At 42.1% G+C, this 102,561-nt stretch carries 94 protein-coding genes, 17 tRNA genes, 1 rRNA gene and 1 pseudogene (1 of these 113 cut by a window edge); 79 read left to right on the top strand and 34 right to left on the bottom strand.

Annotated features, from left to right (window positions below):
- From rrf to ACQKL6_RS13005, 18 genes are all read left to right on the top strand, one after another.
- Positions 1 to 104, top strand: a 5S ribosomal RNA gene (gene rrf, locus ACQKL6_RS13090); the annotation flags it as partial.
- A 9-nt stretch (positions 105 to 113) separates the two neighbouring features.
- Positions 114 to 188 (top strand) — tRNA-Asn (locus ACQKL6_RS13085).
- A gap of 4 nt (positions 189 to 192) precedes the next feature.
- Positions 193 to 284: transfer RNA gene (locus tag ACQKL6_RS13080), tRNA-Ser, on the top strand.
- Between the two features lie 10 nt (positions 285 to 294).
- Positions 295 to 369, top strand: a tRNA-Glu gene (locus ACQKL6_RS13075).
- Between the two features lie 15 nt (positions 370 to 384).
- Positions 385 to 460, top strand: a tRNA-Val gene (locus tag ACQKL6_RS13070).
- 85 nt (positions 461 to 545) lie between these two features.
- Positions 546 to 619 (top strand) — tRNA-Met (locus tag ACQKL6_RS13065).
- Positions 620 to 624: 5 nt separating this feature from the next.
- Positions 625 to 700, top strand: a tRNA-Asp gene (locus tag ACQKL6_RS13060).
- Between the two features lie 13 nt (positions 701 to 713).
- Positions 714 to 789: transfer RNA gene (locus ACQKL6_RS13055), tRNA-Phe, on the top strand.
- Between the two features lie 7 nt (positions 790 to 796).
- Positions 797 to 872, top strand: a tRNA-Thr gene (locus ACQKL6_RS13050).
- 12 nt (positions 873 to 884) lie between these two features.
- A tRNA-Tyr gene (locus ACQKL6_RS13045) sits at positions 885 to 968 on the top strand.
- A gap of 6 nt (positions 969 to 974) precedes the next feature.
- Positions 975 to 1,048 (top strand) — tRNA-Trp (locus tag ACQKL6_RS13040).
- 14 nt (positions 1,049 to 1,062) lie between these two features.
- Positions 1,063 to 1,138: transfer RNA gene (locus ACQKL6_RS13035), tRNA-His, on the top strand.
- 38 nt (positions 1,139 to 1,176) lie between these two features.
- A tRNA-Gln gene (locus tag ACQKL6_RS13030) sits at positions 1,177 to 1,251 on the top strand.
- Between the two features lie 3 nt (positions 1,252 to 1,254).
- Positions 1,255 to 1,329 (top strand) — tRNA-Gly (locus ACQKL6_RS13025).
- A gap of 8 nt (positions 1,330 to 1,337) precedes the next feature.
- Positions 1,338 to 1,411 (top strand) — tRNA-Cys (locus tag ACQKL6_RS13020).
- 9 nt (positions 1,412 to 1,420) lie between these two features.
- Positions 1,421 to 1,501: transfer RNA gene (locus ACQKL6_RS13015), tRNA-Leu, on the top strand.
- A 422-nt stretch (positions 1,502 to 1,923) separates the two neighbouring features.
- Positions 1,924 to 2,748 carry a methyl-accepting chemotaxis protein gene (locus ACQKL6_RS13010; RefSeq protein ID WP_427651229.1) on the top strand — a complete coding sequence of 275 codons (825 nt, stop codon included), beginning with the start codon at positions 1,924 to 1,926 and terminating at the stop codon, positions 2,746 to 2,748.
- Positions 2,749 to 3,060: 312 nt separating this feature from the next.
- On the top strand, positions 3,061 to 8,022 hold the full coding sequence (locus ACQKL6_RS13005; RefSeq protein ID WP_427651228.1) for a S8 family serine peptidase: 4,962 nt from the start codon (positions 3,061 to 3,063) through the stop codon (positions 8,020 to 8,022).
- Between the two features lie 163 nt (positions 8,023 to 8,185).
- On the opposite strand, the gene ACQKL6_RS13000 is transcribed toward ACQKL6_RS13005, so the two are convergent.
- Both ACQKL6_RS13000 and ACQKL6_RS12995 read right to left on the bottom strand, forming a co-directional pair.
- Entirely contained in the window at positions 8,186 to 9,076 is an 891-nt protein-coding gene (locus ACQKL6_RS13000; RefSeq protein ID WP_427651227.1) for a TauD/TfdA dioxygenase family protein, read from the bottom strand.
- 612 nt (positions 9,077 to 9,688) lie between these two features.
- A complete protein-coding gene (locus ACQKL6_RS12995) occupies positions 9,689 to 10,909 on the bottom strand; it encodes an ATP-binding protein (protein WP_427651226.1) in 1,221 nt (406 codons plus the stop codon).
- Between the two features lie 299 nt (positions 10,910 to 11,208).
- Between ACQKL6_RS12995 and ACQKL6_RS12990 the strand changes: the two genes are divergently transcribed.
- Both ACQKL6_RS12990 and ACQKL6_RS12985 read left to right on the top strand, forming a co-directional pair.
- Positions 11,209 to 12,348, top strand: a complete 1,140-nt coding sequence (locus ACQKL6_RS12990; protein ID WP_407407329.1) for a zinc-dependent alcohol dehydrogenase — start codon at positions 11,209 to 11,211, stop codon at positions 12,346 to 12,348.
- Between the two features lie 302 nt (positions 12,349 to 12,650).
- A complete protein-coding gene (locus ACQKL6_RS12985; protein ID WP_402867469.1) occupies positions 12,651 to 13,109 on the top strand; it encodes a hypothetical protein in 459 nt (152 codons plus the stop codon).
- Positions 13,110 to 13,143: 34 nt separating this feature from the next.
- On the opposite strand, the gene ACQKL6_RS12980 is transcribed toward ACQKL6_RS12985, so the two are convergent.
- Positions 13,144 to 13,917, bottom strand: coding sequence for an STAS domain-containing protein (locus ACQKL6_RS12980; protein ID WP_402955170.1), 774 nt, complete (start codon positions 13,915 to 13,917; stop codon positions 13,144 to 13,146).
- 157 nt (positions 13,918 to 14,074) lie between these two features.
- Positions 14,075 to 14,968, bottom strand: a complete 894-nt coding sequence (locus ACQKL6_RS12975; protein ID WP_427651225.1) for a PdaC/SigV domain-containing protein — start codon at positions 14,966 to 14,968, stop codon at positions 14,075 to 14,077.
- 112 nt (positions 14,969 to 15,080) lie between these two features.
- On the opposite strand from ACQKL6_RS12975, the gene ACQKL6_RS12970 reads away from it, so the two are divergent.
- On the top strand, positions 15,081 to 15,629 hold the full coding sequence (locus tag ACQKL6_RS12970) for a histidine phosphatase family protein (RefSeq protein WP_402990755.1): 549 nt from the start codon (positions 15,081 to 15,083) through the stop codon (positions 15,627 to 15,629).
- 202 nt (positions 15,630 to 15,831) lie between these two features.
- Complete coding sequence (locus tag ACQKL6_RS12965) at positions 15,832 to 16,620, top strand: HAD family hydrolase (RefSeq protein WP_427651224.1); 789 nt, start codon at positions 15,832 to 15,834, stop codon at positions 16,618 to 16,620.
- A 33-nt stretch (positions 16,621 to 16,653) separates the two neighbouring features.
- On the opposite strand, the pseudogene ACQKL6_RS12960 reads toward ACQKL6_RS12965, so the two are convergent.
- A pseudogene (locus ACQKL6_RS12960) lies at positions 16,654 to 17,162 on the bottom strand (DUF3231 family protein).
- Positions 17,163 to 17,390: 228 nt separating this feature from the next.
- Between ACQKL6_RS12960 and ACQKL6_RS12955 the strand changes: the two are divergent.
- Positions 17,391 to 17,996: a spore coat protein gene (locus ACQKL6_RS12955; protein WP_402868498.1), complete on the top strand. Its 606-nt coding sequence runs from the start codon at positions 17,391 to 17,393 to the stop codon at positions 17,994 to 17,996.
- A 62-nt stretch (positions 17,997 to 18,058) separates the two neighbouring features.
- Here the strand turns inward: ACQKL6_RS12955 and ACQKL6_RS12950 are convergent, their stop codons facing one another.
- From ACQKL6_RS12950 to ACQKL6_RS12940, 3 genes are all read right to left on the bottom strand, one after another.
- Entirely contained in the window at positions 18,059 to 18,424 is a 366-nt protein-coding gene (locus tag ACQKL6_RS12950) for a carboxymuconolactone decarboxylase family protein (RefSeq protein ID WP_402867474.1), read from the bottom strand.
- Between the two features lie 85 nt (positions 18,425 to 18,509).
- Positions 18,510 to 19,304 carry a cytochrome c oxidase assembly protein gene (locus ACQKL6_RS12945; RefSeq protein ID WP_427651223.1) on the bottom strand — a complete coding sequence of 265 codons (795 nt, stop codon included), beginning with the start codon at positions 19,302 to 19,304 and terminating at the stop codon, positions 18,510 to 18,512.
- On the bottom strand, positions 19,301 to 19,816 hold the full coding sequence (locus ACQKL6_RS12940) for a DUF2243 domain-containing protein (RefSeq protein WP_427651222.1): 516 nt from the start codon (positions 19,814 to 19,816) through the stop codon (positions 19,301 to 19,303). Before ACQKL6_RS12940 ends, ACQKL6_RS12945 begins: the two co-directional genes overlap by 4 nt.
- Before the next feature lie 352 nt (positions 19,817 to 20,168).
- Here ACQKL6_RS12940 and ACQKL6_RS12935 point away from each other — a divergent pair, with 352 nt between their 5' ends.
- Both ACQKL6_RS12935 and ACQKL6_RS12930 read left to right on the top strand, forming a co-directional pair.
- Positions 20,169 to 21,008: a manganese catalase family protein gene (locus tag ACQKL6_RS12935; protein ID WP_402867477.1), complete on the top strand. Its 840-nt coding sequence runs from the start codon at positions 20,169 to 20,171 to the stop codon at positions 21,006 to 21,008.
- Between the two features lie 177 nt (positions 21,009 to 21,185).
- The gene (locus ACQKL6_RS12930; RefSeq protein ID WP_402990743.1) at positions 21,186 to 22,166 is read left to right on the top strand and encodes an NAD(P)H-quinone oxidoreductase; all 981 of its coding nucleotides are present in this window, start codon (positions 21,186 to 21,188) and stop codon (positions 22,164 to 22,166) included.
- A gap of 52 nt (positions 22,167 to 22,218) precedes the next feature.
- Here the strand turns inward: ACQKL6_RS12930 and ACQKL6_RS12925 are convergent, their stop codons facing one another.
- Positions 22,219 to 22,884, bottom strand: coding sequence for a TetR/AcrR family transcriptional regulator (locus tag ACQKL6_RS12925; protein WP_402990740.1), 666 nt, complete (start codon positions 22,882 to 22,884; stop codon positions 22,219 to 22,221).
- 224 nt (positions 22,885 to 23,108) lie between these two features.
- On the opposite strand from ACQKL6_RS12925, the gene ACQKL6_RS12920 reads away from it, so the two are divergent.
- Positions 23,109 to 24,578, top strand: a complete 1,470-nt coding sequence (locus ACQKL6_RS12920) for an aldehyde dehydrogenase family protein (RefSeq protein ID WP_402990789.1) — start codon at positions 23,109 to 23,111, stop codon at positions 24,576 to 24,578.
- A gap of 191 nt (positions 24,579 to 24,769) precedes the next feature.
- A complete protein-coding gene (locus tag ACQKL6_RS12915) occupies positions 24,770 to 25,534 on the top strand; it encodes an arylamine N-acetyltransferase family protein (RefSeq protein WP_402867480.1) in 765 nt (254 codons plus the stop codon).
- A 36-nt stretch (positions 25,535 to 25,570) separates the two neighbouring features.
- On the opposite strand, the gene ACQKL6_RS12910 is transcribed toward ACQKL6_RS12915, so the two are convergent.
- Positions 25,571 to 26,053, bottom strand: coding sequence for a tetratricopeptide repeat protein (locus ACQKL6_RS12910; RefSeq protein ID WP_402867481.1), 483 nt, complete (start codon positions 26,051 to 26,053; stop codon positions 25,571 to 25,573).
- A gap of 193 nt (positions 26,054 to 26,246) precedes the next feature.
- Here ACQKL6_RS12910 and ACQKL6_RS12905 point away from each other — a divergent pair, with 193 nt between their 5' ends.
- The 6 genes from ACQKL6_RS12905 to ACQKL6_RS12880 all read left to right on the top strand — a co-directional run bounded on the left by ACQKL6_RS12905 (position 26,247) and on the right by ACQKL6_RS12880 (position 30,806).
- Positions 26,247 to 26,480 carry a hypothetical protein gene (locus ACQKL6_RS12905; protein ID WP_402867482.1) on the top strand — a complete coding sequence of 78 codons (234 nt, stop codon included), beginning with the start codon at positions 26,247 to 26,249 and terminating at the stop codon, positions 26,478 to 26,480.
- A gap of 371 nt (positions 26,481 to 26,851) precedes the next feature.
- The gene (locus ACQKL6_RS12900; protein ID WP_402990734.1) at positions 26,852 to 27,646 is read left to right on the top strand and encodes a transporter substrate-binding domain-containing protein; all 795 of its coding nucleotides are present in this window, start codon (positions 26,852 to 26,854) and stop codon (positions 27,644 to 27,646) included.
- 56 nt (positions 27,647 to 27,702) lie between these two features.
- A complete protein-coding gene (locus ACQKL6_RS12895) occupies positions 27,703 to 28,347 on the top strand; it encodes an amino acid ABC transporter permease (RefSeq protein WP_402867484.1) in 645 nt (214 codons plus the stop codon).
- Positions 28,344 to 29,078: an amino acid ABC transporter ATP-binding protein gene (locus tag ACQKL6_RS12890; protein WP_427592043.1), complete on the top strand. Its 735-nt coding sequence runs from the start codon at positions 28,344 to 28,346 to the stop codon at positions 29,076 to 29,078. The genes ACQKL6_RS12895 and ACQKL6_RS12890 overlap by 4 nt, the downstream gene beginning before the upstream one ends.
- Positions 29,079 to 29,377: 299 nt before the next feature.
- Positions 29,378 to 30,265: a YitT family protein gene (locus ACQKL6_RS12885; RefSeq protein WP_427651221.1), complete on the top strand. Its 888-nt coding sequence runs from the start codon at positions 29,378 to 29,380 to the stop codon at positions 30,263 to 30,265.
- Positions 30,266 to 30,434: 169 nt separating this feature from the next.
- Positions 30,435 to 30,806: a hypothetical protein gene (locus ACQKL6_RS12880; RefSeq protein ID WP_402867487.1), complete on the top strand. Its 372-nt coding sequence runs from the start codon at positions 30,435 to 30,437 to the stop codon at positions 30,804 to 30,806.
- A gap of 141 nt (positions 30,807 to 30,947) precedes the next feature.
- Here ACQKL6_RS12880 and ACQKL6_RS12875 read toward each other — a convergent pair whose 3' ends face one another.
- Together ACQKL6_RS12875 and ACQKL6_RS12870 are read right to left on the bottom strand one after the other, a co-directional pair.
- The gene (locus ACQKL6_RS12875) at positions 30,948 to 32,012 is read right to left on the bottom strand and encodes an ATP-binding protein (protein ID WP_427651220.1); all 1,065 of its coding nucleotides are present in this window, start codon (positions 32,010 to 32,012) and stop codon (positions 30,948 to 30,950) included.
- A gap of 271 nt (positions 32,013 to 32,283) precedes the next feature.
- Positions 32,284 to 33,744, bottom strand: coding sequence for an aldehyde dehydrogenase family protein (locus tag ACQKL6_RS12870; RefSeq protein ID WP_402867489.1), 1,461 nt, complete (start codon positions 33,742 to 33,744; stop codon positions 32,284 to 32,286).
- Between the two features lie 118 nt (positions 33,745 to 33,862).
- Here ACQKL6_RS12870 and ACQKL6_RS12865 point away from each other — a divergent pair, with 118 nt between their 5' ends.
- From ACQKL6_RS12865 to ACQKL6_RS12850, 4 genes are all read left to right on the top strand, one after another.
- Positions 33,863 to 34,741 (top strand): LysR family transcriptional regulator, encoded by an 879-nt coding sequence (locus ACQKL6_RS12865; protein WP_402867490.1) that lies wholly within the window; start codon positions 33,863 to 33,865, stop codon positions 34,739 to 34,741.
- Between the two features lie 231 nt (positions 34,742 to 34,972).
- Positions 34,973 to 35,065 carry a putative holin-like toxin gene (locus tag ACQKL6_RS12860; RefSeq protein ID WP_402867491.1) on the top strand — a complete coding sequence of 31 codons (93 nt, stop codon included), beginning with the start codon at positions 34,973 to 34,975 and terminating at the stop codon, positions 35,063 to 35,065.
- A gap of 149 nt (positions 35,066 to 35,214) precedes the next feature.
- A complete protein-coding gene (locus ACQKL6_RS12855) occupies positions 35,215 to 35,787 on the top strand; it encodes a TetR/AcrR family transcriptional regulator (protein ID WP_427651219.1) in 573 nt (190 codons plus the stop codon).
- Between the two features lie 63 nt (positions 35,788 to 35,850).
- Positions 35,851 to 37,284 carry a DHA2 family efflux MFS transporter permease subunit gene (locus ACQKL6_RS12850; protein WP_402955218.1) on the top strand — a complete coding sequence of 478 codons (1,434 nt, stop codon included), beginning with the start codon at positions 35,851 to 35,853 and terminating at the stop codon, positions 37,282 to 37,284.
- Positions 37,285 to 37,349: 65 nt separating this feature from the next.
- Here ACQKL6_RS12850 and ACQKL6_RS12845 read toward each other — a convergent pair whose 3' ends face one another.
- Together ACQKL6_RS12845 and ACQKL6_RS12840 are read right to left on the bottom strand one after the other, a co-directional pair.
- The gene (locus ACQKL6_RS12845) at positions 37,350 to 38,561 is read right to left on the bottom strand and encodes an MFS transporter (RefSeq protein WP_427651218.1); all 1,212 of its coding nucleotides are present in this window, start codon (positions 38,559 to 38,561) and stop codon (positions 37,350 to 37,352) included.
- Positions 38,562 to 38,573: 12 nt separating this feature from the next.
- Positions 38,574 to 38,960, bottom strand: coding sequence for a MarR family winged helix-turn-helix transcriptional regulator (locus ACQKL6_RS12840; protein ID WP_402867495.1), 387 nt, complete (start codon positions 38,958 to 38,960; stop codon positions 38,574 to 38,576).
- Positions 38,961 to 39,256: 296 nt separating this feature from the next.
- Here ACQKL6_RS12840 and ACQKL6_RS12835 point away from each other — a divergent pair, with 296 nt between their 5' ends.
- The 5 genes from ACQKL6_RS12835 to ACQKL6_RS12815 all read left to right on the top strand — a co-directional run bounded on the left by ACQKL6_RS12835 (position 39,257) and on the right by ACQKL6_RS12815 (position 43,264).
- Complete coding sequence (locus tag ACQKL6_RS12835) at positions 39,257 to 40,285, top strand: NADP-dependent oxidoreductase (protein ID WP_427651217.1); 1,029 nt, start codon at positions 39,257 to 39,259, stop codon at positions 40,283 to 40,285.
- 193 nt (positions 40,286 to 40,478) lie between these two features.
- Complete coding sequence (locus ACQKL6_RS12830) at positions 40,479 to 40,859, top strand: YbjN domain-containing protein (protein WP_427592045.1); 381 nt, start codon at positions 40,479 to 40,481, stop codon at positions 40,857 to 40,859.
- Positions 40,860 to 41,036: 177 nt separating this feature from the next.
- Positions 41,037 to 41,110 (top strand) — tRNA-Gly (locus tag ACQKL6_RS12825).
- 170 nt (positions 41,111 to 41,280) lie between these two features.
- Positions 41,281 to 41,354 (top strand) — tRNA-Gly (locus ACQKL6_RS12820).
- Positions 41,355 to 41,533: 179 nt separating this feature from the next.
- On the top strand, positions 41,534 to 43,264 hold the full coding sequence (locus ACQKL6_RS12815; RefSeq protein ID WP_402955230.1) for an ABC transporter ATP-binding protein: 1,731 nt from the start codon (positions 41,534 to 41,536) through the stop codon (positions 43,262 to 43,264).
- 87 nt (positions 43,265 to 43,351) lie between these two features.
- On the opposite strand, the gene ACQKL6_RS12810 is transcribed toward ACQKL6_RS12815, so the two are convergent.
- Positions 43,352 to 44,020 (bottom strand): B3/B4 domain-containing protein, encoded by a 669-nt coding sequence (locus ACQKL6_RS12810; protein WP_402867499.1) that lies wholly within the window; start codon positions 44,018 to 44,020, stop codon positions 43,352 to 43,354.
- A 105-nt stretch (positions 44,021 to 44,125) separates the two neighbouring features.
- On the opposite strand from ACQKL6_RS12810, the gene queG reads away from it, so the two are divergent.
- The 7 genes from queG (at position 44,126) to ACQKL6_RS12775 (ending at position 51,794) form a co-directional block, all read left to right on the top strand.
- Positions 44,126 to 45,265: a tRNA epoxyqueuosine(34) reductase QueG gene (gene queG / locus ACQKL6_RS12805; protein WP_427651216.1), complete on the top strand. Its 1,140-nt coding sequence runs from the start codon at positions 44,126 to 44,128 to the stop codon at positions 45,263 to 45,265.
- A gap of 242 nt (positions 45,266 to 45,507) precedes the next feature.
- Positions 45,508 to 46,365 (top strand): amidase domain-containing protein, encoded by an 858-nt coding sequence (locus ACQKL6_RS12800; protein WP_427651215.1) that lies wholly within the window; start codon positions 45,508 to 45,510, stop codon positions 46,363 to 46,365.
- A gap of 64 nt (positions 46,366 to 46,429) precedes the next feature.
- Complete coding sequence (gene trmL, locus ACQKL6_RS12795) at positions 46,430 to 46,918, top strand: tRNA (uridine(34)/cytosine(34)/5-carboxymethylaminomethyluridine(34)-2'-O)-methyltransferase TrmL (RefSeq protein WP_402867501.1); 489 nt, start codon at positions 46,430 to 46,432, stop codon at positions 46,916 to 46,918.
- A gap of 69 nt (positions 46,919 to 46,987) precedes the next feature.
- Complete coding sequence (gene nfsA / locus ACQKL6_RS12790) at positions 46,988 to 47,737, top strand: oxygen-insensitive NADPH nitroreductase (protein ID WP_427651214.1); 750 nt, start codon at positions 46,988 to 46,990, stop codon at positions 47,735 to 47,737.
- Between the two features lie 353 nt (positions 47,738 to 48,090).
- Entirely contained in the window at positions 48,091 to 48,834 is a 744-nt protein-coding gene (locus ACQKL6_RS12785; RefSeq protein WP_402867503.1) for a hypothetical protein, read from the top strand.
- A gap of 466 nt (positions 48,835 to 49,300) precedes the next feature.
- Entirely contained in the window at positions 49,301 to 51,196 is a 1,896-nt protein-coding gene (locus ACQKL6_RS12780; RefSeq protein ID WP_402867504.1) for a PrkA family serine protein kinase, read from the top strand.
- 271 nt (positions 51,197 to 51,467) lie between these two features.
- A complete protein-coding gene (locus ACQKL6_RS12775; protein ID WP_402867505.1) occupies positions 51,468 to 51,794 on the top strand; it encodes an SCP2 sterol-binding domain-containing protein in 327 nt (108 codons plus the stop codon).
- Between the two features lie 58 nt (positions 51,795 to 51,852).
- On the opposite strand, the gene ACQKL6_RS12770 is transcribed toward ACQKL6_RS12775, so the two are convergent.
- Positions 51,853 to 52,062 (bottom strand): heavy-metal-associated domain-containing protein, encoded by a 210-nt coding sequence (locus tag ACQKL6_RS12770; protein ID WP_402955245.1) that lies wholly within the window; start codon positions 52,060 to 52,062, stop codon positions 51,853 to 51,855.
- Between the two features lie 118 nt (positions 52,063 to 52,180).
- Here ACQKL6_RS12770 and ACQKL6_RS12765 point away from each other — a divergent pair, with 118 nt between their 5' ends.
- Both ACQKL6_RS12765 and yhbH read left to right on the top strand, forming a co-directional pair.
- Positions 52,181 to 52,360, top strand: a complete 180-nt coding sequence (locus tag ACQKL6_RS12765; RefSeq protein WP_402955248.1) for a hypothetical protein — start codon at positions 52,181 to 52,183, stop codon at positions 52,358 to 52,360.
- A 569-nt stretch (positions 52,361 to 52,929) separates the two neighbouring features.
- A complete protein-coding gene (gene yhbH / locus ACQKL6_RS12760; RefSeq protein ID WP_402867508.1) occupies positions 52,930 to 54,099 on the top strand; it encodes a sporulation protein YhbH in 1,170 nt (389 codons plus the stop codon).
- Between the two features lie 46 nt (positions 54,100 to 54,145).
- On the opposite strand, the gene ACQKL6_RS12755 is transcribed toward yhbH, so the two are convergent.
- Both ACQKL6_RS12755 and ACQKL6_RS12750 read right to left on the bottom strand, forming a co-directional pair.
- On the bottom strand, positions 54,146 to 55,381 hold the full coding sequence (locus tag ACQKL6_RS12755; RefSeq protein ID WP_402955252.1) for an ABC transporter permease: 1,236 nt from the start codon (positions 55,379 to 55,381) through the stop codon (positions 54,146 to 54,148).
- A gap of 32 nt (positions 55,382 to 55,413) precedes the next feature.
- The gene (locus tag ACQKL6_RS12750) at positions 55,414 to 55,887 is read right to left on the bottom strand and encodes a MarR family winged helix-turn-helix transcriptional regulator (protein ID WP_427651213.1); all 474 of its coding nucleotides are present in this window, start codon (positions 55,885 to 55,887) and stop codon (positions 55,414 to 55,416) included.
- Between the two features lie 341 nt (positions 55,888 to 56,228).
- On the opposite strand from ACQKL6_RS12750, the gene ACQKL6_RS12745 reads away from it, so the two are divergent.
- The 3 genes from ACQKL6_RS12745 (at position 56,229) to ACQKL6_RS12735 (ending at position 61,457) form a co-directional block, all read left to right on the top strand.
- Complete coding sequence (locus tag ACQKL6_RS12745) at positions 56,229 to 57,923, top strand: methyl-accepting chemotaxis protein (protein WP_427651212.1); 1,695 nt, start codon at positions 56,229 to 56,231, stop codon at positions 57,921 to 57,923.
- Between the two features lie 159 nt (positions 57,924 to 58,082).
- On the top strand, positions 58,083 to 59,219 hold the full coding sequence (locus ACQKL6_RS12740) for an HD domain-containing phosphohydrolase (RefSeq protein ID WP_427651211.1): 1,137 nt from the start codon (positions 58,083 to 58,085) through the stop codon (positions 59,217 to 59,219).
- Between the two features lie 357 nt (positions 59,220 to 59,576).
- A complete protein-coding gene (locus tag ACQKL6_RS12735; RefSeq protein WP_427651210.1) occupies positions 59,577 to 61,457 on the top strand; it encodes an adenylate/guanylate cyclase domain-containing protein in 1,881 nt (626 codons plus the stop codon).
- A 54-nt stretch (positions 61,458 to 61,511) separates the two neighbouring features.
- Here ACQKL6_RS12735 and ACQKL6_RS12730 read toward each other — a convergent pair whose 3' ends face one another.
- A complete protein-coding gene (locus ACQKL6_RS12730; RefSeq protein ID WP_427592071.1) occupies positions 61,512 to 62,057 on the bottom strand; it encodes an NADPH-dependent FMN reductase in 546 nt (181 codons plus the stop codon).
- Positions 62,058 to 62,185: 128 nt separating this feature from the next.
- Positions 62,186 to 63,142: a bile acid:sodium symporter family protein gene (locus ACQKL6_RS12725; RefSeq protein WP_427651209.1), complete on the bottom strand. Its 957-nt coding sequence runs from the start codon at positions 63,140 to 63,142 to the stop codon at positions 62,186 to 62,188.
- Positions 63,143 to 63,309: 167 nt separating this feature from the next.
- On the opposite strand from ACQKL6_RS12725, the gene lepB reads away from it, so the two are divergent.
- Together lepB and cobT are read left to right on the top strand one after the other, a co-directional pair.
- Positions 63,310 to 63,825: a signal peptidase I gene (gene lepB / locus ACQKL6_RS12720; protein WP_402990698.1), complete on the top strand. Its 516-nt coding sequence runs from the start codon at positions 63,310 to 63,312 to the stop codon at positions 63,823 to 63,825.
- Positions 63,826 to 63,959: 134 nt separating this feature from the next.
- The gene (gene cobT / locus ACQKL6_RS12715) at positions 63,960 to 65,006 is read left to right on the top strand and encodes a nicotinate-nucleotide--dimethylbenzimidazole phosphoribosyltransferase (RefSeq protein WP_427651233.1); all 1,047 of its coding nucleotides are present in this window, start codon (positions 63,960 to 63,962) and stop codon (positions 65,004 to 65,006) included.
- Positions 65,007 to 65,046: 40 nt separating this feature from the next.
- Here the strand turns inward: cobT and ACQKL6_RS12710 are convergent, their stop codons facing one another.
- From ACQKL6_RS12710 to ACQKL6_RS12695, 4 genes are all read right to left on the bottom strand, one after another.
- The gene (locus tag ACQKL6_RS12710) at positions 65,047 to 65,571 is read right to left on the bottom strand and encodes an HXXEE domain-containing protein (protein ID WP_402990783.1); all 525 of its coding nucleotides are present in this window, start codon (positions 65,569 to 65,571) and stop codon (positions 65,047 to 65,049) included.
- A gap of 33 nt (positions 65,572 to 65,604) precedes the next feature.
- Positions 65,605 to 67,500 carry an N-acetylmuramoyl-L-alanine amidase gene (locus tag ACQKL6_RS12705; RefSeq protein WP_427651208.1) on the bottom strand — a complete coding sequence of 632 codons (1,896 nt, stop codon included), beginning with the start codon at positions 67,498 to 67,500 and terminating at the stop codon, positions 65,605 to 65,607.
- 611 nt (positions 67,501 to 68,111) lie between these two features.
- On the bottom strand, positions 68,112 to 68,711 hold the full coding sequence (locus tag ACQKL6_RS12700; protein WP_427651207.1) for a DNA-3-methyladenine glycosylase: 600 nt from the start codon (positions 68,709 to 68,711) through the stop codon (positions 68,112 to 68,114).
- Between the two features lie 108 nt (positions 68,712 to 68,819).
- Positions 68,820 to 70,388 (bottom strand): MDR family MFS transporter, encoded by a 1,569-nt coding sequence (locus tag ACQKL6_RS12695; RefSeq protein ID WP_427651206.1) that lies wholly within the window; start codon positions 70,386 to 70,388, stop codon positions 68,820 to 68,822.
- Positions 70,389 to 70,644: 256 nt separating this feature from the next.
- On the opposite strand from ACQKL6_RS12695, the gene proC reads away from it, so the two are divergent.
- Entirely contained in the window at positions 70,645 to 71,451 is an 807-nt protein-coding gene (gene proC / locus ACQKL6_RS12690) for a pyrroline-5-carboxylate reductase (RefSeq protein ID WP_402990686.1), read from the top strand.
- Positions 71,452 to 71,534: 83 nt separating this feature from the next.
- Positions 71,535 to 72,902 carry an FAD-binding oxidoreductase gene (locus tag ACQKL6_RS12685; protein ID WP_427651205.1) on the top strand — a complete coding sequence of 456 codons (1,368 nt, stop codon included), beginning with the start codon at positions 71,535 to 71,537 and terminating at the stop codon, positions 72,900 to 72,902.
- A 106-nt stretch (positions 72,903 to 73,008) separates the two neighbouring features.
- Here the strand turns inward: ACQKL6_RS12685 and ald are convergent, their stop codons facing one another.
- The 6 genes from ald to ACQKL6_RS12655 all read right to left on the bottom strand — a co-directional run bounded on the left by ald (position 73,009) and on the right by ACQKL6_RS12655 (position 79,476).
- The gene (ald, locus tag ACQKL6_RS12680; RefSeq protein WP_402867523.1) at positions 73,009 to 74,142 is read right to left on the bottom strand and encodes an alanine dehydrogenase; all 1,134 of its coding nucleotides are present in this window, start codon (positions 74,140 to 74,142) and stop codon (positions 73,009 to 73,011) included.
- A 195-nt stretch (positions 74,143 to 74,337) separates the two neighbouring features.
- Entirely contained in the window at positions 74,338 to 75,162 is an 825-nt protein-coding gene (locus ACQKL6_RS12675) for an EcsC family protein (RefSeq protein WP_402867524.1), read from the bottom strand.
- 49 nt (positions 75,163 to 75,211) lie between these two features.
- A complete protein-coding gene (locus ACQKL6_RS12670; protein WP_402867525.1) occupies positions 75,212 to 76,465 on the bottom strand; it encodes a PucR family transcriptional regulator in 1,254 nt (417 codons plus the stop codon).
- A 134-nt stretch (positions 76,466 to 76,599) separates the two neighbouring features.
- Positions 76,600 to 77,598: an inorganic phosphate transporter gene (locus tag ACQKL6_RS12665; RefSeq protein ID WP_402867526.1), complete on the bottom strand. Its 999-nt coding sequence runs from the start codon at positions 77,596 to 77,598 to the stop codon at positions 76,600 to 76,602.
- Between the two features lie 15 nt (positions 77,599 to 77,613).
- Positions 77,614 to 78,234, bottom strand: coding sequence for a DUF47 domain-containing protein (locus ACQKL6_RS12660; RefSeq protein ID WP_402868506.1), 621 nt, complete (start codon positions 78,232 to 78,234; stop codon positions 77,614 to 77,616).
- A gap of 243 nt (positions 78,235 to 78,477) precedes the next feature.
- Entirely contained in the window at positions 78,478 to 79,476 is a 999-nt protein-coding gene (locus ACQKL6_RS12655) for an inorganic phosphate transporter (protein WP_402867527.1), read from the bottom strand.
- Between the two features lie 447 nt (positions 79,477 to 79,923).
- Between ACQKL6_RS12655 and ACQKL6_RS12650 the strand changes: the two genes are divergently transcribed.
- The 5 genes from ACQKL6_RS12650 (at position 79,924) to ACQKL6_RS12630 (ending at position 84,269) form a co-directional block, all read left to right on the top strand.
- On the top strand, positions 79,924 to 80,706 hold the full coding sequence (locus ACQKL6_RS12650) for an aldo/keto reductase (protein ID WP_402956022.1): 783 nt from the start codon (positions 79,924 to 79,926) through the stop codon (positions 80,704 to 80,706).
- A gap of 454 nt (positions 80,707 to 81,160) precedes the next feature.
- A complete protein-coding gene (locus ACQKL6_RS12645) occupies positions 81,161 to 81,415 on the top strand; it encodes a GlsB/YeaQ/YmgE family stress response membrane protein (protein WP_402867528.1) in 255 nt (84 codons plus the stop codon).
- Positions 81,416 to 81,671: 256 nt separating this feature from the next.
- Positions 81,672 to 82,490 carry a MetQ/NlpA family ABC transporter substrate-binding protein gene (locus tag ACQKL6_RS12640; RefSeq protein WP_402990680.1) on the top strand — a complete coding sequence of 273 codons (819 nt, stop codon included), beginning with the start codon at positions 81,672 to 81,674 and terminating at the stop codon, positions 82,488 to 82,490.
- 76 nt (positions 82,491 to 82,566) lie between these two features.
- On the top strand, positions 82,567 to 83,607 hold the full coding sequence (locus ACQKL6_RS12635; protein WP_402955297.1) for a methionine ABC transporter ATP-binding protein: 1,041 nt from the start codon (positions 82,567 to 82,569) through the stop codon (positions 83,605 to 83,607).
- The gene (locus ACQKL6_RS12630; RefSeq protein WP_427651232.1) at positions 83,607 to 84,269 is read left to right on the top strand and encodes a methionine ABC transporter permease; all 663 of its coding nucleotides are present in this window, start codon (positions 83,607 to 83,609) and stop codon (positions 84,267 to 84,269) included. The genes ACQKL6_RS12635 and ACQKL6_RS12630 overlap by 1 nt, the downstream gene beginning before the upstream one ends.
- A gap of 45 nt (positions 84,270 to 84,314) precedes the next feature.
- Here ACQKL6_RS12630 and ACQKL6_RS12625 read toward each other — a convergent pair whose 3' ends face one another.
- Positions 84,315 to 85,220 (bottom strand): RluA family pseudouridine synthase, encoded by a 906-nt coding sequence (locus ACQKL6_RS12625; RefSeq protein WP_402955300.1) that lies wholly within the window; start codon positions 85,218 to 85,220, stop codon positions 84,315 to 84,317.
- A 227-nt stretch (positions 85,221 to 85,447) separates the two neighbouring features.
- Here ACQKL6_RS12625 and ACQKL6_RS12620 point away from each other — a divergent pair, with 227 nt between their 5' ends.
- A complete protein-coding gene (locus ACQKL6_RS12620) occupies positions 85,448 to 85,870 on the top strand; it encodes a DUF5365 family protein (RefSeq protein ID WP_427592059.1) in 423 nt (140 codons plus the stop codon).
- Between the two features lie 57 nt (positions 85,871 to 85,927).
- On the opposite strand, the gene ACQKL6_RS12615 is transcribed toward ACQKL6_RS12620, so the two are convergent.
- Together ACQKL6_RS12615 and ACQKL6_RS12610 are read right to left on the bottom strand one after the other, a co-directional pair.
- Complete coding sequence (locus ACQKL6_RS12615) at positions 85,928 to 86,398, bottom strand: thioredoxin family protein (protein ID WP_402990665.1); 471 nt, start codon at positions 86,396 to 86,398, stop codon at positions 85,928 to 85,930.
- Entirely contained in the window at positions 86,398 to 86,835 is a 438-nt protein-coding gene (locus tag ACQKL6_RS12610) for a disulfide oxidoreductase (RefSeq protein WP_427592060.1), read from the bottom strand. Before ACQKL6_RS12610 ends, ACQKL6_RS12615 begins: the two co-directional genes overlap by 1 nt.
- Before the next feature lie 199 nt (positions 86,836 to 87,034).
- Between ACQKL6_RS12610 and ACQKL6_RS12605 the strand changes: the two genes are divergently transcribed.
- The 3 genes from ACQKL6_RS12605 to ACQKL6_RS12595 all read left to right on the top strand — a co-directional run bounded on the left by ACQKL6_RS12605 (position 87,035) and on the right by ACQKL6_RS12595 (position 91,168).
- Positions 87,035 to 88,582, top strand: coding sequence for a GNAT family N-acetyltransferase (locus ACQKL6_RS12605; RefSeq protein WP_402867535.1), 1,548 nt, complete (start codon positions 87,035 to 87,037; stop codon positions 88,580 to 88,582).
- Positions 88,583 to 88,727: 145 nt separating this feature from the next.
- Positions 88,728 to 90,458 (top strand): phospho-sugar mutase, encoded by a 1,731-nt coding sequence (locus ACQKL6_RS12600; RefSeq protein ID WP_427592061.1) that lies wholly within the window; start codon positions 88,728 to 88,730, stop codon positions 90,456 to 90,458.
- A 182-nt stretch (positions 90,459 to 90,640) separates the two neighbouring features.
- On the top strand, positions 90,641 to 91,168 hold the full coding sequence (locus ACQKL6_RS12595) for an NADPH-dependent FMN reductase (protein WP_402867537.1): 528 nt from the start codon (positions 90,641 to 90,643) through the stop codon (positions 91,166 to 91,168).
- A gap of 118 nt (positions 91,169 to 91,286) precedes the next feature.
- Here the strand turns inward: ACQKL6_RS12595 and ACQKL6_RS12590 are convergent, their stop codons facing one another.
- Positions 91,287 to 91,535 carry a YhdB family protein gene (locus ACQKL6_RS12590; protein WP_402867538.1) on the bottom strand — a complete coding sequence of 83 codons (249 nt, stop codon included), beginning with the start codon at positions 91,533 to 91,535 and terminating at the stop codon, positions 91,287 to 91,289.
- Between the two features lie 133 nt (positions 91,536 to 91,668).
- On the opposite strand from ACQKL6_RS12590, the gene ACQKL6_RS12585 reads away from it, so the two are divergent.
- The 12 genes from ACQKL6_RS12585 to arsB all read left to right on the top strand — a co-directional run.
- Complete coding sequence (locus ACQKL6_RS12585) at positions 91,669 to 92,637, top strand: M14 family zinc carboxypeptidase (RefSeq protein ID WP_427651204.1); 969 nt, start codon at positions 91,669 to 91,671, stop codon at positions 92,635 to 92,637.
- Between the two features lie 51 nt (positions 92,638 to 92,688).
- A complete protein-coding gene (locus ACQKL6_RS12580; RefSeq protein WP_427651203.1) occupies positions 92,689 to 93,009 on the top strand; it encodes a DUF3889 domain-containing protein in 321 nt (106 codons plus the stop codon).
- 160 nt (positions 93,010 to 93,169) lie between these two features.
- On the top strand, positions 93,170 to 93,961 hold the full coding sequence (locus tag ACQKL6_RS12575) for a phosphotransferase (RefSeq protein WP_427651202.1): 792 nt from the start codon (positions 93,170 to 93,172) through the stop codon (positions 93,959 to 93,961).
- Between the two features lie 163 nt (positions 93,962 to 94,124).
- Entirely contained in the window at positions 94,125 to 95,006 is an 882-nt protein-coding gene (locus ACQKL6_RS12570; RefSeq protein ID WP_402867542.1) for a radical SAM/SPASM domain-containing protein, read from the top strand.
- 198 nt (positions 95,007 to 95,204) lie between these two features.
- Positions 95,205 to 96,047, top strand: coding sequence for a MurR/RpiR family transcriptional regulator (locus tag ACQKL6_RS12565; RefSeq protein ID WP_427651201.1), 843 nt, complete (start codon positions 95,205 to 95,207; stop codon positions 96,045 to 96,047).
- A 13-nt stretch (positions 96,048 to 96,060) separates the two neighbouring features.
- Positions 96,061 to 97,215, top strand: a complete 1,155-nt coding sequence (locus ACQKL6_RS12560) for a M20 peptidase aminoacylase family protein (RefSeq protein WP_403123381.1) — start codon at positions 96,061 to 96,063, stop codon at positions 97,213 to 97,215.
- Positions 97,205 to 97,999 (top strand): GNAT family N-acetyltransferase, encoded by a 795-nt coding sequence (locus ACQKL6_RS12555; RefSeq protein WP_403123383.1) that lies wholly within the window; start codon positions 97,205 to 97,207, stop codon positions 97,997 to 97,999. The genes ACQKL6_RS12560 and ACQKL6_RS12555 overlap by 11 nt, the downstream gene beginning before the upstream one ends.
- Positions 98,000 to 98,014: 15 nt before the next feature.
- Positions 98,015 to 99,124, top strand: coding sequence for an o-succinylbenzoate synthase (menC, locus tag ACQKL6_RS12550; RefSeq protein WP_407406470.1), 1,110 nt, complete (start codon positions 98,015 to 98,017; stop codon positions 99,122 to 99,124).
- Positions 99,125 to 99,250: 126 nt separating this feature from the next.
- On the top strand, positions 99,251 to 100,327 hold the full coding sequence (locus tag ACQKL6_RS12545; RefSeq protein WP_427651200.1) for a YkvI family membrane protein: 1,077 nt from the start codon (positions 99,251 to 99,253) through the stop codon (positions 100,325 to 100,327).
- Positions 100,328 to 100,483: 156 nt separating this feature from the next.
- A complete protein-coding gene (locus ACQKL6_RS12540; RefSeq protein WP_402990629.1) occupies positions 100,484 to 101,899 on the top strand; it encodes a SpoVR family protein in 1,416 nt (471 codons plus the stop codon).
- A 168-nt stretch (positions 101,900 to 102,067) separates the two neighbouring features.
- Positions 102,068 to 102,370, top strand: coding sequence for an ArsR/SmtB family transcription factor (locus tag ACQKL6_RS12535; protein ID WP_427651199.1), 303 nt, complete (start codon positions 102,068 to 102,070; stop codon positions 102,368 to 102,370).
- Positions 102,371 to 102,397: 27 nt separating this feature from the next.
- Positions 102,398 to 102,561, top strand: partial view of an ACR3 family arsenite efflux transporter gene (gene arsB, locus ACQKL6_RS12530; RefSeq protein ID WP_427651198.1) — the start only. 895 nt of this gene lie beyond the right edge of the window; only the first 164 of its 1,059 coding nucleotides appear in the window; it begins with the start codon at positions 102,398 to 102,400; its stop codon lies beyond the right edge, outside the window.

Raw genomic sequence — 102,561 nt, 5'->3', positions numbered from 1 at the left:
AGCGAAGAGGTCACACCCGTTCCCATTCCGAACACGGCAGTTAAGCTCTTCAGCGCCGATGGTAGTTGGGGGTTTCCCCCTGTGAGAGTAGGACGTCGCCAAGCTTGTATTGTTCCGCAGTAGCTCAGTGGTAGAGCATTCGGCTGTTAACCGAACGGTCGTAGGTTCGAGTCCTACCTGCGGAGCCATATTGGAGAGCTGTCCGAGTGGCCGAAGGAGCACGATTGGAAATCGTGTAGACGGGTAACCCTGTCTCAAGGGTTCAAATCCCTTGCTCTCCGCCATTTAATACCTGGCCCGTTGGTCAAGCGGTTAAGACACCGCCCTTTCACGGCGGTAACACGGGTTCGATTCCCGTACGGGTCACCATTTCGATAACTTATTGGAGGATTAGCTCAGCTGGGAGAGCATCTGCCTTACAAGCAGAGGGTCGGCGGTTCGATCCCGTCATCCTCCACCATTTCTTTTAAAAAGCATCAAGTTGTTTCTTTATGAATGGAACACTTAACACGAAAACTTGAGGCATATAGCAACATTATTATTATCGCGGGGTGGAGCAGTCCGGTAGCTCGTCGGGCTCATAACCCGAAGGTCGCAGGTTCAAATCCTGTCCCCGCAATCTATGGTCCCGTGGTGTAGCGGTTAACATGCCTGCCTGTCACGCAGGAGATCGCGGGTTCGATTCCCGTCGGGACCGCCATTTTTAATTGTTTGGCTCAGTAGCTCAGTCGGTAGAGCAAAGGACTGAAAATCCTTGTGTCGGCGGTTCGATTCCGTCCTGAGCCACCATAGTAGTGCCGGTGTAGCTCAACTGGTAGAGCAACTGACTTGTAATCAGTAGGTTGGGGGTTCAAGTCCTCTTGCCGGCACCATGTTTCATCCGTGGAGGGGTAGCGAAGTGGCTAAACGCGGCGGACTGTAAATCCGCTCCTTCGGGTTCGGCAGTTCGAATCTGCCCCCCTCCACCATCTTACAGGGGTATAGTTTAAAGGTAGAACAGAGGTCTCCAAAACCTCCGGTGTGGGTTCGAGTCCTACTACCCCTGCCAATTTTATTGTTATGGCGATTGTGGCGAAGTGGTTAACGCACCTGATTGTGGTTCAGGCATTCGTGGGTTCGATTCCCATCAGTCGCCCCATTTTCAATAAAATGATGGTATAATGAATATAACATTAATGGGCTATAGCCAAGCGGTAAGGCAACGGATTTTGATTCCGTCATGCGAAGGTTCGATCCCTTCTAGCCCAGCCATATGCGAAAGTAGTTCAGTGGTAGAATACAACCTTGCCAAGGTTGGGGTCGCGGGTTCGAATCCCGTCTTTCGCTCCAAAAATGTTGGCGGCATAGCCAAGCGGTAAGGCAGAGGTCTGCAAAACCTTTATCACCGGTTCAATTCCGGTTGCCGCCTCCAACAAATTTTGCCCGAGTGGTGGAATGGCAGACACGCTGCACTCAAAATGCAGTGCCGCAAGGCGTGCCGGTTCGACCCCGGCCTCGGGTATCATACGGTCGAAGATATTAAATACAAAAAGGATCTCAACTTAATTGTTGAGGTCCTTTTTGTATTTAATAAACATGAGATTTAGATTATACGTCAGAAAGGATGTGAAATATGTCCATTCTCAATTCAGGTTATGCAATTCTTTCTTCAATAACTTAAGACATTCCCCTTACTTGTTATTTACTATGGTGATTGGATTATCAAAAATTCGAACCATAATGTTTTTATATGCGTTTAACAAAGCGATAAACGCAATGCTCTTAGTGAACGAAACTAATTGAAATAGGTTGAAACGCTAGGTGGATTGCCCTGAAATTTTCTAATGACATGATTAAATTGAAAAATAAAGAGTTCAGTATAGGCGTTCTTACCCATTATCCTGTAATATTATTACTAAACGTAATAACAGGGGGTTTTTTGATATGAGCATTTCTTTAAGGACTAACATAAGCACTCAAGTATTGGATGAAACATCCGTTTTAGCTGCACTGGAGTCAAATTTAGCAATGATAGAATTCAATCTAAATAGAGAAGTAATATGGGTAAATGAAAACTTTGCAATGACCTTGGGATATACAATTGACGAAATGAAAAATATGCAGCATCATCAATTTTGTACAACGGAATTCAGGAATACCCGAGAATATGAATCATTATGGGTTACCCTCAAAAATGGAAAAAGGTTTCAAGAAAAAATTCAAAGGGTCGGTAAAACCGGTAATCTCCTATGGCTCGAAGCCACCTATATACCCATCCTAAATGAAGAAGGTAGAGTCCATGCTGTTCTTAAAATCGCAACAGATATTACAGAGCGTGAAAACAACACAATAAAAATCATTTCTCAGCTAAAAGATATGCCTGAAAAATTAGTGAATATCGTTGTTGAGAATTCCAATGAGAAAATTCAAGCAGTGGAGTCACTAAAAAAACAAACGGGTTTAATAAGTGATGTATCTAAAATCATACAAACCATCTCTTTCCAAACAAATGTATTGGCCTTAAATGCAGCGATCGAAGCAGCTCGAGTAGGGGAACAAGGTCGAGGTTTTAAAGTGGTTGCAGACGAAGTTAGAAGATTAGCAGGAAATGTTGATAAAGCCATAAAAAATATAAATTCCAATGTAGAAAATATTACTTTAGACGTAGTGAAGGTTAGTGAGATAACAGAAGATTTACAAAAAATAATCATAGACACTCAATCCATATTCAATAAGACGATTGAAAAGTTAGAAGGGATGACTAAATAAATGAGAAGGCTAGGTTTTCCTAAACTCAATATTCTTAATTTTTAAAAAATGTGGATAAAGAGAAATCATTACTTGATATCATAATGGAGTTATTGAAAATCTCTACAGATTGGCCCTCTTAGTATAGGGCTTTTTTTGTTTTCCAAGCTATGAGCTATATCAGGGCATGGGGCTGAATATTGAATCTAGGTATTAGGGATGATACTGCTAGATTTTTCGGAAAAATTATTGACAATGATAATCATTCTCGACTATGATGGTTTGGTGTGGTCCACCACATATACGGTAATGAGTAGGGAGAGAGCTTATTTTATGAGACAGAAAAAAACTTGGCTTCAAACGATGGCAGCAATTACGCTTGCCACATCTGCAATTCTACCAGTCGGTTCAATAGCTTCTGCGGAGGAGGAATCCAATACAGAGACCGATCAATTAATAGTTAAATATAAAACGAATAAAACCGCCTTATCAAAAAAACAAATGAAAAACATAGGCGTTGAAGATGTAGAAGAGGAAAATCAACTGGGGCTGTATGATGTAAAAGCTGAAGAAGCAAATACTGCCATTACAAAGCTTGAAAAGATGGATAACGTCGAATATGTTGAGAAAAATGTTACATATCAAACCGCTGAAACTATAGATGTAAATGATACATATTATAAAAACCAATGGAACTTAAGTGCCATCGATGCACAGGGCGCATGGGAAAACGTCAAGGATAATAGCAATCTAGTAAAAGTAGCTGTGCTTGATACAGGTGTTCAAGGTACTCATGAAGACTTAGCAGGCCGTGTACTAGAGGGGAAAACATTCGTAGAAGGATATGATGCAGCGTTTCAAGGGGATGACCAAGGTCATGGTACATTCGTATCCGGGATCATTGCCGCGAATGCTAATAATGGAAAAGGGATTTCCGGTATAGCAGGTGAGAAGAATGTCCAAATACTCCCTGTTAAGGTCATGAATAAATCAGGTGTCGGGGATGCCTTCAATATTGCACAAGGTATTGATTATGCAGTTGAGCAAGGTGCTGATGTCATCAATATGAGCATAAGCGGTGAATATAGCGAGACAATAGAAAAGGCCGTAAAGAATGCGGCGGACAAAGGTGTCGTCGTTGTAGCTGCTTCAGGTAACGGTGGCGGCAATGCAGATGCATCCTATCCTGCCGCTCTTCCGAATGTCTTATCGGTTGGTGCCATTGCTACAAAAGATCAAGTGTATGAACGCTCGAATTATGGGAGCACTTTAGATATCGTGGCACCAGGCGTCAATGTTTTAAGTACTTCATTACTTGGTGATTTAGGTACGGATGCAGGCCACTACTCTACAGGTTCTGGTACATCCTATGCTGCTCCACATGTCGCTGCCGTTGCGGCGCTGTATAAGCTCAACCATCCAGAAGCGACTTCGAGTCAAGTCGAAGAAGCATTAACATCAACGGCAATCGATTTGAACGAAGAGGGCTGGGATGAGAAAACGGGCCATGGTAAGCTAAATGCGAAAGCCGCGTTAGCGGATGATGTGGAAACTCCCTCATTAGCATTCGTCTTACCGAAAAAGAATGCGAATGTCGTTGGCACCACGACTGTACAAGTAGCGATTAATGATGCGAATACAAGTAAGACTATTTTCTATACAGACGAAGTAAACGATGGAAATGTCATCGGTGAGGTAAAGACAGCGAGTCAAACCTCGGTGCAATTCAAATGGGATACGACTAAGGTGGCAGACAGGTCACATCAGGTAATTGCCGTTGCACTCGATTCGAATGGTAAAGAACTGTCCCGTACTCAAACATCAGTGAAGGTAATGAATGCCCCGCAATCAGGCTACATGTTCACGGTTACGACACCAAGCGGTACAATCGCAAAAGGTGCATCCGTTAAATTGTATGAAAAAGTGGAACAAGAGGATGACACAAATGCTCATGGCTACAATGAATTGTGGACAGGCACGACAGATACGGAAGGAGCCGTTCGTGTACCGAGCCATGTGGGTACGGATTTGAAAAACTTACAAGTTGTTGTACAAGGGAAATTCGATACGGCAAAAGGTAACTCGTGGTTCATGTATTCACGTGAGGTGGCTTCATCAGGAACGATTACGTTAAAAAGTGAAAATACCGTTCCAGTCGCATTGAATACGGTGGATGAAGAAGGAAAAGGTTTGCCAGGTGCACAATACTTCATCGCCATGAAAGATGCAAAGGATATGACATTAGGTTCAACGACAATGATTAATGAGGAAGGTGCGAAAGAGGCACCGACTGTCTATTTAGATAAGGGCGCATATAACATTTTCTCCTACCATAAGGCCGAGGGGAAAACGTACTTCCTATCAAATACAGCAGCCCAAGTAGGGAACGATACGAAGACTTTGAATTTTGACAGCCGTGAAGCTGGGGAAGTGGCCATTGATAATCGTGAAAAGGGACTGGAAAATGGCGTGTTGTATTTATATAATGATGCCATTTCAGAAGCAATCGGTTCAGACGAAGTCATCACTGGTCAAAAATTCTTTGTCACACCGGGTGACTACGATTATATGGTTGATGCGGAAGTGAAGGATCCGGATGGCGGGGAAAACTGGGTTTACGTCCTTGCGAATGATAAAACAAAAGCCGTCATCAAAAAAAATAAAAAGACGGTGATTAAAGCCGGTGGTTCAATCGATATTACAAAATTTGAACCGGATCAAGAATCACTTAAAAATTACTACAAGCAACGGGGCTTAACGTACATTGAACGTCCTTATCCAAATATTGCGTATAAACTAGATAGAGCATTTTACACGAAGCAAACATTTGGTGATGATTACGGCAATAAATTAGCGGGCATGTACCGAGGCTCCCTACATTCAGAAGATGCTTTGTATAAAAAAGATGTGAATACAGGAAAAACCGTGACCACTGTGGATGACGAAGCACAAATCGAAACGATTAACTTCGGTGACATCTATTCGAAGTACAAAGTTATGAGACTATCTGATAATAAAGTGATGCTTGATAGCCATGCGAAGAACGCAACAAACCCAGCCAACCGCCAATATTATTTCTATTCTTTCTGGGTGACGAGCAGTTCGGACGTGACGGAAGGAAAATATGAAATTTCACTGACGTTGGATGAAAATCCTTTAGCGAAAAAGGGCTTATACAAGGCAATCCATATTGACATGCAGGATTCAGGCACGACGATGCAGGTGAAAAATGAAAAAGGAGATAATGTTCCATCATACATTACGATCAATCGTTTAGAGAAAACGGAAGATGGCGATTCGGAATGGGTTCAATCTCTGGGTCAGAATACGGATACGACGAAAAGCTTATCATTACCAAGCAATCTCGAATTAAGTGATGAAGAAAATGGTAACATGGCGATTATTCGTTACACACAGCCATCAGGTGAATACTCGTATATATTCCGCCAGTTCACCAGTTTAGATGAATTAAAGAACATCTCCATTCCGGATAATATGCAAAAGGTTGCGGTGACGGCGATGGATGGGGACAAAAAGCTTGATGGTGTCTCTACAAGACTTTGGATGATTAAAAAGCCTGTTACAATAGGTGGTCAAGCAACCTATGTAACGGCGAATAATTTACAAAATTATAAGTATGATTCAATTTATCTAGAACCAGGAAACTTCGTCATGGAAGGGAACTATGTTTCATTACCGGATGAAAACAACCAGAAGGCCAACTATTATTTCCTTGAACCAACAGTACAAGTGAAAGATGGCCAAACGAATACAGTGGTTTTCGATAAAGAGAAATTAGCCCAAGTGAAGGTCTCAGCTGACGCAACAGGCTACAGCGATGTACGAGGGGCCATTATTTATCCGTACAACGAATATAGTCAGTCCTTTATAAAAACATTACGCGTTGGTCATACCTTTTATGTACCGTCCAACTTAAAAATGGATTTACAAGTTCAACTAGGTCTTGGCGACAATGAATCAGCGAATATCATTTGGAACTACTTCCTATCAAAAGGTGAACAAACATTCCAAAAAGGGCAGAAAGTCCAGTGGCAGGTTGGAGGCGACTTCAAGGCTAATATTACCCTCTCAAAAACAAAACTGCTTCAGGGAGACAAGCTTTCCGGTCATACATCCATAAACGATGCATATGGGAATGCCGTATCATCGGTATTAGTCAATCAGTCGACTGACTTCAGCATAGCTGACGATGCACTCATTGCCTATGAAAAACAAGCGAACGGGCAAATTGTTGAAAAAGCAGTGAAGAGCGACTATACGATTAGTCATGGTGGAACAACGGCTTCAGCTTCAAGTGTCAAGCCTGTACTGCGTATTTACGATAAAGCGGATAATAAGGTATTCGAAGACGCCAGTCTGGAATATTACGGACATATCGATGATAAGGATATATCTTTGAAGGAAGGTCAATATCGTGCAGAATTAGCACTGGCCGCAAGCCCTAAAGGACCAATCGCATCAGCGAAGAATACGGGTCTATTCCAAATCGGTAAAGATGCGGAGATCGTAGCACCGGTTCCGGGCATCAAAGAGGAAGTAAAGGTACCGACTATCTCACCGGTCACCGACCAAACAACCGTGGTAAAAGGAAAAACGACGCCTAAAGCGGTTGTGACCTTAAAAAATGGTAAAAAGAATATCAAATCCGCAAAAGCGGATAAAAATGGGCAATACACAATGAAGATTTCCAAGCAAAAAGCGGGTACGAAGTTATCTCTTTCTGCGACACTAAAAGGCTATAAGGCTAGTAAAGTAAAAACGATTACCGTGCTCGACCGCACTGCGCCAACCGTAAAGGTAAAGCCCATTACAGTTACAGATAAAACGATGGCTATCACGATCGTTACCGAAAAAAATGTGACAATGACATTCACAGCAAAAGGAATGACGTATACTAAGCCTGTTTATAAAAATGGCAAGTATACATTGAAAATCGCCAAACTCCCTGCCAAGACGAAATGGACATTGATCGTCAAGGACAAAGCCGGGAATAAAACGAAGAAAACAGGCGTTGTATTAGACCGAACTGCTCCAAAAGCAGCAACTGTGGAAAAAGTGACAACGACAACTACTGTCGTAAAGGGAAAAGGGGAGAAAAAAGCAACGGTCACCATATATAAAGGAAAAGAAAAAGTAGCATCGGGTAAAGTCAATGCGAAAGGTGCATTCTCAATCAAGGTGCCAAAGCAAAAAGCCAATACGACATTGCATGTTGTCGTCCAGGATGAAGCGAAAAATAAGTCAAAAGTGGCGAAAGTGAAAGTTGGGAAATAACTACGAATCAACCTCCGATATAGGAATATCGGAGGTTGATTTTTTTTTAGCTGTAAACGATTTGGGGTTAAGCGGATTGGATTTCTTATAATTCAAATGAAAATCATGGAGTCCTATCAACATACTGAGAAGAAACAAATATCTGGGAGGCTCGTACTATCACTTATTTCTTATTAATTAACTTACTGGCTTCGCCTTGCTGATTTACGGGAATATCTTTTCCGACTGTGACACGTCGTACAACGCGTTGGTCTTCGTAGTCTGCTATTGCGTAATGTTGAGTGGCCAAGTTATCCCAGATTACGACATCCCCTTCAGTCCACTGCCAGCGTACGGTGTTTTCCAAGCGCGTGACGTAAGAATCAAAGATGCTTAGTAGTCTTTCGGATTCGCTTGTGGAATAGCCTTCGATCCTGCTTGCAAATCCTCCTAGTAACAGATGTTTTTTACCTGTTTCGGAGTGCACATGAACTACGGGATGTCTTGTTTTATAAACGGTCGATGCAAATACGGCACGATAGTTCTTTTTCACTTCATCATCAATCGTTTCACTTGGTTTGAATTGTGCATAATCGTATTCATTTGTATGAATACCCCATGCTTCATCTGCAAGCTTTTGCAAACCTACCGGAAGGTCTTCGTATGCTTGATTCGTGTTCGCCCAAACCGTGTCTCCACCCACATTTGGAATGGTGACACCTCTTAGAATGGAGTATTTGGGAACTTCGGGAACGAACGTGACGTCAGTATGCCAATGGTTGGCTTTGGCACCTTGTTCGGAATCGAGCTCGAAGATATAGTTGGTATTGTCTTTTACGGGTACGGTTGGATGTGCGTAGGGTTCACCCAATAGACTGGAAAATGCTTCTTGGCCTGCATCGTCTAAGTGATGTTGCCCTCTGAAGAAAACCACTTTATGCTCGTTCAGTGCTTGCTTGATTTCGTTAAAAATAGCCGGGTCCAGGTCTCCGTTTAATTGAACACCTTGAATCTCCGCTCCGATTCTTCCTGCTACTGGTACCACTTTCACTTGTTTTGTCTTAACTTCAGTCATACTATATTCCTCCTCAATTTTTGAAATGAATGTCTCCTTGATATAACTTTATCAAATAAAAATATGGTAAAGTGGGGGACCACTGGAAAAACCCACTACGCTCTATAGCTGCATGATGTTTCAGAAAAATCCACTTTGAAAAATTTCTTTTTTCTTTCCACTAACTAGAAGTCCCATTTTTTAGATGGGTTGATTTTCTAGTGAGGTTTCACTGACATTTACAATACATCCCGCTAATACTAATCGAGAGACCGTACCTTTTTAACTGGTACTATTCCTTCAATAAGTCCCCTCCTTGTTTTAAATTACACTTTACCTACTTGAATAGTCGACTTTTAAGACGTAAGAAACAAAAAAGAGATCCAACAAAGAGTTTCCTCTTGTTGAATCTCTGGTAGACCAGTTGATTCCGAACGTCTAACTATATGGTCTATTCTGGAAAGTGGTTTGTGTATGAATGCATCTTACCAATGATTGGATGAGTTTGTCAATCTTTTATGTATTAATCTTATAGTTTTAGTTGGAATAAAAGGTAAGATCATTTTAACGTCCAATAGAAAAGGATGACCTTATGATAGCGGGTCACCCTTTGTACCTATAGTATCAATACACTCATCCCTTATATACAGGGAAATAAATAATAAAGGAAGTTCCTTTATTCACTTGGCTTTCAACGACGATTTTCCCCTTGTACTTTTGGGCAATGGTATAGCAGACTGTCAGACCGATACCGGTTCCTCTATCTTTCAGTGAATAAAAGGGGGTGCCGATTATTTCAAGCTGTTCTTTGGATAGACCGATGCCTGTGTCGGTTATTTTGATTTTTGCCATGTCTCGTTCCTGACTGGTCTCGACGATGATAAATCCTGGATTGTTCATGGATTCAATGCCATTTTTCATAATGTTGACCAGTAGTTGCTTGAGCTCAATGGGATTGATCTTGATGATTAAATCTTCCTTAAATCGTAGTTGGAATCCTATATTACGGTTGTTTGCAAAGCTGGTCAAAAGGTCAGAGGTCTTCTGGATTTCCTGATTCAGCTGGATGACCTCAATATTATCGGTATGGGGTTTTGCCAATGATAGATAGTCATTGATAATGACCTGTGTGAATTCCAGTTCGGTGAGCATCGTTTGTACGTAGAATTTTTCCGTTTTGCTCAATTCCTTTTCTTGATCCAATAGCTGGGCAAATCCCTTTACGACCGTAATTGGGTTTCGAATCTCGTGGGCGATGGTGGCCGCAAGCTGACCGACCGAATCCAATTGCTTGGCTTGTTGTAATTCGGTATGAAAGGCATTTATGGAGTTCATCCTGTTGTTCGTACTGATGAACACAAAGGCCAAGATGATCTGGATTGCGATGAAATTCAAGATGTTTCCGAAACTATCAAGCGAGACGTACTTATATGTATATTGTAAATCTGTATGAGAAATAAGATGGATGGAAATTGGACCAAGTATGGCATTTGATGCAGCTACAATGTAAAATCCGATTTTATCAAATAAAAATATGGGGATTAAGGGTGCCATAGCAAAGATGGCCATCATGATGGCGGTATCTGGATACAACCAGAATTTCAGGTAAAGGTAAATCGTCATGAGAAGAATGAAAATCGTTTTCCATTTGTTTTCGTCTTTTTTTATGAAAAAAAACAAAGAGAGTATGATGCTGGATATCAGGATAACTTGTATAGACATATCGATAGGGTCATGATTCCAGCTTATTGGCGATACGGAAATGCCTACCACTAGTAATAAAGACAACACAATCATGAAACTCTTAAGAATGAATCGTTGTTGGTTTTGAAAATACTGATGGTTTTTTAACATACATCACCTTATTCTAAAAATTCTATTTAACTAATAGTAATCTTTTCCTGGTTCTTTGTAAATCAGAAAAGATAGGGTGTGTGTTCAGCTTTTGATTTCCTGTCTATTACTAGAGTATGAAAGGCAGGTCTGTAAGGAAGTTGTTAGGCGGCAATAGGAATAGGTAGGAATGTATGCCCTGATTGAATCGTGGAAGTTCATTTTTTTACAAAATTTTCTTTGAAAATTTGCAAATGGGGACATATTAGTAAGATGGACGGGTATAAAAAAAGTAATAAGAATCCATTAGGAGGTTGAATATGAAGGCGGTAACTTTTCAAGGTGCAAAGGATATAAAAGTAAAAGAAGTGGAGGATCCGAAATTACAGCAGAAGGATGATATCATCGTACGGGTGACATCGACGGCGATTTGTGGGTCCGATCTTCATATTTATCAGGGAGCGCTCCCGACACATAAGGATTACGTCATTGGCCATGAGCCGATGGGAATCGTGGAGGAAGTCGGACCGGAAGTCACGAAGGTAAAGAAAGGGGACAGGGTCGTCCTTCCTTTCAATATTTCGTGTGGACATTGTTATTATTGTGAACATGATATGGAAAGCCAATGTGATAATTCGAACCGTAATGAAGAAATCGATACGGGTGGATATTTCGGCTTTACGGAACGTTATGGGAACTATCCAGGCGGACAGGCTGAATATTTGCGGGTACCATACGGAAACTTCATGCCATTCGTGATCCCGGAGTCGTGTGAACTAGAGGATGAGGCGCTTCTGTTCATGTCGGACGTGCTCCCGACCGCTTATTGGAGTGTGGAGAATGCGGGTGTGAAGGAAGGCAGCACGGTCGCCATTCTAGGGTGTGGACCAATCGGTTTGATGGCCCAGAAGTTTGCCTGGATGAAAGGCGCCAAGCGTGTGATTGCCATCGATAACCTTCCCTACAGGCTGAACCGGGCAAAACAGATGAACAAGGTGGAGACGTATAATTTCGATGAGTATAATGATATGGGTGCCTATATTAAGGAAATCACTTCAGGCGGAGTGGATATCGTCATTGACTGCGTCGGAATGGACGGAAAAAAATCAACCATTGAAGCCATCGAGCAAAAACTCAAGCTTCAGGGCGGAACATTAAGTGCCATCGAGATTGCGATGAACTCAGTTAAGAAATTCGGTACGATTCAACTGACTGGCGTTTACGGATCCAAATATAATATGTTCCCGCTTGGTAATTTATTCGAACGGAACATTAACCTGAAAATGGGACAAGCTCCGGTCATTCACTACATGCCGATGCTTTTTGATAAAATTACAAAAGGTGAGTTCGATCCGACAGAAATCATCTCACATAAAGTCCCGCTCGAACAAGCGAGTGCCGCTTATCAAATATTTAACGACCATGAAGATGAATGCATCAAAGTCGTGTTAAAACCATAAAAATGCTTCATGCTTGCCAAAAGCCAATGTGTCTATCCATTGGCTTTTTTTGGCGTGCGGATGATGACAATACGTGTATACGAGGTCCGGTTTTTCCAGTATGGTTGATATGGGAAATGGACATTTTGGTATGTTGTCTGGCAGATCGGGGTCAGGAGAGGAAGAGACTATCAACATTCACTTTTATGCTAAAGAGAAAAATGTACTGTTATTAAGAAAGAATCGCTTCGAAGGGAGATTGAATAGACGCGTCAGGGGGAGAAAATGTTATATAATAATAGCAAAAGTAAGGGGGAAAGTGAATGATAGTGAATACTGTAGCAGAATTGTGTGCAGAAGTTGAGAAGGTGTACCAGCCGTTACATGTTACATTAACGATTGACATCCTAGATAAGAGATTCGGTCCTGTAAAGGCGGAAGCGGAGATTACCGTTTGCCCCGTTGAATCCAAGGGGTATTTCGAGATCCTGGTCGAGGAACTTGAATCGGAGCATATCTATGCTGCTGAAAATGGGTCCATTTATGGCAGCTTTGGCATTGACCAAAGTATCCAGGTTTATGATGAGGTATTGAACACGGTTCCATTCGATGCATTAATCGGAACGGGAAACTGGAAAGAAAAGATGGATTCATATTTGGCGGAAGATACATTAAAGAGTCAACTTGAAACCGTGCTGAAGAATTACCAGTTCAGCGATATGAGCGGGAAATATAAATTCAGAAAAATATGCACGATAACGGACTTTCACCTTGAAAAGTGAACAAAACAATAGAGAAGGCGATGTCGCCTTCTCTTTATTCTTTAATTAATTTAAATCCATTGGTATCCAAGATATATTGAATGCCTTGCCTAAAGGAATTGAAGGGACGAAAATCGATATCTATCCGAGTTCGGAGGATCGACTGAGCAAGTTTTGGTCCGATGCCGACCACGACGGGTTCCACACCCATTAAGGACAGGGCCTTGAATATTTTATTGATACCATCCAATTCGAACATATCAAAGTCATGTTTAAACGAAGTGAAATCCAGGATGATATACTCGATTTGGTGATCTCTACAATAGTTCAGGATTTTAGATTGAATCGTTTCTAAACGGTCGGGCGTCATTTTTCCTATGATAGGCACTAAAGCCGTTGAATCGTGGACGGTTGGGATTATCGGCGTATCGATTTCCATAAGCAGTTTTTTGCCTTCCTTGATCGTTTCCTCATATTCCGTTACATCTTGCCATGAGAGGATAAAGCCTGTTCGCTTTCCACTTTCATTCAGTATTTCATCCACCATGATATTGGCACTGAATTTTTTGAAAAGAACGATTTGTGCCGAGTGTGGAAAAGGACCATCCCGAAGAATTTTTTCCTGTCGTTCCCCGTGAAAGGAACTGACGTTTAGTCCAATGAAATCATCGGGATTTGTTATTCTCACATAGGGACCGATGGTTACTAAAAGATCCCTCGCATATTGGTTAAACCAAACAATGGTATGGTCGGAATCCGTTAAAAAGATGTTTTCTTCTATTTTATCCAACAGTTGGTACGTGTTGACGTTATTTAATATATCTGACATGGAGATACCCCTTTATGCGATTTCTTATGATGCTCGCTCGCCAAAAATCGTAACAGATTGAGATGGATCTGTCTATTCTTTATCATATGTTAGCGAGAATGAATAAAGGGTAGTAAAAAGGCATAGGAGTTAAAGCCAATCCCCATGCCAAACTACATCATTTATAAACCGCCCCCGGGATTTTTATGGATGGGTTTCCGGAAGAATAGGGAGCTACTTCGTATTCCTGGAATATTAGATGAATTCCGTCTTTAGCGTAATAAAACTGGGAATGTTTGTTTACGGGAACATCACTTTGTTTATCGACAAAAAAGTCTTCATGTTTGCCCATGTATTTGTAAGCATACTTCTGTACTTTCTTATATTTCTGTTTCGATGTGAGGATGTCGGCAATTTTCATTTGCTTGCCGGAAGATATTTTGAAATTATATGATGTTACAGCGCCGATTCCGTGTGCCCCGCCCTCATATACATAATTGTAGAGCAGGATACTTAGCTTTCCGTCTTGGTTGTACTTCACTTTATATTGGGTCGCATACATATAGTTACACGTTTTCCCATTGCACCACTCTTCATTTTTATCTTCCTTATCCGCTTGTTTCACTTTTAAATAGGATGTATAAGCTTCTTTGGCATGTTTAGTGAATGTTCGGTTGATTTTTTCCTGGGCTGTTTTACTTTTTAGTCCGGATACTTGAGGATACGATAAGTCACTGATACTTTTATACTTCTTCTTGGTAATCTTCACGGGGCTGAACGCTAAATATTTAGTAGATACATAGGATTTTTTGTCTTTGTAACGAATTTCCGACCATCCCGATTTGGTTCTGGAATAGACGGTCACTGATTTTCCTTTCTTTAGGGAGCCGACTTTTTTATAGTTGGTCCCAGGACCGCTCCTGACGGTCAAATCACTGTTCTTCGTATTGACCAAGGCATTTTCGGTAGTGGCAGCGGAAGCAGAGTCAGTTGATAGCAGAAAGTATGAAATAGTTGAAAAAGCTAGTATGGTAGCGAGGACGATTTTTGAGAGGTTTTTGATTGGCCACATGCGCATTCCTCCTAGTGTTATATTTTTACAGTTCCATTATATAAGGGTATTGATTAACTAGATAGTGTTATTTACGTATCAATTATATTACACAGATAATGAGGGGAATAGGATGAAAATTGGACTTGTACGACATTTTAAGGTCAATCATGATTTTCCAACCGGAAAGTATGTGACGGCCGATTTCATGGACCAATGGTTCAAGGATTATGATGAAGCGGATATTGTTTATGGGGAAACTCCACTATTGGATGTGGAGTGGAAGGCTTGCTACACAAGCGATATGTCGAGGGCAGTGAAGACGGCCGAGCATATTTATCCCGATAAAATCATTCAAATGAAGGAACTGCGTGAAATTCCTTCGCCCCCTCTTAAAGGGAAAGTGAAACTGCCCTTCATTCTATGGGCCATCTGGATTCGGTGCTCCTCATTCTTGAACAAACAAACGAGACTGGAAATCAAGAAAGCTGAAAAGCGGATCAATCAAGCACTGGATCAAATCTTGGCAAATGGGGAGCAAGATACCTTGATCGTGAGTCATGCGGCTCTCATGGTGTATATAAGGAAAGAGTTGATCCGAAGGGGGTTCTCTGGTCCGAAGTATGCAGTCGCCAGCAATGGGAGGTTATATATGTTCGAAAAGGTCCCCTTTCCTAAATAAGTGGAAAATAGTTTGTAAGGGGCCACAATGATAGTGGTATGGGTGGTTTGTATCCGTGTAAGTAATGCGAGAAGCTTTTTATTATTCCAGAAAAAGATGTAGGTAATTTCCCCAATAGTTATTCTTTTTCCAACCGTTGTGGTTTATTATTGTAATAGTGCAATTTTTTCGAATATAACGAATGGAAAAGAGGGTGAACGTCTTGGTGAAAGCCATATTTTTTGATTTGGATGATACATTACTCTGGGATCAGAAAAGTGTGAAAGAAGCTTTTGTAGCAACATGTGAAGTGGCACAGGCGAAGTATGACGTAAATATTGGCGAGTTTGAGGAAGCGGTACGCAAGGAAGCACGTGAGCTTTATTCTTCTTATGATACATACGAGTTTACGAAAATGATTGGAATCAATCCTTTCGAAGGGCTTTGGGGAGATTTTCAGGATGACCATGATGAGTTCCGGAAAATGGCCAAGATTGTGCCGATATACCGGAAAGAGGCATGGACAAGAGGGTTGAAGGCCCTAGGAATTGATGATCCGGGATTCGGGGCGGAACTTGCAGAACGCTTTCCGGCTGAGAGACGGAAAAAGCCGTTCATCTATGAAGAGTCCTTCCGTGTGTTGGATGAGTTAAAAGGAAAGTACAAATTGTTATTGCTGACGAATGGTTCACCCCAGCTTCAAAATACGAAGCTTGAAATCACGCCTGAACTTGTTCCATATTTTGATCAGATTGTCATTTCCGGAGCGTTTGGACGCGGAAAACCGGATGCTTCCATTTTTGAGCATGCACTTGAACTCATGAATCTTGATAAGGATGAAGTGCTTATGGTCGGTGATAATTTAATGACGGATATTCTTGGTGCCACACGTGCCGGCATTCAGTCGGTATGGATCAATCGTCATGACAAGGAACGGAATGAAGTCATCCCTACCTTTGAAATCAAACATCTAGAAGAGCTATATCCCATTCTTGAGGGATTAAAAGAATAAAACAGAAATCCCCCTTTATCCGGGGGAATCATTTTATTTCGTTTTATTAAAATGGAGGGGTGGTGGGACCAACCATCCTTTTTTCTTGTTCAAATGAAGGAATTTGGCACCCATAGCTGCATGTTCAGCATGGAATTGTTCGAACATCCCTGCAATATCCTCCCGTATGGATTGGGCTATCATATTGCTACAAGCTATTAAACCGGCGGCAATATCCATGGATATGGAAGCTGCGATTTCCGGGTCCTGAAAGCGGGCGCCAACGGGGATTTCATCAATATCGACTTTTGATCGATCAGGTGGCGTTGGAGGTAATCCGATACCATTTTCCTTTCAATAGTGCCTCCACTTTGGCGATTTCCTGTTTCCCTCTTTCGATTTTTTCTTCAATCAATTTACGCAGATCTTCATCACCAGCATGGTTGAGCAAGGTTTGATGACAAGCGATACAAGCCCTTTGTGGTTGCTAAATAGGTCCACGTTCCAAATACTTCTCCGTAGTGCATCGGTTCTTCTTTTGGATTTCCACTTAATATTCCCATCGTCAACCTCCTTATGAAATAGGCAATCATACTGTAATGTACTCTGTTTCCACACCGTTATTCATCGCAACGAAGAACGATATTTCAATGAGAAATTTGGTCAATGGAAGGGAACAGGCATGAATATTCCCTATCGGTTTACCCATACTAATATTGGTTCCAACATCATACAAGGAGGGGATGTAAGTGCAAAATCAAAATCAACAACAGGGTCAAACACATCAAAATATGCAAACAGGCGCGGTACCTCCGCAAATGAATCATGGTGGTCATGAACTATTTGATGCACACGAAGTGCTAGCGGGGACGATTAGTGTTTTGGATACCTATATGTTGCTCCGTCAACATGTACAGGACCCAGAATTATTGGATATCCTTGATCGTCAATATCAGTTCATCCAACAGGAATATAATACTTCCTTAGAGGCTTTCCAGACGGGGCAAAAACCTTCCGTCCCAACCCAAACCTACAATATGAATCAAGGCAATGATTTTATTTATGGCCTAAAACCATCGAAGCCGAAGAAACCTTACCAATCGGTGTCAGAGATTAATGATCAAGGAATTTCGGGCTTGATGCTAGGGGCTTTGAAATCCAGTGCAACGTTAAAAGCCATGTCCGCACTTGAGATGACAAATCCAGTACTGCGTCGGGTCATCGCTGATTCCGTTCCGAATTGCATAGAGATGGCCTATGAGATTTCGCTTTATCAAAACAAACATCATTATTACCAAGTACCACAGCTTCAACAGCAGGATATGCAACAAATGATAAACTCATTTGCTCCTGCAAGCGGGAATCCAACCAATACCAACAACAATATGACCCATTGATCGGACCATAATCATTAAAGAAGGCGAGCATGCAATATGCTCGCCTTTCCTTGTTTCGATTGTTATTGTTTGAGCTGGTTCAAATCATCAATGCACGTTTGGATGAGCGTGACTGCCTGGCTCATCGCTGCACCACCACCAAATGCAACGGTTACGCCTATTGTTTCAAGTATTTCCTGTTCCGAGCAACCTTGATCGAGGCAGCCTTTCGTATGATAGATTATGCAATATTCATCCTGGGAATATAAGCTTATCCCTAAAGCTATCAGTTGTTTCTGCTTCTTCGATAAGGTGCCTTCTTTAAAGCATTCTTCCGTTAAAGAATTGAACTTTGTTGCAAGTTCAGGCATCTTTTCCGTAAAAGAGCCAATTCCAGCTTTATATTCATGAAGAGCGGCTTCTGTCGTATTCTTCGTTTCATATTCCAAGTTCCATTCAGCTCCATCCCTAATATTCTTTTCCTAGAAATTAGTATGAGCCAAATAGGGATGATTAAACATAAAATCATAGGGATTAAAATTCCGTATTTAGCGGCGGACGGGGTCTGGCGGTTTTATACCATTGAAAGCAAAGCAAACCAATGAGTACGAGGTCGATGGCATCCCCGGCATAGTACATGAGGACGGCTCCGGATTCCGCCTGGTGAGACATGACCCCGATTGGAGGGTTTGCATAGATGTACTTGGATAGGATTCCATGACCGGCTAAAGCAAGGACGAAGATAATGCATCGGAATACGAAACTGAACCGGTGCGGGGCCGGATCGATATAAACCATGGAAGCCGTGAAAAGATAGCCGGCAAGGAATACATGGATATGCACCAACAGATAGAGAGAGGCATGTTGATGCATGGCCGCATACAATTCCGTCGTATAAAGCACCCAAAGCCCTCCGATATTCAAGGTGGACGCTGTGATGGGGTTACTCAAAATGCGTACTGGCCAGGTTTTCAACAGACGTGAAAGACGCCTTGCGTGAGGTACTTTTAATGTGCGGAGCAAAAGAGTCATGGGTGCTGCAAGGACCATCAGCAGTGGAGCAAGCATGCCAAGGAGCAAATGGCTGATCATATGTGCGGTGAAACTAATATGACTCCGGTCTGCTATGGGTCCAATCACTGAAGCGGCAGCACAAGTCACTCCGAACACCCAAAAGAACATTCGGTAAAGTGGCCACTTTTTATGCTTCCGGTTGGAAAGGATCATCGCTGCTATATATAGGACTAAAATGATGGCGAGTAGAATCACCAGAGGGAGTCCGGTAGAAGGCCCACTAGTGATATGGTGGATATGTTCATCCTTCGTCATGATGATTTAGATTCTTTCGCTCTTATTATCGTGCTTCGTCTTGTTAGATAGATGAGGTAGACACCGACTACAATCAATGCCGCAGCAATTATATTCCAAATCATATCGTACGGGAGGATATCCACATCATAACGAATTTGATGCAGCCTCATCAGCTTATGTTGGATGGTCCCGTCATATAATTGGAAGCCACCAGCCCCTAGAAACACACCGCCTTGCCATCTTTTCAACCATAAGGCATTCCGTCTGCGAAGGTCAGCGAACATGAATAAAGAACCGATGGTCGCAAACCAGCTCAAAGCATGAAATAAACCATCAGAAACGAGTCCGATATTGGTCGTCGACTTATCATAAAAATGATGCCAATGCAGGAGTTGATGAAAAACCATTTCATCTATGAAGGCGACAAGGCCAATGCCGAATAAGATGCCCGACCAAAGATTGCGGGACGAATGGATATAGCGATTTTCCGACATGGATTTATTTTTATGGTGCCGTGGTCTAACGTCCATATATGTATCCTCCTTCAATGAATCGTAGGTATACTAAACCGTGAATCCTCTCAGTTTTTTTGAAACTATAAGTCCCCCTACAGTTAAGTATCTTCCATATATTGATAATATCCATTGTTTCTACTATACCACCCGAAGGACAAAATGAACCTCTTATTCAACCAGTATTCACAAATTTTTTTGTGAAGATTTTTGTGGTTTTGGGGCAGGAAATCCGGGTAATAAAATAAACGTGACAGTAATTAGTAACCTTCCATTCGGAAAAAGGAAGGGACGATGTCAACCTAACAGCAAAGAAAGATTCATAAAATAGCACGGATAAAAACTCTAGAAAACTAAAGGAGGAATCATTATGTTTCGTCATCAAAAAGAATTGCAATTTGAAGTGAAACCAGATCGTCCGGATCCTATGCTTGCCCGTCAAATCCAAGAGGTATTGGGTGGACAGTTCGGGGAAATGACAGTCATGATGCAATATTTATTCCAAGGCTTTAACTGTCGTGGAGAAGAAAAGTATAAGGACATGTTGATGGACATTGGTACGGAGGAAATTGGACACGTTGAAATGCTTTGTTCCTTGATTAGTCAATTGCTGGATGGAGCTTCACCCGAAGATCAAGCAGAAGCAGCCAAAGACCCGGTAACAGCAGCCATCATGGGCGGCATCAATCCACAGCATCTGCTTGTAAGCGGACTTGGGGGACTGCCAACGAACTCAAATGGTGTTCCTTGGAACGGTTCCTACATCGTAGCGAGTGGTAATTTATTAGCGGACATGCGTTCAAACCTGCATGCTGAGAGTCAAGGACGTTTGCAGGTAGCGCGTTTGTACCATATGACAAAAGATGAAGGTGTACGTGCGACCTTCCGTAAAATGCTTGCACGCGACCGTTATCACCAATATCAATGGATGGCGGCCATCGCAGAGTTAGAAGAGAAAAATGGTGTGGTCGTGCCGGCTTCCTTCCCACCTGAAGCCGAATTGGAATCACAGAAGGAAGCCTATGAATTCTGGAACCTTTCAGAAGGACAAGAATCAGCAGAAGGTCTATGGGCGACAGGAAGCGCTCCGGATGGAACAGGCGATTTTGTCTATGTAGCCGAGCCCGTTGCAAAAGGTCAAATCCCTAATCCAAAGGTTCCCGCTACTCAATTGCATCATGATCTGGATGGTAAGGCAGTATTGAAATAAGACCTTTTAATTATCAGGTTTTGTAACCTGTCCCTCGGGGGGCAGGTTTTTTCTGATTAGGAAGCAAGGGAATCATGCTTATTTTAACGCTTTCCTAGTTTTGACATTCAATGATTTGCCTGATGCTTTTATTTAGAGTAGCATATAGCTCACAAAAAGGACTGGGGGAGATTATAAATGAAAGCAGTGACAGTGAAGCAACCTGGAGGTGCGGATCAATTAGAATTTGAGGAATTTTCCATTCCACGTATAGGTCCTGGTGATTTGTTGATCAAGGTGCAGGCCTCTGCAATCAACAGAACGGATATCATAGCCAGGGAAGGAAAAGCAGGATACATGACCAATCCCATTTTAGGCATCGAAGTGGCCGGTGAAGTAGTGGAAGCAGCACCTGGAACTCGTATCGATTTAGGAACAAGGGTAATGGGACTCGTTAATGGTGGGGGATATGCAGAATACGCCGTCATGCCCGCGGACCGGGCAATGTTGGTACCGGAAAACCTGACATTTGAAGAAGCTGCAGCCATTCCCGAAGTATTTCTGACAGCTTATCAAACTCTGTTCTGGTTAGGACAAATAAAAGATCAGGATACCGTGTTGATTCATGCCGGAGGAAGCGGAGTCGGTACGGCCGCTATCCAATTGGCTAAACAAATGACCCAAGCAAAGATCATCACAACCGCCGGTTCGGAAGAAAAACTGGAGTTTTGCCAATCCCTTGGGGCGGATGTATGCATCAATTATAAAAAACAATCGTTCGACGAAGAAGTACTGAAGGCTACTGATAATAAAGGCGTGGATGTAATTCTTGATTTCGTCGGTGCTTCATACTGGGAGAAAAATCTTAGAAGTATAGCCACGGATGGACGCTGGGTGTTAATCGGCATCCTGGGCGGAACCGTGGTGAATCAAGTGAACCTGATGGATCTGCTGCTTAAGAGGGTCCATTTGAAGGGTACCTTATTGACTCCAAGAAGCGATGCGTATAAAAAAGAGCTGACAGAAGAATTCGTCCAAAAAGCGATGCCGTTATTCAAACAAGGAAAAATCAGGGCGATAGTGGATCGAGCCTTCCCGTTTGAAGGCGTCCAAGAGGCCCACCGACATATGGAACAGAATAAGAATACAGGGAAAATAGTCATGAAGGTACATGAATAGAAGCAAAGGGGCTGACCAGGAGTTTTCTTGGTCAGCCCCTTTTTCATGATCATCAGAATGTCGATGCAAGCTTTTGAAGGATGCGTTCGATCACTTCATGGATCTGTTCATCCACTTCGCCGTCAATTGCCTCAGGTTTTAGCACTTGTACTGTCTTCGCTTGATAATGATCATAAAGGACATGCTTCAAGGAAAGTCCTTCTTTTAATAAAAAGGAGGAGTCCGTCATGACTTTCAGTGCAGCTTCATCCTGAATGATCAGGATTGTGGGATTCAGCTCATGGAAAATTCCATCTGCCATTCCCTGTGAATAGAACGAGTGGACGGTAGCCAGCCGTTCTTTTCTCGCCTCCATCTTTCTTGAATAGAGTGCGGGACAGCCAATCTTTAAGTCACTCATGAATATGTCAGAGGCATAAAGCGCCGATAAGACCGTTTGCTCATACACCTTTTGAAGCCGGATCTGATACGATAAGGACTCATCGGCAATCATCTGATCGGCTTCATGGATGTAGGCAAGGTAGTATTCGATCACTTCTAAAAGGATTTCTTCTTTTGAGGAAAAGTAATTATATAAAGAAGCCCGGCTTATATTCATCAATTTGGCCATATCTGAAATGGTCAGGGATAGGAACCCTTTCGTACGTACCACGTTCATGATTCTTTTTACATAGGATTTTCTCAATAATTGTTTTTCTTCAGGTGCGATTTTTCGCAAAAACGACACCCCCTTCAATACGAAAATTATATCATACTCCCATTTTCCATGCCTTGAGGCGGATAAGTTTACAAAAAGACGTAAGAGGTTTAAAGTATGAATATAAACACTTTAGACACTATCTATCTATTTTGTCTAAAGTGTTGGGCGGTTGCTTAAGCACATGAACAATCCCCTCGAAGTGAATGACACAATAGATACATGTAAAGGAGAAAACATAAATGATGAATATAGATTTTACTCGTATGTATATAGATGGAGAATGGCAAACAGGGAATAGTGACAAGTCGATGACGAACGTCAATCCTTTTACAGGTGAAGAACTTTTCACCATCCAGGCCGCTACAAAAGAAGATCTGAACAGGGCCTATGAAGCAGCAAGCCTTGCACAGGAAAAGTGGGCTAACGAACTTCCGCAAGTTAAACGGGCAGTGTTGGAAAAAGCCATCCTTGTCATGCAGGATAATAAGGACCTGATCACCGAGTGGATCATTAAAGAATCAGGAAGTACCTTCATGAAGGCTCAGTCTGAATTCCAAGCTTCCCTCAACATCTTGAAAGAGGCTACCACTTATCCATATCGCATGGAGGGGAAAATCCTTCCTTCACAAGTACCAGGAAAAGAAAATCGTGTGTACCGAAATCCATTAGGCGTAATCGGCATCATTAGCCCATGGAATTTCCCTTTCCATCTGGCGATTCGATCTATAGCCCCGGCACTAGCTACCGGAAATGCGGTCGTCATCAAACCTGCTACAGATACACCGGTCACTGGCGGTTTGATCTTTGCCAGCATTTTTGAAGCGGCAGGCCTTCCAAAAGGCTTGTTGAATGTCATTGTCGGGCGCGGATCTGAAATCGGTGATGATATCGTTACCCATCCGACCCCACGCCTGATTTCCTTTACGGGCTCCACGGAAGTGGGTAGGCATATTGGAGAGCTTGCAGGTCGGGGACTTAAGAAAACAGCATTGGAATTGGGCGGAAATAATGCCTTCATCGTGCTTGATGACGCAAATATCGAGCAAGCCGTCGATTCCGCATTATTCGGGAAATTCTATCACCAAGGACAAATCTGTATGGCAATCAATCGGATTTTTGTCCATAAAGACATTTATGACGAATTTGCTGAACGATTCACCCAACTTGCAGGAAAACTTAAATACGGAAATCCTGCGAATGAGGATACCAATGTAGGACCGCTCATCAACCGAGATCAGGTCGATCGTATCTTAAAAGATATAGAAGGAAGCGTTGAGCAAGGAGCCAAGATTCGCTTGGGCGGACAAGCAAATGGCAATGTTCTTCAGCCGACCGTGATCACTGGAGTGACAAATACGATGCCACTTGCTGAGAACGAAATCTTTGGACCGGTTGCCATCTTGATACCTTTTGAAAATGATGAAGACGTAATCCAAATGGTCAATGCGTATCCATACGGCCTAAGCGGATCCGTTCATTCTTCAAATCTTGAACGTGGCACACAAGTCGCTCATAAAATCCACACGGGCATGATTCATGTTAATGATCAATCCGTTAACGATGAGCCACACATGCCTTTCGGAGGAGAAAAAGACTCAGGTCTTGGCCGCTTCAATGGAGAATGGGTACTTGAAGAATTCACGACGTTAAAATGGCTGTCCGTTCAACATAACAGCCGTAATTATGGTCCATTCATCAATAGATTGAAATGAATGGGATAAACCGAAAACATCCAAAGAGAACGTTCTTTGGATGTTTTTTGCACGTATACATTTTTAGAATGATTAAAGGAATCAAAGTATGAATATTCATATTTAATATTTTTCGATTTCACGGGGGATATGATAAGGTACAAGACATATACCACACATCTTATCAAAACATTGAATAAGGAGAGTCGAACATGGGACAAATCAATGAATTGTTTCGAAAAAGAATTGGAATTTCGGAAAGTGAAAAAGTAACGTTTGGAAATATTCCCAATATACTTGAGAAAACGGCCAACACGATTCCCTTTGAAAACTCATCGGTCCTTGCCAAACAATCAAGTGATATCTCCGAAGAAAACATTATGGAGAAAGTCCTGATGAGGAATGAGGGGGGCGTTTGCTATGAACTGAATGCGGCCCTCTATTTTTTCTTCCTCGAAAATGGATTGGAGGTCTCCTTGGTTCGCGGAGTGATATACAACCAAGGATGGTCGATAACCGGAAGAACACATGTAGCCATACTATTAATGCATGAAGGTGAACCCTATTTAGTGGATACGGGTTTTGGAGGCAACTTACCATTAAGGCCAGTACCGTTAAACGGGGAAACCGTTCATTCTAACAATGGGGAATTCCGGGTGAAACGGATGGATACCGATCATGGCAATCATATCCTGGAACTGAAGCTGAAGCATAAAGATCCTGAATGGAGAATAGGATATGCCTTTGATACGGCACATCCTGTAGAACATATGAGGGAATTGAATGAGGTACAAACCATCATCAGGCAACATCCGAATTCACCTTTTAACAAAAGCCGACTGATCACACGACTTACCGACAATGGGAGTATCACGTTGACGGAAACCTCCTTTACCCGATGGGCAGACGGGAAAGTAGAAAAAGAGGAAGTCGATGAGAAACGTTTTAAAGAGATACTGAACCAATACTTCGGATAATGATGCAAATGGTGATAGGCTAACATGACCTGCGTATCACCATGTCTGATTTAATTTGTCACTATAAAAAACGATGGCTTCTTTATACTGTAATATGGATTCGTCAGATGTCGTTTCGACTAAAGTGTTTAGAAGGACTGCCATCGCTTTTTCATATTGCTTTAAATTATATAAGGTCATGGAATAAAAAACTTTTATTTGCTCAGAGTCTGGGAATAATAATAGCGCCTCTTCAAAAAGGTTCTGTGCCTCTACATATCTTCCTATTGATCGATAAGTACTTCCCAATCCTAAATAGGCTCCTTCTAAGTCTTTAGGAGGGAGTCCTAATTGAATGGCTTTTTCGTAATGAGGGACTGCCTCAGTTTCCAATCCCAAATTATCGTAGCACCAAGCCATTTGATACTGAAATATGGCATGGTCAGGTTCTTTATTTATTAATGTTTTCATTACGTTTTTAGCATCTTCAAATCTTCTCGCTTTTCGATATGTGAAAACTTTCATCAGTAAATCATTCATAGTAAAAATCCTCCTGCCTCAGGTTGATTTTGTATAAATTGAAATATGACCATTTATATCAAACTCCATAAAAACCCGCAAGAGAAAAAGAGACCAGGAATAAACGTTTTTATTTTTATATTCACCATATAAGCAGGACTATCATGTATCTCTGTCGAATAAAGTACGTTAGGTGAAAAGAGGATGATGAAAAATGAGTAAAGAGAAATATAAGTTTTATTATGTAAATGGAGTAACGGAAGAGTTAGAGGCAAATGAGCCATTAACTGATCATGCGAGCATCATTAACTTGCAGTTAATTCAGAATGCGACGTGGCTTCAAGTCGGCGGCAAACATATAAATTTGGCAAATGTCATTAGTATTGAGTTTGTTGGGGAACAAGATAGACTGAAACAAGACCCAATCCAGTATAGACCCAATAAATAAAGCGCAAATGTTTTTATTATGGAGTGAAAACTTTACGAAAAAGAATAATCCAGGGATGGTCATTTATGATCGTCCTTTTTCTTATGGGGATGAATTCTGGAAGAAGGGACAAGGCATATAGGTATCTACCCGTCTAGTAGGGTTATCGTACTATTCACCGGTACGAGTGTACTCCTCCCTAGTAAATAAAAACTTTTCATAAGAAATCTAGCCCATCCTCGAAAAGATTCTACTGAACCAGTAATGGATATCCAGCGGATGTTTTATATTTATCCAGACTACAAATATAACATTTTTTTATATTTATGTTATATTATAGGATATAAGTAGTTAGTGAGAAAATACCTAAAAAGGTATATCGGAGGGATTTTATGAAGAAAATTGGTGTACTTAGTTTGTTTTTCATTCTTACTCTTTTAATCTCAGCTTGTGGAAGCAGTGACACAACAGTGAAAGAGAAAGGGAATGGTAGCGCCACAGAAGAGAAAAATGAAAAGGTTTACAAAGTGGGTGTGGATACAACCTACCCACCATTTGAATTTAAAGATGGAAATGATTATAAGGGTATTGATATTGATTTAATCCAGGCGATAGCGAAAGACCAAGGCTTTACGATTGAACTTTCCCCAATGGATTTTGGTGGGATCATCCCGGCACTGCAAGCGAATCAGCTTGATGTGGCCATTGCAGGAATGAGCATCACCGATGAAAGAAAAAAAGTAGTGGATTTCTCGGAGCCATATTTCGATGCCGGATTGACGGTGGTCGTCAATAAGGATAATACGGCCGTTAAATCTGTTGATGACCTTAAAGGAAAAACCGTGGCCGTGAAAAAAGGAACGACGGGTGCCAAATATGCACAAGATAATTCTAAGAAACTAGGAATTAAAGTCGTTCAATTCAATGACAGCCCAGCTATGTTTCAGGAAGTGTCGAACGGAAATGCAGAGGCGCTTATCGAAGATTACCCGGTTATCTCCTATGCAATCACTCAGAAGGACCTAGGCCTACAAATCGTGGGAGATCGTTTGAATGGTGATCAGTATGGCATTGCCGTATTGAAAGGGAAGAATCAGGAGTTGCTTGAACAAATCAATAAAGGACTTGCCAACCTTAAAGAAGACGGAACATACGATGAGATTTTAAAAACATATCTTGGTGAATAAAGGATGCTTAAGGCGCGCTTAAAGCGCGCCTTCTTTTTTGAAAGGAGATGAAAAGAATGGATATCATTGTTTCGGCGTTACCCTATTTATTACAAGGACTGCAAGTGACGCTATATATATTTGTGATTGCCATCATATTAGGTTTTTTAATCGGTTTAGTCGTGGCCATGCTGCGCCTGGCCCCACTCAAGATATTGAATTGGATAGCAAAAATCTATGTAGACGCGATTCGGGGAACTCCCTTTATCGTTCAATTGTTTTTCATCTACTTCGGGATAAACTCCTTGCAATGGATCTCCCTGAACAATACAACGGCTGGGATCATCACCGTTGCAATCAATGCAGGGGCATACTTTGCCGAGATAATAAGAGCGGGCATACAATCCATTGATAAAGGACAAACGGAAGCAGCGAGATCCATCGGATTCACCAGTCCACAAACGATGCGCTACATCGTTCTTCCGCAAGCTTTCAGAAGAATGCTCCCTACTATCACGAACCAATCAATCATCAGTTTAAAAGACACCTCGCTTCTATCGATCATAGGCATTGCGGATTTGACCCAGCAAGGGCAGATTCAGGCGTCGGCGACATTTGAAGCGTTCAAGATTTGGCTGACTGTCGGTGTAGTCTACTTTATCATCATTTATCTGTTAACCTTGCTTGCTAATTTCATAGAGAGGAGGGTCCAATTAAGATGAGCATGATCACGGTGAAAAATTTGAAGAAATCCTTCGGTCAGGTGGAAGTCCTAAAAGATATCAATGCAGTTGTGCAGGAAAAAGAAGTGATTTGCGTTATTGGTCCTTCGGGTTCTGGAAAGAGTACATTCCTTCGTTGCCTTAACCTCCTTGAGGATGTTACGGGTGGGGAGGTAGTGATTAACGGGCATGAGATAACGAATAAAAAAACGAAAATCAATATAAATAAAGTGAGACAAGAGGTAGGGATGGTCTTTCAGCATTTCAATCTATTCCCGCATAAAACCGTTTTGGAGAACATTACATTGGGGCCCATTAAAATAAAGGATATCGAGAAAGGAAAGGCGGAAGAATTCGCATATGGATTACTGGATAAGGTAGGGCTTAGAGAGAAAGCGAAAAGTTATCCCGGAGAGCTATCAGGCGGGCAAAAACAACGGGTGGCCATTGCGAGGGCACTAGCCATGAATCCGAAAATCATGCTTTTCGATGAACCGACTTCCGCACTTGACCCTGAAATGGTGGGGGATGTTCTAGAAGTCATGAAACAGCTGGCCAAAGAGGGGATGACCATGGTTGTGGTCACCCATGAAATGGGCTTTGCCCGGGAAGTCGGGGACCGTGTCCTATTCATGGACGGTGGGTATATCGTCGAAGAAAACGAACCAAATGAATTATTTGGAAATCCTCAGCATGAGCGCACCCAGTCCTTTTTAAGCAAGGTGCTTTAATAGAAAGGGCTTCGTTAGGGGGCTGATGTCGATGTGTAGCGAAAACGATGCGTTTTAAGGAAGGCAACTTACCCTCAAGGGAAGTTGCCGTTTTTGCGCTGGAGAACTTTTTTATGAAGCCTTTTGCATCAACAGATAACCTCTTCTCTACCATGACAAATTCCGAGCTTTTTTGCCTTATTATTTTTGATTTTTATTGATTTACGCTATACTTTATAACAGAACAATAAAAAATGTTATCGTTAAAAGCCACTTGCACCATGGGCTGGAGACTGAAAAATAAGTAGGAACGAAGCGAAATGAAACGGGGAAATTATATGCATAGTAGAAAGAAAAGAAGTAATAAACTGAAGGTCGTTTCCAAAGTAATCCTTATCATAATCGGTGCGCTTATTGCAGCATACGGATTGGAAGCCGTATTGATCCCGAATAACGTATCGGATGGAGGCGTAACAGGGTTAAGCATCGTTGGTTCCCAATTGTTTGGGTTACCGTTAGGCGTTCTGATTGGAATCATTAACATTCCTTTTGTTTGGTTAGGGTATAAGCAAATCGGTAAGAGTTTTGCTTTTTATTCCGTTATCGGCATTGCCTCGTTGGCAGTCGGTACGGTCCTGATGCATCATGTCCCTACAATCATTGAGGGTGATACATTGCTCGTTACCGTTGTCGGAGGGATCATCATCGGTTTTGGTATGGGTCTAGCATTGCGTAATGGTGGGGCATTGGATGGAATCGATATGTTGGCCGTATTGCTTTCTAGAAAATTACCTTTCGGAACAAGTGACCTTATCCTATTCTTGAACACGTTCGTGTTTATTGTCGTTTCCACAGTATTCGGACTACAAGGGGCTATTCTATCGGCAATCGCATACTTTATTGCATCTAAAGTCATTCATATCGTGGAAGAGGGTTTAAGTGGTTCAAAAACTTTCAAAATCATTACGAAACAACCAGAATTAATGGTAGAGACGATTCGCGATCGCTTAGGTCGTGGTGCTACTTATAATGATGCTTATGGCGGTTATTCAAATGAGCTATTCAAGGAAATCACTTGTGTCATTAACCGTTTGGAAGAAAGTAAAATGAAAGAAATCATTTATGAAATCGATAAGAATGCCTTTGTGACCGTATATGACGTAGCTGAAGTCAAAGGCGGCAGTTTCAGGAAGCAAGATATTCATTAAAAGTATCTATACAAGGCAACAAGAAGATGACCTCCGTGCTTTATACGGAGTGTCATCTTTTTTTTCTTTCTTATGAATCATGAAGGATTAAGTATATTGCTAGTATTAAAATAATATCTTAGAACATACACTCTTATTAGGATGGAAAGGAAAGAAGGGAAGGGGAAATATGAATTTCGAGATGCAAATGGCGAGAATGCTGGCTGAAAATATAGATGGTTTTGTGAAGTTTGTCCAAGAACAGTACCAAGACGAACGTAATTGCTTTACATTGAATCGGGATAAACTGTATCAGGTGAAGCTTCTAATAGAAGAGTATAAGTTTCAAATATTAGCGGATGAGCTCCAAAGAATAAATCGATTCACTTGGGATGAAACGTACACATATTTATTGGTTGATAGATTTAGGGAAGGAATGGCCATCATCGATGAATATGTCGAAAATAACTATCAAGATTTATTCATCTTAACTGCTAGAATCTATACCTTGACTAACTTCAGCCTATCCATAGGCAGGAAGGAATCATTCAAGGAAAGTTGAAAAGGGCCCTGTTAGGCCCTTATGTTATTTATATGATTTCATCTTCCTTTTTGGATTTGATTTTTCCTAATTTCTTTCGTTATGCTAGCCTCTTGAGCTTAATGGAGTCCATATTCATCCTCTGCAGCCTTCGATTTTACCTTATTTAGGTTTAAGGACTTTAGGTAAAGTGATGTTCACTTCCGTTCCTTTCCCTACCTCACTTTTAAAATCAATGATTCCCTGGTGTAGCTCGATAATGCGTCTATCAATCATCAGGCCTAATCCTGTTCCTTTTTCCTTCGTCGTATAAAAAGGTTCAAATAGCCTTTTTAACCTTTCTTTCGTCATGCCTGAGCCCTTATCCGTTATTTGGATTAAATAGTGCTGTTGGTTGATGTCTTTCAATGATACTTCTATGTCCCCACTATTTTCGTTGGTTGCTTCCAAAGCGTTTTGGATAAGATTCTTCAAAACCTTTGCGATGAGGCTTTGATCACATTCTGCTGTAATCATCGTTTGGTTATGAAAGTTGAGCTTAATGCCCTTTATAGCAACCTGACTTTCCAGACTTTTTATAACAGAAGCGATGATAGAGTTAATGGAGCATTCACTAATATTCATAGTTTTATCAGGTTGTGCTATAAACATGAATTTATTGACAATGTCGTCGATTCTATCTAATTCGTTCCTCATGATATCCAGATAATCTTGGATGGAATCATCCTTCACATGTTCTTTAATGACTTGGGTGAACCCGAATAGTGAAGTTAATGGATTTCTGATTTCATGAGCGATTCCCGCTGCCAACTCACTAACTACTGATAGTTTCTCTAATTCTTGTATTTTTGTTTCACTTCTTTTCTGATCTGATATATCGATGGCTGTCCCGATGACCTCCATGACTTGTCCATCCCTCATCATTGGATTTAACGAGGCAACATATTGTACGTCATCGATTTGCCCTTCATATGTAACGCTTTCCCCATTCCACGCCCTTTCATAGTATGTTAGCTTCTCTAAGGCTTGTTTCTGGGGTAAGAAGTCCTCTAAGGTATGACCCACAACCGTGGAGGAAGGGGTTATCGCATCTGTAATGAACGAACCTTCAACGAAAGTATGAACGAAGCGGTTATCTTTTTTTCTGAATTTAAATATAAACCCATTCCTTGGGATGAGTTCGCGGTAGTCAAGCGTATCGAAATTATGTAAGTCTTTATTTTTCATGTTTTTTCATCCTTAAAGGTGTTTTGTAATAAATTCCACATAATTCATAGCAATCCTTCATTAGGGAGAATTTTAATCTAATTGTAACAAACAAGGAAAATAATAGTGAGTAAGGGTGAAACCCTTACAAGGGATGTGGTGACTTACAATCCGAAAAAATAAAGAGAATTCTTCAGAGTCAGGGTGAGCAGTTGACTGATAGTAAAGTCCCTTTAAACAAAATCCCCTGACAATGTAAAATTGTCAGGGGATTTTATGGTAGAGATTTTAATTAAAAGGGAAATTCACGATAATTTGTTTGAAGGGAAATCCATTTCGTCACAGTGAATTCTTCGACAATCCATGGGTTACCGAACCTTCCTAAGCCACTCATTTTGTTTCCGCCAAATGGTACATTCGTGCCATCATTAACCGTTTGGTCATTGATGTGTGTCATGCCACTGTCGATTTGAAGACCTAACCGTTCCGCTTTCTCCAAATCCGAAGAGAAGATGGCAGAGCTTAGTCCATACTTTGTGTCATTGGCAATCTCGATGGCGTCTTCATCTGTTTCTGCTTCAATGATGGAAACGACAGGAGAGAACAATTCCGTTTGGGCAATGGCATCTGAATTTTTAACATCTCGGAAAATGGTTGGAGTCAATACATTGCCAACGCGTTCTCCTTCTAATGCTACATTCACGCCGGCTGCTTTAGCATCTGCGATGACTTGTTGAACTTTTTCTAATTGGCGTTCGTTCACAAGTGGTCCAATCACGGTTTTAGGATCTAATTGATCACCATATGGAAGAGCTTTTGCCCGCTCTACGAATTTAGTGATGAATTCTTCGTAAAGGTCTTTGTGGACAATCAGGCGGTTGATGGCCATGCAAATTTGCCCTTGGTGAATGTATTTTCCAAAGATCGCAGCATCAACAGCACGATCCACATCCGCATCGGACAAGACGACGAATGGGTTGTTCCCACCAAGTTCTAGTGCAACTCGTTTCAGGTTTTGTCCAGCGATGGCCCCGATATGTTTTCCGACAGGAGTAGAACCTGTAAAACTGATTAGTCTAGGAATCGGATTTGTCAGCATACCGTCACCGATTTCCTCTAAATCCGTAAGAATCATATTGAAGATTCCTTTTGGTAGTCCAGCATATTCGAAGGCTGCGGCAATGAAGATTCCGCCTGCAAATGCAACTTGAACATCGGGTTTATGAACGATTGCGTTTCCTAATGCAATCGCTGGAGCAATGGTTCTCATTGATAAATTCATAGGGAAGTTAAATGGTGAAATAGAAGAAATAACTCCCAAAGGCAAACGATGTATATGATTGACCTTTCCATCGATGGCTGATGGCACTTCATGCATTTGATGAATTTCATCGACCATATTGACCGAAGCTTCTACTATTTCTGCAGTCAATTGAAACTCTACAGTCGCTTTGATAAGTGATCCACCCGTTTCGCGAGCGATCATCTCGATGATTTCTTCACGATTTTCCTGTAGGTATTCCCCGACTTTCATCATAACCTGGCGACGTGTGTCTGCAGAAGCTTTTGCCCAGTCTTTTTGAGCTTGTTTCGCTATTTCAAAAGTATCTTCCAGTTGCTTTGCTGTAGCCAAGCTAACGTTCGAGATTACTGAATTGTCATATGGGTTTAAGATATCATATCTACGTGAACTTAATCCTTCTACCCATTCTCCATTAATGAAGCTTTTGTTTAAATCTTTGATAGTTTTCATTCCATCCACCCCTTTTTTATTGAAACGTAATGAGTTTATCATGGTTTGCAACTAATTAAAAATACCTATATTATTACTTTTATATATGTTTGTCATATATAAAAATTCGAGGTGAAATATGGATATTAGACAGTTACGCTATTTTCTTGCCCTTTCGGAGGAGGGGCAAGTTTCTCGTGCGGCCAAAAGATTGAATATGTCTCAGCCACCGTTAAGCCAGCAACTTAATCTTATGGAAGAAGAACTGGGCGTGACGTTGCTTGATCGGAAAAGAAATGGAAAAAGGATGGAGTTAACCGAGGCTGGAAGAGCGCTATATGAGAAGTCTAAGGTGCTGTTGGAATTATTCGATGACTCCATGCTCGAAGTGAAGGAGACAGGTGAGGGGATACAAGGTACTTTAGCCATTGGAGCAGTACTTGCTTATATGTCTTACTTACCAAGCAAAGTCAAACAATTTAACGATAAATATCCTTCTGTTACTTTTAAATTATTTGCAGGAGATCCCTATGAGATCAACAATTATATGGAGAATCAGGATATCGAGCTCGCAATTGTTTATTTACCTGTGGATAGTAATCAAGTTTTCATCAAGAATATAGGGGAGGTACCGAACGTTTTTGTTGTTCCTGAAGAATGGGAGGACTTTCATTTTAAGGATAAAATTTCGTTGAACGATTTGGAAAATACGCCTTTGCTATTAGTACATAGGGAAAAAGGGTTGGGGATCTATGAAGAGATTATTGAGGAGTTTAAGAAAAATGAATTGAAGCCCAATATTCTGTGCGAGTGCCATGATGTAAATGTACTGCTTTCTTTGGTTTCAGCGGGTATCGGCGCAAGCATCGTCCCGAAATCTGCCGTCTCACCACACGGTATAAAAGGCGTAAGGATGCTTGAAATTATCGATTCGGCGATTCAATCGAAAATCGCATTGATCTGGCGGAAAGACCGCTACCTTTCTAAGACGGCTAAACACTTCATTGATTTGTTTTAATTATAGAGTAAAAGGCATTCACCCGATCGTTACTTGCAATACCCGCAAATTTAATCTTCGAAGTATCTTCAATAGGGCATATTCCCTGGCATCGATTTGATTGAAGGACTTATTAAGTGAATGGTTAGGATCCTTACGAAAGCAGACTCCAAATGGGTTTGCTTTTTTTCTTTATTTTGTATAGGACAATCTTGTATCCGTAAATGCTGAAAGAAAGGAGGCGATGAAGGAATGGGCACTTTTGAAGTTCTGTCTCTCATGCTTGGTTTTGGGATGTTTGTCATTGCGATTCTTGATTTTAAAAATCATGATAAGAATTCTTGAATGGGTGGCTATAGATCATGGGCCCTGTGTGATAGGCTTGGCCATGGATTCTTTATATAACGGCACCTCACTCTGGATTGACAAAGCACAGGGCTACCCTTATTGTACTAGTAGACCGGTTGTTATAATTTTCAAGGAGTGATTCAGTATTGTCTGAAAAACCAACTTCCAAAGACATCCTTATTGAAGCGGCTTCTCGTCTTTTCAGAATCCGAGGTTATTATGGTGTAGGGCTAAAGGAAATCATTGAGGAAAGCAGTATTCCCAAGGGTTCACTTTATCATTATTTTCCAAATGGGAAAGAAGAACTGGCTATTGAAGCGATTAACCATGCTAAGGATCTAGTCTTACGGGAGATAAAACATGTATTCGACAGCAATGATGATCCTGTTAAAGCACTTCAAGATCATGTTTATGAATTATCGAAGTTATTCGGTGAGAATGGGGATCTCGTTGGCTTGCCGATAGGTACGATAGCGGGCGAGACATATTCCACGAGTGAGCCAATAAGATTGGCCTGTCAAGATGCGTTTACACAGTGGCAATCCATTTATGTGAATGAGTTTCTGGATGCGGGATATAGTAGAGAGCGGTCGAAGGAGCTAAGTTTTGCCATTAACGCTTTGATCGAAGGGGGCATCCTGTTATCGTTAACAGCGAAAAGCGCAGAACCCCTACAAGCAATTTCCAAGCTTATTCCGTCATTATTCATGAACAAGTAAGAGATACAGAAAAACTATGATTAGCTAGGTCTATTCAGTTAGTAATTGGAGGGAATTATTTTTATGTCAGATGCAACACAGCAACAAAATTCGACACCCGTCATTAGAACGACCCCTATTTTGATCGCTTTCCTAATAGCAGGATTCATCGGATTATTTAGTGAAACAGCTTTAAACATGGCATTGGGTGATTTAATTGAACAATTCAGTGTCAGCCCATCCACGATCCAGTGGTTAACGACAGGCTACCTGTTGACGCTTGGAATATTAGTTCCGGTTTCAGGGCTTTTGATCCAGTGGTTCAGTACTCGTCAACTATTCTTTGCTTCATTGGTGTTCTCCATCATTGGAACGCTCATCGCCGCATTAGCGCCAGGTTTTGGTCTTTTGCTAGTAGCCCGTGTAATTCAGGCAATTGGAACAGCACTGTTATTGCCTCTTATGTTCAATACGATATTATTGATATTCCCAGTTCATAAACGGGGAGCAACGATGGGTCTAATGGGGCTCGTCATCATGTTCGCACCAGCAATCGGACCAACAGTTTCTGGCTTGATTCTTGAACACCTTACTTGGCATTGGATTTTCTGGATTTCGTTGCCTTTCCTTGTGGCCGCATTATTATTTGGCTTGATATATATGCAAAATGTCTCTCCAATCACTAAACCAAAAATTGACGTGCCATCGATTATTTTATCGACGATTGGTTTTGGCGGAATCGTATATGGCTTCAGTATGGCCGGGGACAAAGGATGGGGTAGTGCCATCGTCTTGATTACACTCATTGTCGGATTGATTGGCCTGCTCTTATTCTCCTTAAGGCAATTGAAAATGGAAAAGCCGATGATCGATTTAAGCGTGATGAAATACCCTATGTTCACGTTAGGGCTCATTACCGTTTTCCTTGCTTTCATGGTCATCCTGTCTTCCATGATTCTTTTACCGATGTACTTGCAAACGGGTATGGCATTGGCTGCATTCACAGCTGGACTTGTACTTTTACCTGGTGGTGTCCTGAACGGGATCATGTCGCCAATAACGGGACGTATCTTTGATAAGTATGGTCCTAGAGGGTTGGTCACTCCAGGATTCATCATCATGATTGTCGTGTTATGGTTCTTATCGAACGTCACGACAGAAACGACGATCACCATGATCATCATCCTGCATTCTTTATTGATGGTAGGGGTTTCCCTTGTCATGATGCCAGCACAGACGAATGGTCTTAATCAACTTCCGAAAGAACTGTACCCTGATGGAACGGCTCTAATGAATACATTACAGCAAGTGTCGGGTGCAATTGGTACGACAGTGGCGATCACCATCATGTCTGCTTCCCAAAAATCTTATATGATGAAATTGGAAAATCCATTAGACCCAGCTGCCATAGGAGCTTCATTGACAGCAGGTGTTCAAGATGCTTTCATTTTCGGTCTGCTTCTTGCGGTCGCCGGACTGGTTGTTTCCCTCTTCATTAAAAACGCACGTGAAAAGTAAATAAAAAAAATTAGCCAGAGAGAGAGTGATTCTCCTCTGGCTAATTTTTTTTATATCGGTAGTAATCAAGCTAGCTTGGATTTCTTAAGTTCTTCCATGGCGGCATGTTCTTTTTTACCATGTAAGAAGTAGTATAGGACGGTAGTGACAAGGACGGTAATACCCAGGATGACGTACAATGTACTGTATCCCGTTTTTGGAATGATGTATCCAAGAAGGTAAGGCCCAAATCCGAGCCCTGCATCAAGTGCAATGAAGAACGTTGATGTGGCTAACCCCATCCGGTGAGGCGGTGTCAGTTTGACTGCAATGGCCTGTGTGCTTGATTGCATGTTCCCAAATCCGAGTCCAATCAAGATACCGGACAATAGTAATGTAAAGCTATTTGTTGCTGTACTTAGGAGTAACATTCCCCCGGCAAAAATGATGAATGTCGGATACATAATGTAGTTTGCACCTTTGGAGTCCATCAATCGGCCTGTGAAAGGACGCGATACCAATACGGCAACAGCGTAGACAAGGAAGAAGAAGCTGGCTGTGCTGACCAGGTCGATTTCAATCGCATAGAAGTTAATATAAGAAAGGACGCTGGAATAACAGAATGCCACTAACAAAGTGATGATTGCAATTGGGACGGCATTCGGTTCAATAAAGCTAGAAAGCTTAAAGCCTTTCACCTCAGATGTTTTAGTTGAGATCTCTAATTTCGGTACATATATGAAAAGAGCCGTCAGTACCCCGATGATGCCCAAGGCTACACAGAAAATCAATATCACTTGGAAGCTTGTATGCTGACTTAAAGATAGCCCGATGAAAGGTCCGATTGCTGTGGCTAATGTTGCACTCATGCTGAAATAGCCGATTCCCTCTGCTTTACGCGTAATCGGTATGATCTGGGCGACGATCGTTCCAGATGCAGTTCCGGCCATCCCCATTGTAAAACCATGAATTAAGCGGTTGGCGAGGAGGAAAGGAACCCCGAAATCCACAAAGTATAAAAGGGTAGCCAAGGTGAAGAAGACTAATCCAATCAATAATGTATTCTTCCGGCCAATGGCGTTGATGAAGCGACCGATCAAAAGCCGTCCAATCAATGAACCGATGATGAAAATTCCGGTAATGAGTCCTGCCTGGCTCGTGGTAGCACCATATTCTTCTACGGCATAGACCCCGATCGTGACCATTAATAAATAAAAGATTAACGTTATGAAAAAGTTGACGGAAGAAACGATGATAAAATCTTTCGTCCATAATTTTGGTTTAGCAGCTTGTTGCAATTTTTTGTCTCCTCACTTTATAAGTTTATTTCTTATGCTTTCCATGACGCGTATAGCTTCTTGCTGCTCAGCCTCCGAAACGCCTATCAGGATGTCCTGTTCGAATCGGTCAATCGTTACACGCACTTCCAGATAAACGGTTCTCCCCAGCTCAGTAAGATGCATGATTTTTTCACGCTTATCCTTACCAGGAATCTGTTCAACGTACCCGAGTTCTTCTAAGCGGTTAATCGTCCTTGTGACGGTCGGTTTTTCCACACCTTGATAATTGGATAACTCTACAAGCGTCGAAGGTCCGTCATTAAATAGGCGATATAAGATCGTCCATTGGGCCCTGTATAGATGGTGTTTACCAAGCTGTATATTGAGGTTGTTTTCAAAGGGTCTATATAACAACATTAGTTGATGGAAGAATTTACGATATGTCTCGATTTTTATTGCCTCCTCACTGATAATAGTTACCCTTGGTAACTATAGTAGTGTACCAGATATGGTAATGGTCTGTATAGTGCTATTTTTCTTGTTTTGTGGATTGGGAAATTCATTTGATGCAAAATAAGAAAGTTTAGGATTTACAAATAGGGCTACATATAGAATAGTATTGGAAAAAGTAAGCAGAAACTTTGACCGTTAATCTGCATCAATGCTACGCTAACTTTTCTATAGTATGTAATAAAAATCAAGGAGGAACATGCATGACACAATCAACGCAACAAACGATCACACTGGCCAACCGTCCAAAAGGGATGCCTTCCAAAGAAGATTTCAAATTTGTGGAGAGTGAAGTTCCTTCACCGAAAGAAAATCAGATATTAGTACGGACGCTTTATTTATCCGTTGATCCTTATATGCGTGGAAGAATGCAAGATACTAAATCCTATATTGCCCCATTTGAGTTGAATAAAGTCATTACTGGTGGCGTCGTGGCTGAAGTGGTGGAATCCAAATCGTCCAGCTTCAAGCAAGGCGATGTCGTTGTGGGAAATATCGACTGGGCGGAATATACGGTCGTGAATGAAAAGCAAGTCAGGGTGATTGATCCTAAAGTGGCACCAATCACGACTCATTTAGGCATACTGGGCATGACGGGATTGACTGCATACTTTGGGTTACTGGATATCGGTAAACCGCAAGAAGGCGAAACGGTCGTCGTTTCCGGAGCGGCTGGAGCTGTCGGTTCTGTCGTTGGACAGATCGCAAAAATCAAAGGTGCCAAGGTAGTGGGGATTGCCGGTTCTGATGAGAAAATAGAGTATTTAACAAAAGAACTGGGCTTTGACGGAGCTGTTAATTATAAGAAGGAAAGTTTTGAAACGGATTTGAAGAATGCAGTCCCTGATGGAGTCGATGTGTATTACGATAATGTTGGCGGCCAAGTAACGGATGCCGTTTTCAAACTGTTAAATATGAATGCGCGTATCCCATTATGTGGTGCAATCTCTTCTTATAATGCAGAAGGTAAAGATTTTGGGCCACGCCTGCAATCGGCCATGATCAAAACAAGCGCACTTATGAAAGGCTTCACGGTCGGGAATTATGCAGATCGTTTCCAAGAAGGAGCTTCATATTTGGGGCAGTGGCTGCAACAAGGTAAACTGAAGTACGAAGAAACCATTGTGGAAGGGTTCGAAAACACCCCTGAGGCATTCTTGGACTTATTTAAAGGAAAGAACCTAGGGAAGCAGCTTGTCAAAGTTGCCGATCCGGAATACGCAGTTCTTTAAGTTTTTATACTGGGCATAGTGGAGGGAGACCTTTACTATGCTTTTTTTATGGTCCATGAAAGGGAACGCGTTAACTATTTTATAGGGAATGCACGAAATATGTGTAAAAATGCCATATTTCGTTATAAAATGTATATACAGACAGAAAGGGTGATGGATGATGTCAAATGTTGCGAAATTTCGAGATTTTTTAATGCGTGAAAAAATCCATATGAATGAGTTCAAAGAGGAAGATATCACCTTTTTCAGAGTGGAACAGAAGTTGAAGGATGGATGGAAGGTCCTGTTAGTCTTTTCATTTAATCAAGATGAAAAAGTGGCGGATTTATTTTGTTTTAATGTAACGGAGCTAAAGAATCCCGATAAGAAGGCAGCCGTGCATACGTTATTGAATGAATATAATGCTCAATTCCGATTTTCAAAGTTATATGAGGAAAATGGGACGATTTCGATTCGCTATTCGTATTCCCTTGATGGTGAATTTTTACCGGACTTGGCATTCCGAAAGCTTATCATGTTGCTTGAAACAGCGGAACAAGTTTATCCAAGGCTTATGGAAGTGATCTGGTCATAATGTTTGGAAGAATCCTTTTGCCGGGAACTTTTTAACATCTTTGTTGGGCCGTAACATATACTAATTCTATCTCCAGGAATTATTATTATTTTTTTTGAAAAGACTATTGCACTTTTGTGAAATTAGCTATATAATTATTTTTGTTGTTAGTAATTCGACAAAATTCTACAAGGGTATGCGGGTGTAGTTTAGTGGTAAAACCTCAGCCTTCCAAGCTGATGATGAGGGTTCGATTCCCTTCACCCGCTCCAACTATACATACTCGTAACGCAGGGTTTCGTTACCTGGAGAACGAAGCTTTGCGTTTTTTATTTTCAAACAACAAGCGGGTATGAAAAAATTTCATTTAACGGTTGCATATTTTTCTATTAAGCTATATAATTATTTTATTAGTTGATTCGATAAAATTCTACAAGGATATGCGGGTGTAGTTTAGTGGTAAAACCTCAGCCTTCCAAGCTGATGATGAGGGTTCGATTCCCTTCACCCGCTCCAATCATACATACTCATAACGCAGGGTTTCGTTACTTGGAGAACGAAGCTTTGCGTTTTTTATATTTTCGAACAGAAATCCTACTGATTACAGCAGGATTTCTTTTTATTGTATAAATTTGTAAGTATCTGTTCTCTTGCCTATAATTTAGGTAAGCGAAAATGGAGGAATGAGGTTGTACATGGATAAGAAGCTGAATGTGAAATCATTTTTTTCCTTGTTAAGATCGGAAAAACTGCCAATGGGAATGGTGTTATTTGTCGTAGTGTTAAGTTTGGTGGAAACGGTGGCGAGTCTCGTCGTCCCGTTGGTTACGAAGAATCTGGTCGATATGATATCTGGAAGCGGGATCGAGCGAACAACGATATTCCTTTTGCTAGGGGCTTTTATTGTCCAGACCGTTGCGGGAGGTTTTTCCTTCTACTTTCTGAGCTATATCGGTGAAAATGTTGTAGCTGGAATCCGTCGGAAATTATGGGATCATATTTTACAATTGCCCGTATCGTTTTTTGATTCCCACCAGTCCGGTGAAACGCTTAGCCGGATCACTCAGGATACGAATACGATTAAGACGATCATCACGAATCATTTCGTGACATTCATTTCAGGGATCATATCGATCATCGGGTCGATCATCATCTTATTCCTGTTGGACTGGCGGATGACGGTCATCATGCTCAGCATCGTACCACTATCCATGCTGATCCTGATTCCGCTTGGGCGGAAGATGTATAAAGTCTCTAAGCAGACGCAGGATGAAATGGCCACCTTCAGCGGAAATCTAGGGAGGGTCCTAGGCGAGGTCCGTTTAGTGAAGTCGCATAATGGCGAAGAGTTGGAACGTGAAAAAGGAAATCGTGGCGTTGGTGAGCTCTTTCGTTTTGGATTGAAGGAGGCTAGGATCCAAGCCATCATTTCCCCCTTCATGACGACAATCATGATGGTGATTCTCGTGATCCTTATTGGATATGGGGGAGTTCGGGTGGCTTCTGGTGCACTGACAGCGGGGACACTTGTTGCCATCATTATTTATATGATCCAAATCATCGTGCCCTTTAGTCAGATGGCCTCATTTTTTACGGCATTTCAAAAGGCGATGGGAGCGACGGAACGAATCCAGGGCGTCCTTTCGATACCTGGTGAAACCTATGAAGGGAAGCATGACACATTGGTCACAGCTGATTTGACGTTTAAGGATGTATCATTTTCCTATCAAGCGTCTAAGCCCATTTTGAATGATTTATCGTTTACGGTTCCTGCCAATAAGACGGTCGCCCTGGTGGGACCAAGCGGTGGTGGGAAGACGACGATATTTTCGTTGATTGAACGTTTTTATGAACCCACGAATGGGATGGTCTCGTTGGGAACGGTGCCAATTAAGGATATTGAACTTTCCATATGGCGGTCGCAAATTGGGTATGTGTCACAGGAAAGTCCAATCATGACGGGGACGATAAAAGAAAATATAGCGTACGGGCTAGGCCGTCAAGTTGAAATGGATGAAATCATCGACGCAGCAAAGATGGCAAATGCCAACCAGTTTATCGAAAGGCTTCCGGATGGCTTTGATACGGAGGTAGGGGAAAGAGGCGTGAAGTTATCGGGTGGTCAACGGCAGCGGATTGCCATTGCCCGGGCTGTGTTGCGCAATCCGAAAATCCTGCTATTGGACGAAGCGACATCCAATCTCGATAGTGAATCGGAACTTCTTGTTCAGCATGCCATCAAGAACCTGATGGCGGGCAGGACGACCCTGATCATTGCCCATCGGCTGTCGACGGTCATTGATGCGGATCGATTACTGGTTGTGGAAGAAGGGCGGATTACTGGGGCGGGGACACATGAAGAATTGCTTGCAAGTCATGGCTTGTATCGAAAGCTAGCCACGCAGCAATTACAACTGCAGAATTGAGCACTTCAGGGGAGGAGCCTCCGAATCTGTTAAAAAATACACAAAAAAAACATGAGCCATTATCTCGATATGACTCATGTTTTTGCATTATCCTTCTAGGACGGAAAAAGATCCTTCTCCGCCGTGAATCTCGAGGAACATATCCATCAATGACTTTGTGAGCTGTTCGGCTTCTTTGATGGGTGTCTTTGCTTGTAAATAGATGATCTGGATGGCATGTTTGGTGTCTTCGGTGACCTTCGTCCGTTCCGAATCGACGTAGGGACTCCCGAATGCGCCGTCATCATCAGCTGAAACGATCATGTTTTCCATCGAGTTCACCCGCCCATTCAATCCAGGATATTGGTCCGGACTTCCACCAATTTTAATGGAGAGATCACCTGATAATGCATCTGCATCATAGATGCCAATCGGGACCTCGTATAAAAGCGAGAAGAAGTTATTCAAGTCGATGGCTGAATGGATAGGGGATAAGTAATTCTGCTTTTTGACTCGGCGGTATAGGGCCTCGACGGAAGGGCGATAGCGTGAAGGGTTCGTCCCGGTCATTTTGAAAATTTCCCGCCATTCTTTGATACCCGGAAAATCCGTGAGTTCCTTTTCTTCAAGATCAAAAAATAAAGCTTCTTGAAATAATTGAAGTCTCCCTTTTACCATTTGCGGCGAGGGGCCGACTTCGATGTTTTCGTATGTAATGAAACCAATCTTGAAATCGGGAACTTTGCTTGCGAGATTAGAGGAAATCTTAATTTCCAAGTGATACACCTCCAAAAATGATTGAAATTAGTTTATCATAGATACCAATGGTTTGATATGTTACAAGCATCATTGGGTAGAATGAAGAGAACGAAGGTGATAGAAATGGATATGCATGCACTCAAGCAAGAAGTGATTATATATAGTAAGGAAATAGGCATCGATAAAATCGGTTTTACGTCGGCCACGACGTTCACGGAGTTGAAAAGCAGGCTGATCCGACAGCAGGAGATGGATTATCAGTCCGGCTTCGAAGAAAAGGATATCGAAAAAAGGGTCAGGCCCGAATTGATCTTCGATAAACCGCAATCAATCATATCAATTGCGCTTGCCTACCCTTCGAAATTGAAGGATGCCCCTCAAAGCAAGAAAGGAGAGCGCCGCGGGATTTTTTGCCGGGCCTCCTGGGGAACGGATTACCATACCGTGCTCCGTAATAAACTGCAGCTACTTGAAGATTTTATAAAAGGGAAAGTCCCTGGAGCCATGGCGAAATCAATGGTGGATACGGGCGAACTTTCGGACCGGGCCGTTGCAGAGCGGGCAGGAATCGGATGGAGCGCTAAAAACAGCATGATCATCACTCCGGAATTTGGTTCGTATGTGTATTTGGGTGACATGATTACCAACTTGCCGTTCGAGCCGGATCAGCCGATGGAGGATCAGTGCGGCACATGCAATAAGTGTGTGGATGTATGCCCAACAGGTGCCCTTGTGCAAGGTGGACAGTTGAATGCCAAACGCTGTATTGCATTTTTGACGCAGACGAAAGATTTCCTTCCGGATGAATTCAGGACGAAAATAGGCAACCGGTTATATGGATGTGATACGTGTCAGACTGTCTGTCCAAAAAATAAAGGGATGGATTTTCATTTTCATGAAGAGATGGAGCCGGATCCCGAGCTTGCCAAACCGCTGCTGAAGCCATTGCTCACCATCTCCAATCGCGATTTTAAAGAGACATACGGACATGTATCTGGATCATGGCGTGGCAAAAAGCCGATTCAGCGGAATGCCATCTTGGCATTGGCTCACTTTAAGGATGAAACCGCCATGCCGGAACTGATCCAAATCATGCAAGAAGACCCGCGCCCCGTTTTGCGTGGCACGGCTGCCTGGGCGATCGGGAAAATCGGTCGGGAACGGTCGACCTCCATTTTGGAAGAAGCCAGGTTGAAGGAAAAAGACGAAGAAGTGCTCGCGGAAATTGAAAAAGGATTACAGTTCACTTACCATACTGAATAAAAAGGAAGGCCCCGAATGCAACCATTCGGGGCCTTTCCATTTTTAGCAGTTTGACCGATAAATAGTGTGATTTGACCGATAAAAGTGGCAAAACGACCGATAAAAAGCCGAATTGACTGATAAAACTTCCCCATCGACCGATAATTGCTCCTCAGTTGAGCAATGGACCGAATGAAGTTGTGTTTTTAACCAAGCCCTCCTTCATACACATTAGAAGAGGTGCTATGAAGGAGGGCTTGATTTTGAGGGAACAGTTGAAACGGCTTTTACAGGAAAGGGTTGAACTTTACACTTCCAATGAGCATGTACGGGGAGAGGGTAAGATCTATCTGAAAAAGGAAGCACTGAAGAAGCATGATACGGAAATTGTCCGTGTGAATGCTGCTGGAAAGGTTGACTCGGAACGGCAGGAAGGGGATTTGAAAATCCTGACCTATCAAGTGCATCTGCAGTATTTAATGAAGCAGGAGGATGGCTTCTATATAGAAGAGGAGATGGAAGAGAGGGAGGCGCGGTTTCGGGATGAATACTTAATAGAAGAACGGGAGCTTGAACCTGATTTAGAACCTGACGAGGACCCGGAAAATTGGGAAGTGGGTTTGGATCGGCTTACTTATAAGTATGACCGGATGAAGGCGGTTCAGTATGCGGAGCGATGGTGGAATGAGTTCAATCCACAGTATTATAAATTCACGGATGACTGCACCAACTTTATTTCCCAGTGCTTGCATGCCGGGAACATCCCGATGTGGGGCGAGCCGAACAAGAATAAAGGGTGGTGGATCAGAGGAAAGAATTGGAGCTATACCTGGACGACAGCTCATTCTTTGTATCATCTGCTTAAGGGAGGGAAAGGGATCAGGACAAAAGAAGTGGAGACGGCACAGGAATTGAACCTGGGTGACATCCTGTGCATTGACTTTGAAGGTGACGGGCGGTTCGATCATAACTTGATTGTGACGGCAAAGGACCAAAAAGGCATGCCCCTTGTGAATGCCCATACGATGAATAGTCGCCATCGATATTGGACGTATGAGGATTCGACTCGATATACACCGAACATCGTCTATAAATTTTTCGTGATATTAGATAGAGTGTGATTGTTTTTAGTCTGTTTGTTTAATGCTATAATTAGTTGAAGTTTAAACTAGAGGTGAAAATGAAGTGGCAATACATGTAGTTTTATATCAACCACAGATTCCAGCAAATACAGGAAATATCGCAAGAACATGCGCAGGAACGGATTCACACCTGCACCTTATCCGTCCGCTTGGTTTTTCAACGGATGATAAACAGCTTAAACGGGCTGGGCTCGATTATTGGGAACATGTGAAGATTCATTATTATGATTCATTGGAAGAGTTTTTTGAGAAGAATGCCGGCGGTGCATTTTATTACTTAACCAAATTTGGTGAACAGCCGCATACAACCTTCGATTACAGTGATCAAGAAAGTGAAATTTATTTTATTTTCGGACGCGAAACGACAGGACTGCCAAAAGAGTTGATCAAAGAGAATATGGACAGATGTCTCCGTATTCCAATGACGGATAAAATTCGGTCACTGAACCTTTCCAATACGGCCGCCATCTTGATTTATGAGGCGTTAAGACAACAGGATTACCGTGACTTGGAATTAAAAAGAGAATATTAAGGAGTTATTCGTCAGCGGGGTGGGGATGCTTTGCTGACGAATGCTTATACATAATTAGGGGGTAAAGCAATGAATAACATCATCGAGAAAATTCTGGACCACCGTTCCGTCCGTTCTTTTGAGGACAAGCTATTGTCTGCGAAACAAATTTCTACGATTGTTGAGTGTGCACAGGCTGCATCAACTTCAAGCTATATCCAGGCCTATTCGATCATCGGGGTGACCGACCCGGAAAAGAAAGCCAATCTTGCTGAATTGGCTGGACCTCAATCATATGTAGAGAATAATGGACATTTATTCGTGTTTTGTGCCGATTTACATCGTATGGACATAGTAGCCGAGATGGAAAATGAAGATCTTACTGCACCAATTGAAAGTACGGAAAAATTCATGGTGGCCTGTATCGATGCCGCACTCGCTGCTCAAAATGCGGCGCTTGCTGCTGAATCAATGGACCTCGGCATTTGCTATATTGGTGGTATTCGTAATGACCTTCAACAAGTTTCGGAAATCCTGGACATCCCACATCGTGTCGTTCCTCTATTCGGCCTTGTTGTCGGATATCCAAAAAAACGTTCAGATAAAAAGCCAAGACTTCCTCAAGCCAATGTATATCATGAAAATGGCTATCAAACGGATAAACAGACCTTCATCGGTCAGCTAGAAGCATACAATGAAACGATTTCCGACTATTATGAGCAACGGACCAAAGGAAAACGGAAAGAAACCTGGACGCAACAAATGGCGGACATGGCCGGCAAGAAAAGCCGGATGTATATGAAGGACTTTGTGGAAAAACAAGGATTGAAGAAACAATAATTATAGGTGGATGATCCTCTACTTCATGTTCGAGCATCCATTTAAAAGGATTACATCCCATTAATTTATATAGAGCTTAAAAAATAAGAGCCTGACACTAAGTGTTGGGCTCTTATTTCTTGTATAAATTAAAATAATGCAGATATTCTTTTTCTGATAGGATGTAAAAAAATTTTCAGATGAATTATTTCGAAGGTTCAAGGAGGCATGTCATAAATCAAGTATAAGGAGATTATCCGCTTTTTAACAAAGTAAATATTAACAAAGGCAATAGTGAGAAAACTTCACAGCCTAATTAAGTATATAATAAACATTTGTACTGATAACTTCATAATAAGAAAGGAAGTAACAATTTGCAGGTATTAGGTGGTATTTTATTTTTTTGTAGCTTCATATCTATCTTTGTATTTATCATTTTAGGTATAGTAGCACTACTCAAAAAGAACGGAAAGGCAAAATCGCGTTTTATTGGAGTGGGTGGTTCATTTATTGTCGCCATCATTTCATTTATTATTATAGGAGCAAGCGGGGAATCTGAAGAAACCACAACAGATAAAGAGAAGCCAGCTCAAGAACAGAAAACAGAAAAGGCAGAAACACCTGAAGAGAAAGCAGAGAGAGAGGCCAAAGAGAAGGCCATTGTTGAGGAGAAAGCGAAACAGGCTGCTGAAGAAAAAGCTAAGGATGAAGCAGAGGCTAAGAAGAAGGCTGAAGCTGAGAAGAAAGCTAAAGAAGAAGCTGAAAAGAAAGCTAAAGAAGAAGCGGCTGCTAAAAAAGCAAATGCAAAACCTATTGAATATAATAGGTTGAAGAAAAATCCAGATAAAATGATTGGTGAGTATACGAAATATACGGGTGAGGTTATTCAGATCCAGGAAGAAGAGGACTTTACGGCCATCCGTTTAGCTGTTACAAAAACATCATATGGATATGATCCTAATGACATTATAATGGTCATGTATGCAGGTACGACCGATTATATAGAAGATGATGTTATTACTGTGTACGGAACTATTTCTGGCGAATACAGCTATACTTCCCAAGCCGGTTGGGAAATCTCTATTCCAAGCATGCTAGCTGAAGAGTTTGAAAAGTAAAAGGAAAGTCACTCTTAGTGGAGGCACTTATATAGTGTCTCTTTTTTTATGCTTTTCTTCCAAAAAAAGGGGCTACTCCCACAAGTCATTCCCATGACTTGTGGGAGTAGCCCTTTTTCGTATGCTCTTATTTATTTTTCACACCTGGTTTGTCGGCATATCCACCAGTGAAGATGGCAGCTAAAAACGCAATTGTTACGGCAATGACAATAACTGTTCCCATGATGTAACCTCCCTTTACCCATATTGTCCCACTTAAGTATAGGCTTAGTATACCCCAATTTTTAGTAGATGTGCACGTAAATTTTCTTGCCTCGTGATTTGTCACCAAATATTCAAGACTTTAAAGGAAAACCTTGGATTGGGCAGCCGGACAAGATGAACCTCTTTGGAAAGTCTGACATGTTTGTCAAACTCGGCGCATAGATTTAAGTATTCTCTGAAAGTGATAGGGGGAGGTTCCTAGATGGATATTTTAAAGAAAATCGAAAAATTTAGAGAAGATGAACAGAAGCTGAAGTGGGAAGGCACCTTCGCAGAATACTTAGAGATACTGAAAGAAAAGCCATTAGTTGCACAATCTGCTCATTCGCGTGTATACAACATGATCAGAGATGCTGGGATAGAGGAAGTAGATGGAACGAAGAAGTACAACTTTTTCAGTGGTCAGCTGTTTGGACTTGAGGATTCATTGGAGAGGCTCATCGAGGAGTATTTTCATCCCGCCGCTAAGCGGTTGGATGTCCGAAAGAGGATTTTGCTTTTGATGGGACCGGTATCAGGTGGGAAGTCTACATTGGTTTCACTCCTTAAGAGGGGGCTTGAAAGTTATTCGTTAAATGACTCAGGGGCGATCTATGCGATAAAAGGATGTCCGATGCATGAAGATCCACTGCATCTCATTCCTCAAAACTTGCGACAGGATTTCTTTGAGGAATATGGCATCCGGATTGAGGGGAATCTGTCACCGCTGAATGTGATGAGATTGGAACAGGAATATGGCAGCCGGATTGAAGACGTGATGGTTGAGCGTATCTTCCTTTCAGAAGACAAACGTGTGGGAATTGGTACATTCAGTCCATCCGACCCTAAATCACAGGATATTGCCGACTTGACCGGAAGCATCGACTTTTCGACGATCGCCGAATTCGGATCTGAATCAGATCCGCGAGCCTATCGCTTTGATGGTGAGCTCAATAAGGCAAATCGCGGAATGATGGAGTTCCAGGAAATGCTGAAATGTGATGAGAAGTTTTTATGGCATTTGCTCTCACTGACCCAGGAGGGGAATTTCAAAGCAGGAAGGTTCGCATTAATCAGTGCAGATGAACTGATCGTTGCCCATACGAATGAAACGGAGTACAAGGCATTCATATCCAACAAAAAAAATGAAGCCCTACATTCCCGGATTATCGTCATGCCGATCCCGTATAACTTAAAGGTGAGCGAAGAAGAGAAGATTTATGAAAAAATGATCCATGAAAGCGATGTTTCCGATGTCCACATTGCTCCGCATACCTTGCGGGTGGCAGCCATTTTCAGTATCATGACCCGTTTAAAGGATCCGAAAAAGGGTGATATCGATTTATTGAAAAAGATGAGATTGTACGATGGGGAAAATGTTGAAGGATTCAACTCCGCGGACATCAATGAACTGAAGAAGGAATACCAAGATGAAGGCATGAGCGGGATTGATCCACGGTATGTCATTAACCGGATATCCTCCACAATCATTCGGAAGGAAAACCCGTCCATCAACGCACTTGACGTATTGATGTCGTTGAAGGCAGGCCTTGACCAGCATCCGTCGATAACGAACGAGCTAAGGGAACGATATTTGAATTTCATTTCGCTTGCACGTAAGGAATATGATTCGATTGCCAAAAATGAAGTGCAAAAAGCGTTTGTGTATTCCTATGAAGAGTCGGCGAAGATCCTTATGGACAATTACCTAGATAACGTCGAAGCATACTGCAATAAATCAAGACTGCGCGACCCACTGACTGGGGAGGAAATCAATCCAGACGAGAAATTGATGCGTTCGATTGAAGAACAAATCGGCATTTCTGAAAATGCCAAAAAAGCCTTCCGTGAAGAAATCCTGATCCGTATCTCGGCCTATGCACGGAAAGGAAAACGATTTGATTATAATTCCCATGACCGCCTACGTGAAGCCATTCAGAAAAAGCTGTTTGCTGATTTGAAGGATGTTGTCAAAATCACGACTTCAACCAAGACACCGGATGAAAGACAACTGAAGAAAGTGAATGAAGTCATCAAGAGACTTATTGACGAACATGGGTATAACTCGACTTCCGCCAATGACTTACTTCGCTACGTAGGAAGCTTGTTAAACCGCTAAAAACAAGAAGACCCCTGCCTTAAAAGGTGGGGGTATTTATCGAAAGAAAATATTGTAAATAATACCAATTCGTGATATCTTTTAGCTGAAGCAGTTATTCTCCGATGTTAATAAAACAACCTATTAAAATCCTCTGAAATACTTCGCGCTTCGGATATTTTCACATGATCGTCCAACATGTACATGAAGAAACGTTGTCGTTGTCATGGATCAGTAAGGTTTTTTCTGTTTTGTAAGCGCAATCATAAAAAAGTTGATGGAGGGATTTCAAATGAGTGTAATCGCTGAATTGAATGAATTGGCTGGTAAAATCAACAGTAATCCGGAGCATATCCAAAACGAGGAAAATCGTGTGTATCAATTCAACATTGAAGAGATTGGACCGGTTCAGCTGTTGATTAATAATGGACAAGTTGAAGTGATCGAAGGTACGACAAATGATCCAGAAGTGACATTGAAATTATCAGAGAAGAATTTCTCCAAGTTATTAAAGGACGATTTAAATACAACGGTCGCTTTTATGACAGGTGGCCTAAAGGTAGACGGAAACATCGCTTTGGCATTGAAACTGCAGGAAATTGTAAAACGTTATAAATGAAAATACCGAACTCTGCCGTTCTTGGGAGAGTTCGGTGTTTTTTGTGTTGTGGGTTCTTTTATTCAGTGACATTTAATCCGTATTGTTCGATGAGTGTGACGAGCTGGCTTGGTGATAACTTGTCTTCGCGGTATTCGATTTTGATTTCGCCGTCATCCACATCGATGATGGCACGCTCGACGCCTTCCGTACTCAATAGGATGGACTCTAAATTTAAAATTGGGCCCTCGGTTGTCGCTTCCCTCACATAGAGTGTAGTGGTTTCCATGCTCCATTCACCTCCTGGATTTTTTCCATATAGATTATCTATACCCTTTATCCATTGGACATATGTACGGTTTGAAAATTGGAAATATAGGGTATCAATAAGGTAGAGGTGATATAAAATGAGTAAAGAAGAATTGAAAAGAGAACATGTTCCAGAGAACAGTTCGATGGCGAAAGACTTAGACGAGATGAAAGAACTTGGGAAGCAAATGGAACGGCAGAGAACGAACGAAGAACTGAAGGAATGGGATAAACGACCAGGTACCGTCCAACATGAAGTCGAGGAAAAAAAAGAGTGAAAAGGCGTGCCATTGAAATCGTTCCATCCATGTAAAAAAGGGTATCCAAGGAAGTTACAGGATGCCCTTTTATTTGTGTCAATGCCTATCGAAAAACCGCATTGATCGGGATGGGAGATCGACATCCCCTGCAACTCCTCCTTTTATAGATCCTTCAAATCTTAATAACCCGTAACGTAACTACTTCATTCTCTTTGTTTTCTCTCTAAAACAACGATTCCGCCCGCTTATATCATTTCATTAGCACCGGTCACTCACTGAGGATATTGAGTTTCTTGTTGTTCAGGTTTATCCTTCCCTGTTGACCTGGGACAGCCGCAAAGCATGTCCAATTTCTTTTATCGCGTAGGAACCCGTCTTATTTTTTGGGCAAAACAACCATTAATGAATTTTTGTGTAAATTATCCTTCGCCGCTGCATAGGATAGAGTAATACTTTTATTTTTATCCGATTTTTCTCGAATTGTATATTTGAATAGCTAAACCTGTGTTGCTGTGGGCTTTCTCACACTAATTTATTATATGAAGGAATGATGAAAAGCGTGCAAACATTTTTAAGGGGGGAAGAGAATGTCAGAAGAGAATAATAAACAATACGTGATCTCAGAGGAAAACTGGTCCCTCCATCGGAAAGGCTATGATGATCAACAACGCCATCAGGAAAAGGTGCAAGAGGCTATCAAGAATAATCTGCCTGATTTGATTTCTGAAGAAAGCATCGTGATGTCCAATGGTAAGGATGTTATCAAAATCCCGATTCGCTCCTTGGATGAATATAAAATCCGCTATAACTATGATAAAAACAAACATGTCGGTCAGGGGGACGGGGATAGTAAAGTCGGGGATGTCATTGCAAGAGATGGATCGCCATCGAATGCCGGTTCCGGAAAAGGGCAAGGTGCTGGGGACAAGGCGGGCGAGGATTATTATGAAGCCGAAGTGTCGATGATGGAGTTGGAGGAAGCATTGTTTAGCCAATTGGAGCTGCCGAACCTTCAGAAAAAGGAACATGCGGAGCATACGCTTGAGCATATTGAATTCAATGATATCCGGAAAACCGGCTTGATGGGGAATATCGACAAAAAGAAAACGATGATATCGGCCTTCAAACGGAATGCCTTAAGCGGCGATCCAGGCTTTCATCCCATTTATAAGGAAGACTTCAAATTCAAGACATGGAATGAGGTCGAAAAGCCGGATTCCAAAGCGGTCGTGCTGGCGATGATGGATACATCAGGAAGCATGGGTCTGTGGGAAAAATATATGGCCAGGAGCTTCTTCTTTTGGATGAACCGCTTTTTACGGACAAAATATGAAACCGTCGAGATAGAATTCATTGCCCATCACACCGAAGCGAAAGTTGTGCCTGAAGAGGATTTCTTTTCAAAAGGGGAAAGCGGTGGAACGATTTGTTCATCCGTCTACCGTAAAGCATTAGAACTTATCGATCATAAATATGACCCTGTGAAATTCAATATCTACCCGTTCCATTTTTCCGATGGTGACAACCTCACATCCGATAATGCCAGGTGCGTCAAGCTCGTGGAAGAACTCATGAAGGTCTCCAATATGTTCGGTTATGGCGAAGTCAACCAGTATAACCGCCATTCCACCCTCATGACTGCCTATAAGAACATTGACAATGAAAAATTCAGGCATTATATCCTTAAGCAAAAGGCCGATGTATTCCATGCGATGAAGAGCTTTTTCAAGGAAGAAGAAAGTAAGAAATACGCGTAAAACAAAGAAAAAGAAGCCTGTGATGGCTTCTTTTTCTTTGTTGGCTTTAGGCCTCTACGAGAGAGGGTTCCAGCTTAGCTTTTGAAGAATCTTTCTTATGGGTGGTAAGTGTTACAACTAAACAGATGCCTAGGAATACAACAAATAAGCTGGAGATGACCCATAATGCCGTACCAAGGCTGGCTTGCATATTACCACCATAGTAAAGCAACGACCTCATTCCATCGACCATGTACCTCGTTGGAAGGAAGATGCTTGCGATACGGTGGAAATCCGGTAGGTTTGCGATAGGAACCGCCCCACCACTGCCGAAAATACCCATGATGTTGAGCGGGAACATTATAAGCATTCCCCATTTGCCAAAGAATAGGCTGATTACTTTAAACATGAGGAACATCGTCATACTGCTTAACAAGGTAAACCAGAATATTGGCCATATGCCAATGGAATGCACACTCCCGAAAAATCCGAACACAGCGAGTTGAAGCATGGCTGAAACCAGTAGTGTTACGATTAAACCGAAGAGCAATTCTGTAATGAGAATTTTTGTGTTGCTGATCGTGTGTCCCTTTGAGTTAAGAGTTTCACTGATTTTATTAATATAGCCATTTATCATTTGTACACCCAGCAGTCCTGTTATTGATGTAATCAGCACAATCATGAAGGGGGTCATCCCTTTATTTAAATTGGCTGGCAATCCAAGGACATTGGTTGATGTATAGTGGATGGGTTGATCTAATACAGAAGTTGAAAGTGGAGATACTTGCATATTTTTTGAAACCAATGCGGATTTAATTTGGCCGCTTAGGCCATCGGATGCTGATGATGCCATCGTTTGTAGCACATTAGAAGCAACTGCAGTAGCCATCTGACCACCAGCTTCATTGATCAAGATTTCCACCTCGGCCGCTTTTCCATCCGTCTCCCCTGAAATGAAGCCACCCTTCAATTCGTTAATGGAAGCTGAGAAGTTTTCAGGTATAACGATGGCTCCATAAGCATTATCATCCTTAATTTGATCGATTGCTTTTTCTTTGCTTGTCACCACAGACCATTGTAAGGAATGCCCGTCTACTTCTTTGGAAAGGTTACTTAGCAGACTTTTACCGAATGCAGAAGAGGTGAACTGTTCGTCTTCATTCACGATGATTAACGGAAAGTTGGACAATTTTGGATCGGCTCCACTGAATACGGGCAAATAGATGCATATCATGCTTAGCATTAGCAAGGGTACCGCCCAGATGGGAAACCAGGTCATTTTAATTTTTAATAATTTCTTCAAATCAATCATTCTCCTCAAACTAGTGAAACGGGTCAGTCATCAAGTCGGTCATTTGATTCTGCCTTTGAAAATACCTTTTTATTCATGATTTTTACCATTAAGTACAGCACTTCCCTGTCTTCCAGATCCATTTCCTCAAATATCTTAGAAGCATGGGAGTCATCTACAGAGTAAGAAACGACGCTATATCCAGCATCCGTTAATTGGATGAGTTGACTCCTTTTATCCAAAGGGTTTTCCACCCGTATAACCAATTCTTTTTTCTCAAGAGAATCGACTAAATAAGTGATCGATGCTGCTTTTAAGTTTAAATGCTGTGCCAATTGAATCGATAAGCAAGCGTTCTTCCGTTCGATATAGCTTAATATGGAATATTGATTGAGCGTCAACTCTTGTTTTCTCAAATGGCTGGCGAATGCCTTTAACCGATTGTTTGCCATTTTCTTGGCCAAATCATTATAAACACTTATTAACATGTCGACTGTAATCCCTTTATTCTCCTCCAAAAAAACACAACTCCTTAAAAGCGATAAAGTCAATAATACTTTAAATATTCTAAGTTGTAAAGGAGTTAAATCCGCTGATAATAAGGAAAATATTATAAAGTGCTTTGAATCATCAAAGTTTATTGTGTAAGCGTTCACAAACTCTTCTAAGAAATGATGGGTAATGGTCTTTTCCTAGGAGCAGTTATAAATAAAATTATAATGTGAGTGTGCTGGTTGCATTAACTAATTTCTTGAAGTGCCGATATAAGAAAAGAATGAAGGACTTTATACCTAAAAGGGGAGAGTTTTAAGAATAATAATAGTATACGGAGGGAAATAAAGTGAAGATGTATAGGAACTTGAAGATAAAAGTAAAATTGATTGTGGCATTTTTGTTAATGAGCATAATTCTAGGAGCTGTCGGAATATACGGATTAACGAATCTAAGTCATTCTAACGATGATCTTGAATCCATGTATCATGACCAGCTTGTGCCCCAGCAATATCTTAATGAAATCGAGGTTGCGTATCAAGATATTCGAATCGGTGTCCGTAATTTGGCATTTGTCGCAAAAACGCCTGCAGAAAAAGAAGCGGGTGAGCAGGTAATCCTTGAAAAGATGGACGAAATTGATGCATTAACGAAGAAATTTGAAAGCAGTAATATGAATGCTTCTGAAAGAAGCCTTGTTGAAGAATACAAGATAGCCCTGGCGGATTTTTATGTCCTGACGGAAAAAAATATGGCATTAGGGAAGGCGAATGATATAGAAGGATTCCTCCGAACATTAAAAGAAAACAAAGGGAAGGGCGACCAATTGGAAATAAAGATTGAGGAGCTAAATATCATGACGGATGAATTGGCCCGTGATGCTTATAAAAGCGCCAATGATTCCTTCACCCATACTAAGAGTACTACATATATCCTTATCATTTTTTCAGTATTGCTTAGTATTGCTCTAGGCTATTTTATTTCTCAGGTGATATCGAAACCGTTGAATAAGGTCGTGCAATTGGTCGTGGATATCTCAAAAGGAGATTTAACCCAAACATCGGATATTGATACGAAAGATGAAGTGGGGGTTCTTGCCAAATCAATGAATGAAATGGTAAGCAATCTTAGAAATATGATGAAGGGGGCATTCCACACATCCGATCAGGTGGCTGCCTCGTCAGAAGAGCTGACAGCAAGTGCTGAACAAACAAGTAAGGCAACGGCGGATATCTCCAGTGCCATCCAAATGATAGCGGATGGAGCCGGCAGCTCTGCAGCAAGCCTTGAGGAAAGTTCGACGGAGTTAGGGGAAGTATCGCTTTCCATTCATCATATGGCAGAAAGTTCCCATGCCATTGCGAAGTCTGGATTACATGTCGCTGAGCAAGCGAAATTGGGTGGCGAATTCGTTGATAAAACGGCGCTACAGATTCAGACGATTTCCCAATCAGTTGATAAAAGTGGAGAAGCAATTCAATCACTGGATAAAAGGTCTCAGGAAATAGGCGAAATAACAAAAGCGATTACAGAGATAGCGAATCAGACGAACCTGTTAGCATTGAATGCGGCCATCGAAGCAGCTAGGGCAGGAGAACATGGGAAAGGGTTTGCCGTGGTCGCTGATGAGGTCCGTAAGCTGGCTGAACAGTCTCAGCACTCTTCGACTCAAATCGCTGAACTTATTAAAGAAATTCAAGAAGACATGATGAAATCCAATCAATCCATCAACCAAGTCAAATTGGACGTGAAAGAGGGACTTGGTATCGTCTCGAAAACAGAGGAAAGTTTCAAAGTCATCTTGGATTCGATTAGGGATTCGAGTGATCAAATCGAAGAAATGGTCGCAACTTCCGAGCAAATGTCAGATAGCGCTCAAGAGGTTTTAACCAATTTAACGAGCATCACGACCATTGCAAGAAATGCAACAGGTCATAGTCAAAACGTTGCAGCTGCCACGGAAGAACAATTGGCATCCATGGAAGAAATAGCTTCTGCCTCAAATAATCTTTCGAGGATGGCCAGTGACTTACAGGAACTATTAGGTACGTTCAAACTATAAAAACGTCCAGCTCCGCCATCCCTACACTTCATAGGGATGGCATTTCCATTAGCGGTTTGTTTTCAAGTACGAAGCTCGGCAGGGAATAGATAAATAAAAACAATAAACAGCCGATATTATGGAATAAATTGATAATTCGGCCGGATGAAAGGATCAAAAATGAGTGAAGAAACTAGGTATATGGAAAATGAATTATTAAATCTTTTAGATGCTTTCAAGGAGTTGAATTCAGATTTAGATGTGAAGGTTGTCTTTCAGAATATCATTCTCCAGATGGCCAAGCTTTTGGATGCAGAAGCAGGTACGTTATGGGTGACAGATCCCGATCGTGATGTAATAAAAGCCACTGCCGTATATGGGCCGACTTCCTCTAACATTCTCAAAGTAGAATTGAAAATGGATGAGGGAATCGTCGGAAAAGTGATCTGTTCAGGAAAACTACAGTTGATTTCTGATGTATCAACAGATCCGGCTTGGGCACCGAGAGTGGACAAGGATAGCGGTTTTACCACCAAGTCCATGCTTACGGTTCCGTTAATTGCAAAAGGGAAAGCGATTGGTGCCATGCAGCTTCTTAATAAAAAGAACGGCCAAAATTTCACTAGGAAAGATGCCCAAATGGCCCTCGTTTTAGCCAACCAGTCAGCATTGGCACTGTACAATAGCCAAATGTTCGAGGAAATTCAAAATATTAATCTAAGCATGATCCGCACGCTTGCCAAAACCCTAGATAAGAGAGACCCATATACTGCCGGTCACTCGGAAAGGGTGGCCACTTATTCTAAATGGATGGCTCTAAAAATCGGCTTGGATACCAAAGCATGTGAGGAATTGTATAAAGCGGCCTTGCTTCATGACATTGGGAAAATCGGTATCCCCGATGAAATTCTACGAAAGCCTACTAAACTGTCGAATGAAGAATACGAGATCATAAAAAAGCATCCTGAAATCGGCGCGGATATTTTGTCGACCATGGAGCCAAAAAGAACAATCCTGAATGCGGTGGAAACGGCAAGATACCATCATGAAAGGCTGAATGGAAGTGGATACCCTGATCAATTGGCAGGAAAGGAAATCCCTCTCTTTGCGAAAATCGTCGGAATTGCCGATACATTCGATGCGATGACGACGGATCGACCATATAACAAGGGACTTAGTTACAATGAAGCGGCAAAAGAGCTGATGACATGCAAGGATACACATTTCGATGAAGCATTGGTTATTGCTTTTCTGACCGCCTTGGAAGAGAGGAAATACATAACGATAGAAGAGGGACATGCATTGGAGGGAAGGTAAATGAATCCATTTGATTTCATGCTGATTGGGCATTTCGTGGGGGACTTTCTGTTTTTAGACCCGGTGTATGGCTAGCAACAAAGCCACAAAGTGGATTCTCTATTCACGCATGTGACTGTCTTACTTCATCGTTTTTTTATTCGGTTTATTGGCAGGAGGAATCTTACTTTGGGGGCTCACAGTCATCTATTTCGGACATATCGTATTGGATCGGCAAACCTTCGTCTCTTTCTGGGGGAGGAATATCCAAATGGCCGATGAAAAGATCCAGGGTTGGTTATCGATCATGGTCGATGAAATCTTCCATATCATTCTACTGGCCATAGCGATTTATCTTTCATAAAGGGGGAACAGGGAATGGAACGTTTTATAAGAAAATATAGCATCGAAAAAGATTTTCCTTTATCTAGGTCCTTCGTTTGGAAGGTGTTGGGGGACAATGATCGCTTAAACCGGTTCATTGGTTTATTCCCTGTCGAATTCGGTAAAGTGGAAAACAAGCAAGGTGGGATTTTTTATAGAGATGCAGTAGCAAAGGTAGCTGGATTCGTCGATATCTTGTGGAAGGAATATCCCTTTCAGTGGGTGAAAAATGAACAATATACCTTTGAACGCATATACGAAAAAGGCCCTTTTACTAAGTTGGTAACCACTTTTGAATTTTTGGAATCAACGATATACGAAAATGGATGCAAGGTCTTGATCAAGAGTGAATTTACTCCTCGTAATCTATTGGGTTTGGCGGCGATTCCCCTCATAGGAATCAAATCAATGAAAAACACGATCCGGTATGTGGACGAGCAGATGCTAGTGGCCAACGGTACCATTGAAAAAATCCACTATCAGAAAAAATCAGTAGGGCAAATAAATATTGAGGAATTGAATCGCTTAGAAACGCTGCTTGATGAAGCACCCGTTAACCCGGATTACAGGATAAAGTTGCATGGATTATTGAGGGATGGCGAAAGCAATGATGTAGTCAAGATGAATCCTTATAAAGTTGCAAGCGAATGGGGAGCGGAGCCACTAGAGGTCTTGCGTCTTTTTCTCTACGCAACAAAAGCGGGCCTCTTAAATTTAAGCTGGAACCTGATTTGCCCGAATTGTCGTGTCTCCAAGGTGGAATATACGACTTTATCAAAGCTGGAAGGTCAATTTCATTGTGATTTATGCGGAATTGACTATAACGCGGACTTCGGTAAATATGTGGAACTGAATTTTTCCGTGCATCCATCCATAAGGAAAGCATATGACCAGGTTTTTTGTGTAGGCGGGCCGATGATCACCCCGCATGTACACATGCAAAGGGTGATACAAAAGGGGGATTCCTTTGCCTTCCCTCTTCCCGATGGTTTTGTGAAAATGAGGATACGCGTGTTGCAGGCGAATCATATTGTTACATTCGATGAATGGCCGGAAGATGAAAATATTAAGGCGATGGCCTATACATATGAGGACAACGGTTGGCATAGAAGCGGAGAACAATATAATCTAAAGAATGATGAAATGATGATATCCAATGAAAGTTCGTCGGATATCGTCGTTGTCATGGAAAAAGCCGAATGGAACCAAGAAGTCGTAACAGCTGCTTGGGTCACCTCTTTGCAGGAATTCCGGGACCTGTTTTCGTCTGAAGTATTATCCCCCGGGCAGCAGGTTGGCATCGAGAGCGTGACCATTTTATTTAGCGACCTTCAAGGATCGACATCCTTATACGAAAGCATAGGGGATGCAGACGCCTACGGGCAGGTTCGCAGGCATTTCGAGTTTCTGAGCCATTGGATTTCAAAGAATTCCGGGGGTGTCGTCAAGACGATCGGAGATGCCGTGATGGCGGTATTTCATCTGCCGGAGGATGCCCTGAAAGCCGCCATTCAAATACAAGAACATGTGTCAGAGTTCAATGCCACGGTAGGTGATCCCATTGTCTTGAAACTAGGTTTATATAGTGGCCCAGCGATTGCCGTGAATTCGAATGATCGATTGGATTACTTTGGAAGGACTGTGAATATGGCTGCACGCGTACAAGGTCAAAGCGCCGGTCATGATTTAGTGCTTAGTGAGGATGCCCTTCAAAATGAAAAAATGCAAGCAATCATCATGGGGCTCGAAAGGTTTGAGATAATTCCATTCAAGGCTTCTCTAAAAGGAATCAATGATGATGTGGCGTTAATTCAGCTAAAAAAAAGAGTACCAGGCTCCCTTATCGTACAGAATGAAGAAGTGAGTGATGTATAATAAATACAAAAAATCCCAGTAAAATGAAGACTACTGGGATTTTCAGGCTGAGTATTACCGATTATGCTGGTTAAACCAAGTAATGAAATTATCGACGACCACATCCAAAAACTGTACAGTCGGTTCATGGGTCAGGTTGCCTTCTTGATCGAATTTTTCATGCACGGCCCCTACATACACTTCATTTCCAGGAAGAAGCGGAGACGAGACGCCTGCGGCAAATAAGATATCCCGTAAATGCAATTGGGCCTTAACCGTCCCCAAATTCCCCATGGAAGCCCCGACGATCCACGATGGTTTACCAATCAAGACTTTATCCACACGAGACATCCAATCAATCGCATTGACTAACACGCCTGGCACTGTCCCGTTGTATTCAGGGGTCACCCACAAAACCGCATCCGCATGGGCCACTTTGTTTTTAAACTCTTTCACAACGACTGGCGGGTCGTTTTCGATATCCTGGTCGAAAAATGGTAGATCCCGAATGTTCAAGATTTCAAGTTCGAATTTATCTTGATACCGCTTTTGAATGTATTTAGCGAGTTTCAGGTTATAAGATTCCTTTCGAATGCTTCCAACGATGGCAACAACTTTCATCATAAAACCTCCTATTATTTGATTGCACGAGCTGATTCTTCATTAATAGTATAATTGTTATTTTATTGAAAGGGAAAAGAGACGCTCATATGCTTTGCTCGAATGTCTCCATTCAAGAGATAAAAAATCTATGCCTCGTTTACCCTTCGATGGTAATACTTATCAAGGAAATAGCCGAAAACGGATGCAAGCATTTGTTGAAAGAGCATCCCGAGAATCACGGGCACGGCAACGGCTGCAGGGAAATAGGTGGTGGCAAGGACTGCACCGGCACTGATATTGCGCATCCCCCCGGTAAAGGTCAAGGTAATGACGTCTTCTTTTTCCCAGTGTAGTAGTTTACCAATCCACCAGGAAAATGCATAGCCTGAAGCGGCGATGAAGAGTACCAAGAGTGCCATGACCAGTAGTTTCTCGTTGAAATGGGTCAGGTAGGGTGCGATTTTTGAACTGTTCAAGATCACGACAATCCCTACGCTTAGTTTGGAAAAAGGAGCCAGACGGGGGGCAAGCCCCTCTTTTATTTTCCCTTTTGTGGCCTGGTTCAAGAACATCGCAAGCATCGAAGGTATAACGATCATCCCGATCAGGCCTTTCACCATGGGCCATATCTCCATTTCAATCGTGCCTCCCCCAAAAAGTGAAACGCTATAAGGCACAATGAAGGGGGAAAGAAGGGTGTCGATAAGGATAATCGTCAAAGCTAACGCGGCATTCCCTTTATAAATGGTGATCCAGATGATGCTGGTGACTCCGGTTGGAATGACGACACCAAGGACCAATCCGGTAATCGTGAAAGCATCCCCTTGAAACACCAGGTGCCCGAGGGCCCAGGCCCAAATCGGCATAAGGATATGCAGGATCATTAATACTATGAAAATGGGTAAAGGATGATAGACTGCTCGTTTCAAGGATTTGAAATTGGAGCCTAGGCTACCGGTAAAGGTAATGAAAGCAAAAATCCATGGAACCAAAAATGTATAATCGGTTAGCCGTTCGGCCAACAAGACACCGATGACAACGCTTATCGGTGTGATGAATGGCATGGCTCTATTTAAATATGTATTGATTGACTGCAGTGACATCCATCCACTTCCTACCGTTTAGTTTCTTCGTTTTTAAGTGTACCATATTCCCAACAATGAATATCGGAACAAAAATCCTTAGTTTATCACACTTGTGTATATACAAAAATAAACCAGTTTAGTAAAATATTTTTAATGACTAATATTTTGGAGCGAAAGGGGATTTCATGAAAAAAGAACTTTTTTCTTGGGTAAAATCGGTACTTATTGCATTAATCGTCGTTTTCATTTGTCGTCAGTTTTTATTTGTTCCAGTGACTGTAAAAGGTGAGTCCATGGAGCCCACTTACGAAAATAATGACCGGATTGTCGTTACGAAAGTCGGAAACATCGAGCATTTTGATATGGTTGTATTTCACGCTCCGGATGCAGAAAAAGATTATATTAAAAGAGTCATCGGACTTGCGGGCGATAGTGTGGAAATGAAGGATGACGTGCTTTACATAAATGGGAAACAATATAAGGAACCATACGTGGAATCAAAAAAAGAGGAAATCCAATCTGATGAAAACTTGACTGAGAATTTCGACGTGAAAGTTCCAAAAGGGACTTTATTCGTAATGGGAGATAATCGCAGGCATAGTTGGGATAGCAGAAGGTTCGGTGTCATCCACGAAGATTCACTTGTAGGGAAAGTGGAGTTTCGTTTCTTCCCTTTGAATGAACTGGGTGCCCCTCAATGACATGATATTTTGTTGATTAAAAATAATCCTATGGATAGATAGTATAGACTAATTCGAACTTTTAGAAGATGATAGATAGGGACCTTTTCCATTGGGTAAGGTCTTTTATTTTATATGTGGAGGTTTTTTGAATGATGAAGAATGGGCTAGCCGCTCTATCCATCCCAAAGTTGGATGAAGAGATGGGAAGGCAAGTGAAAGGGTACGTGGATTCGCTGACTGTTCCGCAGGGAAGTTTGGGAAGGCTTGAGGAATTGGTTATCGAACTGGCGAAGATGACAGGCGAGGCATTTCCGGAGGTTTCGAGACCAGGCGTTATCGTATTTGCGGCAGATCATGGGATTACGGATGAAGGGGTATCCGCTTATCCAAAAGAAGTGACCGAACAAATGGCGCTCAATTTCCTTAATAATGGAGCAGCAATCAATGTATTTAGCCGTGCGATATCCGCTTACTTTGACATTGTCGATATTGGGATTGATGCGGATATTGAAGCACCTGAATTGACGTCAAGGAAAGTTCGTCGAGGAACTCGAAACTTTTATAAAGAGGACGCGATGACGCTAGAAGAAGTAAACCAAGCGCTTGAAGTCGGGTATGAACGGGCAGAGGCGATGATCGAGCAGGGTGCGAAATGTCTGATCCTTGGTGAAATGGGAATTGGCAATACGACAGCGAGTTCTGCCATCATCTCGGTCGTTAGTGGAAAAAGCGTGGAATCGCTAGTAGGTCAGGGGACCGGCCTGAAAAGGGAAGGAATCATACATAAACAAAGAATCATTGAAGAGGCCATTTCGTTAAGAGATCCTAATCCGAAAGATCCAATCGATATTTTAATGAAAATCGGTGGACTCGAGATTGCCGGTATGGCAGGGGCGATGCTTGCAGCAGCCAACAAACGAATACCGATTTTGCTTGATGGGTTCATTACGACAACGGCTGGTGTGATTGCAAACTTGATTTCGAATCATTGCGCTGATTATATGTTCGTTGGCCATCAATCGGCAGAACCCGGCCACAGAACGGCCATAGAATGGCTTGGTAAAGAGCCGATTCTCCAATTGGACATGAGAATTGGGGAAGGAACCGGTGCTGCGGTTGCATTTCCCATTCTTCAGGCAGCGACCCTGGTCGTAAAAGAAATGGCAACATTTGAATCAGCAGGGGTATCCAATAAATAATGAAAACAAAGAGGCCTTCTTGATGGGGGCCTCTTATTTTTCATGTGAAAAATCCAGCTAAACGAAGCATAAGCCAGATGATCAGGGGGTAGGAAAGTAGGCTTCCGGTAAGCGTTATACATAAACTCCATACTCGGACTACCTTATTTTTTAATACGTGTGCAAGCAGTATCATAGAAAAGAGACAGATGAAAAAGGCTGTAATAGCTCCTGGATTATACGAGCCAAAGTAAAAGAATAAAGCAAGATGCTGTACCGCATTGAAGAAAATGGCACCCTGTGTGAAGATGACCCAATGAATGGATGATAAGACCTGAATCTGATAAAGACAAATGGTGAGGAAAACTAGAACAGTCAAGATAGAAGCGGCAAGGATGAATTGAGATTGACTGATAAAAGGTATATGAAAGTGTTTTGTTAAGTATTCGGTCATACTTAATGATTCTTCCGAGTTGTGGAGGAGAAATAATAAAGGAATGAGCCATAACGTTTTGTTAATAGAAACACCTCCTTTAGGATGGAGAAGAAAACAAAATGGATAGAAAGAAACCCGGACGATGAACATGTGAATGTCCATGAGTCCGGGCCGGTTGATCATTTACAGATTATAAGCGTCGACGTTGAAACCTTTTGCTTTGTAATAATCTAGTGTACCTTGATAGATTGCTTTGGCAGCCTGTTGTTTGTAATAAGTTTGTTTCAGTTTGGCTGCATCGCTAGCATTATCGATAAAACCTGCTTCCACTAGCGTTGCTGGCATGGAATTGTATTTTAGAACATAGAAGTTAGCTTCTTTTGTCCCTCTATTTTTAAAGTCCATATAATCTATCAATCTTGCTTGTATTTTTTGTGCTAGAAGTTTGCTATCAGCATTGTATGGATTGACGGCAGCCCTGCTATACGAACTATAATAGTACGTTTCGCCGCCAGTGCCACCGCCGGCATTAATATGGACGCTGACAAATACATCATCATCTGATTTCTTGTTCGCTGAAGCAAAGTCCATGCGTTTTTGCAGGGATTGGCTGGTGGAAATTTTACTTCCCGCCGTAACACTGCTTGTCTTTGAGGTTCTGGTCATGATCGTATGGATGGGTGTTTTATCAAATAAATCTTGTGCTCTCTCGCTGATTTCCAGAGTGAGAGCGGCTTCTTGCAGACCATTACCCACTGCACCGGGGTCCGTTCCACCATGACCGGGATCGAGAATGATGCTAAGTTCGCTTAATGGGGAGACGGTGGAGAGAGAATTATCCCAAACCCAGCCTTGAAGATTACCAGCCTGGATGTATCTCCAACCATTTTTCTCCTGAAAATAGCTCACGGTAGACCCTTTTGGGATAAGACCAATCGTTCCTAATGACTTTGTGGCAGATAAATATACATTTACATTATATATAGATTGAGAAACACCCTCAGATTTGGAGGAAATCTTCATCGTTTCCTTCATGTACTTATCTTCAATCCAACCCGTTGTATTGCTGCTTCTCACAGAGCGCCATCCGTTTTTCAGCTCTTTAATGGCAACTGTTTTATTTTTCGCAAGGGTTTTGCCTGTGGTTCCGCCGATCTTATTAGGAGATTTGTAGATTTTAGCCGAACTCGTACCAGTGATTTTTGCGGTAGCTGTCGTGTCTACAAGAGAGTCTGACCAAACCCACCCTTCATTTGATGAGGTTTGGATATATGTCCAATTTCCCATCGTTGCTAACGAAACAAGCGGTGTACCGTTGGTCACTTTTGTTTTAGCACCAGAACTTTTGGCTGGTCCTTTATATAGGTTGGCATAATTTTTTGAGATGACAGTTTGGTGTGAAAGGGTATCGTAATCGGTGTTAGTTAAATGAGCGTTCCAAATCCAATGGCTCTTTCCATTTACAAACACATGACGCCAATTATTTTTCACTTCTGCATATGCGACAACACTACCGTTGCTCAATTTCCCAGACGTACCGTATTTCTTGCCGGCTCCATTATACAAATTGACATAACTAGCTTTGACCTTTCCTACACCGTATGTAGGCTGAATGTATTTCTCAGCTACCCATGCTTCCTGACCATTTACATAAATATGTCGCCAAGAGCCGGTCTTTTCAAATAGGATGGTTGTAGTACCTGCTTTTGAAGATCCTTCTTTCCCAAATGATGTTCCAGGTCCGGAATAAAGAAGATGGGAAGCTTTTCCGTTTGTCAGTACAGCTTCACCAAGAGAAGACTGTACAAACCTTGAAGCAATCCAGCCAAAATCATCGTTACTTTGGAAATACGTCCAGTTGCCGGAGGTTTTGATGATTGTCACCAATTCCCCTTTTCGCACTTTTCCGCCCGTTGTCCCATAAGCCTTACCAGGCCCTTTATAGACATTGGCACTTTTTATTGTATGGATAATTCCCGTGTCATTGGATTCTGCAGCATTGACCTTAAGCGAAGGGCTGAGTGAAGTGGTCGTTATGAAGAATACGGCCATTGTAAGTAGTAGGATTTTTTTAAACATAATGGGTGACCTCCTTAGTTATAAGGACGCACAAAGAAAATGACTAATAATAACAGTCAGTTATGGATTGATCGTTATTATAAAAATGGCAACAAAGATTATGATTGTTCGAAAGGCACCTCCATTTATTTCAGCCGATATTTTTTCCATTTAAAGCACGTCTCGACATAATATAACATATTTAAGAGGTTTTATTCAAAAAAATGTTAAATTGTGAGTTCTAAAGTTTCATGGATTTTAAGAATTGCTAGTCTAAAAGACTGGTTGCCTTACAAACATTTCCTTGAGACGGTGAAGACCAGTGAATTGAACACATCACGAATCAAAAAGGGAGGTGAATGGGTGGATTGGGAGTAAGCGGTAAAGTGGGTGAGGGAAGATGAAGGGAATAGCCAATGTACTTTTAGCAGGTAGACACTGGCTTTGCTTGAGAATGTCTCTTTCAATAAAGAATGACTGCTATTTAATGGGTAAGAGAGGCAAAAAAAGCGTGGGGAAGCCAGCAGGCGAAAAGAAATGTGTTCCGACCGTTTTTTGTGCTAATCGGGACATTTCAAGGTTTTCAAAGCTTAGCTTTCACCCGCAATTTCTCTGCATTCGCTTTTGACATGCTAGCGTGAAATAAAAGGACTGCCGGTCACCCAAAAGCGCCAAGGATAGTCTTTCGCTTCCCCCGAGTTCCCGATGCCGATACGGGGTCCGCTTGAAATATAATCGGGTCGTTTGCCGGAAGCAAGATAAAGTGGGGGTTCTGTAAACATATGTCCGTAATCTGACATCGTGATGCCAAGTGCCTTGGATAACTTCCCGGGTCCGTTCGTCAGTTTGCGGACATCAGAAAGACCACGCCTTTCATGCATTAATTCCACTCCCACATAGGGCTCCACTGCCCGAATCAAGATGGCTTCCGGAATTTCGGGACCGCCACTCACGACATTCACAAGGGTATGGGTATGCATGGAATATGTATAAATCATGCCGGATTCACCGAACATGACTTCCGTCCGCTTCGTCCTTCTATTGCCAAAGCTATGAGCTGCCCTGTCTATGGCCCCCATATAGGCTTCGGTTTCGACGATAAAACCAGCAGCCGTTCCTTCCGGGGTCTCTTTCACAAGCAGGCAACCCAAAAGGGATTGGGCCAGCTCAATCGTCGGCTGGTTGTAAAATTCCGGTGGCAAAATGGATGGGATGGTAGGTTCTTTTTGCATCGTATCACTCCAATAAGTAGGTTACAGTTAAAATTCCCTTATCGAAGAAAAAGAAACCTCAGGATACAAAATGAAAAAATCGACTACGCATGCAGCCGATCCATTAGCTTATAGGCTCCTATCGCTTTGCATTTCCTGATCCCGCTTGATTTTACCCGGCCCCACGGAAAGAGCGACCAATATTCCGGCAAAAATAAAAAAGACACCGGTAATGAAGACACTGGAAAAGGCATCGATCCAAGCATGTTCAATCGTCTTGATCAGGACTTGGCGGGCTTCATCCGGCAGTTTCAGGTTTTCAGGATAAAGCATGATATTGAATAGCTTATCTGTCTGATTGGCTAGCCCTTTCAAGGCTTCATGCAGTACAGGGTTCTTTTCGCTCAGCACGGCATCATCCATATTTTGTTGAAGATGATGGTTCATGACGGCATTCAAGATCGTAATCCCCATCGTTCCGCCAATGGAACGAAAGAAGGTAGAGGCTGCGGTGACCGAACCAAGCTGCGACTTTGGGAATTCATTCTGAACGGCAATCATCAACGTCGGCATGACTAGCCCCATTCCCACTCCAAGGACTGCCATGAAAATAAAGGCGGTCAGGATATTGGTTTCACCATCCATCGTACTCATGAGGATGAATCCAAGCGTTGCAAAAAACATTCCGGAGGTAAGCACCGTACGAAAGCGGAAGGTTAACAGCAGCCGGCCCCCGACGATACTGGCGAGAATCATGCCGATCATCATCGGGGTCATGGTCGAACCCGCTTTAGTCGGTGACACGCCAAGCACGCCCTGCATGAAAAGCGGAACGAACATGATGGCCCCAAACATGCCAAGGCCCAGTAGAAACCCTAAAATGTTCGTGGTGGCAAATACCCTATTTTTAAATAGGGATAAATCCAGGATCGGTTCAACGGCCCTTCTTTCAAACACCACAAAAAGGGCAAGGAAAACGAGAGTACTCCCAAAGATGGAAATAGAGTCGATCGACATCCACTCGAACTTATCACCCCCGAAGGTCAAGCCCAACAAAAGCAACACGATGCCAGGGATTAAGGTGAAAATCCCTAGATAATCGATGTGAACGTTCTCTTTTTTCAAGATGGTTTCATGCTTTAATCCGACGTAAATCATTCCTGCTGATAATAAACCGGTTGGTACATTGATGAGGAAAATCCAATGCCAGCTAATATGGTCTACAATCAGTCCACCCAAAAATGGACCGATAACGGCGCTTAATCCAAAAATGGCCCCGAAAACACCTTGCCATTTAGCTCTCTGTTCAGCTGTGAAAATGTCTCCGATAATAGTCTGGGATAAGGGCATGATCATCCCGCCCCCGATTCCTTGAAGGCCACGGTAAATGATGAGCTGTTCCATTGAAGTGGCGGTGGCACATAAAAAGGAGCCAATCGTAAAGATGATCGTTCCCAGCAGGTAAAGGGAACGCCTGCCATATAAATCCGATAATTTCCCGACGATAGGAACGACGGTGGTGGAGGCAATTAAATAGGCGGTCGTCACCCAAGCGAAGATGGTGAAGCCATTCAATTCCCCGATGATCGTCGGCATTGCTGTACCGACAATCGTTTGCTCCAATGAGCTGAAAAACATCCCGATGATCAATCCGGTCAAGACAAGCGTGGTATTGATTGACTTTTTCTCCATATCCATTTCGCGTCTCCATTCTTGTAAAGTTCAATCTCCATTGTAAGATATTGACTAAGTGGCCAAAATTATAAACTTTTTCTGACTATATAGTCAATCCATATTTTTCGCTAAAAAAATCACTTGATTGGGATGGAATCTTAAAGGAATGGATCCCGTTATATTTTTCTTTTACACACACTAGGAAGTCTTGGGCATGTTTCTCATTTCTGAATCCGTTATAATAAGATACTAAATGAAGTTATGATTGGAAGTGGGAAATATGAATAAAAAAATTGGATTCATTGGATGCGGTAAAATGGGAGAGGCGATGCTGGGAGGCATGCTTCGTTCGGGCGTCGTATCTTCAGAAATGATCATGGTCAGTACGGCAAGTGTAGGGACCTTGACTAAAGTCACTTCAAAACATGGAGTGCAAGGGTGTTTGGACAATAAGGAAGTGGCAGGATTTGCCGATATGCTTTTCCTTGCTATTCCACCGTCCATGCACGAGCGGGTGCTATCTGAAGTGAAGGATTATATAAAAGAAGATGTTGTGATCGTTACGATGGCCGCTGGAATCACCTCGTCACAAATCGAAGAGGGCATCGGAAAACGGGTGAAGGTCGCAAGGACGATGCCGAACACTCCATCACTTGTAGGGGAAGGCATGACAGTAATCAGCATGAATGATGAAATCGATACTGCCGACATAAGGGAAGTCACAACACTATTGAACAGCTTTGGAAAAACGGAGCTCATCCAAGAACACCTGATGGATGCGGTGCCGGCAATCAGTGGATCTTCACCCGCTTATGTGTACATGTTCATCGAAGCCCTCGCGGATGGCGGTGTACGTGATGGTATCCCGAGGAAGCAAGCTTATCGGATGGCTGCCCAAGCTGTTTTAGGCGCGGCTAAAATGGTACTTGAAACGGAGAAGCATCCTGGAGCGTTGAAGGATGATGTGTGTACCCCGGGTGGTTCAACGATTGCGGCCGTTGCCACTTTGGAAGAGAATCGGTTCAGGGCAAGCGTTTTGGAGGCGATGAAGGCCTGCACGGATAAAACAAAGGGAATCAATCACTGAGAGAAGGGAATTTGCCTGACAAATGGGTAACTTCCCCGGGAACTTTAATCAGAATATTTCGTTAAAAAACAGGGGGAAAAGACATGAAGGAACATATTGAACAATTAAGAAGCATTTTATCGGCAGGACAAATATCCGTGAATGAAACGATACTGGAACAACATAGTCATGATGAATCGTATCATGCGCCAAGGTTACCGGATGTGGTCATTTATCCGAGAAATGCCTTAGAAACGAGTGCTGTCGTACGGTACGCCAATGAGCAAGGAATCCCAATCATTCCTTTTGGTTTGGGGTCGAGTTTGGAAGGGCATGTAGTCCCTGTAAACGGAGGGATCTCACTTGATTTATCCTTGATGAATAAGGTGCTTGAAATCAGCGCAGGCGATTTTTTAGTGAAGGTCCAACCGGGAGTAACACGGACACAATTGAATAAAGAACTGAAAAAATACGGGCTCTTTTTCTCGGTTGACCCAGGTGCCGACGCAACATTAGGTGGGATGGCGGCAACGAATGCAAGTGGGACGACTTCTGTTAAATACGGGATCATGAGGGATCAGGTTAGGGATTTGGAAGTGGTGCTTGCTAATGGGGAAATCATACATACCGGAAGTTCAGCGGCAAAATCTTCATCCGGGATTCACTTGAATGGGTTATTTGTCGGTTCGGAAGGCACGCTAGGGGTATTTACCGAATTAACGTTAAAGGTCTACGGGATCCCGGAAGTGACGATGGCGGGGAGGGCCTCATTTCCAACCGTCGAAGCTGCGGTAGCAGCCGTGAATGGCATCATGGTTGCCGGAATTCCCATCGCACGAATCGAGCTAGTGGACTCGGAATCTATGAAAAAGGTAAATCAGTTCTTGGATAAGTCCTATGATGTAAAACCTACATTATTCTTGGAGTTTCACGGGAATGCAGCGGGGCTTGAGCAGGATGTGACATTCGCAAAGGAAATTGTCCGGGATTTAGGGTGTGAAGATATCCAGTTTGAAACGGATTCGAAAGCGCGTAACGAATTGTGGGAAGCCCGCCATAATCTTGCTTATGCATTCATCCATAGTGCACCAGGCAAAAAATTGATGGTGACTGATGTAAGCGTGCCTTTGAACGAATTGTCTCATGCCATTTTGGATTCGAGGGAAAAGATCGAACAATCGAAAGTGGAAGGTGCGATCGTCGGTCACGTGGGTGATGGGAATTATCATGTCTTGTTCATGGTGGACCTTAGTAACCCAGAGGAAGTGGTGGAAGCAAAGCGGATAAATGAGGAGATTGTCGAATACGCACTAACTAAAGGCGGTACGTGTACGGGGGAACATGGAGTAGGACTTGGGAAAAGAAAATATCAGCGGAGAGAGCATGGCACTGCATACGAAGTGATGAAAACGATCAAGCAGGCTTTGGACCCGAAAGGCATCATGAATCCTGGCAAAGTATTTGAAGACTGACCACACATAACGGTGGGTCGAAAATGATCATGTTCTTGTGCGTGTAGAAAAATACAAATACAAAAAAGACTCCAGGACGTCATGAACGTCACTGGAGCTTATCATTTTAGGCATTAATATTATTTTGATCCAAGGCACTTACTACATTGACGTAATTATATCCAAGGTCCGTCGCAACAGCCTCAAACGTGATTTCGCCGTTGGCCACGTTTACCCCTTTTGCAAGGGCTTCATTTTCAAGAATGGCTTTAACAGCCCCCTTATTGGCAATTTGCAATGCGTAAGGAACGGTTACGTTCGTCAACGCTGTGGTCGATGTTTGAGGGACCGCACCAGGCATGTTCGCCACTGCATAGTGGACAACTCCGTGTTTTACGTAAGTAGGGTTGTCATGTGTTGTGATATGGTCAACCGTTTCAAAGATACCACCTTGGTCAATGGCTACATCGACAATGACTGACCCCGGCGACATGGATTTGACCATTTCTTCCGTGACAAGTTTTGGAGCTTTTGCACCTGGAATCAGGACAGCCCCGATGACTAGGTCCGCATCTTTAACGGCTTCCGCTACATTGAATGGATTGGAAATGAGAGTGGTCAACTGATTTCCAAAAATATCATCCAGTTGGCGCAGACGGTCGGGACTTAAGTCAAGGATGGTTACATCCGCTCCCAGACCGATGGCGATTTTGGCTGCATTCGTTCCAACCATACCACCCCCGATGACCGCTACTTTACCGCGTTTGACACCAGGTACACCGCTTAGGAGGATACCTTTACCCCCGTTGTTTTTCTCAAGGAATTGAGCACCGATTTGTGAGGCCATGCGTCCAGCGACTTCGCTCATTGGCGTTAATAATGGAAGTGTGCGATTTACGGAAACGGTTTCATAGGCAATGGCCAATACACCATTTTCCTTTAATGCTTTTGCCAATTCCGGTTCGGCGGCAAGGTGAAGATATGTGAAAAGAATCAAGTCTTTACGGAAATATTTATATTCAGATGGGATAGGTTCTTTTACCTTCATGATCATGTCCGTGCTTTCCCAAACGCTTGCAGCATCTTCGACCATGATGGCGCCGGCTTCCTGGTAGGATTCATTGGTGAAACTGCTTCCTAAGCCTGCGTTTACTTCTATAAAAACTTCATGTCCGGCATTGGCTAATGCCATAACACCAGCGGGAGTGATAGCTACACGGTTTTCGTTGTTCTTGATTTCTTTCGGAATGCCTATTCTCATCTAAAATACCTCCAATGGTTTCTTTTAAGTATTACCTAAAGTATAAACGCGATTGGAAAAGGTTAGTATGTGGAAATCAGAAAAGTGGAAAAGAGGCCTTTGTGAAATTCCACAAAGGCAGAGTCAAAAGGTATGGGTAACTATTGGATACGAGCCTGGATGACCAAGGTGTACGTAAGAAAATCTGACATGGAACTAATCAGTGGAACCGATTTCCTTCATTCGTTCTATAATTCTTCTTTTCTTATAAAGCATCATGCCTGTATCGGCCATATCGGAGATCATGGAACGATTGGTGAATGCACCAAAGATGATGCCTGCGACGGGAACCATCTGCAAAAGTTTCTTCCAACCGAATTGATCGCGATATGTATAGACCACTTCCCGCCAGCCTTGAAGCTCGGAAGCAATTTCTCTTTTAGATTCGGACCCAGGAAGGACCATGTTCTCCATTTCCTTTAAGAGCGTCTTTTTCCCGACGACATCAGATGTAGTGAACTGTAGGCATTTGACGATGAAAACCCGTTCCTGCTTGTCCCGTGGATTGTAACCATAGGCTACGGCCATGTCTTGCAGGGTTTTAATGGACATGCCAAGGAGGAGGGGGATATCGATGGCTAAAGTGAAAACTCCGCCTATTCCTGTACTGGCCCCCTGGACCGTCGCTAAATGACTACCCGATTTTTTAATATCTTGACCAACTTTGTCCATCACTTGGAGTGGCACATCCCTGGAGATATCTTCAATGGTAGTGATGTTCAAATTTGGGCTATGAACCTCCACCTTCCTGATGATGGCAGATTCCTTCGTTAGGTATTTGCCGCCTGTTTGTATGTAGCTACCTATTTCATCGAGCAGGGCACCCAACCTTTTTTGAATGAAGGACGGGGTCACTTTGTCGAGTATCTTAAAGGGGAGGCGACCGATTCGGTCCCAAAACCATAGACCTTTCTGTTCCTTTTCCCACTTATTTATGATTTGCAATTCTTTCTCAAGTTCTTCTCTTGGTTCCAGATTCATGGTGGTCATTCTCCTTTCCGTCTTCCTATCTTTACCCGTAATGTAAGATTCATCGTGCTTTTTTTAGAAATTCTTTATATTGTTCGATCTTGATGTCTAGAAAGAGGGACATCTTTTGAATCGGGTCCTTTAGGCGGATATTCCCGATTTCACTTATCCGTTTTAATCGGTAGTTCAACGTATTCACATGGATATGGAGAGTCCTTGAAGCTTCATTGGGATTGCCGTCTTTTTCGAGATAGACGGTCAGTGTGTGCAATAATTCGGTCTGATTTTTCATATCGTATGCTTTGAGCTTTAAAACAGAAGGATGGACCGTTCGCTGTTTGTTGTTTGCAAAGACATCAAGCATTTGAAACATGCCGAGCTCTTCATAATGCAGGATGTGATTCATATCGTTTGGAAAAATCGACTTCATTTTCAGGGTATATAGCGCTTCCTCATAACTTGATTTCACGTCGGTCAGGTTTTTATACATGTTCCCGGATGTTCCAAGGATATGTTCCACACCAAACCGTCGTTGCATTTCCAATATGAAGTAAGGGATGAATTCATAAGTGGAGAAGGCAGATTCATTCTCCTGATTGAATCCAGTAAAAAGGATGAGCCTATTCTGGTCTATGGCAAAAAGGAAACTATGAATCTTTTGGGTGGTCGTTAGCATATAGGAAATGAAACGTTCGACTTCACGGTTGATTTCGTTTGGGAATTCAAATACCAATATAGAAAAGACGACTGGGACATGGATGGAAAACTTAGTGAAATGCTCGAGTATTTCCGATTCTTCCTGATAGTGTCCCGTCAACATGCGCCAAAGAAACTCCTGGTGTCCCGCTTCTTTCCTTTTCTTTTTCAATTGCAGTTGTTGTAGTTGATTTTTTGCTTCCTTGGCAGAGAAGTGGAGAAATTCCATATCCTCTTCGGAGAAAGGTTCGTTTACTTCCAATGCCCAGATGAAGCCCAGGACTTCATTGTTTTTCCGGATGGAAACCGCTGCCCGATTGCCAAGCCCGACGTCATGCCTGGCATCTATTTTTATCGGCATCCCATCTTTCAACAAGGAAGGGATGATGCCGTCTTTCCATAAGCTATTGATGACTTTTTCGGGTACCCGTCTGCCAATGATGGTCATGATCCGGGCTTGGTCTGTTGTATCATCATGGGTACTATAGGCAAGGAGACGATGGTTTCCGTCTTCTATTGTAATCGGACAACCTAAAACGGAACTGATTCTATCAGCAAACTCCATCATATCCCCATAAAGGTCTTTAAAAATATCTCTATTTTTCGTAAATTCCTTCATACTGCTAAGGCACCTCGCTTAAAAAATTCCTTCTTATACAAATTTTAAACGATTATCCTTATTTAACATAGTGATAGGATAGAAGAATTCCAGAAAATGAAAAAACCTGCTGAATCAGCAGGTTTTTGGAAACGTTAGAAAAAGAAATTAATAACCATGTAAATCAACCCTGCTAATGTAGCAGAAATAGGCAAGGTAATGAACCAAGTGATTAGCATTCTTTTTGCCGTTCCCCATTTAACACCCTTAACCCGGTGGGATGCACCGACTCCTAGGATGGAAGATGAAATAACATGAGTCGTACTTACTGGCATATGAATCAAAGTGGCACCGAAGATGATGAAGGCACCCGTTAAATCAGCGGCAACCCCATTGATAGGGCGAATCTTCATGATCTTTCCACCGACGGTCTTGATGATTTTCCATCCACCGATCGAGGTTCCAAGACCCATTGCCAAGGCACAACTGAATTGAACCCATAAAGCGATATCCGTGCTTGATGCATATCCATTGGCGATCAGGGCCAGTGTAATGATCCCCATCGCCTTTTGAGCATCATTCGTTCCATGTGTATACGATTGAAGGGCTGCTGTAGCAATCTGGATCGTACGGAACCTTTGATTCGTTTTCGTCAGGTTGTTGTTTTTGAAAACAACTTTAAAGATGCTGTAAACGATATACCCTATCACGAAAGCGATGATAGGAGAGAAAATCAACGCTTCGAGAATTTTCAAGAACCCTTCCCACTTAATGGAGGAGAATCCGGCTGCTGCAATTGCGGCACCTGCAATCGAACCTATCAATGCATGGGAGGAACTACTTGGTATTCCGTAATACCAAGTAAGAAGATTCCATATGATGGCCGAAAGTAGAGCAGCCATGATTACATAAGAACCATTCGGGAGGGTGAACGGATCCACAATATCCTTCGTGATCGTCTTCGCCACGCCTGTGAAAGTCATGGCTCCAACAAAATTCATGATAGCTGCTAAGATGATAGCATGCCTTGGTTTTAACGCTTTTGTTGAAACAGATGTAGCAATGGCATTCGCTGTATCATGGAAACCATTGATGAAGTCGAATGCAAGTGCTAGGAAAACAATGATAATCGTTAAAATCAATAAAGTATCCATTTTTGGGGGTACTCCTTAGGCGTTTTTCATTATGATTGTTTCAAGTGTATTGGCAACGGCTTGACAGTTGTCGGCAATTTCTTCAAGGCTCTCGTAAATCTCTTTATATTGGATGATTCTGATTGGATCTTTCTCAACCGTAAACAGGTTTTTGATGGATTGGCGTTGGATGCCATCACAAACAGATTCAAGTTCTTTAATCTTAATCGCGTTTTCACGGATCATTGGTAATTTTTTAGTAGATAGCGTATCGACAGCTGTTTCGATTTCATAGGTGCATTCTTTAATGGCATCGACGAATTTAAGCATGTACTCATCGGCATTAACGATAGAATACATTTCGAATAGAGCGGAACAATGCTCCAAACCGTCTATGACATCATCCATTCTCATGGTTAATTCAAGAATATCTTCACGCTCTATAGGAGTAATGAAGGCGTTGTTTAATTCTTTAATGATGGTGTGAACCATTTCATCGCCCTTGTGCTCATAATCTTTCATCGTATCTGAAAAAACTTTTAAGTCGCTGATATTTTTAAGCTTATAATCTGCGAAATAGTCCGCACTTTCTTTGATGTTTTGAGCAATATTTAATAACATCACTGCAAATTTGTCTTTTTTAGATTTAAAAGCCATGGTTAATGCCTCCCAATTAGTCAAGCGTAATTTTACGTATAGATGTGTACGCTTTAGTATTAACAACTTGATTGTAACGAATTCATCTAGCAATAGGGAAGGTTTTTCGACGAAAATTTACAAAATCTTAATAAAACTTTACAAAAAGATAAAGGAAAAGTGAAATTTGGGAATATCTACAATGATGAAGAGAGAAAAGAGAAGAAAAAAACCTTTCCGGATTGGAAAGGTTCAAGTGTTGGATTATAAAAATAATGAAATAATATAGTATATGGTTGCAGCCAATCCTGCGGAAATTGGTAACGTGATGAACCATGTCACCAGCATGCTTTTGGCGGTTGTCCATTTTACCCCTTTGATTCGGTGAGCTGAGCCTACACCAAGTATTGAAGAGGAGATGACATGGGTTGTACTTACAGGCATATGAATGAAGGTAGCCCCTAAGATGATGGCGGCACCCGACATATCAGCGGCCACTCCGTTTATCGGACGGATCTTCATGATTTTCCCACCGACCGTCTTGATGATTTTCCATCCGCCTATTGAAGTACCTAAGGCCATGGCAATCGCACAGGAAAGTTGTACCCAGAATGGGATGTCGGAGCTATGAGCAAATCCATTAGCCATTAAAGCCAATGTGATGATCCCCATCGACTTTTGCGCATCATTTGTTCCGTGTGTATAGGATTGAATCGCAGCAGTAAGAATTTGAATCCTCCGGAAACGTTTATTGGTCTTGCCTAAGTTATTATTTTTAAAGATGATCTTGAAGATGCTATACACGATAAAACCGACTGCAAATGCAATGATAGGAGATAAGATCAAGGCTTGGACGATCTTAGAAAACCCACTCCACTTGATGGAATCGAAACCACCTGATATTATGGCAGCTCCAGCAATGGATCCGATGATGGCATGGGAAGAACTGCTTGGAATGCCAACGTACCAGGTGACCAAATTCCAAATAATTGCAGATAGTAGGGCGGCAAGAATGACATAAGAACCATTATTTAAGGTAAATGGATCGACAATGTCCTTCGTTATGGTTTGGGCTACCCCTGTAAAGGTCAATGCTCCCAATAAGTTCATGATCGCAGCCATGATGATGGCGTGCCGAGGTTGTAGTGCCTTAGTTGAAACAGCGGTAGCGATTGCATTGGCCGTATCATGGAACCCATTGATAAAGTCAAAAACTAAAGCAAAGAAGATAATTGCAGCTGTTAAAATGAATAGACTACTCATGCATGTAAGACTCCCTTAATGTTCAAGTATGTAAATATAAAACCTAGTTTGCGGATACAAAGTGGACGAGAGATTAGTCTTGAAACTCCTACTATTTAGAATGGGAGTTATATCGATTGATTATTCTTTTGAAAAGGTGGCACCTACTTTTAACATTTTTTTGCCCAACTATTCAATTGTAACGAATTTCTTATCTATAAGGATAGATGTTTCGTCATTTTTTTACAAAATATTTTATTCATTCGATGAAAAATTGCCTATTCATTCTTTTTTTAAATAATAATGGATAGTTTACCAAAGGATTTGGTGGATTGAAAGCTGAAAATTCCGAGGTGAATGGTTAGAAATGCAAGGTATCTGATGCTATAATTGGAAAATAAAACTAAGGGGGAATGTCACGTGATTTCAAGTGTTGGTGAGAAGATAACTTTACATAATGGAGTGCAAATGCCGCAGCTGGGCTTCGGTGTCTTTAAGGTGAAAAACGGTGAGGAAACGGTTGAATCAGTCAAGAAGGCCATTGAGGTAGGTTACCGTGCAATCGATACGGCCGCCATCTACGAAAATGAAGAAGGTGTGGGGCAGGCGATTCGGGAAAGTGGCATCCCACGTGAAGAACTATTCATTACATCGAAAGTATGGAATACGGAACAAGGATATGAAACGACCCTTCAAGCTTTCGAGGATAGCATGGAACGTCTAGGTTTGGAGTATTTGGACTTATATTTGATTCATTGGCCAGGTCAGGATAAATACCTGGAAACATGGAAGGCACTTGAGAAACTTTATCATGATGGAAAAGTGAAAGCGATCGGCGTAAGTAATTTCCATGTTCACCATCTGGAAAACTTATTGGCAAACAGTGAGGTTAAGCCTGTCGTCAATCAAATTGAATTACATCCATTGTTAACTCAAACCGAAATTCGTGATTACTGCAAAAAACATGATATCAAGGTAGAGGCGTGGAGTCCGCTTGGACGGGGGCATTTAATCGATGAACCTACAATCAACCATATTGCGAAAAAGCATGGGAAAAGCGCTGCACAAGTATTGATCAGATGGCACCTACAACATGATATCGTAGTTATTCCAAAGTCGATTACACCTTCGCGTATCGTAGAAAATGCTCAAGTGTTTGACTTTTCATTGAGCCTTAATGAGATGAACCAAATCGACGCCTTGAATAAAAATGAACGATTCGGTAGCAACCCGGATGAACTGATTTTTTAACCAATTTCACGAACCCTAAAAAGAGTGCCCAGAGAAATTCTGGACACTCTTTTTTTTAACATATTATAGATGGAAACTGTCTATACTAACAGTGGAAGACGAAATGAAAAATAGTATATACCCCTTTCTCTACATCGATAATCTCTTTTTCGGTTCCAAAAAAATTAAAATAAAATAAGGTTTTAGATTTAGAATAAGGGGAAAATACTTAGTACAACAGCAAACAAGAAGAAAACACACACAGACGTTAAGCGGTGTCCAATCAACTTCATTTTAAAATGACAATTACCTTTTTAAATAACCAAAAACATTCGCATTATTAAGATATGCGTACCAGGCATTATACCTTTTGAGTGTAAAGGTTATGGTGTTGATCGGACACGAATAATGAAAGTGATGAGAATTTCTTCAAGTCTGTTGAATAAAATTCATTTACTCAAGGAGGAAATATATTATGGGATTCTTATGGTCATTAATTATCGGTGGTATTATCGGTTGGTTAGCAGGTATGATTATCGGACGTGACGTACCATTCGGTATCGTTGGTAACATCATTGCAGGTTTTGTTGGTGCATGGTTAGGTTCATTAATTCTTGGAACTTGGGGACCTTCAGTAGCAGATTTCGCTATCATTCCAGCATTAATCGGTGCTATCGTATTTGTCTTCATCTTAAGCTTAATCTTAAGAGGAACAAGAAAAGCTTCATAAATAAAGAAAATGTAGCTGGCCTAAACGGCCAGCTTATTTTTTTGGGAGAATTTCAAGGTAATCGCTAATAATAGCGGTTGCCTTCTTTCCATTAATTAATATAGAAGAAAGCATTATTTGCTATTTAAATATATAAAAATTATTGTCATTTACTTAATAAAAAGGATAAATAATCAATATATAGGATGAATGTAAAATTATGATGTTTTTAAAATAATAATAATTGTATACTGAAAAATGGGGAGGGAGAATGAGAATGATGATATCAAAAAAAATGATGGGGATGCTTCTTGCAGTCACGGGCTTATTATTAGTAGCAGGCTGCGGTAGTGAAGAGAAAGTTCAAGAACAGACGATTAAAGTGGGCGTTTCCGCGGGCCCTTTTGAAGAGGTGGCCAAAAAGGTGAAAGAGGTGGCCAAGGAAGAGGGAATCAAAATGGAGATTGTCCCATTCAATGATTTCGTCACGCCTAACCGCGCTCTTGAAAATGGGGACTTGGATGTTAATGTATTCCAAACCAAACCATATTTAGAACAATATAACGAGAATCACAAAGCCAATATCGCAACGGTGGGGAAGGTTTTCACCACGAATATGGCTTTTTATTCGAAAAAATACAAAACGATCGAGGAAATTCCTGAAGGGGCCACTCTAGGAATCATGAATGATCCTCTTAATCTGTGGCGTGGTCTTTTGTTATATGAAGAAGCGGGTTTAATTAAATTGAAGCCGGGTCTTGAAAACTACGCAACCATCCAGGACATCGCAGAAAATCCAAAAAAATTGAAATTCAAGGAGTTAGAAGGCGGTATGCTTGCTCCAGCGATGAATAGCCTGGACGTTGCGATTATCCCTAGTAATTTTGCAATCCAGAATGGATACGACCCGAAGGAAGATCCATTATATATCGAACAAGGGGACAAGTTCCCGATTTACTTGGCAACCGCAGAAGAAAATAAAGATAATGAAGACTATAAAAAATTAACTGAATTATATAGTTCCAAAGAAGTGAAAGCATTCATTAAAGAAAAGTACGATGGTGTGTTCAAAACGGTCGATCATCCTTTTGAATGAAAGGAGAGAAAGGCACAGTAAAGAAGGCTCTTTGCTGGTCCAAACCTGGAAATGAAGGATAAGTAGGGGGGCTAGAATGATCCAGCTGACTGATATACACAAAACATATGTAGAGGGAAAAAAAAGCATTCATGCCTTAAAGGGTGTATCCCTTTCCGTGAACAGGGGAGAGATTTTCGGTGTGATTGGTTTTAGCGGAGCCGGAAAGAGCACGTTGCTTCGGACGGTCAATCTGCTGGAAAAGCCGACTAGCGGAAAAGTCATCGTGAATGGAGTCGATTTACTGCAATTGAGTGAACGGGAATTGCGGTCATCCCGAAAGAAAATCGGGATGATCTTTCAGCATTTTAATTTGCTGGATTCCTATAATGTGTTTGATAATGTCGCAGAAATCTTAAGAATGAATAAGATGTCCAAACGAGAAATCAAGCAAAAGGTGGACGGTTTGCTTTTGTTAGTGGGCTTGCAGGATAAAGCGGGGGAATATCCTGCCCAGCTGTCAGGAGGACAAAAACAAAGGGTGGGGATCGCTCGCGCCTTGGCGATGGACCCCGAACTTCTTTTATGTGATGAGGCCACCTCCGCGTTAGATCCACAAACGACGGAATCCATTCTTGAACTTTTGCTTGATATTAATGAAAAAATGGGATTGACGATCATGCTGATCACCCATGAGATGGATGTCATTAAAAAAATCTGTGATCGGGTGGCTGTCATGGAGCAGGGGGAAATCATCGAACAGGGGTCAGTTCATGATATTTTCAGTACACCTCAAGCCCCGACGACGAAAAACTTCATCCGAACCGTTTTCGATGATACGGTTCCAAAAGACTTGTTGAATAAAATGCAGCATGGAAGTTCGTCCTATAAAGTGGTCAGGATCTCATTCAGGGGAGACGATGCACTTAATCCTGTGCTACATTCTCTTGCCGTACGGTTTTCCGTGGTCACCAATGTGCTAAGCGGTTCGATGATTTCAGTGAAAGGAATGCCACTTGGGATGATGGTGCTACATATTTCAGGTAAGGAAGAATCGATTTTACAGGCCATCGATTTTCTCGAACAGGCGGTTCATCATGTGGAAATAAAACGGGATTCAGAGGTGATGATGTCATGATGGAGAGATTGGTAGGGATGTCGCCGTTATTTACACAGTCGCTGTACGAAACAGTAATGATGGTTGGAATCGCTCTTTTCGTGGCCACCATCATAGGCATTCCACTTGGGGTGTTATTGGTGATAACAAGAAAAGATCATCTAGCACCGAATAAACTGGTCTTTCTTATATTGAATATACTTGTTAACATCATCCGGTCCGTGCCGTTTATCATATTGATTGTGGCCATCATCCCTTTCACTGAATGGGTGGCAGGCACGGCGATAGGCGTTAAGGGCGCGATTGTCCCACTGATCGTATTTACCGCCCCGTATATCGCACGATTGATAGAAACGGCCTTGCTCGAAGTGGACCGCGGCATCATTGAAGCCTACTTGGCCATGGGAGCGACACGGACACAAATCATCTTTCGAATCATGTTACGTGAAGCTAGACCAGGGATCGTCCTTTGTTTGACGATTGCAACGATAGGGTTGATCGGAGCAACGGCAATGGCCGGGGCTGTGGGAGCGGGGGGACTCGGTGATCTGGCACTACGGTATGGGTACCAACAATGGGATCTTCCTGTCATGTTCCTGACGGTCCTCCTATTGATCTGCCTCGTTCAGCTAATCCAATCTTTTGGGAATTGGGCGGCCGCTACATTAAAAAAAGGTTCATAATCAAAAAAAGCTGGCTCAAAGACGATGAGCCAGCTTTTTTATGGTTTATAACGTATCAAAGATACTGGGCTTATCCAGGAAAGGCGCTTCGATGGCGATTTTTTCTTCGGAGATAGGATGGATGAATTCCATTTTCCTGGCATGAAGGGCCTGACGTGGAAAGGACCTCTTTCCGCCATACAGAGTATCCCCGGCCAATGGATGATTCAAGTGGCTGAAGTGCACCCGGATTTGGTGGGTCCTGCCACTTTCTAATGTGCAGCTGACAAGTGTCCGATTTTCTTTAGGGTACCGTTCAAGGACTTGATAATGAGTGATGGCTGTCTGTCCGGATGGAGATACTCTTCGTCTCGTCGCATGATGCCGGTCCCGCCCAATCTTTTCTTCGATTTTTCCTGCGTTTTTTTGAAGGATCCCTTCCACTAAAGCATAATAGGTTCTCTTGATGTTCCGTTCTTCAAGCATTCTATCGAGCATGGAGCCGGTCAGTCGCTCTTTAGCAAAAAGGACGGCGCCGGTGGTATCTTTATCGAGTCTATGAATATGTTTTATCATGCAGGTTTGGCCGGTTACCTGAAGGTGGTGGGCCACCCCGTTGATCAGCGAATTCCTATCACCGGAATGAGAGGGGTGGGTATCCATTCCTGCCGGTTTGTTTGCAATCAATAACAAATCATCTTCATATAAGATGGTGATTCCCAAATCTGTAGCGGGTACTCGATCATCATCAACGTGAAGCAACGGAATCTGGATCGTATCCCCTTCAGAAATTTTACTTGTCCAAGGAGTGATGACATCATTCACTTTTACTTCCTTACTCATTCTCCATTCATGAACAAGTTTCTTTGGAGCCTTCCAATGGTCTCTAAAAAGACCTTCTAATGTAAAACCATCCAATTGTTTATGTACAGTGATGAATAATTCATCGTTTTTTACTGTGAAATGTTTCAAATTTATTCCTACTTTCGTTGGATTAGATTGTATTTTTAAGAAAAAAATATATAATAATTACAATGAACTGTGAAAAAAGAATCATTAGACCTATTGAAAATGAGTCGGTGGGTTAAATTACCACATTATTTTTACAGTTTTTATGTTATTCTATTAAAAAAAGGATGAACCTCTAAGATTAAACAAACAAAGATAGGACCAAAGTATTTGAAAAAGGTGGTTTTGTTGTGAAGGTTGTCTCTCCATCAACGGAAGAACAAGAGCAAGAAATTGCTGATCTTGTTGAACGTTTCTACGAATCTGTATTTCCGAGTTACTTCACAAAAGATGAAATCCTTCATTTTAAAGAAATAGGCGTTTTACAGCCTAATAAGGGCCGTTTCACCTACAATGGTACACTGAGGGAAGCGTATCAGGTGATGACATGCCTTCAAGTCCTCCTAACCATTATGGACAAGGAGGAGAAGGTGGATTCAAAGGCAACTGAACGTAAATCAGATGAATTGTTCAAGCGCAACATTACACTTTTGAATGAATGCGGGATATTCTTCCCCTTCGATTCTAATCATTTTAACCGAATGAGCGAACATGTGGGAATGGAAGGTTTGCCCATGTACAATGTTCAAGTGGCGAATTCATACTTAGTATAAGGCAAATAAAAAGAACCCGCTATAACGGACTGTTCCCGTTATAGCCGGTTCTTTTTATTAATTGATGTCGTTTTCCTCGAACCATTCTTTAAAGTCTGACTTTTCATGGTAGCCAACTAACCGGGCCTTTTCTTTTCCATCAACATAATGGACAATGGTCGGCGTGCTCTTTATCCCATAATCGCTCCATCCTTGCTCGAATTCCAATAAATTGTATTGAACAAGGTCAATGCCCATCTCTTCGGCCAGGGGTGCGACGACTGGGGTGGTTTTTTGGCAATGCACGCATGTAGGGCTATAATAGTAAACCGTCACTGCTTCTTTTTCCTGCAGGTCATTCTCTAACTCGGCGGGGAGAATCAGATTTTGATAATTGGGATCATCCAATTGATCGACGGTGGCGGATTTAAGACTATCTTTTCCGTAAGGATTGCCCTTTGCCTTTTCTTCTTTTTTCATATTTGTCACAACGCCCAATACGATAAATAGGGCGACGATTAAGACTAAAAATATCGCAATCTTTTTCATTAAGCTGAAGCCTCCTTGGATCTTGTCCATACGATGTAGCTGCATAGGAATATAATGATGAATGCAACGAGAGCTAAGGCAGGGATCGTAATAAATCCAAACCAGTTAATATATTGACCTGTACATGGGACCCTTCCGCACGTAAGGGAATGGTCGGAAAAGAATGAAACCTTTTGAATTAAATAGTGATAGGTTGAAATGAGTGCACCGATACCGGACAATATCATCGTATAAAAGCTAATCCAATGGTCCTTACGAATGATGGCTATACCTAAAATGACTGTAAAAGGATACATGATGATCCGTTGATACCAGCAAAGGGTACAAGGTTCGTATTGCTTAATTTCAGAAAAATATAAGCTTCCAAACATGGCAATGATGGAAGCAGCCCATGCAATAAATAGCCAGTTTTCTTTACTGTCTTTTGTCTTGTTCATCGCTTCCCTACTCCACCTTCTTTTTCTTTAATAAAAGTATAGTCTGTATCGATGGCGTCTGTAAAATATATGTTCTTAAAATATGCTTCAGACGGGGTTTTTTCCAGGTACATAACAAGGGAATTAGGAGTTTCAAGTGTTATATTTTTAAAATTAGGGGTATAATCTTCGATGAAGAGAATAAAGGAGCCTGAGAAAAATGCCTAATTTAGACCTGCATAAATTTGAGAAAATCATGGAAATACGAAATATGAAGCTAGGGGACATAGACGAAATCATTGCTATGCAAGCGTCTTGTTTTCCAGGGATGGATCCATGGAAACGAGATCAGCTCGAGAGCCATTTGGAAATCTTTCCGGAGGGCCAATTCGTAGCTGAGTACGATGGCAGAGTGATTGGTTCTTGTTCAAGCCTCATTATCAATTTTGACGAATATGATGATCGCCATACTTGGGATGATGTAACGGATAATGGCTACATCACGAATCACAATCCAGACGGTTATAATCTATATGGAATTGAAGTCATGGTTCATCCAAAATTCCGCAGGATGAAAATAGGACAACGACTATATGATTCAAGAAAAGAACTAGCTGCACAAATGAACCTGAAAAGTATCATTATCGGCGGCAGAATTCCAAACTACCATAAGTATGCGGATGAATTGCTACCGAGAGAATATGTCAAGGAAGTGCAACTGCATAAAATATATGATCCAGTCTTATCGTTCCAGCTTTTAAATGGGTTCACCCTTATGAGGATCAATCCCAACTATTTGCCTGATGATCTGGCTTCCAATAAATACGCGACACTCATGGAATGGAATAATTGGGATTACCAACCGAAATCGAAGCGTTATTACAAGACGTCCGAACCTGTTCGGATATGCGTCGTGCAATACATGCTCCGTCGTATCGAATCATTTGAAGATTTCGCGAACCAAGTGGAGTATTTTACGGATGTAGCGTCCGACGCCAATGCTGATTTCGCTGTATTCCCAGAGCTGTTCACAACCCAGTTGATGTCGTTCTTAAATGAACGGTCTCCAAGTCTGGCAGTCAGGAAGCTTTCGGAATTCACGGAACAGTACATTGAATTGTTCACGAAGCTTGCAGTAAGATATAACGTCAATATCATCGGTGGTTCTCATTTCGTTAAAGAGGAAGATGACAATATTTATAATATTGCCTACTTGTTCCGTCGCGACGGAACCATTGAGAAACAATATAAAATTCATATTACACCAAATGAAAGAAAATGGTGGGGGATTAATGCGGGAGACCGCGTACGTGTCTTTGATACGGATTGCGGAAAGATCGCCATTCAAATCTGTTATGACATCGAATTCCCGGAACTTGCTCGTATAGCGACAGATATGGGTGCCAAGATCATTTTCACACCTTTCTGTACGGAAGATCGACAAGGTTATCTGAGGGTTCGCTATTGTGCCCAGGCACGTGCTGTGGAGAATCAGGTCTACACAGTCATCTCCGGAACTGTCGGGAACTTGCCACAAACGGAAAACATGGATATCCAATATGCACAGTCTGGAATTTTTGCCCCTTCAGACTTCGAGTTTGCCCGTGATGGTATCGTAGGGGAAACGAGCCCTAACCTTGAGATGGTGCTTATCGGCGATGTCGATCTGGAAATCTTACGACGGGAGCGTCAATCCGGTACGGTAAGACAATTAAAAGATCGTCGCCATGACATTTACAAATTGCAATACCAAAAAGGAGATAAATAAGGATTTACATGTGCTCGTGACGAAAAAGCAACAGTTGCTTTTTCGTCACGAGCCTTTACTTCATTTATGGGGAAAAATATGTTAATTTTATATTAGGGTTAATACATAAAATTCAAAATATGGGCGTTGAGAGGAGATGTTGGAGATGGAATGGAAATCTTTCTACACCGCTTGGGCAGGTTACCAGAATTTAAATGGGGAATTACGTGTCCTGCTCGAGGAAATGCAACGGGATGAAGCAAAACTCGAAGATGCCTTTTATAAGAACTTGGAATTTGGGACAGGTGGCATGCGTGGGGAAATTGGAGCTGGAACGAACCGGATGAACCTGTATACGGTTCGAAAGGCAACGGTGGGACTGGCACAATATATTTCATCATTCGGGGAAGAGGCAAAAAGTAGAGGGACGGTCATCGCCTATGATTCGAGGCACAAGTCACCGGAATTCGCACTGGAAGCGGCTAAAACATTGGCGACTTTCGGTGTGAAAGCCTACTTATTCGATGAGCTGCGACCAACGCCTGAATTATCGTTTGCCGTCCGGGAGCTGAATGCCTTTGCTGGAATCGTGATTACAGCAAGCCATAACCCTCCTGAATATAACGGATACAAAGTTTACGGGCCGGATGGTGCACAGTTGCCTCCAAAAGCCGCTGACCAGGTCATTCAGTACGTGAATGCCATTGAAAGTGAACTTGATATACAAATTAAAGAAGTGGAAGCGTTAAAAGAGAAGGGGCTTATCGAGATCATTGGGGAAGAGTTGGATATCGCTTATAATCAACAGCTTTTGACGGTTCCTGAGAATCCGCAATTAGCCGAAGAAATAGATGTGTCACTTGTCTTCACCCCTCTTCATGGAACAGCCAATAAATCGGTTAGGCGCGCACTTAAGGACCTGGGGTATCACAATGTCCATGTCGTCAAGGAACAGGAATTGCCCGATCCGGACTTTTCGACGGTGAAATCTCCTAATCCTGAGGAGCCAGCCGCATTTGAAATGGCCATCGAACTTGGCAATCAGGTGGAAGCCGATCTATTGATTGCAACGGACCCTGATGCCGACCGGTTAGGGATTGCCGTGAAAAACGAAGCGAATCAATATGTCGTTTTAACTGGTAATCAAACGGGAGCCTTGTTCTTGGATTACTTATTGAGTCAGCAAAAGGAAAAAGGGACGATTCCTCAGAATGGAGTGGTCTTGAAAACAATTGTGACTTCGGAAATCGGGAGGACGATTGCAAAGTCCTACGGGTTGGAGACGGTGGATGTTCTGACTGGCTTCAAGTTCATTGCCGAGAAAATAAATGAGTATCAGAAAACCGGGGCACATAGCTTCGTGTTCGGGTATGAAGAAAGTTACGGCTATCTAATCAAGGATTTCGCACGTGATAAAGATGCCATCCAAGCAGCGGTTCTTGCTGTTGAAGTATGTGCTTATTACAAAAAGCAGGGCTTGACCCTTTACCAAGGCTTGATGAATGTCTTTGAAAAATACGGATTCTATTTGGAAGGGCTACGTTCATTAACCCTAAAAGGAATGGAAGGGGCAAAACAGATCCAAGGAATATTGGATCGATTCAGGCAAAACCCACCTACTCAAATCGGGGGTATCCCCGTAGTCATCGCCGAAGATTATCAGAACGGTAAAAAGTACGATTTGAGAACGACTGTTGAGGAAGTGATTGAACTTCCGACATCCAACGTTTTAAAATATTTCCTCGATGATGGAACGTGGGTATGCCTCCGTCCTTCAGGTACCGAACCGAAAATCAAATTCTATTTCGGGGTCCAAGGAAGTTCCCTGCAGGAATCGGAAGATAAGCTTTCCGCCGTCATTAACGATTTCATGAGTGAAATAGAAGCTTTGGTGTAATAAATAAAGGGAGAGCGAAGGCAAGTTCTTCGCTCTTTGTTCCGAAATTGGATAGAAATGGAATGTCTCAAATTCAAGGAAATTACGCATGGACTTTGGTATACTGATTGAGGATAATGGGATATTTTGATGAAATATATTTCAGACCTATCATTTCAAACTTACCAAGGAGGGGAATATCCATGAAATTAGTCATCATTAATGGTTCACCACGTAAACAAGGACGTACAGGGATTGCTTCACGCTTCATATCTAAACAATACGGAGCAGAATTAATCGATTTAAGCAATAGTGAAATCCCTTTATATACCGGGGAAGGCGAGCAATACCAATTGAAAGTGATTCAAGATCTTCGCACAAGCATCGAAGAAGCGGATGGTGTCATTTTAACGACGCCGGAATATCACGGTTCTATGAGTGGTGCTTTGAAAAATGCGTTGGATTTCCTAAGCAGCGATCAATTTACACATAAACCAGTCGCGCTTCTTGCCGTTTCAGGCGGAGGTAAAGGTGGAATCAACGCGTTGAATTCCGTGAGAACGGTAGGCCGCAGCCTTTATGCGAACGTGATTCCAAAACAACTAGTACTTGATCCGCACTGCTTCGATTACGAAAATGACGGATTGAATGAAGAATCCGCATTGCTTGTCGACGCTTTGATGGATGAATTGAAAATGTATGCAAGTGCATATGCGACAATAAAGAAATAATGGAAAAAGGGGTCAGGTATTATCATACCTGACCCCTTCCTTGTTTCCATTAGGGTTTCACCAGCCATAGTTTAATCCCTGATAAGCAACTTGCATAATATTTCCCATTTTGTACAAACTATTGTTGAACTTCCGTTACATATTCATATTCACTCGTCTGTTCAGCAGCATGATCGAGATAACGAAATAGGGCATACAGCTGAGATTGAACGATTTGGTAATCATGCTCAAACCGATATGCGTGTAAAAAATGCTCAATTTTCTTCGAAAGAATGTGATCTTTCGTTCGTACCATCAAAACTAAAAGGCTGTCCCAATCCGAGCGGTGTGTATGAAACAACGCCTGGTCATAATCCGCTATCCTCATCATCATTCTCCTCCTTACTAAGGAGCTATTTGTATTTTGTACAGAATGAGCAGATGCTCTCCTTACAATAAGTGGCGATATAGAAAAACCGCGTTTGTTGTTTTTTACCTGAATAATAATCAAAGGTGAGTTCATGAAAAAAATCATTTTGCTTGGGTGGATCTTTTTTCTGCTTTATCCTTCAGACGCATTCTCTGAACAGCCATATTCACCGGAAACAATGGAAAAAGATCTTCTGGAAATGGAAAAAAAGTATCAACTAAAAACGGTAACAATCGGTGAAACTGAAAAAGGAAAACCGATAAAGGCCGTTAAACTTGGTAGGGGGCAGAAGTCGATTTTAATGGTTGGTGCCCATCATGGACGGGAATGGCTTAGTACGATGATTCTGATGAAGATGCTACAAGATTATGCCTCCGCCTATCAAACAGGTGAGCCAATCGGTGATATCCCCTCGGACTTATTGGATGAGGTCAGCATCTGGTTCATCCCGATGTTAAATCCTGACGGGGTCAGGATCCAGCAGGGTGATTTCTCTCACTTAAATGTATGGGAGCGAGTGGCGGTCTGGAAAATGAACGACTATAGCACAGAGTGGTCCCGGTGGAAAGCCAATGCGAATGGCATCGATTTAAACAGGCAATATCCAAGTGGTTGGGATGACATAATCAATGAAGCGAAACAACCCACGTATCAGTTTTTTAAAGGAAAACGTCCACTGATGGCATCGGAGGCAAAAGCACTTGTGTCCTTCACGAAGAAGCTCGACCCCCTTATTGCTGTTTCCTACCATACGTCTGGACGGGAAATATTTTGGCACTATCACAATAAACCTAAGAACATGGCAAGGGATTACGGCATAGCGAAGAAAACGGCAGAGCTAACCGGTTATGAACTGACCATCCCGGAAAAGGAAGCAATAGGCAGTGGATTTACGGATTGGTTCATTACCGAATTCGAGCGGCCGGCGCTGACCATTGAACTTAGTTATTTAGTGGAGGAAACGAATCCACCCTTGTCCGTATTTCCCGAAGAATGGGACCGGAACCGTCAAGTGGGGATGATGCTTGTCCAAGAAGCGAATCGATTGAATAACTATTGAGATGTTATACATAATAAGACTAATAAGTGAGAAATGGTGGGAGGTAAAGGGATGAAAAAACTTCTGATGCTGGTCATGGGTTTCATGATTTTAACGCAATCGGCTCCAAGTGCACCACTTGCTGCAACCCCGGATTATGAGAAATACGGGAAGATTGCCATCACTGTCGTTCAGGCCGATTATCCTGGAGACGATGTGACCGACTATCAATATAAAGGCCGTAAAAATTTGGGCAATAAACAAGTGGAAGACGACTTTGTATTCGTAGTGGTGGAAAATGGCAAGGAATTCAACGTCATCGTTACCGTCCAGCATGATCTGGAGAATAAAAAGCTTTTGAGCTTGAAGGTCATGGAACAGAAAAGAAAATGAATGCAAAGGAATCAGCACCTTCTTTTTATCGAAGGTGCTTTTTACTATGTCCGTAGTTGCATATGCATCCATATCTAGATTGTTTTGGTTCTGACCTATGATACACTAGAATTAACATAGTTTTCCTGTGAATAGTTGCATGATCAGTGGAGGTGTATCTATGCCCGATCTTTCCAATGAGGAAGAGTTAACAGGTGGGAACGTTTCGAAAGTATATCGTTCAGGTGATACCGTCAGACGGGAAATGAAGCCAAATAGCCAAAGGATTCATGCGTTATTAAAGCACCTGGAGGGAAAAGGTTACGAATATGCCCCTAAATTCCTTGGTATCGATGATAAGGGCAGAGAAATTCTATCTTTCATTGAAGGAGAAGCGGGGAATTATCCTCTACAAACATACATGTGGTCAGAAGATGTCTTACGGGAAATCGCTAAGATGCTCCGTCTTTATCATGATGCTGTAAGCGACTTTGCATTGGATGATCATTGGCAAGCAATCGATAATACCCCACAGCAAGCGGAGGTGTTATGCCATAATGACTTTGCCATGTACAACATCATTTTTCAAAATGAACGGCCGATTGGCATTATTGATTTTGACGTGACTGGACCTGGACCACGACTTTGGGACATCGCGTATACGCTTTACACTTGTGTTCCATTAAGCAGATTGTATCTTACTGAGACGGGTGAGACGGTCCATTATCATTCAGTTCACGATGCTTCCCGCATAAAAAACAGGGTTAGATCATTTTTTGATGCTTACGGTGAAGGAATTGCGGAGAATTATATCGAGATGATCCTGTTACGATTAGAAGGATTATGTAAGACAATCACAAGAAGAGCAAGTGAAGGTGATCTTGCCTTTCAAAAGATGGTGGAGCAAGGTCATCTTGAACATTACCGAAACGAAATGACATTCATTTCTGAGCATAGGAAGGAATGGACGTAAATCCTGGTCCTCTAAAGGGACTTAATGGAAGAAAGAAGGGAGCTTCTAAATGTGGAAGTTCCCTTCATTTTGTTCGGAAATCCATTTTTCCATTGCATTTATAAGGAAGGAACAAGTATAGTTAATAACAGATTAAATACAGCAAGATTTTAGGGGAATTATAATGAGAAAGTTTAAAAAAGTATATGTCGAAATAACGAACATATGTAATCTGAAGTGTAATTTTTGTCCGAGTTCTAGCTTGCAAAGGACATTGAAATTTATGAATCCAGAAGGTTTTACGCACGTGATTGAAAAGATAAAACCACATACGGACCATATATATTTCCATCTAATGGGTGAACCATTTTTGAATAAAGATTTGGGCACGTTCCTGGATATTAGCGCTGAGAATGATTTGAAAGTGAATATTACGACAAACGGCACACTGATCCAAAAGGTGAAGGATAAGCTTCTGTCCAAAAAAGCGCTTCGTCAGGTGAATATTTCCCTTCATAGTTTTGAAGCGAACGATACGAGCAATAGCCTGGAAAGTTACGTAAGTAATATAACGGATTTCATTAATGAGGCAAATGCAACGAGTGAAGTGATCTGTGCCATACGACTATGGAATATGGATTCAGATGAACTTAAAGCGAGTAATGGGTTGAATGATGATATTCTTTCGATGTTGGAAGAGAAGCTTTCACTAGACATTCGTTTAAGTGAAGCCCTTCAGGAAAAGAATAATATCAAACTGAAGGATCGGGTTTATATCAATATGGCGGAAAAATTCGAGTGGCCGGAACTTGACCGCGATATCATTGATGAAAATATTTTCTGCTATGCATTGAGAGATCAACTAGGAATCTTGGTGGATGGTACGGTGGTTCCTTGTTGCTTGGATAGTGAAGGAAAGATACCACTTGGGAATATATTCGATTCATCCCTAGAAGAAATCCTGGATGGCGAACGGGCGAAGAATATGTATGATGGCTTCTCGAGAAGATGCGCCGTTGAAGAACTCTGTAAACGATGTGGCTACGCAAAGCGCCACAAAAAATAAAAGATAGATGTAACCCACGGAGATACTCTTCGTGGGTTTTTTCGAATTCATTTTGATTATTTTATTAAAATATTCAGAATATTATTGATTTATGGAAAGGTGGGTGTTAGAATGTTCTCTATTATCAGTGAAGTTAGAACTTCAAATCTATTTAAAAAAAGTATACGATTCATTTTTGTTACTGAAGGGAAGGATTTTATGGATGTTCAGCAAAAAGCAAAAGAGATATTCCCGGCATTAACGACTGGGCAAAAAAAAGTGGCCAAATACTTGTTGACTCATGCCCATACATTTGCCGTCAGTCCAGCTCAAGTGTTAGGGAAAGAAATTGGCGTGAGTGAGACCACGATCATTCGCTTTTGTTATTCGCTAGGGCTAAGTGGTTTTGCTGAACTTCAAAAACTGATTCGCAATCAGCTGATTTTCGAGAGCAGTAGCTTGAATGAATACCATACTTCTAAACTCGAAGTCGCAAACGAGCCAAACTTCATGGCACAAGTGATGGAACAAGATATCGAGAGCATCAAAAAGACCATACATAATCTATCAAATGAGGATTTTACAAAAGCGGTGGACAAAATTACGTCAGCCGATAGTATTTTAATTTCCGGACATCGTTTATCCTTTTCGGCCGCACATTGGCTGACGTTCACACTAAGGCTTGTGAAGGAGGATGTTCATTTATACCGGCCGGATACAGACGATATCTTTTTACAATTGGATAAAATGACGGAACGTTCCGTTTTCATAGCGATATCCTTTCACCGTTATGTGAAAGAAACGGTGAAAATTACGGAGATGGCTAAACAGGCTGGGGCCTTTGTGATCGGGATTACCGACTCCGAAATTGCCCCTCTTGCAGATTTCGCGGATGTCTTATTACCGGTATCAACGCCGAAGACTTCGACCATCGATACAGCACCTGTTTTATTTTCCTTATTGAATAGTTTAGTAGCGGGTGTCTCAATAAAAGACGAACAAGGATTCAAAGATAGAAAGTCTAAATACGACACATTTAAACAGGATGATTTTTTCTTCTGAAGGGGAGTTGGAAATGGATATAACACAATCGCTTGTAAAGTTAAGACCACGGATCATCGAGATATTTGACCATCTGCACGCTCATCCAGAAACGAGTTGGAATGAAGTGAAGACAACAGACTTCATTGCGGACATTTTAACGGAAAACCAATGTACCGTGACAAGATTTTCCGACTGTACCGGCGTGATTGGTGAGATGGGGGAAGGCCGGTTCACGGTGGGCCTACGATCGGATATCGATGCATTATGGCAAGAAGTGAATGACACATTCCAGGCCAACCATTCATGTGGCCACGATGGGCATATGACTCTGGCTCTTGGCGTTTTCCTTGTATTGAAGGAAATGAACTTTCAACCAAAAGGGAAACTCAAATTCCTTTTTCAGCCTGCAGAAGAAAAAGGAACGGGTGCCTTGAAGATGATTGAGGAAAAAGTCGTCGATGATATAGATTTTCTGTATGGCGTGCATGTAAGGCCTGCGGAGGAAGTGAGCGATGGCCAGGCGGCACCAGCCATCGTTCATGGTTCAGCACAGTTCATAAAGGGCGAAATCCTAGGAACGGATGCACATGGTGCAAGGCCCCATCAAGGTCAAAATGCAATCGAGATCGGGGCCTCTTTCATCACATTGTTGAACAGCATCCATCTTAATCCTTCCATCCCTTATTCCGTGAAAATGACGCAGTTTTCTGCAGGCGGGGAAAGTTCGAATATCATTCCAGGGAAGGCTACTTTTTCGCTGGACTTACGCGCCCAGGATAATGATGTCATGAAGGAATTGACCATGAAGGTGAAGAAAATCGCACAAGCTCTGGCCATTGCCAATGGCGTTGAAATTACCCTTGAACCAAGTGCCTATGTAGCCGCTGCACATGTCGACGAACAAGCCCAAGCCATCATGGCAGAAGCCATAACAGATACACTCGGTAAAGAAAATTTGGTGCCTCCCGTCATTACGACTGGTGGAGAGGATTTTCATTTTTATACGTTGAAGAAACCGACCATTAAAGCGACGATGCTTGGATTGGGTTGTGGCTTAACGCCAGGCCTGCATCATCCACTTATGACCTTTAATAAAGAAGCGCTGCTTTCGGGGATCGAGATTCTGACGAAAGCCATCCTTCTTACTTTCGATAAATATGGAGAAGGGGATCGCCATGACTCATGAATTACATATCAAATCATTATCGACATTAGAAGAGTTACAAGAGGTGCAACAATTGGAGACGCTTGTATGGGGGATGGATTCCATACCAACCCACCAGACGCTGACGGCAGTTAAAAACGGGGGGCTTGTCATAGGCGGTTACCTCGATGAGCAGTTAGTGGGCTTTCAATACAGCTTCCCTGGTTTTAAGGATGGAAAGGTCTTTCTTTGCTCACACTTGTTGGCGATCCACCCGGAACATCAAAAGAAGGGGTACGGAAGATTGCTTAAATTGGCACAAAAAGAAGAAGCACTGAAAAAGGGCTACGACTTAATTTGCTGGACATACGATCCATTGGAAAGCGTGAATGCGAATTTAAATATCGGAAAACTTAAAGCAGTTTGCCGTACCTATATGGAAGATTGCTACGGAAAGCTTGAAGGCTCACTTAATGAAGGGCTGTCGACAGATCGCTTCATGGTGGAATGGACGATCAATCAAGATTTGCAGGCAGATGCGAATCTCCCTAGTGAAGCGGCACAACTAGTGACGGTAGAAAAGGATGAACAAGGTTTTCCAGTCATCACGGAATATAGGCTGGATACATATGCAGACATCATTGCCATTCCGATACCAACGGAGATACAAAAAATGAAGAAGGAAAATCTTTCGTTGGCGATTGATTGGCGTTCGAAAACAAGAGAGATATTCAAAAACCTCTTTGCCCAGGGATATGCTGTAGTGGGAATTGAACGGATCAAAGAGGACAACATTCAACATTACATCTTACAAAAACAGAAATAAGTGGGGGAATTAAACATGAAAATAAAAGAAGTGCGTTTACGTCATCTGAATATGGATTTGATTGCTCCATTCACAACTAGCTTTGGTACATTCGTGGATAAAGAGTTTATTTTAGTAGAGGTGAAAAATGAAGCGGGATTATCAGGATGGGCTGAATCTGTAGCTTTTGCCGCGCCATGGTATAACGAAGAAACCATCAAAACGAACTGGACGATGCTGGAGGATTTCCTGATTCCGCTCGTGCTTGATAAAGAAATAGAGCACCCAGGTGAAGTAGCGGAACTGTTCGCTCATATTAGGAAAAATAATATGGCGAAATCGGCAATCGAAGGAGCTATTTGGGATCTGTACGCGAAAGAAAAGAACATTCCACTGAGCACGGCACTAGGTGGAGAGCTGGATAAAATCGATGTCGGCATCAGTATCGGTATCCAAAAAACCGTTCCAGATTTATTGAAAAAAATCGAGAATGGACTGAAAGATGGTTATAAACGAATCAAGATAAAGATTCAGCCGGGCTGGGACGTCGATGTTATCAGGGAAGTACGTAATCATTATCCGGATGTACCGATCATGGCGGATGCAAACTCGGCTTACCGTTTGAAGGATATCGAATTATTGAAACAGCTGGATCAATTCGATTTAATGATGATCGAGCAGCCTTTGTCATCGGATGATATTGTCGATCATGCGACATTGCAAGCGAGCATCACAACACCGATTTGCTTGGATGAAAGCATACATTCCGTCGAAGATGCCAGAAAGGCGCTGGATTTGGGAAGCTGTAAAATCATCAATATCAAGATTGGTAGAGTGGGTGGCTTAACGGAAGCTAAGAAAATTCATGATTTATGTAAAGAGCGAAACGTGCCAGTATGGTGCGGTGGCATGTTGGAATCTGGGGTCGGTCGTGCACATAATATCGCATTGACCACACTTGATAATTTTACAATGCCTGGCGATACGGCCGCTTCTGCGAATTATTGGCATAAAGACATCATTAAACCGGAAGTGACGGTGGAAGATGGGGTCATCACCGTGCCAAAGACGGCAGGTATTGGATACGAAGTAGATACGACCATTGTCGATGAATTTACCTCCTATAGTAAACGATACAAAAATTGAGCAGGTTGAGTCCGCCAAGCTTTGGTATTTTCTTACTGAAGATTGGCGGAGCTTTAAACGTGAGGTAGGCAAAAGCTATCTACGCACCAAATTGTCAGAATTATCTTTAAATTGGAGTGGATTTCCATGAAGAACAGTATCAATCTAGCAGGCGCATATATTGGAATCATCATAGGGGCAGGTTTTGCTTCAGGACAAGAAGTATTGCAATTTTTCACGAGCTTTGGAATCTATAGTGTATTGGGAATTGTCGTAGCGACTGTATTATTCGCTTTCCTTGGAATGCAAGTTACGGAGTTAGGGAGCTCGCTTCAAACACGCTCTCATAAAAGCATAATCGATCACCTTTGTGGCCGTCATCTAGGCAGGGTTGTCGATGTGATCATTACCTTTTTCTTATTTGGCGTAACGGTGATCATGATTGCAGGTTCCGGATCTATTTTCGAAGAACAATTTGGCATCCCAAGTATCGTGGGTGCCGCGATCATGACGATCCTCACCATTGGAACGCTTTTGCTTAAAGTCGATAAAATCATGTCGATCATTAGTGCCGTAACGCCATTCTTATTCATCATCATGATTGTCATTGCGGGTTATTCATTCTTTACATCAAATCTTAGCTTCAGTGAAATCATTGCCTCATCCAGTAAAGAAACGGCCGCAACGGGAAATTGGCTAATGGGTTCATTGCTATATGTTTCTTATAATATGACGGCTGGAATCGCGATGCTGGCCGTAATGGGAGGCACAATGAAAAGCAAGAAAGAAGCAGGAATGGGAGGCATTTTAGGCGGGATAGGTTTAGGGATTTTATTACTTCTAATCAATATGGGGATGATGTCCGACCTTAAATCGATTGAGGGAGTAAGCATGCCCACTCTTTATTTAGCAAATGAAATCTCGCCTTGGTTGGGAAATATTCTGTCCGTAGTGCTGTTAGGCATGATTTATAATACGTCAGTTGGTATGCTGTACGCATTTACTGCTAGACTTGTACCTTCCGAAACAAAGAATTTTAAAATCTCGGTCATCGTCGTAGGGATGTTAGCTTTCCTTGCCAGCTTTGTTGGCTTCATTAAATTGGTTGGTACGGTATATCCTCTTACAGGATATTTAGGTTTTGTCATCATTGCAGCTCTTATCATTTCGAGGGTTCGCTCAAAAACGAAAAAACGGGCATTACATGCAGAAATAGCCAAGTAATAGTAAGAAAGAGTGCCTGTTCTACTGATTCCTGACATCTTCCCTTTTGGAGGATGTCTTTTTTCTATGTACGATTGCCCTTTAAGAAGGAACAAAGCATTTTTCCGCCCTTTTTTCATACATTAGACTAAAGACAAAAGACTAGGGGGATATAAGATGAATGGATCGGAGCAGAAGGCTCTGGAATATGCCATCAGTGAAATCACAGAAATAGCCACTGGATTCGGATTGGATTTTTACCCGATGCGTTATGAAATTTGTCCATCGGAAATCATTTATACATTTGGTGCGTATGGAATGCCTACCCGTTTTTCACATTGGAGCTTCGGGAAACAATTTCATAAAATGAAGCTGCAATATGATTTCGGATTAAGCAAAATCTATGAATTGGTCATTAACTCTGATCCATGTTATGCGTTCTTGTTGGATTCCAATTCACTTGTGCAAAACAAATTGATTGTGGCGCATGTTTTGGCGCATTGTGATTTCTTCAAAAATAATGTCCGTTTCCGGAACACCAAGAGGGATATGGTAGAAAGCATGTCGGCCACGGCAGAAAGAATCCGGGAATACGAAGTGTTGCATGGCAAGCGGGAAGTGGAAACATTCCTTGATGCCCTTCTTGCCATCGAGGAACATATCGACCCATCACTGATGAGGCCGAAGCTTGCCTGGACGATGGAGGATGAGGAAGAGGAGGAGGAAATCAAGCCGGCAGCGACGGAGTATGATGATTTATGGAATCTCGAAGACAGAGATGTGAAGAAGCATCCGACCGCTAAAAGGCGTAAGAAGTTCCCGCCACGGCCTGAAAAAGATATCATGCTATTCATTGAACAATACAGCAGGGATTTAACCGATTGGCAAAGAGATATCATGACCATGATCCGAGAGGAAATGCTCTATTTCTGGCCACAGCTCGAAACGAAAATCATGAACGAAGGCTGGGCATCGTACTGGCATCAAAGGATCATGCGTGAACTGGATTTGACCTCTGGCGAATCGATTGAATTTGCGAAACTGAATGCGGGAGTCGTGCAGCCATCACGAACGAGCATCAATCCTTATTATCTAGGGCTGAAGGTGTTTGAAGATATCGAAGAACGCTATGATAACCCGACAGAGGAAATGCTCAAGCTCGGCATCAAGCCAGGAACGGGCCGGGAAAAAATGTTCGAAGTCAGGGAAATAGAATCGGATATTTCTTTCCTCCGTAACTATTTGACCAAAGATCTCGTCATGCGGGAGGATATGTACTTATTTCAAAAGCAAGGCAAAGACTACAAAATCGTTGATAAGGCATGGGAACAGGTGCGCGATCAGCTCGTCAGCATGCGGGTGAATGGCGGGTTCCCGTATATCACGGTCAATGACGGCGACTATATGCGAAATGGAGAGCTGTATTTGAAACATTGGTACGAGGACATTGAACTGGACCTGAAATACCTTGAAAAAGTCATGCCCTATATCCACCAGCTCTGGGGACGTCCCGTGCACATGGAATCGGTCATGGAAGGCAAAGAAGTCATGTTTTCTTATGACGGAAAAGGGATTCACCGCAAGTATTTATAAGGAATGGAGGCTGCCGGGAGATCGGCAGTTTTTTTTCATGAAGGCAATTCGAGAAGTACTCTGATAAAATCTCTCCAAGCCAAAACCCTTGCAACGGTCAAACCTATCGTGATAACATAAGCATTATATTATATAAGCATTTAATTATGTATAGTGGGAGGACACTAGATGAACCAAATCGAGGAGATGTCTCGTCAATTAAAGGCCGTGAGCGACCCGAACCGATTAAAGTTATTGGCATGTCTGAAACAAGGCGAAGTTTGTGTATGTGATTTTGTGGATATCCTGCAGATTTCCCAGCCAGCAGTCAGTCAACAAGTGAAAAAATTAAAAGACGCAGGAATCATTTTAGAAAGAAAAAAGGGAACATGGAAACATTTCCGATTAAATGATGTTCAACAGCCCTATATTCAGGCCATCATCGATTCTTTAGAACCTGTCCAGGCTCCATGTTGTTCAACGGAATGCTAATTCTTCATCATGTTAGGGGAGAAAAGGATGGAAAATAAAAGTGTAACAAAGCGATTATCCTTCTTGGATCGCTATCTTACTCTATGGATATTTGTGGCGATGTTCGTCGGAGTCATGATTGCAGTATGGGTACCCGATTTCAAAAGTGTATTAGATACCTTTTCGGTAGGAACTACTTCTATACCAATCGC

This window comes from Peribacillus sp. NPDC097197, from assembly GCF_050278025.1.
GTDB lineage: Bacteria > Bacillota > Bacilli > Bacillales > DSM-1321 > Peribacillus.
This window is presented reverse-complemented; position numbering and strand designations above follow the sequence as displayed.

Excerpts from the sequence above, each read along its gene's own strand:
- ACQKL6_RS12650 (WP_402956022.1), top strand. The coding sequence starts at position 79,924 with ATGCCGCAGCTGGGCTTCGGTGTCTTTAAGGTGAAAAACGGTGAGGAA.
- ACQKL6_RS12980 (WP_402955170.1), bottom strand. The coding sequence starts at position 13,917 with ATGTCAGATATATTAAATAACGTCAACACGTACCAACTGTTGGATAAA.
- ACQKL6_RS12880 (WP_402867487.1), top strand. The coding sequence starts at position 30,435 with ATGAATTTCGAGATGCAAATGGCGAGAATGCTGGCTGAAAATATAGAT.
- ACQKL6_RS13005 (WP_427651228.1), top strand. The coding sequence starts at position 3,061 with ATGAGACAGAAAAAAACTTGGCTTCAAACGATGGCAGCAATTACGCTT.
- ACQKL6_RS12610 (WP_427592060.1), bottom strand. The coding sequence starts at position 86,835 with ATGAACAAGACAAAAGACAGTAAAGAAAACTGGCTATTTATTGCATGG.
- ACQKL6_RS12545 (WP_427651200.1), top strand. The coding sequence starts at position 99,251 with ATGAAGAACAGTATCAATCTAGCAGGCGCATATATTGGAATCATCATA.
- ACQKL6_RS12600 (WP_427592061.1), top strand. The coding sequence starts at position 88,728 with ATGGAATGGAAATCTTTCTACACCGCTTGGGCAGGTTACCAGAATTTA.
- ACQKL6_RS12570 (WP_402867542.1), top strand. The coding sequence starts at position 94,125 with ATGAGAAAGTTTAAAAAAGTATATGTCGAAATAACGAACATATGTAAT.
- ACQKL6_RS12815 (WP_402955230.1), top strand. The coding sequence starts at position 41,534 with ATGGATAAGAAGCTGAATGTGAAATCATTTTTTTCCTTGTTAAGATCG.
- ACQKL6_RS12840 (WP_402867495.1), bottom strand. The coding sequence starts at position 38,960 with ATGTTGTTATATAGACCCTTTGAAAACAACCTCAATATACAGCTTGGT.
- ACQKL6_RS12535 (WP_427651199.1), top strand. The coding sequence starts at position 102,068 with ATGAACCAAATCGAGGAGATGTCTCGTCAATTAAAGGCCGTGAGCGAC.
- ACQKL6_RS12735 (WP_427651210.1), top strand. The coding sequence starts at position 59,577 with ATGGAACGTTTTATAAGAAAATATAGCATCGAAAAAGATTTTCCTTTA.
- ACQKL6_RS12560 (WP_403123381.1), top strand. The coding sequence starts at position 96,061 with ATGGATATAACACAATCGCTTGTAAAGTTAAGACCACGGATCATCGAG.
- ACQKL6_RS12780 (WP_402867504.1), top strand. The coding sequence starts at position 49,301 with ATGGATATTTTAAAGAAAATCGAAAAATTTAGAGAAGATGAACAGAAG.
- ACQKL6_RS12775 (WP_402867505.1), top strand. The coding sequence starts at position 51,468 with ATGAGTGTAATCGCTGAATTGAATGAATTGGCTGGTAAAATCAACAGT.
- ACQKL6_RS12635 (WP_402955297.1), top strand. The coding sequence starts at position 82,567 with ATGATCCAGCTGACTGATATACACAAAACATATGTAGAGGGAAAAAAA.
- ACQKL6_RS12685 (WP_427651205.1), top strand. The coding sequence starts at position 71,535 with ATGAAGGAACATATTGAACAATTAAGAAGCATTTTATCGGCAGGACAA.
- ACQKL6_RS12875 (WP_427651220.1), bottom strand. The coding sequence starts at position 32,012 with ATGAAAAATAAAGACTTACATAATTTCGATACGCTTGACTACCGCGAA.
- ACQKL6_RS12730 (WP_427592071.1), bottom strand. The coding sequence starts at position 62,057 with ATGAAAGTTGTTGCCATCGTTGGAAGCATTCGAAAGGAATCTTATAAC.
- ACQKL6_RS12670 (WP_402867525.1), bottom strand. The coding sequence starts at position 76,465 with ATGAAGGAATTTACGAAAAATAGAGATATTTTTAAAGACCTTTATGGG.
- ACQKL6_RS12695 (WP_427651206.1), bottom strand. The coding sequence starts at position 70,388 with ATGGATATGGAGAAAAAGTCAATCAATACCACGCTTGTCTTGACCGGA.
- ACQKL6_RS12990 (WP_407407329.1), top strand. The coding sequence starts at position 11,209 with ATGAAGGCGGTAACTTTTCAAGGTGCAAAGGATATAAAAGTAAAAGAA.
- ACQKL6_RS12640 (WP_402990680.1), top strand. The coding sequence starts at position 81,672 with ATGATGATATCAAAAAAAATGATGGGGATGCTTCTTGCAGTCACGGGC.
- cobT (WP_427651233.1), top strand. The coding sequence starts at position 63,960 with ATGAAGAATGGGCTAGCCGCTCTATCCATCCCAAAGTTGGATGAAGAG.
- ACQKL6_RS12945 (WP_427651223.1), bottom strand. The coding sequence starts at position 19,304 with ATGACGAAGGATGAACATATCCACCATATCACTAGTGGGCCTTCTACC.
- ACQKL6_RS13010 (WP_427651229.1), top strand. The coding sequence starts at position 1,924 with ATGAGCATTTCTTTAAGGACTAACATAAGCACTCAAGTATTGGATGAA.
- ACQKL6_RS12605 (WP_402867535.1), top strand. The coding sequence starts at position 87,035 with ATGCCTAATTTAGACCTGCATAAATTTGAGAAAATCATGGAAATACGA.
- ACQKL6_RS12920 (WP_402990789.1), top strand. The coding sequence starts at position 23,109 with ATGAATATAGATTTTACTCGTATGTATATAGATGGAGAATGGCAAACA.
- ACQKL6_RS12580 (WP_427651203.1), top strand. The coding sequence starts at position 92,689 with ATGAAAAAACTTCTGATGCTGGTCATGGGTTTCATGATTTTAACGCAA.
- ACQKL6_RS12675 (WP_402867524.1), bottom strand. The coding sequence starts at position 75,162 with ATGAATCTGGAACCAAGAGAAGAACTTGAGAAAGAATTGCAAATCATA.
- ACQKL6_RS12905 (WP_402867482.1), top strand. The coding sequence starts at position 26,247 with ATGAGTAAAGAGAAATATAAGTTTTATTATGTAAATGGAGTAACGGAA.
- ACQKL6_RS12885 (WP_427651221.1), top strand. The coding sequence starts at position 29,378 with ATGAAACGGGGAAATTATATGCATAGTAGAAAGAAAAGAAGTAATAAA.
- ACQKL6_RS12910 (WP_402867481.1), bottom strand. The coding sequence starts at position 26,053 with ATGAATGATTTACTGATGAAAGTTTTCACATATCGAAAAGCGAGAAGA.
- lepB (WP_402990698.1), top strand. The coding sequence starts at position 63,310 with ATGAAAAAAGAACTTTTTTCTTGGGTAAAATCGGTACTTATTGCATTA.
- ACQKL6_RS13000 (WP_427651227.1), bottom strand. The coding sequence starts at position 9,076 with ATGACTGAAGTTAAGACAAAACAAGTGAAAGTGGTACCAGTAGCAGGA.
- ACQKL6_RS12595 (WP_402867537.1), top strand. The coding sequence starts at position 90,641 with ATGAAATTAGTCATCATTAATGGTTCACCACGTAAACAAGGACGTACA.
- ACQKL6_RS12660 (WP_402868506.1), bottom strand. The coding sequence starts at position 78,234 with ATGGCTTTTAAATCTAAAAAAGACAAATTTGCAGTGATGTTATTAAAT.
- ald (WP_402867523.1), bottom strand. The coding sequence starts at position 74,142 with ATGAGAATAGGCATTCCGAAAGAAATCAAGAACAACGAAAACCGTGTA.
- ACQKL6_RS12900 (WP_402990734.1), top strand. The coding sequence starts at position 26,852 with ATGAAGAAAATTGGTGTACTTAGTTTGTTTTTCATTCTTACTCTTTTA.
- ACQKL6_RS12725 (WP_427651209.1), bottom strand. The coding sequence starts at position 63,142 with ATGTCACTGCAGTCAATCAATACATATTTAAATAGAGCCATGCCATTC.
- ACQKL6_RS12935 (WP_402867477.1), top strand. The coding sequence starts at position 20,169 with ATGTTTCGTCATCAAAAAGAATTGCAATTTGAAGTGAAACCAGATCGT.
- queG (WP_427651216.1), top strand. The coding sequence starts at position 44,126 with ATGGATATGCATGCACTCAAGCAAGAAGTGATTATATATAGTAAGGAA.
- ACQKL6_RS12895 (WP_402867484.1), top strand. The coding sequence starts at position 27,703 with ATGGATATCATTGTTTCGGCGTTACCCTATTTATTACAAGGACTGCAA.
- nfsA (WP_427651214.1), top strand. The coding sequence starts at position 46,988 with ATGAATAACATCATCGAGAAAATTCTGGACCACCGTTCCGTCCGTTCT.
- ACQKL6_RS12540 (WP_402990629.1), top strand. The coding sequence starts at position 100,484 with ATGAATGGATCGGAGCAGAAGGCTCTGGAATATGCCATCAGTGAAATC.
- ACQKL6_RS12645 (WP_402867528.1), top strand. The coding sequence starts at position 81,161 with ATGGGATTCTTATGGTCATTAATTATCGGTGGTATTATCGGTTGGTTA.
- ACQKL6_RS12860 (WP_402867491.1), top strand. The coding sequence starts at position 34,973 with ATGGGCACTTTTGAAGTTCTGTCTCTCATGCTTGGTTTTGGGATGTTT.
- ACQKL6_RS12955 (WP_402868498.1), top strand. The coding sequence starts at position 17,391 with ATGCAAACAGGCGCGGTACCTCCGCAAATGAATCATGGTGGTCATGAA.
- ACQKL6_RS12995 (WP_427651226.1), bottom strand. The coding sequence starts at position 10,909 with ATGTTAAAAAACCATCAGTATTTTCAAAACCAACAACGATTCATTCTT.
- ACQKL6_RS12765 (WP_402955248.1), top strand. The coding sequence starts at position 52,181 with ATGAGTAAAGAAGAATTGAAAAGAGAACATGTTCCAGAGAACAGTTCG.
- ACQKL6_RS12940 (WP_427651222.1), bottom strand. The coding sequence starts at position 19,816 with ATGGACGTTAGACCACGGCACCATAAAAATAAATCCATGTCGGAAAAT.
- proC (WP_402990686.1), top strand. The coding sequence starts at position 70,645 with ATGAATAAAAAAATTGGATTCATTGGATGCGGTAAAATGGGAGAGGCG.
- ACQKL6_RS12975 (WP_427651225.1), bottom strand. The coding sequence starts at position 14,968 with ATGTGGCCAATCAAAAACCTCTCAAAAATCGTCCTCGCTACCATACTA.
- ACQKL6_RS12705 (WP_427651208.1), bottom strand. The coding sequence starts at position 67,500 with ATGTTTAAAAAAATCCTACTACTTACAATGGCCGTATTCTTCATAACG.
- ACQKL6_RS12970 (WP_402990755.1), top strand. The coding sequence starts at position 15,081 with ATGAAAATTGGACTTGTACGACATTTTAAGGTCAATCATGATTTTCCA.
- ACQKL6_RS12585 (WP_427651204.1), top strand. The coding sequence starts at position 91,669 with ATGAAAAAAATCATTTTGCTTGGGTGGATCTTTTTTCTGCTTTATCCT.
- ACQKL6_RS12830 (WP_427592045.1), top strand. The coding sequence starts at position 40,479 with ATGCGTGAAAAAATCCATATGAATGAGTTCAAAGAGGAAGATATCACC.
- ACQKL6_RS12890 (WP_427592043.1), top strand. The coding sequence starts at position 28,344 with ATGAGCATGATCACGGTGAAAAATTTGAAGAAATCCTTCGGTCAGGTG.
- ACQKL6_RS12710 (WP_402990783.1), bottom strand. The coding sequence starts at position 65,571 with ATGTTCATCGTCCGGGTTTCTTTCTATCCATTTTGTTTTCTTCTCCAT.
- ACQKL6_RS12835 (WP_427651217.1), top strand. The coding sequence starts at position 39,257 with ATGACACAATCAACGCAACAAACGATCACACTGGCCAACCGTCCAAAA.
- ACQKL6_RS12575 (WP_427651202.1), top strand. The coding sequence starts at position 93,170 with ATGCCCGATCTTTCCAATGAGGAAGAGTTAACAGGTGGGAACGTTTCG.
- ACQKL6_RS12590 (WP_402867538.1), bottom strand. The coding sequence starts at position 91,535 with ATGAGGATAGCGGATTATGACCAGGCGTTGTTTCATACACACCGCTCG.
- menC (WP_407406470.1), top strand. The coding sequence starts at position 98,015 with ATGAAAATAAAAGAAGTGCGTTTACGTCATCTGAATATGGATTTGATT.
- ACQKL6_RS12985 (WP_402867469.1), top strand. The coding sequence starts at position 12,651 with ATGATAGTGAATACTGTAGCAGAATTGTGTGCAGAAGTTGAGAAGGTG.
- ACQKL6_RS12655 (WP_402867527.1), bottom strand. The coding sequence starts at position 79,476 with ATGAGTAGTCTATTCATTTTAACAGCTGCAATTATCTTCTTTGCTTTA.
- ACQKL6_RS12850 (WP_402955218.1), top strand. The coding sequence starts at position 35,851 with ATGTCAGATGCAACACAGCAACAAAATTCGACACCCGTCATTAGAACG.
- ACQKL6_RS12870 (WP_402867489.1), bottom strand. The coding sequence starts at position 33,744 with ATGAAAACTATCAAAGATTTAAACAAAAGCTTCATTAATGGAGAATGG.
- ACQKL6_RS12770 (WP_402955245.1), bottom strand. The coding sequence starts at position 52,062 with ATGGAAACCACTACACTCTATGTGAGGGAAGCGACAACCGAGGGCCCA.
- ACQKL6_RS12555 (WP_403123383.1), top strand. The coding sequence starts at position 97,205 with ATGACTCATGAATTACATATCAAATCATTATCGACATTAGAAGAGTTA.
- ACQKL6_RS12565 (WP_427651201.1), top strand. The coding sequence starts at position 95,205 with ATGGATGTTCAGCAAAAAGCAAAAGAGATATTCCCGGCATTAACGACT.
- ACQKL6_RS12630 (WP_427651232.1), top strand. The coding sequence starts at position 83,607 with ATGGAGAGATTGGTAGGGATGTCGCCGTTATTTACACAGTCGCTGTAC.
- ACQKL6_RS12865 (WP_402867490.1), top strand. The coding sequence starts at position 33,863 with ATGGATATTAGACAGTTACGCTATTTTCTTGCCCTTTCGGAGGAGGGG.
- ACQKL6_RS12700 (WP_427651207.1), bottom strand. The coding sequence starts at position 68,711 with ATGCAAAAAGAACCTACCATCCCATCCATTTTGCCACCGGAATTTTAC.
- ACQKL6_RS12740 (WP_427651211.1), top strand. The coding sequence starts at position 58,083 with ATGAGTGAAGAAACTAGGTATATGGAAAATGAATTATTAAATCTTTTA.
- ACQKL6_RS12930 (WP_402990743.1), top strand. The coding sequence starts at position 21,186 with ATGAAAGCAGTGACAGTGAAGCAACCTGGAGGTGCGGATCAATTAGAA.
- ACQKL6_RS12665 (WP_402867526.1), bottom strand. The coding sequence starts at position 77,598 with ATGGATACTTTATTGATTTTAACGATTATCATTGTTTTCCTAGCACTT.
- ACQKL6_RS12915 (WP_402867480.1), top strand. The coding sequence starts at position 24,770 with ATGGGACAAATCAATGAATTGTTTCGAAAAAGAATTGGAATTTCGGAA.
- ACQKL6_RS12615 (WP_402990665.1), bottom strand. The coding sequence starts at position 86,398 with ATGAAAAAGATTGCGATATTTTTAGTCTTAATCGTCGCCCTATTTATC.
- yhbH (WP_402867508.1), top strand. The coding sequence starts at position 52,930 with ATGTCAGAAGAGAATAATAAACAATACGTGATCTCAGAGGAAAACTGG.